This is a genomic window from Luteimonas sp. S4-F44 (genome assembly GCF_022637415.1).
In the GTDB taxonomy this organism is placed as follows: domain Bacteria; phylum Pseudomonadota; class Gammaproteobacteria; order Xanthomonadales; family Xanthomonadaceae; genus Luteimonas.
On sequence record NZ_CP093340.1, the window covers coordinates 2,607,653 to 2,720,756 of the forward strand.

99 protein-coding genes, 1 tRNA gene, 2 pseudogenes and 1 riboswitch (2 of these 103 cut by a window edge) are annotated in these 113,104 nt (G+C 68.9%); of the genes and pseudogenes, 56 read left to right on the forward strand and 46 right to left on the reverse strand.

What is annotated here, in order from left to right; genetic code table 11:
• Both MNO14_RS11955 and MNO14_RS11960 read right to left on the reverse strand, forming a co-directional pair.
• Positions 1–326, reverse strand: partial view of an HlyD family efflux transporter periplasmic adaptor subunit gene (locus MNO14_RS11955; protein ID WP_241943950.1) — the beginning only. Its footprint begins 622 nt before the window's first position; 326 of the gene's 948 nt are visible here — the first part of the coding sequence; it begins with the start codon at positions 324–326; its stop codon lies off the left edge, out of view.
• The gene (locus MNO14_RS11960; protein WP_241943951.1) at positions 323–982 is read right to left on the reverse strand and encodes a TetR/AcrR family transcriptional regulator; all 660 of its coding nucleotides are present in this window, start codon (positions 980–982) and stop codon (positions 323–325) included. The genes MNO14_RS11955 and MNO14_RS11960 overlap by 4 nt, the downstream gene beginning before the upstream one ends.
• A 100-nt stretch (positions 983–1,082) precedes the next feature.
• Between MNO14_RS11960 and MNO14_RS11965 the strand changes: the two genes are divergently transcribed.
• The 3 genes from MNO14_RS11965 to ybeY are packed head-to-tail and all read left to right on the forward strand — an operon-like array spanning position 1,083 to position 3,180.
• On the forward strand, positions 1,083–2,063 hold the full coding sequence (locus MNO14_RS11965) for a PhoH family protein (protein WP_241943952.1): 981 nt from the start codon (positions 1,083–1,085) through the stop codon (positions 2,061–2,063).
• A gap of 3 nt (positions 2,064–2,066) precedes the next feature.
• A complete protein-coding gene (locus tag MNO14_RS11970; RefSeq protein ID WP_241943953.1) occupies positions 2,067–2,651 on the forward strand; it encodes a hypothetical protein in 585 nt (194 codons plus the stop codon).
• A 43-nt stretch (positions 2,652–2,694) separates the two neighbouring features.
• Positions 2,695–3,180, forward strand: a complete 486-nt coding sequence (gene ybeY / locus MNO14_RS11975) for an rRNA maturation RNase YbeY (protein ID WP_241943954.1) — start codon at positions 2,695–2,697, stop codon at positions 3,178–3,180.
• A 22-nt stretch (positions 3,181–3,202) separates the two neighbouring features.
• On the opposite strand, the gene MNO14_RS11980 is transcribed toward ybeY, so the two are convergent.
• Entirely contained in the window at positions 3,203–3,703 is a 501-nt protein-coding gene (locus MNO14_RS11980) for a hypothetical protein (protein WP_241943955.1), read from the reverse strand.
• A gap of 216 nt (positions 3,704–3,919) precedes the next feature.
• Between MNO14_RS11980 and MNO14_RS11985 the strand changes: the two genes are divergently transcribed.
• From MNO14_RS11985 to MNO14_RS12000, 4 genes are all read left to right on the forward strand, one after another.
• The gene (locus tag MNO14_RS11985; protein WP_241943956.1) at positions 3,920–4,786 is read left to right on the forward strand and encodes a transporter associated domain-containing protein; all 867 of its coding nucleotides are present in this window, start codon (positions 3,920–3,922) and stop codon (positions 4,784–4,786) included.
• Complete coding sequence (locus MNO14_RS11990; RefSeq protein ID WP_241943957.1) at positions 4,773–5,999, forward strand: DUF4105 domain-containing protein; 1,227 nt, start codon at positions 4,773–4,775, stop codon at positions 5,997–5,999. Before MNO14_RS11985 ends, MNO14_RS11990 begins: the two co-directional genes overlap by 14 nt.
• 165 nt (positions 6,000–6,164) lie before the next feature.
• Positions 6,165–8,198, forward strand: coding sequence for a glycoside hydrolase family 97 protein (locus MNO14_RS11995; RefSeq protein ID WP_241943958.1), 2,034 nt, complete (start codon positions 6,165–6,167; stop codon positions 8,196–8,198).
• 93 nt (positions 8,199–8,291) lie between these two features.
• A complete protein-coding gene (locus tag MNO14_RS12000; RefSeq protein WP_241943959.1) occupies positions 8,292–9,305 on the forward strand; it encodes a magnesium and cobalt transport protein CorA in 1,014 nt (337 codons plus the stop codon).
• A gap of 45 nt (positions 9,306–9,350) precedes the next feature.
• On the opposite strand, the gene MNO14_RS12005 is transcribed toward MNO14_RS12000, so the two are convergent.
• Complete coding sequence (locus MNO14_RS12005; RefSeq protein ID WP_241943960.1) at positions 9,351–9,995, reverse strand: exopolysaccharide biosynthesis protein; 645 nt, start codon at positions 9,993–9,995, stop codon at positions 9,351–9,353.
• Between the two features lie 251 nt (positions 9,996–10,246).
• Between MNO14_RS12005 and MNO14_RS12010 the strand changes: the two genes are divergently transcribed.
• Both MNO14_RS12010 and MNO14_RS12015 read left to right on the forward strand, forming a co-directional pair.
• Positions 10,247–12,340, forward strand: coding sequence for a carbon starvation CstA family protein (locus tag MNO14_RS12010; RefSeq protein WP_241943961.1), 2,094 nt, complete (start codon positions 10,247–10,249; stop codon positions 12,338–12,340).
• Between the two features lie 28 nt (positions 12,341–12,368).
• The gene (locus MNO14_RS12015) at positions 12,369–12,593 is read left to right on the forward strand and encodes a CstA-like transporter-associated (seleno)protein (RefSeq protein ID WP_183426764.1); all 225 of its coding nucleotides are present in this window, start codon (positions 12,369–12,371) and stop codon (positions 12,591–12,593) included.
• Between the two features lie 68 nt (positions 12,594–12,661).
• Here MNO14_RS12015 and MNO14_RS12020 read toward each other — a convergent pair whose 3' ends face one another.
• The 3 genes from MNO14_RS12020 to MNO14_RS12030 form a co-directional block, all read right to left on the reverse strand.
• Entirely contained in the window at positions 12,662–13,918 is a 1,257-nt protein-coding gene (locus MNO14_RS12020) for a DUF819 family protein (RefSeq protein WP_241943962.1), read from the reverse strand.
• A 112-nt stretch (positions 13,919–14,030) separates the two neighbouring features.
• Complete coding sequence (locus tag MNO14_RS12025) at positions 14,031–16,124, reverse strand: S9 family peptidase (RefSeq protein ID WP_241943963.1); 2,094 nt, start codon at positions 16,122–16,124, stop codon at positions 14,031–14,033.
• A gap of 126 nt (positions 16,125–16,250) precedes the next feature.
• Positions 16,251–18,215: a S9 family peptidase gene (locus MNO14_RS12030; RefSeq protein WP_241943964.1), complete on the reverse strand. Its 1,965-nt coding sequence runs from the start codon at positions 18,213–18,215 to the stop codon at positions 16,251–16,253.
• A 146-nt stretch (positions 18,216–18,361) separates the two neighbouring features.
• Here MNO14_RS12030 and MNO14_RS12035 point away from each other — a divergent pair, with 146 nt between their 5' ends.
• Complete coding sequence (locus MNO14_RS12035; protein ID WP_241943965.1) at positions 18,362–20,089, forward strand: oligopeptide:H+ symporter; 1,728 nt, start codon at positions 18,362–18,364, stop codon at positions 20,087–20,089.
• Between the two features lie 42 nt (positions 20,090–20,131).
• On the opposite strand, the gene MNO14_RS12040 is transcribed toward MNO14_RS12035, so the two are convergent.
• The 4 genes from MNO14_RS12040 to MNO14_RS12055 form a co-directional block, all read right to left on the reverse strand.
• Positions 20,132–21,511, reverse strand: a complete 1,380-nt coding sequence (locus tag MNO14_RS12040; protein WP_241943966.1) for a cytochrome c — start codon at positions 21,509–21,511, stop codon at positions 20,132–20,134.
• A gap of 11 nt (positions 21,512–21,522) precedes the next feature.
• On the reverse strand, positions 21,523–23,298 hold the full coding sequence (locus tag MNO14_RS12045; RefSeq protein WP_241943967.1) for a GMC family oxidoreductase: 1,776 nt from the start codon (positions 23,296–23,298) through the stop codon (positions 21,523–21,525).
• Positions 23,299–23,300: 2 nt separating this feature from the next.
• The gene (locus tag MNO14_RS12050) at positions 23,301–24,005 is read right to left on the reverse strand and encodes a gluconate 2-dehydrogenase subunit 3 family protein (protein ID WP_241943968.1); all 705 of its coding nucleotides are present in this window, start codon (positions 24,003–24,005) and stop codon (positions 23,301–23,303) included.
• Between the two features lie 262 nt (positions 24,006–24,267).
• Positions 24,268–25,203 carry a LysR family transcriptional regulator gene (locus tag MNO14_RS12055; protein ID WP_241943969.1) on the reverse strand — a complete coding sequence of 312 codons (936 nt, stop codon included), beginning with the start codon at positions 25,201–25,203 and terminating at the stop codon, positions 24,268–24,270.
• Positions 25,204–25,441: 238 nt separating this feature from the next.
• Here MNO14_RS12055 and MNO14_RS16645 point away from each other — a divergent pair, with 238 nt between their 5' ends.
• Entirely contained in the window at positions 25,442–25,570 is a 129-nt protein-coding gene (locus MNO14_RS16645) for a hypothetical protein (RefSeq protein ID WP_256451827.1), read from the forward strand.
• 130 nt (positions 25,571–25,700) lie between these two features.
• Here MNO14_RS16645 and MNO14_RS12060 read toward each other — a convergent pair whose 3' ends face one another.
• The gene (locus tag MNO14_RS12060) at positions 25,701–27,368 is read right to left on the reverse strand and encodes a phosphoethanolamine--lipid A transferase (RefSeq protein ID WP_241943970.1); all 1,668 of its coding nucleotides are present in this window, start codon (positions 27,366–27,368) and stop codon (positions 25,701–25,703) included.
• A gap of 77 nt (positions 27,369–27,445) precedes the next feature.
• On the opposite strand from MNO14_RS12060, the gene MNO14_RS12065 reads away from it, so the two are divergent.
• The 3 genes from MNO14_RS12065 to MNO14_RS12075 all read left to right on the forward strand — a co-directional run bounded on the left by MNO14_RS12065 (position 27,446) and on the right by MNO14_RS12075 (position 29,914).
• Positions 27,446–28,141 carry a response regulator transcription factor gene (locus tag MNO14_RS12065; protein WP_241943971.1) on the forward strand — a complete coding sequence of 232 codons (696 nt, stop codon included), beginning with the start codon at positions 27,446–27,448 and terminating at the stop codon, positions 28,139–28,141.
• A gap of 25 nt (positions 28,142–28,166) precedes the next feature.
• The gene (locus tag MNO14_RS12070; RefSeq protein WP_241946336.1) at positions 28,167–29,399 is read left to right on the forward strand and encodes a HAMP domain-containing sensor histidine kinase; all 1,233 of its coding nucleotides are present in this window, start codon (positions 28,167–28,169) and stop codon (positions 29,397–29,399) included.
• A gap of 122 nt (positions 29,400–29,521) precedes the next feature.
• Positions 29,522–29,914 (forward strand): diacylglycerol kinase, encoded by a 393-nt coding sequence (locus MNO14_RS12075; RefSeq protein ID WP_241943972.1) that lies wholly within the window; start codon positions 29,522–29,524, stop codon positions 29,912–29,914.
• A 178-nt stretch (positions 29,915–30,092) separates the two neighbouring features.
• On the opposite strand, the gene MNO14_RS12080 is transcribed toward MNO14_RS12075, so the two are convergent.
• Positions 30,093–30,611, reverse strand: coding sequence for a single-stranded DNA-binding protein (locus tag MNO14_RS12080; protein WP_183426755.1), 519 nt, complete (start codon positions 30,609–30,611; stop codon positions 30,093–30,095).
• A gap of 179 nt (positions 30,612–30,790) precedes the next feature.
• On the opposite strand from MNO14_RS12080, the gene MNO14_RS12085 reads away from it, so the two are divergent.
• Complete coding sequence (locus MNO14_RS12085) at positions 30,791–31,789, forward strand: polyprenyl synthetase family protein (protein ID WP_241943973.1); 999 nt, start codon at positions 30,791–30,793, stop codon at positions 31,787–31,789.
• A gap of 46 nt (positions 31,790–31,835) precedes the next feature.
• Here MNO14_RS12085 and MNO14_RS12090 read toward each other — a convergent pair whose 3' ends face one another.
• The 4 genes from MNO14_RS12090 to MNO14_RS12105 all read right to left on the reverse strand — a co-directional run bounded on the left by MNO14_RS12090 (position 31,836) and on the right by MNO14_RS12105 (position 38,096).
• The gene (locus MNO14_RS12090; protein WP_241943974.1) at positions 31,836–32,621 is read right to left on the reverse strand and encodes a dienelactone hydrolase family protein; all 786 of its coding nucleotides are present in this window, start codon (positions 32,619–32,621) and stop codon (positions 31,836–31,838) included.
• 66 nt (positions 32,622–32,687) lie between these two features.
• Positions 32,688–34,154: a UDP-N-acetylmuramoyl-L-alanine--D-glutamate ligase gene (gene murD / locus MNO14_RS12095; RefSeq protein WP_241943975.1), complete on the reverse strand. Its 1,467-nt coding sequence runs from the start codon at positions 34,152–34,154 to the stop codon at positions 32,688–32,690.
• A complete protein-coding gene (murL, locus tag MNO14_RS12100; RefSeq protein ID WP_241943976.1) occupies positions 34,135–35,511 on the reverse strand; it encodes a UDP-N-acetyl-alpha-D-muramoyl-L-alanyl-L-glutamate epimerase in 1,377 nt (458 codons plus the stop codon). The genes murD and murL overlap by 20 nt, the downstream gene beginning before the upstream one ends.
• Entirely contained in the window at positions 35,508–38,096 is a 2,589-nt protein-coding gene (locus MNO14_RS12105; RefSeq protein WP_241943977.1) for a bifunctional aspartate kinase/diaminopimelate decarboxylase, read from the reverse strand. The genes murL and MNO14_RS12105 overlap by 4 nt, the downstream gene beginning before the upstream one ends.
• Before the next feature lie 188 nt (positions 38,097–38,284).
• Between MNO14_RS12105 and MNO14_RS12110 the strand changes: the two genes are divergently transcribed.
• Entirely contained in the window at positions 38,285–39,166 is an 882-nt protein-coding gene (locus MNO14_RS12110) for a PhzF family phenazine biosynthesis protein (protein ID WP_241943978.1), read from the forward strand.
• A gap of 79 nt (positions 39,167–39,245) precedes the next feature.
• Here the strand turns inward: MNO14_RS12110 and MNO14_RS12115 are convergent, their stop codons facing one another.
• Entirely contained in the window at positions 39,246–39,680 is a 435-nt protein-coding gene (locus MNO14_RS12115) for an OsmC family protein (protein ID WP_241943979.1), read from the reverse strand.
• Between the two features lie 301 nt (positions 39,681–39,981).
• Between MNO14_RS12115 and MNO14_RS12120 the strand changes: the two genes are divergently transcribed.
• The 6 genes from MNO14_RS12120 to MNO14_RS12145 all read left to right on the forward strand — a co-directional run bounded on the left by MNO14_RS12120 (position 39,982) and on the right by MNO14_RS12145 (position 43,728).
• Positions 39,982–40,383, forward strand: a complete 402-nt coding sequence (locus MNO14_RS12120) for an HU family DNA-binding protein (protein ID WP_241943980.1) — start codon at positions 39,982–39,984, stop codon at positions 40,381–40,383.
• Positions 40,384–40,591: 208 nt separating this feature from the next.
• On the forward strand, positions 40,592–41,230 hold the full coding sequence (locus MNO14_RS12125) for a tellurite resistance TerB family protein (protein ID WP_241943981.1): 639 nt from the start codon (positions 40,592–40,594) through the stop codon (positions 41,228–41,230).
• Positions 41,231–41,285: 55 nt separating this feature from the next.
• Positions 41,286–41,888: a M23 family metallopeptidase gene (locus tag MNO14_RS12130; RefSeq protein WP_241943982.1), complete on the forward strand. Its 603-nt coding sequence runs from the start codon at positions 41,286–41,288 to the stop codon at positions 41,886–41,888.
• Positions 41,889–41,997: 109 nt separating this feature from the next.
• Entirely contained in the window at positions 41,998–42,447 is a 450-nt protein-coding gene (locus MNO14_RS12135; protein WP_241943983.1) for a hypothetical protein, read from the forward strand.
• Between the two features lie 56 nt (positions 42,448–42,503).
• Positions 42,504–43,061 carry a DUF1439 domain-containing protein gene (locus MNO14_RS12140; RefSeq protein ID WP_241943984.1) on the forward strand — a complete coding sequence of 186 codons (558 nt, stop codon included), beginning with the start codon at positions 42,504–42,506 and terminating at the stop codon, positions 43,059–43,061.
• Positions 43,051–43,728, forward strand: a complete 678-nt coding sequence (locus MNO14_RS12145; protein WP_241943985.1) for a hypothetical protein — start codon at positions 43,051–43,053, stop codon at positions 43,726–43,728. The genes MNO14_RS12140 and MNO14_RS12145 overlap by 11 nt, the downstream gene beginning before the upstream one ends.
• A 28-nt stretch (positions 43,729–43,756) precedes the next feature.
• On the opposite strand, the gene MNO14_RS12150 is transcribed toward MNO14_RS12145, so the two are convergent.
• Entirely contained in the window at positions 43,757–44,236 is a 480-nt protein-coding gene (locus MNO14_RS12150) for an SET domain-containing protein-lysine N-methyltransferase (RefSeq protein ID WP_241943986.1), read from the reverse strand.
• Positions 44,237–44,396: 160 nt separating this feature from the next.
• Here MNO14_RS12150 and MNO14_RS12155 point away from each other — a divergent pair, with 160 nt between their 5' ends.
• The 9 genes from MNO14_RS12155 (at position 44,397) to MNO14_RS12195 (ending at position 53,884) form a co-directional block, all read left to right on the forward strand.
• Entirely contained in the window at positions 44,397–44,867 is a 471-nt protein-coding gene (locus MNO14_RS12155) for an SUF system Fe-S cluster assembly regulator (protein ID WP_241943987.1), read from the forward strand.
• 19 nt (positions 44,868–44,886) lie between these two features.
• Positions 44,887–46,350, forward strand: a complete 1,464-nt coding sequence (gene sufB, locus MNO14_RS12160) for a Fe-S cluster assembly protein SufB (protein WP_241943988.1) — start codon at positions 44,887–44,889, stop codon at positions 46,348–46,350.
• A gap of 106 nt (positions 46,351–46,456) precedes the next feature.
• Positions 46,457–47,221 carry a Fe-S cluster assembly ATPase SufC gene (sufC, locus tag MNO14_RS12165; protein ID WP_241943989.1) on the forward strand — a complete coding sequence of 255 codons (765 nt, stop codon included), beginning with the start codon at positions 46,457–46,459 and terminating at the stop codon, positions 47,219–47,221.
• Positions 47,221–48,456, forward strand: a complete 1,236-nt coding sequence (gene sufD / locus MNO14_RS12170; protein ID WP_241943990.1) for a Fe-S cluster assembly protein SufD — start codon at positions 47,221–47,223, stop codon at positions 48,454–48,456. The genes sufC and sufD overlap by 1 nt, the downstream gene beginning before the upstream one ends.
• Positions 48,453–49,748: a cysteine desulfurase gene (locus MNO14_RS12175; protein ID WP_241943991.1), complete on the forward strand. Its 1,296-nt coding sequence runs from the start codon at positions 48,453–48,455 to the stop codon at positions 49,746–49,748. The genes sufD and MNO14_RS12175 overlap by 4 nt, the downstream gene beginning before the upstream one ends.
• 82 nt (positions 49,749–49,830) lie before the next feature.
• Positions 49,831–50,388, forward strand: coding sequence for a GNAT family N-acetyltransferase (locus MNO14_RS12180; protein WP_241943992.1), 558 nt, complete (start codon positions 49,831–49,833; stop codon positions 50,386–50,388).
• Entirely contained in the window at positions 50,385–50,720 is a 336-nt protein-coding gene (locus MNO14_RS12185) for a non-heme iron oxygenase ferredoxin subunit (protein WP_241943993.1), read from the forward strand. Before MNO14_RS12180 ends, MNO14_RS12185 begins: the two co-directional genes overlap by 4 nt.
• Before the next feature lie 178 nt (positions 50,721–50,898).
• A complete protein-coding gene (locus MNO14_RS12190; RefSeq protein WP_241943994.1) occupies positions 50,899–51,303 on the forward strand; it encodes a hypothetical protein in 405 nt (134 codons plus the stop codon).
• A 136-nt stretch (positions 51,304–51,439) separates the two neighbouring features.
• The gene (locus MNO14_RS12195; protein ID WP_241943995.1) at positions 51,440–53,884 is read left to right on the forward strand and encodes a TonB-dependent receptor; all 2,445 of its coding nucleotides are present in this window, start codon (positions 51,440–51,442) and stop codon (positions 53,882–53,884) included.
• On the opposite strand, the gene MNO14_RS12200 is transcribed toward MNO14_RS12195, so the two are convergent.
• Together MNO14_RS12200 and MNO14_RS12205 are read right to left on the reverse strand one after the other, a co-directional pair.
• On the reverse strand, positions 53,874–54,560 hold the full coding sequence (locus MNO14_RS12200; protein ID WP_241943996.1) for a HutD family protein: 687 nt from the start codon (positions 54,558–54,560) through the stop codon (positions 53,874–53,876). The two genes, MNO14_RS12195 and MNO14_RS12200, sit on opposite strands and share 11 nt — an antisense overlap.
• Before the next feature lie 289 nt (positions 54,561–54,849).
• A complete protein-coding gene (locus tag MNO14_RS12205) occupies positions 54,850–55,203 on the reverse strand; it encodes a ComEA family DNA-binding protein (protein WP_241943997.1) in 354 nt (117 codons plus the stop codon).
• Between the two features lie 208 nt (positions 55,204–55,411).
• Between MNO14_RS12205 and MNO14_RS12210 the strand changes: the two genes are divergently transcribed.
• The 4 genes and pseudogenes from MNO14_RS12210 to MNO14_RS12225 all read left to right on the forward strand — a co-directional run.
• Complete coding sequence (locus MNO14_RS12210) at positions 55,412–56,932, forward strand: M20 family metallopeptidase (protein WP_241943998.1); 1,521 nt, start codon at positions 55,412–55,414, stop codon at positions 56,930–56,932.
• A gap of 117 nt (positions 56,933–57,049) precedes the next feature.
• Positions 57,050–58,111, forward strand: coding sequence for a sulfate ABC transporter substrate-binding protein (locus tag MNO14_RS12215; RefSeq protein ID WP_241943999.1), 1,062 nt, complete (start codon positions 57,050–57,052; stop codon positions 58,109–58,111).
• A gap of 96 nt (positions 58,112–58,207) precedes the next feature.
• A complete protein-coding gene (murU, locus tag MNO14_RS12220) occupies positions 58,208–58,912 on the forward strand; it encodes an N-acetylmuramate alpha-1-phosphate uridylyltransferase MurU (protein WP_241944000.1) in 705 nt (234 codons plus the stop codon).
• A gap of 507 nt (positions 58,913–59,419) precedes the next feature.
• Positions 59,420–59,875, forward strand: a pseudogene (locus MNO14_RS12225) (hypothetical protein); the annotation flags it as partial.
• 983 nt (positions 59,876–60,858) lie between these two features.
• On the opposite strand, the gene gcvH reads toward MNO14_RS12225, so the two are convergent.
• The 9 genes from gcvH to MNO14_RS12270 form a co-directional block, all read right to left on the reverse strand.
• On the reverse strand, positions 60,859–61,254 hold the full coding sequence (gene gcvH, locus MNO14_RS12230; RefSeq protein WP_241944001.1) for a glycine cleavage system protein GcvH: 396 nt from the start codon (positions 61,252–61,254) through the stop codon (positions 60,859–60,861).
• A 67-nt stretch (positions 61,255–61,321) separates the two neighbouring features.
• A complete protein-coding gene (gene gcvT, locus MNO14_RS12235) occupies positions 61,322–62,419 on the reverse strand; it encodes a glycine cleavage system aminomethyltransferase GcvT (RefSeq protein ID WP_241944002.1) in 1,098 nt (365 codons plus the stop codon).
• Positions 62,420–62,500: 81 nt separating this feature from the next.
• Positions 62,501–62,932, reverse strand: a complete 432-nt coding sequence (locus MNO14_RS12240; RefSeq protein ID WP_183426812.1) for an NfeD family protein — start codon at positions 62,930–62,932, stop codon at positions 62,501–62,503.
• A 10-nt stretch (positions 62,933–62,942) separates the two neighbouring features.
• Complete coding sequence (locus tag MNO14_RS12245; RefSeq protein WP_241944003.1) at positions 62,943–63,905, reverse strand: SPFH domain-containing protein; 963 nt, start codon at positions 63,903–63,905, stop codon at positions 62,943–62,945.
• A gap of 149 nt (positions 63,906–64,054) precedes the next feature.
• Positions 64,055–65,002: a DUF6607 family protein gene (locus tag MNO14_RS12250; RefSeq protein ID WP_241944004.1), complete on the reverse strand. Its 948-nt coding sequence runs from the start codon at positions 65,000–65,002 to the stop codon at positions 64,055–64,057.
• Positions 64,999–65,667: a Hemin transport protein gene (locus MNO14_RS12255; protein ID WP_241944005.1), complete on the reverse strand. Its 669-nt coding sequence runs from the start codon at positions 65,665–65,667 to the stop codon at positions 64,999–65,001. The genes MNO14_RS12250 and MNO14_RS12255 overlap by 4 nt, the downstream gene beginning before the upstream one ends.
• 2 nt (positions 65,668–65,669) lie before the next feature.
• Positions 65,670–67,934 (reverse strand): TonB-dependent hemoglobin/transferrin/lactoferrin family receptor, encoded by a 2,265-nt coding sequence (locus MNO14_RS12260; protein WP_241944006.1) that lies wholly within the window; start codon positions 67,932–67,934, stop codon positions 65,670–65,672.
• Positions 67,935–68,066: 132 nt separating this feature from the next.
• On the reverse strand, positions 68,067–68,288 hold the full coding sequence (locus MNO14_RS12265; RefSeq protein ID WP_241944007.1) for a hemin uptake protein HemP: 222 nt from the start codon (positions 68,286–68,288) through the stop codon (positions 68,067–68,069).
• A gap of 93 nt (positions 68,289–68,381) precedes the next feature.
• Positions 68,382–69,347, reverse strand: coding sequence for an aldo/keto reductase (locus MNO14_RS12270; protein WP_241944008.1), 966 nt, complete (start codon positions 69,345–69,347; stop codon positions 68,382–68,384).
• Between the two features lie 187 nt (positions 69,348–69,534).
• On the opposite strand from MNO14_RS12270, the gene MNO14_RS12275 reads away from it, so the two are divergent.
• The 4 genes from MNO14_RS12275 to dusB all read left to right on the forward strand — a co-directional run bounded on the left by MNO14_RS12275 (position 69,535) and on the right by dusB (position 73,661).
• The gene (locus tag MNO14_RS12275; protein WP_183426811.1) at positions 69,535–70,833 is read left to right on the forward strand and encodes a nucleoside transporter C-terminal domain-containing protein; all 1,299 of its coding nucleotides are present in this window, start codon (positions 69,535–69,537) and stop codon (positions 70,831–70,833) included.
• A gap of 40 nt (positions 70,834–70,873) precedes the next feature.
• Positions 70,874–71,827, forward strand: coding sequence for a ribokinase (locus tag MNO14_RS12280; protein WP_241944009.1), 954 nt, complete (start codon positions 70,874–70,876; stop codon positions 71,825–71,827).
• A 62-nt stretch (positions 71,828–71,889) separates the two neighbouring features.
• On the forward strand, positions 71,890–72,612 hold the full coding sequence (locus MNO14_RS12285; RefSeq protein WP_241944010.1) for a DUF4893 domain-containing protein: 723 nt from the start codon (positions 71,890–71,892) through the stop codon (positions 72,610–72,612).
• Between the two features lie 53 nt (positions 72,613–72,665).
• Positions 72,666–73,661 (forward strand): tRNA dihydrouridine synthase DusB, encoded by a 996-nt coding sequence (gene dusB / locus MNO14_RS12290; protein WP_241944011.1) that lies wholly within the window; start codon positions 72,666–72,668, stop codon positions 73,659–73,661.
• A gap of 24 nt (positions 73,662–73,685) precedes the next feature.
• Here dusB and MNO14_RS12295 read toward each other — a convergent pair whose 3' ends face one another.
• Positions 73,686–74,729, reverse strand: a complete 1,044-nt coding sequence (locus MNO14_RS12295) for a metal-dependent hydrolase (protein WP_241944012.1) — start codon at positions 74,727–74,729, stop codon at positions 73,686–73,688.
• A gap of 195 nt (positions 74,730–74,924) precedes the next feature.
• Here MNO14_RS12295 and metK point away from each other — a divergent pair, with 195 nt between their 5' ends.
• The 4 genes from metK to MNO14_RS12315 all read left to right on the forward strand — a co-directional run bounded on the left by metK (position 74,925) and on the right by MNO14_RS12315 (position 79,570).
• The gene (gene metK / locus MNO14_RS12300) at positions 74,925–76,136 is read left to right on the forward strand and encodes a methionine adenosyltransferase (protein ID WP_241944013.1); all 1,212 of its coding nucleotides are present in this window, start codon (positions 74,925–74,927) and stop codon (positions 76,134–76,136) included.
• Between the two features lie 188 nt (positions 76,137–76,324).
• Positions 76,325–77,737, forward strand: a complete 1,413-nt coding sequence (locus MNO14_RS12305) for a circularly permuted type 2 ATP-grasp protein (protein ID WP_241944014.1) — start codon at positions 76,325–76,327, stop codon at positions 77,735–77,737.
• Positions 77,738–77,747: 10 nt separating this feature from the next.
• Positions 77,748–78,755, forward strand: coding sequence for an alpha-E domain-containing protein (locus tag MNO14_RS12310; protein ID WP_241944015.1), 1,008 nt, complete (start codon positions 77,748–77,750; stop codon positions 78,753–78,755).
• A 65-nt stretch (positions 78,756–78,820) separates the two neighbouring features.
• Positions 78,821–79,570 carry a peptidase gene (locus MNO14_RS12315; protein ID WP_241944016.1) on the forward strand — a complete coding sequence of 250 codons (750 nt, stop codon included), beginning with the start codon at positions 78,821–78,823 and terminating at the stop codon, positions 79,568–79,570.
• 48 nt (positions 79,571–79,618) lie between these two features.
• Here the strand turns inward: MNO14_RS12315 and MNO14_RS12320 are convergent, their stop codons facing one another.
• On the reverse strand, positions 79,619–82,120 hold the full coding sequence (locus MNO14_RS12320; protein WP_241944017.1) for a prolyl oligopeptidase family serine peptidase: 2,502 nt from the start codon (positions 82,118–82,120) through the stop codon (positions 79,619–79,621).
• Positions 82,121–82,378: 258 nt separating this feature from the next.
• A riboswitch (S-adenosyl-L-homocysteine riboswitch) is annotated at positions 82,379–82,493 on the forward strand.
• Positions 82,494–82,528: 35 nt separating this feature from the next.
• Here MNO14_RS12320 and ahcY point away from each other — a divergent pair.
• The gene (ahcY, locus tag MNO14_RS12325; RefSeq protein WP_241944018.1) at positions 82,529–83,989 is read left to right on the forward strand and encodes an adenosylhomocysteinase; all 1,461 of its coding nucleotides are present in this window, start codon (positions 82,529–82,531) and stop codon (positions 83,987–83,989) included.
• Between the two features lie 98 nt (positions 83,990–84,087).
• Here ahcY and MNO14_RS12330 read toward each other — a convergent pair whose 3' ends face one another.
• Together MNO14_RS12330 and MNO14_RS12335 are read right to left on the reverse strand one after the other, a co-directional pair.
• Complete coding sequence (locus MNO14_RS12330) at positions 84,088–85,515, reverse strand: DUF4832 domain-containing protein (RefSeq protein WP_241944019.1); 1,428 nt, start codon at positions 85,513–85,515, stop codon at positions 84,088–84,090.
• A gap of 77 nt (positions 85,516–85,592) precedes the next feature.
• Positions 85,593–88,451 carry a TonB-dependent receptor gene (locus MNO14_RS12335; protein WP_241944020.1) on the reverse strand — a complete coding sequence of 953 codons (2,859 nt, stop codon included), beginning with the start codon at positions 88,449–88,451 and terminating at the stop codon, positions 85,593–85,595.
• A gap of 422 nt (positions 88,452–88,873) precedes the next feature.
• Between MNO14_RS12335 and MNO14_RS12340 the strand changes: the two genes are divergently transcribed.
• Both MNO14_RS12340 and MNO14_RS12345 read left to right on the forward strand, forming a co-directional pair.
• Entirely contained in the window at positions 88,874–90,163 is a 1,290-nt protein-coding gene (locus MNO14_RS12340; protein WP_241944021.1) for a D-tagatose-bisphosphate aldolase, class II, non-catalytic subunit, read from the forward strand.
• Positions 90,150–91,307, forward strand: coding sequence for an SIS domain-containing protein (locus MNO14_RS12345; protein WP_241944022.1), 1,158 nt, complete (start codon positions 90,150–90,152; stop codon positions 91,305–91,307). The genes MNO14_RS12340 and MNO14_RS12345 overlap by 14 nt, the downstream gene beginning before the upstream one ends.
• 57 nt (positions 91,308–91,364) lie before the next feature.
• Here the strand turns inward: MNO14_RS12345 and MNO14_RS12350 are convergent, their stop codons facing one another.
• Together MNO14_RS12350 and mqo are read right to left on the reverse strand one after the other, a co-directional pair.
• The gene (locus tag MNO14_RS12350) at positions 91,365–91,922 is read right to left on the reverse strand and encodes a DUF3228 family protein (RefSeq protein WP_241944023.1); all 558 of its coding nucleotides are present in this window, start codon (positions 91,920–91,922) and stop codon (positions 91,365–91,367) included.
• Positions 91,923–92,010: 88 nt separating this feature from the next.
• On the reverse strand, positions 92,011–93,714 hold the full coding sequence (mqo, locus tag MNO14_RS12355; protein ID WP_343226394.1) for a malate dehydrogenase (quinone): 1,704 nt from the start codon (positions 93,712–93,714) through the stop codon (positions 92,011–92,013).
• Between the two features lie 185 nt (positions 93,715–93,899).
• Here mqo and metF point away from each other — a divergent pair, with 185 nt between their 5' ends.
• Both metF and MNO14_RS12365 read left to right on the forward strand, forming a co-directional pair.
• Positions 93,900–94,724: a methylenetetrahydrofolate reductase [NAD(P)H] gene (gene metF / locus MNO14_RS12360; RefSeq protein WP_241944024.1), complete on the forward strand. Its 825-nt coding sequence runs from the start codon at positions 93,900–93,902 to the stop codon at positions 94,722–94,724.
• Positions 94,725–94,765: 41 nt separating this feature from the next.
• Positions 94,766–95,344 (forward strand): hypothetical protein, encoded by a 579-nt coding sequence (locus tag MNO14_RS12365; protein ID WP_241944025.1) that lies wholly within the window; start codon positions 94,766–94,768, stop codon positions 95,342–95,344.
• A gap of 85 nt (positions 95,345–95,429) precedes the next feature.
• Here MNO14_RS12365 and MNO14_RS12370 read toward each other — a convergent pair whose 3' ends face one another.
• The 5 genes from MNO14_RS12370 to MNO14_RS12390 all read right to left on the reverse strand — a co-directional run bounded on the left by MNO14_RS12370 (position 95,430) and on the right by MNO14_RS12390 (position 100,733).
• The gene (locus tag MNO14_RS12370) at positions 95,430–96,770 is read right to left on the reverse strand and encodes a HAMP domain-containing sensor histidine kinase (protein WP_241944026.1); all 1,341 of its coding nucleotides are present in this window, start codon (positions 96,768–96,770) and stop codon (positions 95,430–95,432) included.
• Complete coding sequence (locus MNO14_RS12375) at positions 96,757–97,440, reverse strand: response regulator transcription factor (RefSeq protein ID WP_183426700.1); 684 nt, start codon at positions 97,438–97,440, stop codon at positions 96,757–96,759. The genes MNO14_RS12370 and MNO14_RS12375 overlap by 14 nt, the downstream gene beginning before the upstream one ends.
• A gap of 260 nt (positions 97,441–97,700) precedes the next feature.
• Positions 97,701–98,621 carry a 30S ribosomal protein S6--L-glutamate ligase gene (gene rimK, locus MNO14_RS12380; protein ID WP_241944027.1) on the reverse strand — a complete coding sequence of 307 codons (921 nt, stop codon included), beginning with the start codon at positions 98,619–98,621 and terminating at the stop codon, positions 97,701–97,703.
• A 106-nt stretch (positions 98,622–98,727) separates the two neighbouring features.
• Positions 98,728–98,801 (reverse strand) — tRNA-Gly (locus tag MNO14_RS12385).
• Positions 98,802–98,879: 78 nt separating this feature from the next.
• On the reverse strand, positions 98,880–100,733 hold the full coding sequence (locus MNO14_RS12390) for an autotransporter domain-containing protein (RefSeq protein WP_241944028.1): 1,854 nt from the start codon (positions 100,731–100,733) through the stop codon (positions 98,880–98,882).
• 172 nt (positions 100,734–100,905) lie between these two features.
• Between MNO14_RS12390 and thiS the strand changes: the two genes are divergently transcribed.
• From thiS to MNO14_RS12410, 4 genes are all read left to right on the forward strand, one after another.
• Positions 100,906–101,106 carry a sulfur carrier protein ThiS gene (gene thiS / locus MNO14_RS12395; RefSeq protein WP_241944029.1) on the forward strand — a complete coding sequence of 67 codons (201 nt, stop codon included), beginning with the start codon at positions 100,906–100,908 and terminating at the stop codon, positions 101,104–101,106.
• A gap of 378 nt (positions 101,107–101,484) precedes the next feature.
• Positions 101,485–102,285, forward strand: coding sequence for a thiazole synthase (locus tag MNO14_RS12400; protein WP_241944030.1), 801 nt, complete (start codon positions 101,485–101,487; stop codon positions 102,283–102,285).
• Positions 102,286–102,295: 10 nt separating this feature from the next.
• Positions 102,296–103,033 (forward strand): tRNA (guanosine(46)-N7)-methyltransferase TrmB, encoded by a 738-nt coding sequence (trmB, locus tag MNO14_RS12405; RefSeq protein ID WP_241944031.1) that lies wholly within the window; start codon positions 102,296–102,298, stop codon positions 103,031–103,033.
• A 98-nt stretch (positions 103,034–103,131) separates the two neighbouring features.
• Positions 103,132–104,982 carry an SLC13 family permease gene (locus MNO14_RS12410; protein WP_241944032.1) on the forward strand — a complete coding sequence of 617 codons (1,851 nt, stop codon included), beginning with the start codon at positions 103,132–103,134 and terminating at the stop codon, positions 104,980–104,982.
• 28 nt (positions 104,983–105,010) lie between these two features.
• Here the strand turns inward: MNO14_RS12410 and MNO14_RS12415 are convergent, their stop codons facing one another.
• Positions 105,011–105,361: a Rieske (2Fe-2S) protein gene (locus tag MNO14_RS12415; protein WP_241944033.1), complete on the reverse strand. Its 351-nt coding sequence runs from the start codon at positions 105,359–105,361 to the stop codon at positions 105,011–105,013.
• A 78-nt stretch (positions 105,362–105,439) separates the two neighbouring features.
• On the opposite strand from MNO14_RS12415, the gene MNO14_RS12420 reads away from it, so the two are divergent.
• The 4 genes from MNO14_RS12420 to MNO14_RS12435 all read left to right on the forward strand — a co-directional run bounded on the left by MNO14_RS12420 (position 105,440) and on the right by MNO14_RS12435 (position 108,505).
• A complete protein-coding gene (locus MNO14_RS12420; RefSeq protein WP_241944034.1) occupies positions 105,440–105,739 on the forward strand; it encodes a hypothetical protein in 300 nt (99 codons plus the stop codon).
• A 34-nt stretch (positions 105,740–105,773) separates the two neighbouring features.
• The gene (locus MNO14_RS12425; protein WP_241944035.1) at positions 105,774–106,499 is read left to right on the forward strand and encodes a fumarylacetoacetate hydrolase family protein; all 726 of its coding nucleotides are present in this window, start codon (positions 105,774–105,776) and stop codon (positions 106,497–106,499) included.
• Between the two features lie 36 nt (positions 106,500–106,535).
• The gene (mscL, locus tag MNO14_RS12430) at positions 106,536–106,973 is read left to right on the forward strand and encodes a large-conductance mechanosensitive channel protein MscL (protein ID WP_241944036.1); all 438 of its coding nucleotides are present in this window, start codon (positions 106,536–106,538) and stop codon (positions 106,971–106,973) included.
• A gap of 95 nt (positions 106,974–107,068) precedes the next feature.
• A complete protein-coding gene (locus MNO14_RS12435) occupies positions 107,069–108,505 on the forward strand; it encodes a M28 family peptidase (RefSeq protein WP_241944037.1) in 1,437 nt (478 codons plus the stop codon).
• Between the two features lie 37 nt (positions 108,506–108,542).
• On the opposite strand, the pseudogene MNO14_RS12440 reads toward MNO14_RS12435, so the two are convergent.
• The 4 genes and pseudogenes from MNO14_RS12440 to MNO14_RS12455 all read right to left on the reverse strand — a co-directional run.
• Positions 108,543–109,364 (reverse strand): annotated as a pseudogene (locus MNO14_RS12440) (TrmH family RNA methyltransferase); the annotation flags it as partial.
• Between the two features lie 73 nt (positions 109,365–109,437).
• Complete coding sequence (locus tag MNO14_RS12445) at positions 109,438–110,928, reverse strand: alanine/glycine:cation symporter family protein (protein WP_241944038.1); 1,491 nt, start codon at positions 110,926–110,928, stop codon at positions 109,438–109,440.
• Positions 110,929–111,054: 126 nt separating this feature from the next.
• Complete coding sequence (locus tag MNO14_RS12450) at positions 111,055–111,603, reverse strand: GNAT family protein (protein WP_241944039.1); 549 nt, start codon at positions 111,601–111,603, stop codon at positions 111,055–111,057.
• Positions 111,604–111,690: 87 nt separating this feature from the next.
• Positions 111,691–113,104 carry the final stretch of an efflux RND transporter permease subunit gene (locus MNO14_RS12455; protein ID WP_241944040.1) on the reverse strand. It continues 1,721 nt past the right edge of the window, so the window shows 1,414 of its 3,135 coding nt (coding positions 1,722–3,135); its start codon lies off the right edge, out of view; it ends in the stop codon at positions 111,691–111,693.

A 113,104-nucleotide genomic window follows, 5' to 3' on the forward strand; every position in this document is an offset into this window, starting at 1 on the left:
GCGAGATTGGCCCGCGCCTGGTCGATGTCCTCGCGGCGTGCGCCGTTACGCAACTCCTCCAGCGCCTCGCGCTGGCGCGCGACCTCGGCCTCGGCGGCTGCGAGCTGGGCATCGCCGCGGGTCCGCTCCAGAGTCAGGATGCGCTCGCCGGCCTTCACGCGCTGGCCCTCGCGCACCGCGATCTCGGCGATGCGCTCGGCGGCCGGTGCCGGCACCGTGATGCGGTCGTACTCCAGGGTGCCGAGCGCATGCGGCGGCTCGCGGCTGCAGCCGGCGAGGAGCGCGGCCACGAGCGCGAGAACCGAGATCGGGATGAGACGGGTCATATGGGCAGCTCCAGGCCGCGATCCAGCAAGGCGAGCGCGTGCAGGCGGATGTCGTCGATGCCCAGGTCGTCGCTGGCGAACAGCTGCCGCCAGATCGGGGTGCCGGCCGCGGGGAACAGGGTCAGCCCGACCAGCGAGACCATCAGCAGCCGCGGATCGAGCGCGGGATTGAGCCGGCCGGCCTGCTGCTCCTGAGCGAAGCGTGCGGCCATGAACGCGCTGATCTCCGGCGCCAGCCGGGTGACCAGCAGATCGCGCAGGTCGCCGCCCTCGCTGACCACCTCGCGGATCCACAACGCGGGCATCCACGGGTGCCGGGCGACCAGTGCGCACAACAGGTCGACGAACGCGACCAGCACCGTGCGCAGCGACGCATCGGCCATGCCCAGCAAGGTCTCGCGGACCTCGTCGAACACCGGCATCAGCCGTTCGGCAATCACCGCATCGCGCAGACCGGCGGCATCGCGGAAGTAGTAATGCAGCAGTGCCGGCGTGACCCCGGCCTCGGTGGCGATGTCGCGCAGCGAGGTCGCCGCGATGCCGCGGCGCACATAGCAGGCGAGCGCGGCATCGAGCGCGCTGCCTCGCCGGTCGGTGTCGCCGGCGGGCGGACGCCCCGGCGTGCGGGCGGGATCGGGGGTGCGGGGTCTGGCCATGCGGTCAATATTAATTGACCGATCAATTAATGGCCGAATGCGCGCTGAATCGCGGGCTGCGACGCCGTCCTGCCTGGCGATGCGCTACCCTGCGCGCCCTATGCAGACCAGCCCCCAGACCGACTTCGTCCTCGAACCGGACGACACCGAGCGCCTCGCCAACCTCGCCGGCCCCTTCGACAGCCACCTGCGCCAGATCGAACTGCGCCTGGGCGTGGAGATCGCCAATCGCGGCCATGTGTTCCGTATCACCGGCCGCGACCGCGATGTGGTCGCACGCGCCGAAGCCTTCTTGCGTGCGCTCTACGCCGAGACCGAAACCGAGACGCTCGACAGCCAGGCGGTGGCGATGCGGCTCTCGGAGGCCAATGTGGCGCGCGACGACGACGTCGTACCGCAGGAAGTGGCGGTCCGGGTCAAGCGCGGCACAGTCCGCGGGCGCGGCGCAAACCAGGTCCGCTACCTGCACCGCATCGCCACCCACGACATCAATTTCGGCATCGGCCCGGCGGGCACCGGCAAGACCTTCCTCGCGGTGGCGATGGCGGTCGAGGCGCTCAACGAATCCAAGGTCCAACGGCTGGTGCTGGTGCGTCCGGCGGTCGAGGCCGGCGAGAAACTCGGCTTTCTGCCCGGCGATCTGAGCCAGAAAGTCGACCCGTACCTGCGCCCGCTCTACGACGCGCTGTACGAGATGCTCGGCGTGGAGAAGGTCGCCAAGCTGCTGGAACGCAATGTCATCGAGATCGCGCCGCTGGCGTACATGCGCGGACGCACGCTCAACGATGCCTTCGTGATCCTCGACGAGGCGCAGAACACCACGATCGAGCAGATGAAGATGTTCCTGACCCGCCTGGGCTTCGGCTCGACGGCTGTGGTCACGGGCGACCTGACCCAGATCGACCTGCCCAAGCACATGAAGTCCGGCCTGCGCGACGCGCTGGACGTGCTGCGCGAGGTCGACGGCGTGAGCTTCACGTTCTTCGAAGCACGCGATGTCGTGCGTCACCCGCTGGTCGCGCGCATCGTCAGCGCCTACGAGCGCCGCGATGCCAGCGACGCGGCGACCGGACCGGCCTGAGCCATGCCCCTGCGGCGCGCCTGCGCATTCGTCCTGGCCTGCGGACTGCCCCTGGCCGGCGCCGCGCAACCGCACGACACCGACCCGCACCCCGAGAAGCGAGTCGCCACGGCCGGCAGCCTGGCCGCGCCCTGCCTGTCGATCGAGATCGGGCCGACCAGGGTGAGCCTGCCGCTGACAGCGCTCGACCGCGCGGTGGCGGCGCGACCACAGCCCCTGCAGGAAGCAGGCGACCGTGCGGCCGACCTCGACGCGCCGCGGTGGCGCGACGAGTCCGAACGCCTGGCGCTGATCCGCGGTGATCGCGCGGCCCAACTGCTGGCCTCGCCCCGACTGCCCGGCCACGATCGTCACGGCTGCACGCGGGTGGCGCTGGACGACGTACCGGGCGACGCGCGCTATCTGATCGGTGCGCTGCTCGAGCACGGCGACGCTGCGGTGTGGCGTGCTGGCGAAGCTACCCTGCGTGATGCAGTGCTGGTCACGCGGACCAACCCCCGCAAGGGGCAAGGCCCGAGCGGCGTTGCGTTGTATCGGCTGCACGAGGGCGAGCGCCCGTTCCTGACGCTGGTCGAATGGGTCGCCTGACGGCCCGTCCGGCGGCGGCTTTCCTGTCTGTACGAGACTTGCCATGACCCAAGGCCCGACCCATCTCGACATCGCCGTCGGCTACGCACTGCCGCGCAAGGGCATTCCCTCGGCCGCCAGCTTTCGGCGCTGGGCGAGTGCCGCGCTCGACGGCCGGATCCGCGAAGCGGACCTGGCGATCCGTCTGGTCGACGAGGACGAGGGCCGTGCGCTTAACCGTCACTATCGCGGCAAGGACTACGCGACCAACGTACTGAGCTTCCCGGCCGACCTGCCCGAGGGGCTGCCCGAAGGCGTGCGCCTGCCGTTGCTGGGCGATCTGGTGATCTGCGCGCCGGTGGTCGCGCGCGAGGCCAACGAACAGCACAAGCGGCCCAACGACCACTACGCCCACCTGACCGTGCACGGCGTGCTGCACCTGCTGGGCTGGGACCACGAGAACGACAAGGATGCCGAGGCGATGGAACAACTCGAGCGCGACGTGCTCGCCTCGCTCGGCATCGACGACCCCTACCGATTACCCGGCTGAGCCGCCGGCCCCGGCCCGACGCTCAGAGGCAGTCGACTAGCCCGTCGAAGATCGAGCGCCCACCCGGCAGCACGGCGTGGAGTGCATCCCCGCCGGCCACCGCATCGAGCATCGCCGTCAGCGTGGTACCGGCCGCCAGCGGTGTGTGGCAATGCCAGACCTTCGGCTGCACCACGATCCGGCCGGTGCGCGCCACCAGGAACTCGTCGCTGGCCGCGAAGCTCCACACGCACATGCCGATTCGCCCGTCGTCCCGGTGCACCGAGCACGCAAAGCGCAAGGGTTGGAGGTTGGTGAACTCGCCCTCGCAGAAGGTGTCGCCGCAGACCTGGTCGAACTGCCGGGGCAACTGGTAGGTCATCGCGTACCAAGCCTCGACGAGCGCGTCGTCGCCGCGGGCGTAGGTTGCGGCGTCGACATAGGGCCCGGCCAGGCGCGCGTCGGCGCTGGCCAGGCCAGGCAGCGCAAGCACGGCGGCCAGTCCGAGGGCGGCCAGGCGGGCGTGACGGATGACGACAGGCATGTCGGTGCTCCTGAATGAAGGTGTGGCCAGCATCGCCGCCAAGCGCGTCCCGCTGCGATCGGGCATCGCCGCGGCGCCGGCTCGGAGTTTGCCGCGCCGCGACGCCGGGGTTCCGCCCGTGATGGCCGCCTGGACATCGGCGGCGGCGGACGCGCTAGACTTTCGCCGCAGGCCCCATCATCGCCCCTCCCCCCTGGGGCGGCCCATACCAACGCAATGTCAGAAGACGACAGTAGTCAAACCGCCACCGAGCCCCACGAAAAGCGCCGCAGCTGGCTGGACCGGATCAGTTCGGCGATCTCCGGCGAACCCACCAACCGCGAGGACCTGGTCGAGCTGCTGCGTGACACCCACGCCGACGGCCTGATCGACGCCGACACCCTGCGCATGTTCGAAGGCGCGCTGGGCATCTCCAGCAAGACAGTCGGCGATGTGATGGTGCCGCGTGCGCAGATGGTCGCGCTGCCGGCCGACGCCAATTTCCTGGACCTGATGAAGCAGGTGGTCGAGTCCGGCCATTCGCGCTTCCCGGTGCACGGCGACGACAAGGACGAGGTGCTCGGCATCCTGCTCGCCAAGGACCTGCTGCGCGGCGTGGTCGCCGACAACGGCCCCGGCTCGATCCACGAACTGCTGCGCCCGGCGGTGCTGATCCCCGAATCCAAGAAGCTCAATGTGCTGTTGCGCGAATTCCGGCTCTCGCGCAATCACATGGCGATCGTCATCGACGAGTACGGCGGCGTCGCCGGCCTGGTGACGATCGAGGACGTGCTCGAGGAGATCGTCGGCGAGATCGACGACGAGCACGACGACGCCGAGGACCCGAACGCACTGATCGCCGCCCAGGCCGATGGCCAGTTCGCGGTCAGCGCGCTGACTCCGATCGCCGACTTCAACGAGCGCTTCGGCGCCGATTTCGACGACGACGAATACGACACCATCGGCGGGGTGATCATCGGCGCGATCGGCCATCTACCCGAGGTCGGCGAGGAGCTGGCACTGGGCCGGTTCGCCTTCCGCGTCACCGATGCCGACTCGCGCCGGCTGCATGCGCTGCACGTCAGCGTGCATGCCCAGGACTGAGGCGCCGCGCACGTCCGTCGCAGGCGCCTGGCGACAGGCGTTCGCGCTGCTGCTGGCCCTGCTCGCCTGGCCAGCATGGGCCCAGGTCGCAAGCGACGCCCCGCGGGTCGGGGTGGCGACGATGCAGCCGGGCGAAGTGTTCTTCGAACGCTTCGGCCACAACGCGATCGTGATCGACGACCCAACGGCGCCCGGGCCGGTGTCCTACAACTTCGGCTTCTTCGACCCGTCGGAGCCCGATTTCGTCGCCCGTTTCGTGCGTGGCGACATGCGCTATCAGCTCGCTGCGCTGCCGCTGGCCGACGACCTGGCCTATTACCGCGAGGTCGGGCGCGGCGTGTCGATCCAATGGCTCGACCTCGACCCGGCGCAGGCCCGGCATCTGGCCACGGCCCTGGCCTGGAATGCGCGCCCCGAGAACGCGCATTACCGCTACGACTACTTCACCGACAACTGCTCCACGCGCGTGCGCGATGCGCTCGACGCCGCCTTGGGCGGCTTGCTGCACAGGCAGTTGCAGGGCCGTTCGCGCGGCAACACCTTCCGCGGCGATGCGGTGCGCCTGGCCTCCCCGGCGCTGTGGATGTGGCTGGGCTTCGACATCGGCCTGGGCCCGGCCGCCGACCGGCCGAACGCGCTGTGGCAGGACATGTTTGTGCCGATGCGCTTGGCCGAAGCGCTGCGCGGGATCCGCCATGCCGATGGCCGGCCGCTGGTCGCCGAGGAAGTCCAGGTGCTGCCGCACCGCCAACCGGCCGAGCCGCCGGAGCGTGCGCGCCAGTGGTGGCCGTGGCTGCTGGCCGGCCTCGTGCTGGGCGCGGCCGCCCTTGCGCTGGGCCGCCGAGCGCCGCGCGCCCTGGCCAGCGCCGCGCTCGGGTTCTGGACACTGTGCGCGCTGCTCGGCGCAGTGATGCTGTTCCTGTGGCTGGGTACCGAGCATGTGTTCGGCTGGCGCAACCACAACCTGCTGCTGTTCAACCCGCTGTGCCTGTTGCTGCTGCCTGGCGGCTGGCGACTCGCGCGCGGCCGCGCGCCTGGCCGGTTGTTCGCGATCGTGCTGCCGACGGTCGCCACGCTCGGCATCGTCGCGCTGTTCCTGCATTGGCTGCCGGTGCTGCCGCAGCGCAATGCGGCCTGGCTGTCGCTGGTGCTGCCGCTGCATGTCGCCCTGCTTGCGGCGCTGCGTCCCAAGTCGCCGACTGCCCTCCCCTAGGCACGCCGCACCGGTGACGGACGGCCGCGGGTTGCGGCCGCGTTCGCTGCTCGCATTGCAGACACTGCGCCGGTCCGCCTGCATACGTATGCGGCCGCGGCGCCTTGGACCTGCGTGACAGAATCGGGACGACCGCACGCGAATGCGCTTGGGAGGGCGCCGCACATGTCGAACCGGTTCTTATTCTGTCTCGCCCTGCTGCTGCCGCTGTCGGCGTGGGCGAATCCGTCGGCCGGATCGGCCGCCCGCATCACCTCGCCCGACGCGACGATCGCCGTCGAGGTCACGACCGACAACGAGGGCCGCGCCAGTTACCGCGTCAGTCGGGCCGGTCGGCCGGTCATCGCCGACTCGCGCCTGGGCATGTTGTTCGCCGATGCGCCGAAGTTCGAACGCAACCTCGCCATCGTCGACCAGCGCACGCGCAGTCATGACGAGGCGTGGGAGCTGCCGTGGGGCGAGCGCCGGCAGATGCGCGACCACCACAACGAACTGCGCGTCACCTTCGCCGAGACCAGCGGCGCCCAGCGACGCTTCGACGTGGTGTTCCGCGTGTTCGACGATGGCGTGGGGTTCCGCTATGACTTTCCCGACCAGCCGGGACTGCGGCGCCTGGCGATCAGTGAAGAGCTGACCGAATTCGTCGTCGCCGACGCGGCGACCGCCTGGTGGATCCCGGCCTTCGAGTGGAACCGCGAGGAGTACCTTTACCACCGCACCCCGATCGAGCAGGTCGGCGACGCGCAGACGCCGATCACGCTGCGCACCGACGATGGCCTGCATCTGTCGATCCACGAAGCGGCGCTGGTCGACTATTCGGGCATGAACCTGACCCGCGTCGACGGCCGCAAGCTCAAAGCGGCCCTGACGCCGGGCATCGGCGAGGCCAAGGTCGAGGTTGCCGCGCCGTTCGCGACCCCGTGGCGCACGATCCAGATCGCCGATCGCGCCGGCGGCCTGGTCGAATCGGGATTGATCCTTAACCTCAACGCGCCCAACGCACTCGGCGATGTCTCCTGGATCCGGCCGATGAAGTACGTCGGCATCTGGTGGGAGATGCACCTCGATCGCAAGACCTGGGCCTCCGGGCCCAAGCACGGCGCGACCACCGCGCACGCCAAGCGCCACATCGATTTCGCCGCGGCCAACGGCCTGGGCGGCGTGCTGGTCGAAGGCTGGAACGTCGGCTGGGACGGCGAGTGGTTCGGCAACGGCGAGACCTTCAGCTTCACCCGCGCCTACCCCGACTTCGATCTCGAAGAGGTCACCCGCTATGCGCGCGATAAGGGTGTGATGCTGATCGGCCACCACGAGACCTCGGGCAATGCCGCGCATTACGAGCAGCAGCTCGACGACGCGTTCGACCTGTACGCGCGTCTGGGCGTGCACGCGGTCAAGACCGGCTATGTCGCCGACGCCGGACAGGCCAAGGTGCGCGATGCCCAGGGCCGGCTGCGCTACGCCTGGCACGAAGGCCAGGCGATGGTGCGCCACCACCAGCGCGTGGTCGATGCAGCCGCGAAGCGGCGCATTGCGGTCAACCCGCACGAGCCGGTCAAGGACACCGGGCTGCGCCGGACGTATCCCAACCTGATCACGCGCGAAGGCGCGCGCGGCATGGAGTTCAACGCCTGGGGCAATCCGGGCAATCCGCCCGAGCACGAGGCCACGCTGGTGTACACCCGGCTGCTGGCCGGGCCGATGGACTTCACGCCTGGCGTGTTCGGCATGGACACCAAGTCGGGCGAACCGATGGCCAGCACGCTGGCCAAGCAGTTGGCGCTGTACGTGGTGATCTACAGCCCGTTGCAGATGGCTGCCGACCTGCTCGAGCACTACGAGGCGCGTCCCGAGGCATTCCAGTTCATCCGTGACGTGCCGGTCGACTGGGAGGACACCCGCGCGGTGGCCGGCGAGGTCGGCGAGTACGCGGTGATCGCGCGCCGCGCGCGCGGCGGCGACGACTGGTACCTGGGCGCGGTCACCGATGACAGCGCGCGTACGATCGAGGTGCCGCTGGACTTCCTCGAGCAGGGCCGCCGCTACACCGCGCAGATCTACCGCGACGGCGACAACGCCGGCTGGCGCAACGACCCCCACGATATCGTCATCGAGTCGCGCGAGATCGGCGCCGGCGACACGCTGTCGGTCCGCCTGGCCCCGGCCGGCGGGCAAGCGGTGCGGTTCGTCGCCCTCTAACAGACCTGGGGTCCAAAACCGGGGTCAGCGTGCAATTTCCCGCCACGCGACGGGAAATTGCACTCTGACCCCGGTTTCGCGGAGGATGCGCCGATGAGCGATTCTCCCGTGACGTCCGGCGGTGCGCCGTCCAATCCGCCGAGTGTGGTGAACTGCGCGGTCTACGGGCCGGGTGGCAAGCGCGACGTCGCGTTGGCCGATGTCGGCGAGGCGCTGGCCGAGGATCCAGCCTGCTTTGCCTGGATCGGCCTCTACGAACCCGACCAGGGCGTGCTGGCGCAGTTGCAGGCCGAGTTCGCCCTGCACGACCTGGCGATCGAGGATGCCGGCAAGGCACACCAGCGCCCCAAGATCGAGGCATACGGCGATTCGCTGTTCATCGTCGCCAACACCGCGCAGGCGGTGGACGAGCGCATCGCCTACGGCGAGACCCATCTGTTTCTCGGCGCCCGCTACCTGGTGAGCGTGCGCCACGGCGCCTCGCTGTCGTACGCGCCGGCACGCCGCCGCCTGGAACGCGAGCCGGCATTGCTGGCAATGGGGCCGTCGTCGGCGCTGTACGCGGTGCTCGATGCGATCGTCGACAACTACCTGCCGGTGGTCGATGAGTTCCGCACCACGCTTGACGCGCTCGAGCGCCACATCATCAGCGCGCAGTTCCACCGCCGCATCCTGATCCGGCTTTACGAACTCAAGCGCGAACTGACCTGGATGCGGGTCGCCGTCACGCCGCTGCAGGATGTGCTCTCGCAGCTGATGCGCAACACAGGACCGCTGATCCCCGCGGACATGAAACTCTATATCCGCGACGTGCTCGACCACTCCGCCCGCATCAACGAAACCGTCGATGCCTTGCGCGACATGCTCGGCACCGCGCTCGCGGTCAACCAGGCGCTGGTGACGCTGACCCAGGGCGAGATCGTCAAGAAGCTCGGCGCCTGGGCCGCGCTTCTCGCCGCGCCGACGCTGATCACCAGCTGGTACGGCATGAACTTTCGCAACATGCCCGAGCTCGACGATCGCTACGCCTATCCGCTGCTGATCGGCGGCACCGCCGTGGTCATGGGCCTGCTGTACCGCATGTTCAAGCGCGCCGGTTGGCTGTGACGCCGGCATATCCACAGCGCCATCAACGCCATGGGTCGGCCGGCGCTACGCTGGCCAGAAACGCGTGACAGCCTCGCGGATCGCCAGTCCGCCGCCGCCGATCAGCACCGCGAAGTAGACGATCGTCAGCACATTGGCCAGGTGGCCCAGCAACACCATCGTGCCGTCACGCTGCAGCAGGCCGATTGCCAGGCACATCAGCGCCACGCCCGGCACGGTGTTGCTGAAGGGAATGAAGCCGAACGGCGCCATCAGCAGCACCGCGCCCAGGATCAGTGCCGCGTCGTTGAACACCCCGACACCGCGACCGTGGGTCAGGCCGGACAGCCGCCCGGGCCGGGTGATCCGCTCCAGCCGGCGCACCCACTTCAGACCGGTGTCGAGCGCACCGCGCATGCGGCCGGCCGGGACCGAACGGCGGCGCACCGCGGACGGCATCCACAAGGGCCGCCCCATCATCCGGGCCACGCCGATCAGCACAATGACCGCGCCGAACACCGTGCTGACCCCCGGGATCGAGACCGGGATCAGGAACACCAGCGTCAGCAGGATCACCAGCAGCAACATGCCCTGCGCGCCGAGTTCGTCGACCAGCGGGCCGACCTGCACGTCGCCATCGGGCAGGCCCGCGATCAGCGCCTGCAGTTGCTCGCGCAGCGAGGCCTCCGAGGCCTCCATCGGAGCGTTCATCGCAAGCCGCGCGGTCGGTGCGCGGCGGGCATGCGCAGGGCGGGCGGCGGCATCGTCGACACAGGCAGGTCCGAAAGCGAAAGGGCGCGCCATCCTAGCAGGCCGCCCAGCCGGGCCCCGCCCCATTCACGTTGCCGCGCGCGGCGTCTAATACGAAAGTCGTAAGGCTGTGGGCCGCGATCGGCCTCGATGCGCATTGACCGCGCCGCCCCCCGGCGCGACCCTGTGCGCGGTCTTTCCGGGGAATCGCTATGAAGGGTGTCGTCAACCACGTCGTCTGGGGCGCGGTCGCGCTGCTGGGCGCCGCCTGCATGGGCGTCGTCGCCCTGCGTCAAGGCGAACAGATCAGCGCGCTGTGGATTGTGGTCGCAGCGGTGTCGATCTATCTGGTCGCCTATCGCTACTACAGTCTGTACATCGCCAAGAACGTAATGGGGCTCGATGTGCGGCGCGCCACGCCCGCGCACGTCAACAACGACGGCCTGGACTACGTGCCGACCAACAAGCACGTGCTGTTCGGGCACCATTTCGCCGCGATCGCCGGTGCTGGTCCGTTGGTCGGCCCGGTGCTGGCGGCGCAGATGGGCTACCTGCCCGGCATGCTGTGGCTGATCGTCGGCGTGGTGCTGGCCGGCGCGGTGCAGGACTTCATGGTCCTGTTCGTGTCCACCCGCCGCAACGGCCGCTCGCTCGGCGATCTGGTACGCGAGGAGATGGGTCAGGTCGCGGGCACGATCGCGCTGTTTGGCGCCTTCATGATCATGATCATCATCCTGGCGGTGCTGGCGATGATCGTCGTCAAGGCACTGGCCGAGAGCCCCTGGGGCATGTTCACGGTGATCGCGACGATGCCCATCGCGATCTTCATGGGCCTGTACATGCGCTACATCCGGCCCGGCAAGATCGGCGAGATCTCGGTGGTCGGCATCGTGCTGCTGCTGGGCGCGATCTGGCTGGGCGGCAAGGTCGGCGCCCACCCGACCTGGGGCCCGGCGTTCACCTTCACCGGCACCCAGATCACCTGGATGCTGATCGGCTACGGTTTCGTCGCCGCGACGCTGCCGGTGTGGCTGCTGCTCGCGCCGCGCGACTATCTGTCGACGTTCCTCAAGATCGGCGTGATCGTCGCGCTGGCGATCGGCATCGTCATCGCCAGCCCCGAGGTCACCTCGCTGAAGATGCCGGCGCTGACCGAGTTCGCGTCCACTGGCGACGGCCCGGTCTGGAAGGGCGGCCTGTTCCCGTTCCTGTTCATCACCATCGCCTGCGGCGCGGTGTCGGGCTTCCACGCACTGATCGCCTCGGGCACCACCCCCAAGCTGCTCGCCAACGAAACCCACGCCCGCTACATCGGCTACGGCGGCATGTTGATGGAATCGTTCGTGGCGATCATGGCGCTGGTCGCAGCCTCGATCCTCGATCCGGGCATCTACTTCGCCATGAACAGCCCGGCCGCGATCGTCGGCACCGATGTGCACAGCGCCGCGGCGGCGGTGAGCCAGATGGGCTTTGTGATCACGCCCGAGGCGCTGGAGCTCAAAGCCCAGCAGATCGGCGAACACACGATCATCTCGCGCGCAGGCGGCGCGCCGACGCTGGCCGTCGGCATCGCGGTGATCCTGCACGACGCCCTGCCCTTCACCGGCGAGGCGGCGATGGCCTTCTGGTACCACTTCGCAATCCTGTTTGAGGCGCTGTTCATCCTGACCGCGGTGGACGCTGGCACGCGCGCAGGCCGTTTCATGCTGCAGGATCTGCTTGGCAATTTCGTGCCGGTGCTGCGCAAGACCGACAACTGGGGTGCCAACGCCCTGGGCACGGCTGGCTGCGTGGCGCTGTGGGGCTACTTCCTCTACCAGGGCGTCGTCGATCCCCTGGGCGGCATCAACACCCTGTGGCCGCTGTTCGGCATCGCCAACCAGATGCTGGCCGGTATCGCGCTGATGCTGTGCACGGTGGTGCTGTTCAAGATGAAGAAGGACCGCTATGCGTGGGTGACCATCGTGCCGGCGGCGTGGTTGCTGATCTGCACCACGGCGGCCGGCCTGATCAAGCTGTTCGACCCCAAGCCGGCGGTCGGCTTCCTCGCCCAGGCCAGTCACTACAAGACGGCGCTGGCCAACGGCGAACTGCTGGGCGCGGCCAAGACCGCCGCTCAGATGCAGCAGGTGGTCGTCAACGCCTACGTCAACGCGGGCCTGACGGCGCTGTTCCTGTTCGTGGTGTTCAGCACGCTGTTCTTCGCGATCCGCGCGATCGTGCGTGCCCGCCGCGTCGCCACGCCGACCGCGCGCGAGACGCCGTACGTCGAACTCTCGGCCGACCAGCAGAAGGCCTGGCTGTGATGCGGGCCGCCGCGGGAGCTGTGCGCTGATGGCCGGCACCCTGGTCCCGGTCGACTACTTCGCCACACACAAACGTGTGTGGCGAAGAGTGGTGCAGACCGCGCGACTGTGCTGCGGGGTACCGGACTATGACAACTACGTCCGGCACATGCTCGACAAGCACCCCGACCGCGAACCGATGGACTACAAGACGTTCTTTCGCGAACGCCAGGAAGCCCGCTTTGGCGGGCGCAGCGGCTTCCGCTGCTGCTGACTCACCCGCAAACCGGGGTCAGCGTGCAATTCTCGAGAAATGCACTCTGACCCCAGTTCTGATCCCGGTTACTGGCCGGCCATGAGGCGCAGGATCTGGCCGACGAAGTAGGCGATCAGGGTGCCGGTGGCGTAGCCGACGGTGCCCAGCAGTACGCCGACCGGGGCCAGCGAGGGATGGAATGCGGCGGCGATGACCGGCGCCGAGGCGGCCGCGCCGATATTGCCCATCGAGCCGACGCCGACATAGAACATCGGCGCCTTGACCAGCCGCGCCGCGCCCCAGATCACCAGGACGTGGACCGTCATCCAGATCGCGCCGATCGCGATCAGCTCCAGCCGGTCGAACAACTTCATGAAATCCATCTGCATGCCGATGCAGGCGATCAGGAAGTACAGGCAGACGGTGCCGATCCGCGATGCGCCGGCGTTCTCCAGCTTGCGCGCGGGCGTGAAGCTCAGCAGCAGGCCGGCGGCGGTCGAGATCAGCACGACCCAGACGAACGAGGAATCGAGACTGAAACGCGCCGCCCATTCGAACTGGGCGAACCAGGCCGCCAGCGGGCCTGCAATCGCGTGCGCCAGGCCGACGAAGCCGAACGCGACCGCGATGATGACCATCAGGTCGGTGAGCGTGGGGATGCGCGCGTTAGCGGCCTCGTAGGCGGCGATCCGCGCCTTCATCTCGTCGATCGCCGCAGTGTCGGCACCTGAGCGCAGGTCGATCTGCGTGGCGCGGTTGGCCAGAAACAGCAGCGTGGCCATCAGCAGGCTGGCCATCGCGACATCGACCACCGCGAACTGCCCGAACAGCGTCGCGTCCACGCCGTAGACCTCGCGGATCGCGACCATGTTCGCGCCGCCACCGATCCAGCTGCCCGCCAGCGCCGCCATGCCTTTCCAGGTGTCGCCGGCGACGGCCGGCGGATGCACCCATTCCATGATCTGGAACGAGACGATCGCGCCCAGCACGACGCCCACCGTGCCGGCGACGAACACGAACAGCAGTTTCGGTCCGAGCTTGAGAATGCCCTTGAGATCGATCGACAACGTCAGCAGCACCAGCGCGGCCGGTAGCAGCACGCGGCTGGCGATCGGGTTGTAGAGACTGTTGTACTCGCCGTCGATCAGCCCGACGGTGTTGTAGAACGCCGGCACGAAGTAGCACAGCAGCAGCGCCGGCACCCAGGTGAAAAACTTCTTCCAGAACGGCGTCGGGCCGCTGGAGAGCCAGAAGATCAGGCCAAGGGTCGCGGCGAGCAGGCCGAACAGGACGATGTCGCTGGTGATCAGCGCGGTATGGGGTGCGGCAGAGTCGATCGCCATGCGGTCGGGCCTTCAGGAAAACGGAATCGGATCAGGACGCCTCGCGTCCAGCCTTGTGCCGGACGCGAGGCGACGCAGGCCCCGTCGGTGGCGACGAGGCGGCGCGCGACGCTTACTGGCCGATGTGCTGCTTGAGCCAGGCGTTGACGGTGTCGTGCCACAGCACGCTGTTGTGCGGCTTGAGCACCCAATGGTTCTCGTCGGGGAAGTACAGCAGCTTCGATTCGATGCCCTTGCGCTGCAGCGCGGTGAACGTGGACAGGCCCTGGTCCACCGGCACGCGGTAGTCCTTCTCGCCCTGCACCACCAGCATCGGCACCTTCCAGTTGGCGACGTGGTTGACCGGATTGAAGCGCTCGTAGTTCTTCGGCTGGTCGAACGGCGTGCCCTGGTTCTCCCATTCGGTGAACCACAGTTCCTCGGTCACATAGCCCATCGAACGCGTGTCGAACACGCCGTCATGGTTGACCAGGCACTTCCACGGCGACTGGCCGCTGCGGTCGAACCAGTTGCCGGCGATCCAGTTGATCATGTAGCCGCCGTAGCTGGCGCCCAGCGCGCAGGCGCGGTCGCCGTCGAGGAAGGCGTACTTCTGCTGCGCCGCCGCCCAGCCCTTCTGCAGATCCTCGAGCGGCTTGCCGCCCCAGTCGCCGCTGATCGCGTCGGTGAACGCCTGGCCGTAGCCGGTGGAGCCGTGGAAGTCGATCATCACCACCGCATAGCCCTGCCCCGCATAGGTCTGCGGGTTCCAGCGGTAGCTCCAGCCATTGCCGAAGCTGCCCTGCGGACCGCCGTGGATCAGGAACGCCACCGGATAGGTCTGCCCTTCCTGGTAGTTCCACGGCTTGACGACATACCCGTAGACAGTGGCGTTGCCTGCGCCCTTGAACGAGAACTGCTCGTAGTCGCCGAAGGCGACATCGGGCAGGCGCTCGGCCGCGGTCGGAGTGATCTGGCGCAACTGCGTATCGGTGCCCAGCGCCTGCAGCGAGCCGGTGTAGAGGGTGTCGCCACTGCGGATCGAATTGCGGCTCAGTGCGATGGTGTCGCCGGCGATCGCGAACGCGGAGATCGAACCGTCGGCGATGAGCTTGGTGACCTCACCGGTGGCGACATCGACGCGGAACAGCGGGTATTCGCCGGTGTCCTGCGCGGCGACATACAACGCGCGGCCATCGGCCGACGGCTGCAGGCTGCTCGGCGAGCGGTCCCACTGCGGCGCGATCTCACGCGCTTGACCGCTGGCGACATCCAGCGCCATCAGCGCGTAGCGATCGGCCTCGAAGCCCGGCCGCTTCATCGCGCGGTAGAACAAGGTGCGGCCATCGGCGCTGAACACCGGGCCGGCATCCCAGGCCGGGTTCGACGCGGTCAGGTTGACCGGCGCGGCATCGCCGGTGGCGTCGATGCGGTAGAGATCGAAGTTCGTCGACCACGGCGCCTCGCGGCCCGCGACCTTGACGCTGGCGACGACCGAACGGCCATCCGGAGCCCAGGTGTAATCCTCCGCGCCACCGAAGGGCTTGGACGGGATGTCGCCCTGCAGTGCATGGCCCAGCGCGCGCACGGTGGCGACCGGGCGCGCACCTGCGGCCGGCAGATCGGCGACGAACAGGCGGCTCATCGTGCCGTCCTTCCAGGTGTCCCAGTGGCGCACGAACAGTTGGTCGTAGACCACGCCGCTGGCCTTGGCGTCCTTCCGCTCGCCGAGCTTACGCTGGGTGCACGCCAGATCGGCAGCGCAGTCACCGAAGGTGTCGGCGCTGAAGGCCACGCGGCGGCCATCGGGCGACACCTGGAAGCTGCCGATGTCGACTGCGACGTCGGTCAACTGGCGTGGGGCGCCGCCGCCCAGCGGCATCGCGTAGACCTGTGAGCTGCCGTGCTTGCTGCTGAGGAAATAGACCGTCTGACCATCGGCCGACAACGCAGGCGAGTTGACGTTCCAGTCATCGGGCGTGATCCGCTTCGGCGGCGCCAGGTCACGGGTCACCAGGTTGCGTGCGTAAAGCGCCGTGGTCGCCTTGCCCGAGTCGAAGTCCAGCGTGCGCTGGGCAAAGACCAGTTGGCGGCCATCGGCGGTCAGCAGCGGCGAGGACACTCGGTCGAGCTTCACCAGGTCGCGCACGTCGAGCCCGCGCTCCTGGGCGGCAGCCGGCAATATGGCGAGCAGGCACAACGACAGCAGGGCGGGACGCAATGGCATGGGACGGGCTCCGGGCAAAGAGTCCGCATGGTAGGCCGGTGCCGCCGGGCTGGCAAAGCGCCCGATGACGGCCCCGCCTGCGTGGGGCGTCGCATGACCGGGCGCCCTGCCGGCACCGGCCCGCATTCATTCCTTCGCGGTGGCGCCGCCCAGATGGGTGGACAGGAACGCGAGCAACCGGGTGTAGAACGCGCGCTTGTTCTCCGGCTTGTAGAAGCCGTGGCCCTCGTTGGCGACGTACAAGGTCTCGACCGGTACATTGGCCGCCCGCAGCGCACGCTCCATCCGGCGCGTGTGTTCGACCGGCGCGACCTCGTCCTGGCCGCCGGCCACCAGCAGCACCGGAACGCGGATCTGCGTCGCCAGACGCGTGGGCGAACGCGCCGACAGTTGCGCGGTATCGTCGCCGACCCACTCGTCGGTCCAGGTGCCCGCCCAGGCCGCGGATCGCCGGTTGTCGGCCCGCATCAACGGCAGGTCGTACACGCCGACATAGCCGACCGCACAGCGATACAGATCCGGCTCGCGCGCCACACCCATCAACGACGCGTAACCGCCATAGCTGCCGCCGTAGAGGCAGACCCGCTCGGCATCGGCAATGCCCTGCGCGATCGCCCAGCGGGTCGCATCGGTCAGATCGTCCTGCATCGTCGTGCCCCAGCCGCGCGCACCGGCCTGGCGGAAGCTGCGACCGTAATTGCCCGAGCCGCGGTAATTGATCTGCAGCACGGCATACCCGGCCTGCGCCAGCATCTGCACGTCAGGATCGAACGCCCAGTCGTCGAAGATGCCGAACGGCCCGCCATGCGGCAGCACCACCAGCGGCAACGGGCCGTTGTCATGCCCCGACGGACGCGTGAGATAGCCGTGCAGCACCAGGCCGTCGCGGGCCGGCAACGAGACCGCGCGCATCGGTGCCATCTGCGTCGGATCGACGCCTGCGCGCCGCGCGAGTGCGAATGCCGCCTCTTTGGTGGCCGCGTCGTAGGTGTAAAAGCTACCCGGATCGACATCGCTGGTCGCCATCAGCACCTTGGTCGAGGCATCGCGCGTGGCCGAGATGATCCGTACAGCCTGGCCAGGGAACGCCTGTTCGAACATGCGCCCGAGCCTGGCGTCGGCGGAGTTGTCGTCGAAGAACACCTGTCGCGGCGTCGCGCCCAGGAACCGCGCGCCGACCGGCGTCGACGTGTCGGGCCGATAGATGACCTCCGGGTCGACGACGGCGTCGCGCAGCACCTCGCGTCGCGTGTCCGCGGCAATGTCCCAGGCGACGATCGCATCCGGACCTTCGGATTGGGTCACCCGCAGGTACGCAATGCGGTCGTCCTCGGAGAAACCGAGTGGATACTCATGGCGCCCGCTTTCACGTTCGTCATTGATCAACCGCCAGTCCTCGCCACGCCCCGTGCGGTAATACAGCTTCGAGCGATTGTCGGCCTGGGCCCCGACCGCAAAGCGCACCTCGCCGGCGTGATCGGTCCTGAATCGCGCACGTGCGACCGGCACCGTGGCTTCGGTCGTGCGGCGCCCTGAATAGACGTCAAGCCGATCGACGCGGGTCATCGGATCCTTGGTGAACGGCGAGACCGCAACCAGGATGTTGCGCGGATCGCCCGGCAGCAGGTCGATCGGAAACGCGCTGACCATCTCGGCCTTGCCGCCGGTCGGGATCCGGGTCCCGGTCGGCGTGCCGCGCACCCGCCAACCCACGAGCAACTGCGCGCGCGACCCATCGGCGTTCATTGCATAGAGCTCGCCGGTGAGCGATGGATAATCGCGCGCGCCGAAGCGCTCGGCCAACGCGAAGACCAGGCGATCGTCGTTGGCCCACCAGAAGTCGGCGATGTGGGTGTTGCGCGGCAACCGGTAGCTGCCGACGATGCTGCGATCGGTCCAGCGGATCACACCGATCGCGGTGGTGTCTCCGTGCGGCATCGTTGCCGCGAAGTACTCGCCGGTCGGCGAGATCTTGATGTCGCGGAAACCGTCGTCCTCGACGAACGGCGCCAGATCGACCTGCGCGTACGCACCCGTACACACGACCGCCACGACGAGCGCAAGCATCCACTGCAGTCCCTTGCGGACCATCTTATTGACTCCTTTGGTAAGCGGCCGCCGCAAGACGGCCGGCCGATGACGCGCTCCCCGCGCGTATTGCCTAGTCTAGCGCGCGGCAGGCGCGCGCGGATGCCGCCTATACTCGCGGCTTCCGCCATTTCCACGACGACGCGCGCATGGCCGCAGCCCCAAGCCCCGCCCTGAGCGGTACCGACGACTTCCTCGGCCACCCCAAGGGCGTCTTCGTCTGTTTCTTCACCGAGATGTGGGAGCGCTTCTCCTTCTACGGCATGAAGGCGCTGTTGCTGCTGTACATCCTCAAGTACCACCTGTTCGGCGACGACGCCGGCTTCGATCTGCTCGGCGCCTACGGCGGCCTGGTCTATGCGATGCCGGTGCTCGGCGGCCTGCTCGCCGACCGTTATCTGGGCATGCGCAAAGCGGTGGTGCTGGGCGGCGTGCTGCTGGTGCTCGGCCACCTGGGCATGGCCTTCGAAGGCGAACAGGCGCGCATCGTCGACGGCACGATCGTGCGCGACGAGACCGCGCTGCAGGTGTTCTACCTGTCGCTGGCGCTGATCATCATGGGGGTGGGGTTTCTGAAGCCGAACATTTCGACGATCGTCGGCAAGCTCTACGCCCCCGAGGACCCGCGCCGCGATTCGGGCTTCACGCTGTTCTATGCCGGCATCAACGTCGGTGCGCTGTTCGCCAGCCTGGTCTGTGCGTTTCTCGGCGAGACCTATGGCTGGAAGTACGGCTTCGGCGCCGCAGGCATCGGCATGGTCGCCGGCCTGATCGTGTTCCTGTGGGGGCAGAAGTATCTGGGCGGCCACGCCGAGCCCAACGACCCGGCGAAGTTGACCGAGAAGCTCGGGCCGCTGAGTCGCGAGTGGTGGATCTACGCCGGCAGTGTCGGCGGGGCGCTGGTCGTGTGGCAGCTGATCCAGCGCACGTGGACGGTGCATGGCGCGATGCACCTGATCGCCGCCGCGCTGGTGGTCTGGTTCGTCTGGTTCCTGATCCGACACTGCAGCCGGGTCGAGCGCGAGCAGATGCTGGCGCTGGTGTTGTTGATCTTCGGGGTGCTGATCTTCTTCACGCTCTACGAGCAGACCTATGGCTCATGGGTCACCTTCACCGACCGGATGCTGACCAAGGATCTGTTCGGTCTGACACCCGGCGGCTATACGCCGGGCGTGCCATGGGCGATCTTTGCATTGGGCGCGAGCCCGCTGCTGATGGTGCTTGCCCTGCGCGCCAGCGACCGCGGCCATGCCGGCCTCGCGCGCGCGGCGGCGATCGCGATGGTCGTGGCCTTGGCTGTGGCGCTGGTGCACGACGTGGTGCTGGTGCCGCAGACCGCTGGCTCGCTGACCTTCCTCGGCGCCTTCTTCATCGTCGTGCTCGCCCCGGTGTTCTCCTGGCTGTGGCCGTGGCTCGACCGCCGCGGCCTGAACCCCGCCAAGCCGACCAAGATGGCGATCGGACTGGTGTTCGCGGGCCTGGCGTTCGTGCCGCTGCTGCTGGCCGCGCAGGCCGCGGGCAATGGCGTACTGGCGAGCGTGTGGTGGCTGGTGCTGGCCTACTTCCTGCTGGAGATCGGCGAGATGTGCCTGTCGCCGATCGGGCTGTCGGCGGTCACCCAGCTGTCGGTCGCACGCGTGGTCGGCCTGATGATGGGCGCGTTCTGGCTGGCGACTGCGTACTCGGAAGTGCTGGCCGCGCAGTTCGGCAAGCTCACCTCGCTCGAAGTCGCCGAGGGCGAAGCAATCGACATGGCCGTGGCCGCGGCCAAGTACGCCGAACTGTTCCAGATCATGTTGTGGATCGGCGTCGGCTCGGGCCTGGCCTATTTCGTGCTTTCACCGCTGGTGCGGCGCTGGATGCACGGCGTGCGCTGACCCCGTCGCACGCTGCCGTCGCCGGCGGCGTGCGGACAGGCGTCACCTGCGCTCGGCCACCTCGGTCGGATCGTGCGGCGCATCGCCATGCGCCGCCTCGGCCTCGACGCTGCGGCGGATTCGCCGCACCTGCGCGGGCATCACCGCCGAGGCGCGGTTGCCCCAACCGTTGCGCACGAAGGTCGCCAGTTCGGCCACCTCCTCGTCCGACATCCGGCCGGCGAAGCCGGGCATGCCCAGATTCGACGGCGCGGTGCGCGTGCTCGGCATCTCGCTGCCCACCAGGATCAACCGCACAAGCGTCGTCGGATCGGCGGCCAGCACGGTCGGGTTGCCCGGCATGCGCGGGAACACGCGTTCGTAGCCCATCGCGTCCGTCCGGTGGCAGGCGGCGCAGCTGTCGACCCACAGTTCCGCGCCGCGGCTGTCGTTGATGCCGGCCTGCAGGGCCTGCGCAGTGCCCGGGTCGGGTGCGAACGACGAGGGCTCGTCGGCCGAGGGCGGCAGCGTCTTGAGGTAGGCGGCGATTGCGCCGAGATCGTCGTCGGTCAGGTGCTGGGTGCTGTGCAGCACCACGTCGGCCATCGCCTGGCCGACGACCGCCTGGTGCCGGTTGCGGCCGGTGCGCAGCAGCTCGATGATGTCCGCCTCGCTCCAGGCGCCCAGCCCGTCGGCGACGTTGCCACGCAGGTTGATCGCCATCCAGCCGTCGATGACCTGGCCGCCGGCCAAATACTGCGGTCCCGACTCGTCGAGCGCTTTTTCCTGCAGCGTGAACGCGCGCGGCGTGTGGCAACTGCCGCAGTGCCCCGGGCCCTGCACCAAGTAGGCGCCACGGGCGATGCGCGCGTCGGCGTAGCGCGAGGCGTCGAAGCCGGCGTCCTGCGGGTCGGGCGCGAACGTCTTGCGCCACACGCCGAGCGGCCAGCGCATCGACAACGGCCAGCGGATGTCTGTGGGCCGGTTCTCCTGCGCGACCGCCGGCACCGCGTGCATGAAGTACGCGTACATCGCGCGGATGTCCTCGTCGTCCATGCGCGCATAGGCCGGGTACGGCATCGCCGGGTACAGCGTGTCGCCATTGGGCAGCAGCCCGTGACGCACCGCGCGATCGAACGCGTCGAGCGACCAGCCACCGATGCCGGTCTGTGGGTCGGGCGTGATGTTGGTGCTGTAGATCGTGCCGATCGGTGAGGCGATCGGTACGCCACCGGCGAACGGGGCGCCGCCGGCCGAGGTGTGGCAGGCCGTGCAGTCGCCCGCAGTCGCCAAGTAGCGCCCCTGCTCGATCAGCGCCGCGTCGTCGGCCGACGGCGTCGGCCCGGCGATGGCCGGCGTCGTGGTCGGCACCAGGGCGTAGGCCAGCAGCGCGGCACCGCCGACCACGGCCAGCGCCGCCAACGAAAGGAGGGTCTTCTTCATCGCACGCCGCCTCATGCCTGCACCAGCGGACCGGGGGCCTTCAGGTACTGGTCGACGATCGCCTTGGCCGCCCAGTACGCCAGCGCGCCGACCATGCCGGTCGGGTTGTAGCCGTTGTTCTGCGGAAACGCGTTGGAACCGATCGCGAACACGTTGGGCACGTCCCAGGACTGCAGGTAGCGGTTGAGCGCCGAGTCCTTCGGGTTGGCGCCCATGATCGCGCCACCGCAGGTGTGCGTGCTCTGGTACTTGGTGATGTCGTAGTGCGTGCCGTCCTTCTTTGCATCGCCCGACAGCGCGATCGGGTTGAGGATGCGGCTCATCTGCTGCGCCTTGTCGACCAGGTACTGCGAGGCTCGGATTTCGTTGTCGTGCCAGTCGAAGGTCATGCGCAGCAATGGGCGGCCGAACGCGTCCTTGTAGGTCGGATCCAGGCTCAGGTAGCTCTGCTTGTAGGACATGCAGGCGCCCTGGACCTCGTAGTAGAACGAGTGCCGGAACGAATCGGCCGCGGCCCGCTTCCACGCGCTACCCCAGGCGGGCGTGCCGGGCGGGACATTGATGCCGCGCACCGGGCCGGCGCCGGGCTGGCGCGCCCAGATGATGCCGCCACCGACGAAGCCGGCCTCGGCGTTATCGAGCTGGTTGCCGTTGAGATCATCGATCGTGGTGCCGGCGCCGCCGATGCCGATGAAGCCGTTGGCCTGCACGTCCTTGTCGAAGAACAGCACCACGCGGTTGAGGTTCTGGTACGAGTAGTTCTTGCCGATCGTACCTTCGCCGGTCTGCGGGTCGTAGGGCGTACCGATGCCCGAGACCAGCATCAAGTGCACGTTGATGTACGAGAACGCGCACAGCAGCACCAGGTCGGCGGGCTGCTGGACCTCGCGGCCCTGCGCATCGAGATAGGTCACGCCGGTGGCCTTGCGGCCGGTGCTGTCGAGGTCGACCTTGAGCACCTGGGCATGAGTGCGCAGCTCGAACAGTTCGCGCTGGCGCAGCACCGGCAGGATGCAGGCGTTGGGGCTGGCCTTGGAGTAGTTCAGGCAGCCGTAGTCGCTGCAGAAACCGCAGGCGTTGCACGGGCCCATCTGGCAGCCGTAGGGATTGGTGTAGGCGCGCGAGGTGTTGGACGCCGGAATGGGGTACGGATGCCAGCCCATCTCGCGCGCGGCGCCGTAGAACAGCTCCGCGCCGAGGTAGTTCGGGTTCGGTGGCAGCGCGTATTCGCGCGAGCGCGAGCCCTCGAACGGGTTGCCGCCCGCCTGCATAACACCGTTGATGACGCCGGCCTTGCCCGAGGTGCCGCACACATACTCGAAGTGGTCGAAATGCGGTTCGAGCTCCTCGTAGCTGACCGGGAAGTCCTGGATGGTCATGTCCTGCGGGATGAAGCCGCGGCCGTAGCGCTGCTCGATGTTGCTGCGGAAGTTGAAGTCCTCCGGCAGCGCACGGAAATGGCAGCCCGACCAGTGGCTGCCGGCGCCGCCGACGCCGGTACCCGGCTTGAACGAGCCCATTTGCCGGTATGGCACCGCCGTCTGGCCGGTGTTGTGGCGGATGGTGATGGTGTCCTGCGCCAGGCTCTGCAGGTACTTGCGATGCACCGAGCCCTCGAGTTCGTCAACCACCTTGGGATAGGCGAAGTCGGGCTGCGTGTCGCGGTCGGCGCCGCGTTCGAGCGCGACCACGTGCAAGCCCGCGTCGGTGAGTTCCTTGGCCAGGATCGAGCCGGTCCAGCCCATACCGACGATGACCACGTCGACCTTCGGTTTCGTCGTCGCCATGCTCAGCCCCTCCTGCCCGACAGGTCGACCGGAGGCAGCGGATACGGACGATCTCGCACGCTCACCCAGTCGATGTAGTCGGCCCGCATGCCCGGGTAGCCGATCATCTTCCACGCCCCCATGCCCTTGTTGCCGCCGTGGACCGGATCGGAGAAGTAGCCGTTCTTGACCTCGGCCAGCAGGTTGGAGAAGAAGACCTTCGACGAGATGTCGTCGAGTTCGAGCTTGCCGTCCTGCGCCGCCGTCAGCAGTGTCTCCTGCTGCGCGTGCTCGAGCTGCGCGAAGGTGCGGCCTTCAAACGTCTGCCTGCAATGCGCATCGACCGCGGCCATGCCCACGCGCAGGATGTCGCGCAGCGGCAGACGGCCCTGGTAGCCGAACTCCGGCGGCGCCTCGAGATACGGGCCCTGCATGTACCAGATCGCGCCGCTGGCGTAGGGCGTCTGCATGTGCCGGTCGATGAACTCGGGCACGCCCGACTCCACCGCACCGGGGCCAATCTCGTCGTGCGGGATCAGGCGGTCGCACGCGGCGATGAGGAACGTCCACTCGACCGCGTTGAAGAATGTCGGCACGTAGTCGCGCACGGGCGTGTCCTGGGAGCCGCCGCAACCCGGCAGCGCGGCGGCAACCGGCAGCAAGGTCAGCCCCTTGAAGAAACGGCGGCGCGACGGCGAGGCCGCGGGATCGGACGGGGTCTGGGACATGGCTGGCTACCTGTGCGGGTGGCTGGAACTGCGGAACGCGGGTGATCGCGCGACGGCGTGTGGCCCCGGCATCCTCGACGTCAGCATCGGTCGCGATGGCGCGCGACGCGCCCGTGCCGAGCGCATACTCACGCTGAGACGTGCGCCTCGGCAGCGGGGACGACGATGCGGCGCGTCCGATTGTCGCAGGCCGTCACCGGCGGTCGGGCTGCAAATTTGCGATGGGGGCCATCGCGAAAACGGGCGCCCGCCTTTCGCCGCGTCAGGCAGCCGGTGCCGGCCCCACTTCTCCATCCAGCGGCGCGGCGCGCAGCATCTCGATCAACGCCAGCACCGCCGGCGGTTGCGGCGAGCGACGCAACGCGTAGATGTCGAGCGATCGATCGCGCGCCCAGTCGTCGTCCAATGCACGCGACGCGAAGCGCGCACTGCCGGCATAGGCGCGCAGCGCGCTCGCCGGCATCAGCGCGACACCCAGGCCGGACTCGATCATGCGACAGATCGCGTCGAAGCTACCGACGGTCAACCGCGGATGGAAGCCCGGATCGCGGCGACGCCCGTGGGTCCTGACCAGACCGTCGAGCGCGCCGCCGGCGCGGTAGCCAATCACCGGATAGTCGAGCACCTGCGCGAACGTCAGCGGCCCGTCGGCGACCGCCAGCGGGTGACCGCGCAGGGTCACCACGTGCACCGCGTCGGGGACGAACGACCAGCGCGCCATGCCCGGCGGGACCGGACCCGACACGCCCACGCCCAGGTCGGCATCGCCTTCCAGGCATGCGCGCAGCACACGGTGGGTGTCGTCCTCGACGATCGACAGGCTGACCTGCGGATGCCGTTCGCCGAACCGGCGCAGGCGCTCGGGCAGTGCGCCGATCAGGCCCGCCGGATTGGTATGCAGGCGGACATGGCCGCGCAACTCGCCCTCGCCCAGTTGCGCGACCTCACGCACCAGCGACTCGATCTCGGCATTGATCCGCTCGGCATGGCCGAGCACGAAGCGTCCCGCCTCCGTGAGGTCGAGCCCCCGCGGCGAGCGGATGAACACCGGCGCGCGCAGCGTGTCCTCGAGCTCGGCGATACGGCGAGACAGCGCCGACGGCGAGATGTGTGCATCGCGTGCCGCCCGGGCGATCGATCCGGCCTGCGCGACCGCGACGAACAATCGCAGCGTGTAGGCATCGAGCTTGAGCTTCATCGCACATCCCATCGCTTCACGGCGGCATCGTGGGTCAGGCTCCGGAGGTCCGCACCTTCGGCAAGCGCGCCGCACGGGCGAGCCGACGCACGCGGGGGCGCATGATCGCAGCTGGTCGGGACCACGACAACCGAAGCGCCGTCCGGCCGCGACGGAAGGCGACCCGCCCGCACCTGACCCAGAACAAGGCGCGGCACTCGCGGGCGGGCGAGGATGCCTGTGAACGAGGAGGCTTCCCATGCACGGCTATCAGGATCTCGCAGGCGACGACATGCCTGCGCCCCAGCTCGACGGCGACACCTCGCGCGGCGCGCTGTGCGAGCGCGGCATCGGCGAGGATGCCGGTCGCTACCGCGCGACGGTCTAGTACGCCGGGCCCCGCGCGCGGCGGCTGGACGAGGCGGGACGCATTCTCGAGGCGGCCGGCGACGCGCGCACGGGCCCCGGCCACGCGGCCTCTTGACAGACACGTCACCTAGCCCGCCCGCTACGACCCGTCAGCCGCCGAGTCGCGCCGGCGGCGTACGACAAGCGGCGAACAGATCCAGGTCGCGCTCGTACACGTCACTGCGCACATCGAACAGGCCGAGCATGGCGTGATAGAAGTTGTCGTGGCTGTAGGCCCGGCTGGCGGCATGGCCGCCAAGGCAGCCGAGATCGAGCCCCGCATGCTGCGAGAATGCCGGCGAGACCCACATCAGCATCGGCACCTTCTTCTGTTCGTCGGGCGCAATCATGTAGGGCGTGCCGTGCAGGTACATGCCGCGCTCGCCCAGCGATTCGCCATGATCGGACAGGTAGATCATCGCGACATCGCGCTGGGCGGCGTAGCGCTGCAACAGATCGATGGTGTTGGCGAGCATCCGGTCGGTGTAGACCAGCGTGTTGTCGTAGGTGTTGGTCAGCGCCTCTCTGCTGCACTTATGGATCTGGTTACTGTCGCAGGTGGGCGTGAACGCACGGGCCTGCGCCGGATAGCGCTCGAAATAGGTCGGACCGTGGCTGCCCAGTTGGTGCAGCACGATCAAGGCGTCGCCATGCATCGCATCGATCCGCGCATCGAGCTGGTGCAGCAGGACTTCGTCGTAGCAGGTGCCGTCCTTGTTGACGCAGTGCTCGGCGATCTGCATTTTGGGCATGTCTTCATTGGTCACACGTACGCAGACGCCCTTGCATCCACCGTTGTTGTTGTTACGCCAGAGAATCTCGACCCCGGTGCGAAGCAGCACGTCGAGCAGGTTCTCTTCCGTCGCTGCCCGCACCTCGTCGTACTGCGGGCGCGTCATGCGCGAGAACATGCACGGCAACGAGATCGCGGTGGCAGTGCCGCAGGACCACACGTCCGAAAAACTGATGATGTCCGCGCGTTTGGATAACACCGGATTGGTGGGGCGCGGATACCCGTTGAGCTGGAAATTCTGCGCACGCGCGGTTTCGCCCACGACCACGATCACCAGTTTCGGCCGTGCACCGGCGACGGGCGCCGCGCGCGTGGCGTCCTCGGCGACGGTCCGCAGCGGCTGCGCAGTCGCGCTGTACCTGCGCTTGAGATAGCCATTGGTATTGCGCACGAAATTGAACGGCAGCAGTTGGTCGCGGATATGCCCGTTGTTGCGCAGTAACGATGCATAGTCCTTGTAGAACGTCATCGTCACCGCGAACAGCACGATCGATGTCACCAGCACATTGCCCAGCCACCAGACCAGCGTGCGCATCGGCGTGCCGACCGATTTGGTCTGCAGGAACATCGTCGCTGCGGCCGGCACGATGCCCAGCCCGAGGATGGTGAGCAGCAGCGGGAGAGAAAAATACGAGGCCATTTCGGCCTGATTGGTCTCGAAAAAGTTCTGCACCATGCTGCGGTCGATCAGCACGTTATAATGCAGCATGAAGTAACTGCAGCCGGCACTGATCACCACCAGGGTGGCCAGCAAGGGTTTACGGATATACGGCAGGGCCACGACCGGCGTGAGCAGCAGATTGATGATGCAGAACATAAAGACCGGCAGACTGAGGAAGAACGACAGGCTGCGCAGGCCATCGATCTCCACCTCCAGCCACAACGTCCGCCATAGCACCACGTTGCCGATGGTGGCGAAGAACAATGCCGCCACCCAGGTCAGCTGGACAGGGTTGAGCCGCAAAGACGTCGAAGGCGGTGACATGCGCGAAATCCAGCCGGACTAAAAGTGCGCGCAGTCTTGAGAACCCATCGTCAGGAAGTTGTTAGAGCACACGCCCCATGACTCGACTGCTCATCATCGAGGACAACCCCGAGCTGGTGGCCAACCTGTACGGCTTCTTCGAGCCCTTGGGCTACGTCATCGACGACGCCCGCGATGGCGCCACCGGCCTGCGGATGGCCACACAGAACGATTACGACGCCATCCTGCTGGATCTGATGCTGCCGCGACTCGACGGCATGACGCTGTGCCGGAAGTTGCGCGAGGAGTTCCAGAACCCGGTTCCGGTGCTGATGCTGACCGCACGCGACCCGGTCGACGATCGCGTGCAGGGCTTCGCACTGGGCGCGGACGACTACCTGGTCAAGCCGTTCTCGCTCAAGGAGCTGGACGCACGCATCAAGGCGCTGGTGCGCCGCGCGCAGGGCCGGCAGGTGCTGGGCATGCTGCGCTGGGAAGACCTGCAGGTGGACACCCGCGCCCCGCAGGCCTGGCGGCAGGGCCAGCCGATCGCGCTGACCCCCAGCACCCACAAGCTGCTGCTGTGCCTGATGCGCGCCGCGCCCTCCGTGGTCCGCAAGCAGGAGATGGAGTATCTGTTGTGGGGCGACGACCCGCCCGACAGCGGCGCCTTGCGCACCCATATCCACGAACTGCGGCAGCAGATCGACAAGAGCTTTGAGCCGGCGCTGATCGAGACGATGCACGGCGTGGGCTGGCGCTTGCTTGGGCCTGCGGCCACGATGTCGGACTGATCGAGGACGACCCAACATGAAGGTCATGCGCACCGCGCTCCGCCAGATGACGCTCAAGACCCGGATCACGGTGTCGTTCGTGCTTGCGATGGTGGCGGCGATGACGCTCGTGGTGCTGGCCGAGCAGCTCGATTACGACGAACTCCGGGAGAACGTGATCTCCCACAGCCTGACCCGCACGGCGCACCGGCTGGAGGCCGACCTCGCGCGAGGAGTCGCACCTGCCCTTCCCGAAGACACCCGGCTCTACGACGCGCGGAGCGTGCCCGAGACACTCAGCTGGTATCCGCCGGGCTACCACAGCGCCGAGCGGCCAGGCGGTTGGCACCTGCTGGTCTTCGAGCGCGAGGGCGCGCGCCACTACCTGCAGCAGGCCGATACGCACTTCGCGTATCTCGAGCTTGCGATCGACATCTACGCGCTGTTGATCATCCTGCTGTGCATCCTGTGCGCCTTCTGGATCGGACGCGCGACCGCGACCCGGGTCATCGCGCCGATCACCCGCCTGGCCGAGGCGGTGGAGCGCAAGCAGAAGCCCTTTCCGTTCCAGGAGGCGCGCGACGAGATCGGCATCCTGGCCCGCGCGTTCGCCCAGCACAGCGACGAGGCGGAGCAATTCCTGCAGCGCGAACGCTGCTTCGTCGGCGACACCAGCCACGAACTGCGGACGCCGCTGGCCATCATTGCGGGCGCTGCGGAAACCATCGCGCACCAGTTACCTGCCGGCAGCCACCTTGTCGGAAGTGCCGAACGCATCGTGCGCACCACCCAGGAAATGCAGCGTCAGCTCGCCTGCCTGCTGCTGCTCTCGCGCGACCCGCAGAGCCTGACCCGCACCGATGTCGCACTGCGACCGCTGATCGAGGAATGCATGCTGCGCTGCCGTCCGTGGCTGGCGGGCAAGCCAGTGGCCCTGGTCCTGAACGCGCCGCAGGAGGTCCATCTGCACACGAACCCGGAGCTCGCCTGCAGCGTGATCTGGAACCTGCTGCGCAACGCCTGCCAGTACACCGACGAGGGCGAGGTGCGCATCGCCCTGCACGACGCGACCCTGGTGATCGCCGACACCGGCCCCGGCCTGCCGCCCAGCATCGACCCGCGGCAGTTCCAGCGCTTCCAGGCGAGCGCCCGGCAGAGCGGCGAAGGCCTGGGCCTGTCGATCGTGCAGCGCATCGTCGAGCACCTGGACTGGCGGATGACGGTCGACAGTTCGCAGGAGGGGTGCCGGTTCACGCTCGACATGCGGGCCGATGCCTGACCGGACGACCTGCCCCCTGCGGATGTGGCCTGGACCGATGCCTCAGACGGCGACGCGGCTGACGAACATCTGACGGCGCCTGCGCCACGCTTGTCCTGATCCAACGTCGCAGGACATTGCAGATGCCATCGCCAGGCCCCGCCGAGACCGGCAAGTACCCACACGGCAAGACCGGCCTGAGTCGGATCGCGCACACCTTGCTGTACTCGCGCGACGGCTTTCTCGCTGCCTTCCGCAGCGAGGCGGCGTTCCGCCAGTTGCTGGGCCTGCATGGCACGCTCATCGTCGTGGCCTGCCTGCTGGACGTGGGACCGCTCGCACGCGCGCTGATGCTGGCGGTGTGCTTTGTCAGCCTGCTGACCGAATTGCTCAACTCGGCGATCGAAGCCGTGGTCGATCGCATCTCGCTCGAGCGCCATCCGCTGTCCAAGCGCGCCAAGGACATGGGCAGCGCCGCCCAGTCCATTGCGCTGCTGATGGTCGGCACGGTCTGGGCCTCGATCCTGCTGGGCTAGGCGACGACCCAAGCACCGGGCCCTGCAAGCTGGGCCACGACAGCGCTGATGACTGCCAGCGTCCTCGGCTCCCGGGGGTGCGATCGCGACGCTGCGAGGCACGGGCACCCGCCGCAAACAAAAACCCCAGCGTGCACGGGCGCGCTGGGGTTCGTCGTCGACGCGATGTCGCCCGCGATCAGAACGGGATGTCGTCGTCGGAGAAGTCGTCCATCGGGGCCGGACGCTGCTGCGGGGGGGCCTGGCGCTGCGCGGGGGCGCTGCGCTGCGGCGGGCCGTCGTTGCCCGGGCCGCGCTGCGGGCGGCTGCCGCGGTCGTAACCGCCACCGCCGCCGCCACCACCACCGCCGCCACCACCCTCGCCGCGACCGCCGAGCATCTGCATCTCATTGGCGACGATATCGGTCGAGTACTTCTCCACGCCGTCCTGGCCGGTGTACTTGTCGTAGCGGATCTCGCCTTCGACATAGACCTGGCTGCCCTTGCGCAGGTACTCGCCGGCGATCTCGCCGAGCTTGCCGAAGAACACCACGCGGTGCCATTCGGTGCGCTCCTGCTTGTTGCCATCGCGGTCGTTGCGCACGCTGGTCGTGGCCAGGCTGATGCGGGTCACGGCCATGCCGCCCTGGGTGTACTTGGTGTCGGGATCGTTGCCGAGGTTGCCGACCAGGATCACTTTGTTGATGCCACGGGCCATGAGGAGTCCTTGGAATTGCGCCGGCGCGGGTGTCCGGGAATGAAGAGGGGGCGCGGGACAGTGAATTATACCGGTCGCCGGGGCGCGATCCGGCAACCCCCTGGCGCAGGGCCGGGAAAGCGCCCCCGCCGCCGTCGGGGCTCTCCTATAATTCCGGGTCTGCCCGTCCCGGATCCCGCATGAACAACGCCGCCGCCCCGGCCGCCAGGCTCGACCTGCCGGCGATCCAGTCGCTCGCCGCCGCGGACATGGCCAAGGTCGATGCGCTGATCCGGCGCCGGCTAGCGTCGGATGTGCTGCTGATCAACCAGGTGGCCGAGCATATCGTCTCGGCGGGCGGCAAGCGGCTGCGGCCGATGCTGGTGATGCTGGCCGGCCAGGCCACCGGGCAGGTGCGAGGCGACCACCACCAGCTTGCGGCGATCGTCGAGTTCATCCACACCTCGACCCTGCTGCACGACGATGTCGTCGACGAATCCGACCTGCGCCGCGGCCGCAGCACGGCCAACGCGATCTGGGGCAACGCCGCCAGCGTGCTGGTCGGCGATTTCCTGTACTCGCGCAGCTTCCAGCTGATGGTCGAGCTCGACAGCATGGCGGTCATGCGCCTGCTCGCCGACACCACCAACCGCATCGCCGAAGGCGAGGTGCTGCAGTTGCTGCACGTGCGCAACCCCGACACCGACGAGGCCGCGTACCTGCGCGTGATCGAGCGCAAGACCGCGGTCCTGTTCGCCGCCGGCACCCGCCTGGGCGCGATGGCGTCCAGTGCCGACGAGGCCACCCAGCAGGCGCTCTACGACTACGGTATGCAGTTGGGCTACGCATTCCAGATCGCCGACGACGTGCTCGACTACTCGGGCGACGCCACGGCGCTGGGCAAGAACCTCGGCGACGACCTCGCCGAGGGCAAGGCGACGCTGCCGCTGATCCACGCGATGGCCCAGGCCACGCCCGAGCGCCGCGCGCGGCTGCGCACGATCGTCGAGCAGGGCGACACCACAGCGCTGCCCGAAGTGCTCGCCGCGATCGCCGACGCCGGCAGCCTCGCCTACAGCCGCGCACGCGCGGTCGAGTACGCCGACGCCGCCGAACGCGCGCTCGGCGGCCTGCCGGACAACGACGCCATCGCCGCGCTGCGCGGCCTGGCCCGTTACGCGGTCGAACGCGGGTACTGAGGCCCCGTTTTCGGGCGCGTGCGCGACGCCCCGCCGCTGGCCCGCCTCAGCGGGTCGGCGAGGCCAGCACCTCCGCGAAGAAATCCTCCATCTGCCGCCAGGCGCGCGCCGCCGCGCGCGGGTGGTAGACGCAGCCAGGCGGGCTCGCGGCGTCGGACTCGGCGAAGCAATGCACCGCGCCGCTGTAGTTGACGAACTGCCAGTCGGCGCCGGCCGCGTCCATCTCGCGCTCGAATCCGGCGATGTCGTCCGCGCTCACACTGCGGTCGGCAGCGCCGTTGAGCACCAGCACCGGCGCCTTCACTGCATCGGCCGCCGCCGGCAGCGGCGTCGACAGGCCGCCGTGCAGGCTGACGACGCCGGCGAGCGCCTCGCCTGCGCGGACCAGTTCGAGCACGGTCGTGCCGCCGAAGCAGAAGCCGAACGCGGCGATCCGATCGGCATCGACCTGGGGCTGCGCCTTGAGCACCTCCACCGCCTTGCGCGCGCGAGCGCGCAAGGTCGGCCGATCGTCGCGCAGGGCCTTGGCGACCGGGCCGGCCTCGACATCGGTCGTGGGCCGCACGTGCTTGCCGTAGACGTCGGCGACCAACACGACGTAGCGATCGCCGGCCGCCTGCCGCGCCTTCTCGACCGCCGAGTCGTTAACACCCTTCCAGTTGGGCACCATCACCAAGCCCGGCCTGGGACTCGTGACAGCGTCGTCGTAGACCAACACGCCGGCGAAGGTCTCACCGTCGAGTGTCCACTCGACCGGGTCGGCTTTCGGAGCGGCGAGCGCGGACGTGGCACAGACCAGCGACAACAACACGAGCAGGGACAGGCGTTTCATCGGACGGCTCCGGGCGATGGGACCGGCCCAGCCTACTCCGCCCCGCGCGCAGCCGCGTGTGCGCGGTCAGCCGATGCCCAGGCCCGGAATCGCGGTGATGGCATCGGGGTCGAAGCCCCCGAGTTCGGCGAAATGGCGGCCGCGCGCGGTGTAGTCGCGATAAGCGCCAAAGCTCGGTGCGCCGGGCGAGAGCAGCAGCACGCCGTCGCCGCCGAGCGTAGCGCGCGCCTGCGCCACCGCCGCGGCCAGATCGCCCGCCTCGGCCAATGCGAAGTCGCACGCGCGCGCAACCGGCGCGAGCAGTGCGTGGATCCGCGGGCCGTTGCCGCCCATGGTCACGATCGCGTGCGGTGCGCGCGTTTGCATCGCATCGGCGAAAGCCTGCCAATCCAGGCCGCGGTCGTGGCCGCCGATCAGCAGCGCGACCCGGTGGCCGGCAAACACCTCGAGCGCCGCCAGCGTGGCGTGCGGGGTGGTGCTGATCGAATCGTTGACCCAGGTCACGCCGTCGCGGGTGCCCAGCGCCTGCAGCCGGTGCGGCAGCGGCACGAAGCCGGTGGCCGCGGCGGCCAGCGGCGCGGCGTCGATGCCGAGCGCCTCGATCGCGGTCAGCACCGCACACAGATTGCCGCGGTTGTGGCGCCCGGGCAGCGGCAGGCCGGCGGTGTCGAGCACAGTGACATCACCGCGATACAGCACGTCGCCGCGCAGGTGCCAGCCATCGGCGCGTCCGAACCAGCGCACCTCGCTGCCCGGCAGCGTCAGCGCGGCCAGACGCGGATCGGCGGCGTTGAGCACCGCGATCCGCGGCCGGGCCCGGGTCACCAGCGCGAGCTTGTCCTCGACATAGCGCTGCTCGCTGCCGTGCCAGTCCAGGTGCTCGGGGAAAATGTTGGTCACCACCGCTACGTCCGGCCGCACGCCGCTCGCGGCGACATCGCCCGTCTGGTAGCTCGACAGCTCGATCGCCCAGGCGTCGGCCTGGGCATCGTGCAGTTCCAGCAGCGGCAGGCCGATGTTGCCGGCGAGTGCGGTGGGCAGGCCGGCGCTGCGCAACAGATGGGCGAGCAGCGCCGTCGTGGTGCTCTTGCCCTTGGTCCCGGTGACGCAGACCGTGCCCACGGCGATCCCACCGGGTGCGGCGCGCTGCGCGAACCACAGCGCAGTGCCGCCGATGAACCGCGTGCCCTGCGCCGCCGCGGCCACGGCCTCGGGCCGGTACGGGCTGATGCCCGGCGACTTGATCACCACGGCAAAGCGCGCCAACCGTTCGGCACTCGCCTCGGTCTCGACCGACAACGCCGAATCACCCAGTCCGCGCACTTCGTCGGCTTCGGCGGGCGCGCAGAACACCGTCAGCGGCAGCGCCGCCGTCGACGCCGGACGCTCGCCGGACGACGGCGCGGACATCGCGGCTCCCGCCCCCCGCGCGGCGCGCAGCGCGGCATACGCGGCCCGTCCTTCGCGTCCCCAGCCCCACAGCGCGATGCGGCCGCCTCGGGCGGCGAGCGCGTCAAGCTGCGAGATGCGCACGCAGGCGTTCCCACAAGGCGGGGGGCACGCGGTGCTCCTCGTCGACCACCAGCAGCGGCGCGATGTCCAGTTCGCCGGCGTCGAGCCGGGGCGCGATCTCGCGCGCGAAACGGGCGACCACCGCGTCCTCGCGCCATTCCGGACGCTGCGCAAGTGCCGCCATCGCCGCACGCGACTCGCGGCCCTCGCCGACACATTCGAACGGCTTGTGGTCGCGATACTCGAGCAGCGCGTCGAAACCGGGCACCTGGGCCGGATCGTCGAGCAGATTGCGCCCGAAGATCGACACCAGCCTCGGCTTGGGCATGAACGGTGCCAGCGCGAGGAACACGAAATGGCACTTGGGGCAGATGCCGCACCAGCGGTTGACCGGCCGCTCGCCGAGCAGATGGAAGTTGCGGTTGCAGCTGGAGAAATGCGCGTCGTAGCGGTCGGTCCTGGCGAACTGCCGCGCGACCGCCAGCTCCGACAACGGCCGCAGCAGCGAGTAGTAATAAAGGTCGGCTGCGACGTGGCGCTGCACGTGCTCGCCGAACGCGCGCTCGAACGCCCAGCCCTTCGACCACTGGTGGTTGACCTCGTTGGTCGTGCTGCCGTCGGCGGCCTGGATCAGGCTGCCGTAGCTGGCCGAGCGTTCGTTGGAGAACACCACCTGGTCGACACCGTGCAGCACCGCGGCCAGTACCAGGATCGCCGAATTGATCGCGGTGACCGGGATGTGGCCGTTGAGCGCGCCCTGGCGGTTGTACTCGAACAACTGCGGCGCCAACTGGCGGCCGATGTTGAGCGTCGGCAGACCGGTGCGCTCGGCGCAGACCCGGATCAGCTGCGAGCCGCCGATCCACGCCACGGTCTGCGCGACGCCCAGCGCGCGCAGTGCCTCGATCGACACCAGCGAATCCTTGCCGCCGCCGATCGCGACCAGCGCATGGGCGCGCAGGTCCAGCGTCGGTGCTGAGGCCTCGTCCGTGGCGGCGTCGGCCGGGAAGCGGATCTTGCCGTGCAGGTCGAGTCCGTTGCGGTAGGCGAATTCGCCCAGCCCATGCACGTAGGCGTCCTCGAGCAGCGCCGCGGTGGCGGCATCGATCGCATAGCCGTCGATGCGGATCTGCGGCGGCACGGCGGCCTTGTAGTAGCTCACGCCGGCGAGCAGGTGCAGCAGGCGCAGCGCGCGGGTCGCGGCCTGCGCGCGCGCGCCCTCGAGTGCGAACGGCGCGCCGGGCACGGTCACGGTTTCGACCAGCTCCGGGCCGTCGTCGAAGGCGTAGCGCAACCGCGCCACGCCGGTCGCGGCGTCGAGGTCGCAATCGACGAAGCGGAAGCAGCGGATGGCGCTGCGGTCGAATCCGGAAGTCATTCGATCACATCCTGCTGCGGCAGCGACCGCAGGTTGTAAGTGTTGGCCATCGCGAAGCCGTAGGCGCCGGCGTCGGCGATCAGCACCGTGTCGCCCTCGACGGTCGCCGCGGGCAGCAGGCGTCGGGTGCCGAAGACGTCGCTCGATTCACAGATCGGGCCGACGACATCGCAGGCGACCTGCGCCTCGTCGTCGAGACGGGACAGGTTGTAGATACCGTGCCAGGCGTCGTACATCGCCGGCCGCATCAGGCTGTGCATGCCGGCATCGAGCCCAACGCGGCGCGTGCCGAGCTTGTCGACGACCTGGGTCACCGCCGCCAGCAACACGCCTGACTCGGCAACCAGGAAGCGGCCGGGCTCGATCGCCAGGCGATAGCGCGGGTACTCGGCCTTGATGCCGGCCAGGCCGGCCCCCCAGGCCGCGAGGTCGAACGGAACGTCGTCGGGGCGGTAGGGAATCGGCAGCCCGCCGCCGATGTCGATGGTGTCGACCGTGCCCACCGCATCGGCGAACGCAGCCAGCTCGGCGTAGACATCGCGCCAGTGGGCGACCGTCTCGATGCCGCTGCCCAGATGGGCATGGAGCCCGGTGATGCGCACGTCGAGATCGGTGGCGGCCTGCATGAAGGCATCGAAGGCCGGCAGCGCCAGCCCGAACTTCGAGGCCGCGCCGCCGGTGACGACCTTGGCGTGGTGACCATCGCCGCGGCCCAGGTCGAGCCGCAGCCACAGATCGCGGCCACGGAACACCTCCGGCCAGCGCTGCAACGCCTCGACGTTGTCCAGGGTCACCGTGACGCCGTGCGCGAAGGCGGCGGCGTACTCGTCGCGCGGCGCGAAGCTCGGCGTGAACAGCACGCGCGCCGGGTCGAGCTCGGGCAAGGTCGCGAACACGTGCTCGAGCTCGCCGCGTGACACGCACTCCAGGCCGAACCCGGCCTCGACCAGCGTGCGCAGCACCGCCGGATGCGAGTTGGCCTTGATCGCGTAGAAGCGACGGTCGACCGCGGCGACGTCCGCCAGCGCCTGCACCCGCTCGCGCACCGTCGGCAGGTGGTAGACGTAGCGCGGCACACCGGGCGTCGCCAAGGCGAGCAGATGCGCGCGTGCGTGCTGCCACCACGGCGTCGGGCGTTCGCGGCGGCCGTGCGCGATCTCGCGCCAGCTCGGGCCGAACACCGTGCTGTCATGCACCGGCATCGCGCCGCTGCCGATCAGTTCGGCATGCAGCACCGGCAGCAGGCCGTCGGCATCGGCCTCGTCGATGACGAAGGTCAGGTTGAGGTCGTTGGACGACTGCGAGATCAGGTGCACGCGCTCACGCCCCATCGTCGCCCAGACGTCAGAGAGCTTGTGCAGCAGCGAGCGCATGCCGCGCCCGACCAGGGTGATCGCCGCGCACGGCGCAATGACCTTGACCCGGCACACCTCGGCCAGATCGTCGCTCAGCCGCGCCAGCACATCAGTGCTGACCAGGTTCTCGCTCGGGTCGAGCGACACGGTGACGTTGGTTTCCGACGAGCCGATCAGGTCGACCGACAGGCCGTGGCGCTTGAAGCGCTCGAACACATCGGCCAGGAAGCCCACCTGCTGCCACATGCCGATGCCTTCCATCGACACCAGCACGATGCCGTTGCGCCGGCTGATCGCCTTGACCCCCGGCACCGGCTCGGCGCTGCCGTCGATCGCGGTGCCCGGCAGATCCGGACGCTCGGTGTCGAGGATCGCCATCGGCACGCCGCCGTCGCGGCAGGGCTTGATCGAACGCGGGTGCAGCACCTTGGCGCCAGTGGTCGCGATCTCCTGCGCCTCGGCGTAATCGAGCCGCGCGAGCAGGCGCGCATCGGGCACATCGCGCGGATTGGCGCTGAACATCCCCGGCACGTCGGTCCAGATTTCCACGCGGCGCGCGCCCAGCAATGCACCGAAGTACGCCGCCGAGGTGTCCGAGCCACCGCGACCAAGGATCGCGGTGCCGCCGTCGCCGTGCCGGGCGATGAACCCCTGGGTCAGCAGCATCCGTGTCGGCTGCGCGGCAAAACGCAGGCGCCAGTCGCCATCGGGCTCGCGCCGGCAGTTCACCGACAGCCGCGAGGCCCAGCCGCTCTGGTTGGGCAGCGCCACCGCATCGAGCCAGTCGCGCGCATCGCACCAACCAAAGTCCAGCCCCTGCGCGGCCAGATACGCCGCGCCGATCGTCGAGGACAGCAGTTCGCCCTGCCCCAGCACCTCGGCCTGCCAGTCCAGCGGCCGCCCGGGTGCACGCGCATCGCGCACCAGGGCCAGCAGCGCGGCGAGGCGGACGCCGAGCACGGCGTCGGCATCGAGCCCGAGCTCGGCGACGAACGCGCGGTGGCGCTCGACCAGCGCATCGACGGTCCCGTCGGCCGCGTTGCCATCGGCGATTGCGGTCAGTTCGTTGGTGACCCCCGACAGCGCCGACACCACGACCAGCACGCGCGCGCCGTGCTCCTGCGCCCGGCGTTTCGCCAACCGGCCGATGGTGTCCCAGCGGTGGCGGCGCGACACCGAAGTGCCGCCGAACTTGAGCACGATCCAGCGATCGTCGGAGGGTGAGGACATCGGAGGTGGGATCTCGAACGGAAGAAGACGACAGCACCGTGCGGGCGCTGCAGCGGACGCGTCGCCGACGCGAGGCCACGCGCGGCGAAACGCCGATTCTAGGCGTCGGCGGAGGCGGAGGGAATCGAGCCGCCCGATTCGGGCGACGGTTTGGGTAAGCTGTCGCGCCGCACGATGCCCGCCCGCGCATGACTTCCCGACGTTTCGTCCAGGTGGACGTGTTCGCCGACCGGCCCGGTGCCGGCAATCCGCTGGCGGTGGTGCTCGATGCCGACGAGCTGACCGACGAGGCGATGCAGGCCATCGCTCGCTGGACCCGGCTGCCCGAGACCACGTTCGTGTTCCCGCCCTCGAGCGACGCGGCCAGCTACCGTATCCGCATGTTCTCGCCCCGCCGCGAAGTGCCGTTCGCCGGGCACCCGAGCGTCGGCACCGCGCACGTCGTGCTCGACGCCGGCCTGGCGCAGCCGCGCGACGGCGTGCTGGTGCAGGAGGGGATCGCCGGTTGCCTGCCGCTGGCGGTGGTCGGCGCGGGCGCGTCGCGGACGATCGCCGTGCGCACGCCGCGCGCACGCATCGTTGAAGTCGCGAGCAGCGAGGACCCACGGCTGCGCCCCACCCTGGGGTCACTGCCGCCCGGTGCGCTACCGCCGGTGCTGATGGACGGCGGGCGACGCTGGTGGCTGGCCGAGGTCGCCGACGAGGCGACCCTGCGCGCCGCCGCCCCGCAATGGGATGCGATTGCCGCCCTGGCCGAGGCCACCGGCAGCATGGGCGTGTGCGCCTTCGCGCGCAGCGCGGGCGGCAGCGATTACGACCTGGCGGTGCGCGCATTCGTTGGCGCCACCGCGTGTTTCGAGGACGCCGCCTCGGGTGCGGCCAATGCGACGCTGGCCGCCTGGCTTGCGGCGCGCGACGCGCTGCCCGGGCACGCGGGTCACTACCGCGTCAGCCAGGGCCGCGAGGTCGGCCACGATGCGCGCCTCGACCTGCACGTCGACGCCGAGGGCGAAGTCTGGTCGGGCGGACGCGTCCAGAGCGTGGTCCGCGGCGCGATCGACTGGCGCTGAGCGCGGCAGCAGCCCGCCGACCTCCCACGCCACCAGCCCCTGCCGCGCCGCCACTTCGGCACGGCAGGACGCGGCGCCATCAGCCCTCGAGTTCGGCCTCCAGCGACACTGGCACCGCCGACAGCGCCTTGGACACCGGGCAGTTCTGCTTGGCGTCGTCGGCGATCTCGCGGAACTGCGCCGCGTCGATGCCCGACACCTTGGCGCGCGTCTTCAAGCGGATCGCGCTCAACTGCGGGCCGCCATCCATCGACAGGTCGACATCGGCACGCGTGTCGATCGACTCGGGCGCAAAGCCGGCCTCGGTGAGCTTGGCCGACAGCGCCATCGTGAAGCAGCCGGCATGCGCGGCAGCGATGAGCTCTTCGGGATTGGTGCCCTTTTCATCGCCGAATCGGCTGTTGAATCCGTAACGCACGGCGTCCAGCAGGCCGCTTTGCGGCGTCGACAAGGCGCCCTTGCCGGATTTCAGGTCGCCGTTCCAGCGGGCGGTGGCGTGGCGGGAAATGCCCATGACGCGTTCTCCATCGAGACAGGAGCCGGCGAGCATATCGGCGCAGACGTGATGCGGGCGTTCTTGGGGCGGCGACATGCCGCCCGCAAGGCGTCCGTGAGGGCGCCCACGGGCCGCGATCGCGCGTGCGGACAGCCGCCAGACACGCGCAAACGTGACCGGCGGCACCGTGGGCCGCCTAAAACCGCTGTTTTTTTGCGCTTTCCTATTGGCGGGTGCGCAGGGATGCCCTACATTTCGCTTGCCGGCTCGCTCGGCCAGGAATCATCCAATCCATATTTGACGAGGGAACCACAGACCCATGGCAACGAAGAAGGCCACCACCAAGAAAGTGCCGGCCAAGAAGGCGGCTGCGCCGAAGAAGACCGCCGCCAAGTCCGCCGCACCCAAGCCGATCAAGGAAGCGTTGAGCAAGTCCGGCCTGGTCGCACACATCGCCGACTCCACCGGCCTGGCCGCGAAGGATGTCCGTGCGGTGTTCTCCGCGCTCGAAGGCGCCGTGCACGGTTCGATCAGCAAGAAGGGCGCCGGTTCGTTCACCCTGCCGGGCCTGCTGAAGATCACCTCGGTCAGCGTGCCGGCCAAGCCCAAGCGCAAGGGCATCAACCCCTTCACCAAGGAAGAGCAGTGGTTCGCCGCCAAGCCCGCCTCGGTCAAGGTCAAGGTGCGCCCGCTCAAGAAGCTCAAGGACGCCGCTGCCTGATCCCAGGCGGACGATGCGTTTCCCCCGATCGGGACGGCCTTTGGCCGTCCCGATCGCGTTTCGGGGCCGCGCGCGCCAACGCCTGGCGACGTGCGACACCCCCTGCCGCGCGGATACGCCCTGTCGCGCAACGTGCACACGATGCGAACGGTCCGCATTGCAAGCTCGCCGCCCCGCACCTGTGCGCCCGTCACGTCGGATCGTTGCCATGAGTTTCCAGGGGTTTCTCAACCACCTCCTCACCTCCCAGAGCGGCGGCAAGCCGGGCAGCAGTCTGCTCAATGCGGACTTCGGCAAGGGCGCGGTCGCCGGCGGCGCACTCGGCCTGTTGCTGGGCAAGCACCGCAAGACCCGCAAGCTCGCCAGCTACGGTGGCTTGGCCGCAATCGGCATGATGGCCTACCGCGCTTACGGCGATTACCAGAAGCAGCAGGCGGACGCGGCGGTGCCGGCGCCGCAGACCGTCGACCGGTTGCCGCCACCGCAGGCCGACCGGCACAGCCAGGCGATCCTCAAAGCGCTGGTCGGCGCCGCCAAGGCGGACGGCCATCTCGACCCACGCGAGCGCGAGGTGATCGAGGCCGAGTTCCGGCGCATCGACAGCGCCGCCGACATCCAGCCCTGGCTGCACGCCGAATTGGAAAAGCCGCTCGATCCGGCCGAGATCGCACGCGCCGCGACCTCGCCGGAGATCGCCTCGGAGATGTACCTGGCCAGTGTGCTGGTGGCCGACGACACGAGCTTCATGGAGCGCAGCTATCTCGACGAGCTCGCGCGTCAACTGGGCCTCGCGCCCGACCTCAAGGCGCGCCTCGAACAGGAAGTCCGGACCGCCGCCGGAGACTGACGCGTCCACGGCGCACCGACCCGGTCTTCGCAGCGACGCGGTTACCGTCGCTGCGATGACACCGCCTTCCCCCGTCCGCCCCCGCGACTATGCGCCACAACTGCGCCGCACCCTGCGCGCAGTGCTGCTGCTGGCCGTCCTGGCCGCCGCCGGCCACTGGGCCTGGCATCAGCCCTTCATGGCCCAGCCGCGTGCTGTCGCCCGGATCGCCGCCGCGCCGGCGCCGGCGGCACTGCCGATGCCGGTCGACGGCGTCGCCCCCGGCCGCGTCGCCGATACCTTCGGTGCACCACGCGGTCGCGATCGACAGCACGAGGGCGTGGACATCTTCGCGCCACGCGGCACGCCGGTGCGCAGCACGACCGAAGGTCTGATCGTGGGCATCCGCGATGCCGGCCTGGGGGGACGCCAGGTCTGGGTGGTCGGCCCCGGACGTCAGCGCCATTACTACGCGCACCTGGACGACGTCGCCGAGCTGCTCTCGGTCGGCGACGTCGTGCGTCCGGGCGACATGTTGGGCACGGTCGGCGACACCGGCAATGCGCGCGGCACACCGCCGCACCTGCACTACGGCATCTACGCGGCCGACGGCGCGTTCAACCCGCTGCCGCTGCTGCGCGCCACCGCGGCGGCCGACGACGCATCCGGGGCACGTTGACGCCTCGCCCACGACAGACGTCGCCACAGCACACCGGCGTGGCCGGCACCGCGCCGTCCTTCCGGGTTACCCTGCGCGCGGTGCCTGACATGCAGCATCGGAGTTGGAGATGGACAAGCGTTTCTGGATCTGCGGCTTGACGCTCTCGGCCAGCGCGCTGCTGCTGGGCTTTCTGGTCCACGGCGTGCTGCTGCGCGCCGACTACCTCGCGCTCGCCCATCTGTTCCGCCCGCGCGAGGATGCCGATGCCAATGTCGGCTGGATCCTGCTGGCGTATCTGTCGCTCGGCCTGGCAATGACCTGGCTCTACCGCTGGCTGCCGCCGCCGGTGCGCAGCAAGCGCTGGCACGGCGCCCGCTTCGGACTGGCGCTGGCGCTGGTGTCGTTCGTGCCCTGGCACCTGCTCGCCCATGCCGGCCAGCCGTTCCCGCTCGGGCTGACGCTGCGCCAGGTCGTGTTCGATGTGATCGCGATGCAATTGCTCGGCCTGCTGCTGGCGTGGCTGCAGCCGCATCGCCGCGTACTCGCACCCGCACCCGACGAGCGTGGCCTTCGCTAACCCGACATTCACCCCCGACACGTAGGGTGCGCAGGACTGCACCAGGAGACCGTCGCATGCGTGCCCTCGCCCGTCCCGTTGCCTTGTCGCTGCTGCTTCTAATGACCGCCTGTACATCGCTGGGCGTGGTCTCGGCCTGGCTTGGCGACCAGGTCGCGTTCACCACACCGCAGTTGCAGCGTCAGCTCGACACGCGCTTTCCCAGGACGTTCGAGCGCGTCGGCGGCCTTGTGTCGGTGACGCTGCAGAACCCGCGATTGACGATCCCGCGCGGTGAGCAGCGACTGCGGCTGGATTTCGATCTGGGCGTAGGCGGCGCCGTCGCCGATGACCGTCCGGGCCACCTGGCGCTGGTCAGTGGCCTGCGCTACGACGCCGCCACGCGCGGCCTGCATCTGGAGGATCCGCAATTGCTGCAATTTGACCTGCCGGGGACCCATGCACTGCTCAAGGGCGGTGCACAGGGCATCGTCAACGGCCTGCTGGCCGAGTACGCGCGCAGCGAACCGATCTACCGGCTCGACGACGATCTGCTGTCGAAGCTGCCGGCCGGCAAGCGTATCGGCGAGGTCGACGTCGGCGACGGCCGCGTGGTGGTGCACCTTGCGCGCTGACCGCACCGCGCTGGCCTTGTGCGTCGCGTTGGCGCTGGCGGCCTGTGGCGACCGCGATGCCCAGCGCGGCAACGCCGCGGACGGCAATGCGGACACCGCCGGCCTGCCACAGCCGGTCGCTACCGGGGATGCAGTGACCGGCATGCCCGGCGCGCCCGGTCCCGGCGATGTGCCGCTGGGCGGCCGGGCCCCGGTCCCCGAGGTGCCCGACCTGGCGGCCGTCCCGCTCGAGGACAATCCCGAGACCGGCCTGTTGCCGGCCGCGACGGACGCCTCGGTGGACACCGCACCGCCGACTCCGGAGGCGGCAGTGGCGGCGATCCGCGGCTATTACGCAGCGATCAACGCGCTCGACTACGCCAGCGCCTATGCCGTGTGGTCGGATGGCGGCCGGGCGAGCGGACAGACGCCGGAGCAGTTCGCCGCCGGCTTCGCGCAGACGTCCACAGTCATGGTCGACATCGGCACGCCCGGCCCCATCGATGCGGCCGCCGGTTCGCGCTACATCGAGGTGCCGGTGTCGCTGCGCGCCCAGCAGGCGGACGGTTCGATCCGACGCTACGAAGGTCATTACGTCCTGCGCGCTGCAGTGGTCGACGGCGCCAGCCAGACGCAACGCGCCTGGCACATCGCGTCGGCGGACCTGCGCGAGGTGGCCGCGCCCTGATCGCGGGCGCGGATGCACATCCGCTGCGTCAGCGCTTGGGCTGGAGCATGGTGCCGGTGCAGTTGGCGGCGCCGCAGCGGCAGCCCCACAGCTTCTTGAGCGCGGGCGTGTGCCGCTCGGCCAGGGTGATGCCGTAGTTGTAGGTCAGCTCTTCGCCCTGGGCGATATCGCGCAGGGCCTCGATGAAGACCTTATCCTTGTGCCGCCGGTCCTTGGCATCTTCCTCGACCACCGCCTCGCAGTTCGGATCGCAGGAGTGGTTGATCCAGCGCGCGACGTTGCCTTCGATATTCGCGTCGATGACGTACTCGTCGTTGAGCGTGAACAGGAAGGTATGGCCGTCCTCCTCCTGGTCGCCGTATTCGGCATCGACCTCGGCGTGGCTGCGCAGAAAGCCCTTGTAGCGGATGATGCGCTCGCCCTTGGCGATCGCTTCGGTGGCGAATACGCCGTTGCCGTGGATCGCCGAGCGGCGGGCCTCGATCTTCCTGGTCTTCTTCTTGGGCATCGTGCGCTCTGGGGCGATGAGGACAAGCGCCGCATTGTCGCGGACCCGCTCGCCCACCGCCACTGGCGCGTTGCACTGAACGCCAGCATGGCCGGACGTTGTGATCGATCGGCTAAAAAAGTACAATTTTGGTCCGCATTCCGCAGTCAGCTTCTTTCCGATGCTCCGGGTCACCAAGCTCACCGATTACGCCACCGTCGTTCTGACCGTGCTTGCCGCACGGCCGGACACGGTGATGAGCGCGACCGAGCTCGCCGAGCGCGCGGGCCTGGAGACGCCGACGGTCAGCAAGCTGCTCAAGCCGCTGGCCCAGGCCGGGCTGGTCGAGGGCTTCCGCGGCGCCAACGGCGGCTACCGCCTGGCACGCGCGCCATCGGCGATCAACCTGGTGCAGATCGTCGAGGCGATGGAAGGCCCGCTGGCGATGACCGAGTGCAGCCTGCACGACAGCCAATGCGGGATTTCCGACCAATGCGGCGTGCAGGGCAACTGGCGCCGCATCAACGAGGTTGTCGCCGAGGCCCTGCGCGGCGTGACGCTGGCGCAGATGCTCGACGACGCCCCGCGCGCCTCTTCCTTTCCCACCGCTGCCGGGGCGAAGCGCATCGACGCCCGCCTCGCGCATCCATAGACAGTAGGCAGCCGCCCCCATGGCCACCGACATCATCGAAGCCCCCGAAACCAACCGGGAGATCCACGCGCAGCTCGGCCGTCGTTACGACGCCGGCTTCGTCACCGATATCGAATCCGACAGCTTCCCGCCGGGTCTGGACGAGGACGTCGTGCGCGCCCTGTCGCTCAAAAAGGGTGAGCCTGAGTGGATGACCGACTGGCGCGTCGCCGCCTATCGCCACTGGCTGACGATGCCGGTACCGCACTGGGCCAAGCTGCAGATCGCCCCGATCGACTTGCAGGCGGTCAGCTACTACTCCGCGCCCAAGGGGCCGAAGTACAAGTCGCTCGACGAGGTGCCCAAGGAACTGATCGACACCTACGACAAGCTCGGCGTGCCGTTGCACGAGCGCGCCAAGCTCGCCGGCGTCGCGGTCGATGCGGTGTTCGATTCGGTCTCGGTCGGCACCACGTTCCGCAAGGAGCTGGCCGAAAAGGGCGTGATCTTCTGCTCGATGTCCGAAGCCATCCAGGAACACCCCGACCTGGTGCGCCAGTACCTGGGCAGCGTAGTGCCGGTCGGCGACAACTACTTCGCCGCGCTCAACTCGGCGGTGTTCTCCGACGGCAGCTTCGTGTTCATTCCCAAGGGCGTGCGCTGCCCGATGGAGCTGAGCACCTACTTCCGCATCAATGCCGGCCACACCGGCCAGTTCGAGCGCACGCTGATCATCTGCGAGGACAAGGCTTACGTCTCGTACCTGGAAGGCTGCACCGCGCCGATGCGCGATGAGAACCAGCTGCATGCCGCGGTGGTGGAGCTGGTCGCGCTCGAGGATGCGGAGATCAAGTACTCGACGGTGCAGAACTGGTACCCAGGCGACGAGAACGGCGTGGGCGGTATCTACAACTTCGTGACCAAGCGCGCCGAGTGCCGCGGGGCGCGTAGCAAGGTGACCTGGACCCAGGTCGAGACCGGCTCGGCGATCACCTGGAAGTACCCTTCCTGCGTGCTGCTCGGCGACGATTCCTCGGGCGAGTTCCACTCCGTGGCGCTGACCCACCATCGCCAGCAGGCCGACACCGGCACCAAGATGATCCACGTCGGCAAGCGCACCAAGAGCAAGATCATTAGCAAGGGCATCAGCGCCGGCCGCGGTCAGAATACCTACCGCGGGCTGGTCAGGGTCGGCAGCGGCGCCGAGGGCGCGCGCAACTACACCCAATGCGACTCGCTGCTGATCGGCAAGGACTGCGGGGCACACACGTTCCCGTACATCGAGGTCCGCCATCCCGGCGCGACCGTCGAGCACGAGGCGACGACGTCCAAGATCAGCGACGACCAGCTGTTCTACTGCCGGGCGCGCGGTATCTCCGAGGAAGACGCGGTTAGCCTGATCGTCGACGGCTTCTGCAAGCAGGTCTTTCGCGAACTGCCGATGGAGTTCGCGGTCGAGGCCAAGAAGCTGCTGGAAGTCTCACTGGAAGGCTCGGTCGGCTGACGCCGCGCGCCCCGTCCCGGCCGACGGGCCGGGGATGCGGGCGTCGCGCCCGCACTTCGCCTGTCGCCCCCGTTTATTTGAATCCCAATCCCCAAGTCCGAATCCCATGCTCAACATCGATAACCTCCACGCCCGCATCGGCGAACGCGACATCCTCAAGGGCCTCTCGCTGGACGTGAAGCCGGGCGAGGTGCACGCGATCATGGGGCCCAACGGCGCCGGCAAGTCCACGCTGGGCAACATCCTGTCCGGCCGCGATGGCTACGACGTCACCGCGGGCACGGTCACGTTCGAGGGTCAGGACCTGCTGGCGCTCGAGCCTGAAGAGCGCGCCGCGGCCGGCGTGTTCCTGGCGTTCCAGTACCCGGTCGAGATCCCGGGCGTGAACAATACCTACTTCCTGCGCAGCGCACTCAACGCGCAGCGCAAGGCGCGCGGCCAGGAGGAGCTCGACTCGATGCAGTTTCTGCGTCTGGTGCGCGAGAAGCTCGCGGTGCTGCACCTCGACGACCGCCTGCTGCATCGCGGTGTCAACGAAGGCTTCTCGGGCGGCGAGAAGAAGCGCAACGAGATCTTCCAGTTGGCCGTGCTCGAGCCGAAGCTGGCGATTCTCGACGAGACCGATTCGGGTCTGGACATCGACGCGCTCAAGAACGTCGCCGACGGCGTCAATGCGCTGCGCTCGCCCGAGCGCGCGTTCATCGTGATCACCCACTACCAGCGCCTGCTCGACTACATCCGGCCCGACGTGGTGCACGTGCTGGCCGACGGCCGCATCGTGCAGAGCGGCGGTCCGGAACTCGCGCTGCAGCTCGAAGAAAAGGGCTACGCCTGGGTCAAGGACCGCGTCGCACCCGAGGCGGCGGCGTGATGAGTGCCCTGCTCGAGTCCCTCGCCGCGGGCTTCGACGGCGACGCCTCGCGCCGCGCGGCGCTCGACGCCGCGCTGGCCGCGGGCCTGCCCGGCCCGCGCAGCGAGTCGTGGAAGTACACCTCGCTGCGCGCGCTCGAGCGCCGCAGCTTCGCCGCGCCCCGCGATGCCGTGATCGATCCGGCGCTGCTCGACGGCATCCCGGCCCCGCGTCTGGTGTTCGTCAACGGCCACCCCGCGCCGGCGCTGTCCGATCCCGGCCCCGGCGTTGCCGGACTATCGATCGGCTTCACCGCCGAGGCCGGTGCGCTGCCGGCGATCGAGGACCTTCCTGATGCGGTGTTCGCACGACTCAACGCCGCGCTCGCGGTCGACGGGGTCGCGATCACCGTCAACGCCGATACCGAGGTCGCTGCCCCGCTACACCTGGTGTTCGTCGGTGCGCCGGCCGATACCGACCAGGCCTGGCACCTGCGTCACCACATTGCGCTCGGTGCCGGCGCGCGGCTGACCGTGGTCGAGTACCATGTCGATGCCGGCTCCCATCGCCACCTCGACAATGGCGTGTGCTCGCTGCGCCTCGCCGATCGCGCGCACCTGCGCCATCTGCGGCTGCAACGCCGCGACGCCGGTGCGACCGCATTCCTGCGCACCGACGCCGAGCTGCAGACCGGCGCCGTTTACGACCGCGTCGACGTGGAGGCCGGCGCGGCGCTGTCGCGCCACGAGCTCGACGTGCGCCTGGTCGGCCCGGACGCGCGCCTGACCGCCAACGGCGTGCTGCTCGCCGGCAGCCGCAGTCACCTGGACACGCGCCTGGGCATTCGCCACATCGCCCGCGACACCGCCTGCCAATTGCTGTGGCGCGGGATCGGCGACGGCCGCGGCCGGGTGGTCTTCCACGGCGGCATCACCATCGACGCCGGCGCCGACGGCACCGATGCGCGGCTGTCGAACAAGAACCTGCTGCTGTCGGCGACCGCCGAGATCGATACCCAGCCGGTGCTCGTGATCCACGCCGACGAGGTCCAGGCCGCGCACGGCGCCACGGTCGGCCAGCTCGATCCCGGCGCGCTGTTCTATCTGCGCTCGCGCGGCCTGCCCGCGGGCGATGCGCAGCGCCTGCTCACCGCCGCCTTCGTGCGCGAACCGCTGGCCGCCATCGCCGACGACGCGTTGCGCACGTTGGCCGAAACCGCCCTGGACGGCGCGCTCGCCGCGCTCGTACGCGCATGAGCGCTCTGCCGCCACTCGATCCGCCGCCACTCGATCCGCCGTTCGACGGCCCCAGCGTGCCCGCCAACGGCCACGGTAAGGTCGACTGGGCATCGGTGCGCGCCGATTTCCCGCTGCTGTTGCGCGAGGTCCACGGCAAGCCGCTGATCTACTTCGACAACGCCAACACTGGGCAGAAGCCCGCCTGCGTGATCGAGGCGGTCGACGGCTACTACCGCCGCCACAACGCCAACGTCAGCCGGGCGGTGCACCAGCTCGGCACCGAGGCGACCGAGGCCTACGAAGGCACGCGGCGCAAGTTGGCGCGGTTCCTCAACGTGCGCGCCGACGAACTGGTGCTGTGCAGCGGCACCACGTTCGCGATCAACCTGGTGGCCTACTCGTGGGCGCTGCCCCGGCTCGGGCCCGGCGACACGATCCTGGTCTCGCGCATGGAGCACCACGCCAACATCGTGCCGTGGCAGATCGTCGCCGAGCGTACCGGTGCGACGGTGCGTGTGGCGGAGATCGTCGAGGACGGCACGCTCGACCTCGAGGCACTGCGCCGCGCGATGACCGCGGACGTGAAGCTGCTCGCGGTCACCCACGTCTCCAACGTGCTGGGCACCGTCAACCCGGTACGCGAGATCTGCCGCGAGGCGCGCCGGCACGGCATCGTGACGGTCGTCGACGGCTCCCAGGCGGTGCCGCATCGCCGGGTCGACATCGCCGCGATCGGCTGCGACTTCTACGCCTTCACGGGCCACAAGATGTGCGGGCCGACCGGCACCGGCGCGCTGTGGGCGCGCCGCGAGCACCTCGAGGCAATGCCGCCGTTCCTGGGCGGCGGCGAGATGATCAAGGAGGTCGCCTTCGGCGGTACGGTCTACAACGACCCGCCGCAGCGCTTCGAGGCCGGCACCCCGAATATCGCCGGCTTCGCCGGCCTGGGCGCGGCGGTCGACTATCTCGAGCGCCTCGGCATGGACCACATCGAACAGCGCGAGGCCGCGCTGCTCGCGCACCTGACCCAAGCGCTGGGCACGATCGACGGCCTGCGCATCCTCGGCGCCGCGCCGGACAAGGCCGCGGTGGTGTCGTTCCTGGTCGAAGGCGCGCATGCCCACGACCTGGCGACGCTGCTGGACCTGGAGGGCGTGGCCGTGCGCTCGGGCCAGCACTGCGCGCATCCGTTGCTGCAGTTCTATGGCGTCGCGGCCACCTGCCGCGCCTCGCCGGCGTTCTACAACACCCACGACGAGATCGACGCCTTCGTCGCCGCGCTGCGCAAGGTCCGTCGGCTGCTGGGCTGATGCGCCGCGTCGCGGCGCCCCGGTCGGCGCCACGCGCGCCGCCGGCCATAATGGCGGCCCTCCCTCTGCCAGCTTCGCCACGATGCCCGCCTCTTCTGCGTTCCGCCCCGCCACCCTCGACGACGTGCCCGCGCTGGTCGCGCTGGTGACGTCCGCCTACCGCGGCGACGCCAGCCGAGTGGGCTGGACCACCGAGGCCGACCTGCTCGAGGGCGCCCGGATCGATCCGGACGTGTTGCGCGCCGACATCGTGCGTCCCGACAGCCGCGTGGTCGTGGTCGACGGCACGGACGGCGCGCCGCAGGCCTGCGCGCATGTCGCGATCGAGGACGGCCACGGCTACTTCGGCATGTTCGCCGTCGCCCCGCAGTTGCAGGGCCGGGGCACCGGGGACGCGGTGCTGGCCGAATGCGAGCGCATCGTCCGCGACGACTGGCGCCTGCCCGGCATGCGCATGACCGTCATCGATGTACGCGAGGCGTTGATTGCGTGGTACGAGCGCCGCGGCTATCGCCGCACCGGACGCCACAAGCCGTTTCCCTATGGCGACGCGCGTTTCGGCATCCCGTTGCGCGACGATCTGCGCTTCGAAGTGCTGGAGAAGACCTTCGCGGCCGCCCCCGTCGGAGCCGCACGATGAGCGAGACCTGGACCTTCGTCTGCGCGACCGCCGAATTGCTGCCCGGCGAAATGCGCACCACCTTCGACGAGGTGACCGGCGTGCCGATCGTGGTGTTCAACCTCGACGGCGACCTGTATGCGCTGGAGGACCAGTGCAGCCACGAGGATTTCGCGCTGTCGGGCGGCGGCGACTTCGACCCGGTCGAAGCGACGATCGAATGCGTGCTGCACGGCGCGAAGTTCGATGTGCGCGATGGCCGCGCTCTGTGCGCGCCGGCCTACGAACCGGTCGCAAAGTTCCCGACCAAGACCGAGCACGGCGGGGTCTGGACCCGCGACGACCGCGACTGATGCCCCCGCGCCCCGCGTCGACGTCGACGTCGGCGCGCCGATGCTGCGCCGGAGCTCGACACAAGACATCAAACGAGTGGCAGTGCCACATATGCGAATGAATTGCGTTAAGACTTGTTTATGAAAATCATTCTCATATAATTGCACGTCAGCCTTCTTGCTCGAGCGTGCCCGGTTCGTGACGACGCGGCCTACATCGCAGGTGACGGTATCGGGCAAGGCCAGGCTGGCCCTGGCAGCTCTGCTGGCGCTGGCCGTCGTCCTCGGCGTCGCGCCCCGTAGTCTGCTGCCGGCATTCGCGACGCACGGTGACGCGGTCGCGCTGCCCGATCTTCCGGCCACACAGGACCCGCCGCCTGAAGCGAAGTTCCGCCGCCTACTGCCGCTGTACGCCCGTGTCGCCCCGCGCGGCGCCGCGCCCGGCCTGCCGCCGCGTCCCGCGATGGCCTCGACACTGCTGCTGCCGCTCGCCGACGCCACGCAGGCGCCCGGGCAGCCGTCTTTCCCCGACGCGGTCGACACGCCGCATGCGCTGCGTCCAGATCTGACGCTACCGCCGGGACAGGCGCCTCCGCGCGCCTGACGCACCGCGCGCCGGCGATCCCGGACCGCGCTGCGCGCCTCGCCGTCTGTTGTGCCTCCGTCTTGCGACGCCACCGTCCGGTGGCGCGCCACGCCGCGTGTGCGGCCGCTTTCCGATCTTTCGACAAGGACCTCCCATGATCTGTTCGACTGCCCCGCGCCGCCGTGTGCTGGCCGCGAGTCTGCTCGCCCTGCTGTCCGCGCCCGCGCTGGCCGACACCGTCCTGCCCCAGGACGACGCCCGCAACTTCGACACCGTCGTCGTCACCGCCGCCGGCTTCGAGCAGAAGATCACCGACGCCCCGGCGAGTATCAGCGTGATCACACAGGAAGACCTGACCCATCGGCCCTACATGACGCTGCTCGACGCGGTGCGCGATATCGAAGGCATCGACATCGGCGAGACGCGCGACAAGACCGGCCAGGGCACGATCTCGATGCGTGGCATGGGTGCGGACTACACGCTGATCCTGATCAACGGCCGGCGCCAGAACAACCACGGCGACATCTACCCCAACAACTTCGGCGGCAACCAGTTCAACCACATTCCGCCGCTGGATGCGATCGAGCGCATCGAAGTGATCCGCGGCCCGATGTCCACGCTCTATGGCGCCGACGCGATGGGCGGGGTGATCAACATCATCACCAAGCGCGAGCTCGACAGCTGGGCCGGCTCGGTCACGCTGGGCCGCACGTTCGAGACCGACGACCAGTTCGGCGACGACACCACCGCCGACCTCTTCGTCACCGGGCCGCTGGTGCCGGGCAAGCTCAACCTGAGCGCGCGCGCCAGCTGGTACGAGCGCGATGCGTCCAATCCCGTGTACGCGCCGGTCATCGACCCCAATGGCGAGGTCCACACCCGCGCACTGGGCTTCGGCGGCGGCGGCAAGACCGTGGACAACACCAACAAGGCGGCCGGCATCACCTTGAGCTGGACGCCGACCGACGCGCAGACCGTGACCCTCGACATCGATGCCTCGCGCCAGGAGTACGACAACAGCACCCGGATCAACGACAACGGGGTCGAGGAGTATCCGGTCGGCACCGTCGACGACTACGGCGCGATGCTGCGCATCGGCAACAACGGCCGCATCGAACCGCGCGCCGGCTATCGGCCCAGCCAGGAATTCACCCGCGACAACTGGTCGATCGCGCACGAGGGCCGCTGGTCGTTCGGCAACAGCCTGGTGTCGCTGGGCTATGTCGAAACCCGCAACGAGGGCCGCACCCTGCCCTACACCGTGGCCGAGCGCCAAAGCCTGCAGTCGCTGTGGAACGCGGCCTGCGGCAACCTGGGCGGCACGGTCAATGCCGCTGGCTACTGCCCCAACTCGGCTGGCGGCACCGGCTACAGCGCGCCCGCCTGGAACAACCTGTCGGAGGCGCAGAAGCTCGCAGTCATGGAGGCCCATCTCGCGCCGGACCAGTACGCGCAGTTGCTGGCCTACCTGCCGCGTCCCGATCGCACGCTCGAGAGCAACCAGTACACGCTCGACGCCAAGCTGGACCTGCCCTTCGAGTGGAACGGCGGACACGTGGCGGTGGTCGGCGCCCAGGTCATCCGCGGCGAGCTGATCGATGGCGTGTTCGGCATGGAGCGCGGCGTTGCCGGCGCCAAGCAGAAGCACGACATGTATTCGCTGTTCGCCGAGGACACCTGGACCATCGCCGAGCCAGTGTCGGTCACCGCCGGCCTGCGCTACGACGACCACAAGGTCTTCGGCAGCCACGTCAGCCCGCGTCTGTACGGCGTGTGGACGCTGAGCGAGCAGTGGACGGTCAAGGGCGGCGTGAGCACCGGCTTCAAGACGCCCAAGACCACCCAGCTCTACGACGGCATCATCGGCTTCGGCAGCCAGGGCGTGTCGCCGATGTTCGGCAATCCCGACCTGCAGCCCGAAACCAGCACCAGCACCGAGCTGGCGGCCTACTGGCAGCATCCCGACGGCCACGGCTTCAACGCGACGATCTTCCACAACAAGTTCGACGACAAGATCGGTTCGGAGAATTGCGGCCCGACACTGACGATCGCCTGCAGCGGCACCGGCGACTATGCCGACCTGGGCTATTCGAACTCGACCAAGACGGTCAACATCGACGAGGTCGTGGTCCAGGGCGCCGAACTCGCCGGCCGCTGGCAAATCAGTGATGCCTTCGGCGTCCGCGCCAACTACACCTTCACCGACAGCGAGCAGAAGAGCGGCAGCAATGCCGGCCGGCCCTTGGGCAACAGCGCCCGGCACATGGCAAACGCCACGCTGGACTGGCGCGCGACCGAGGCCTTCACGGTGTTCCTGACCGCCGAGGCCCGCTCCAAGCGCTACCGCGGCTTCGATACGGTGCTCGAGCAGGAGTTGTACTGGAAGGACTACGAGGTGCTCCACCTCGGTGCCTCGTACCGCGTCAACGAGACGGTCACCGTCAACGGCCGGATCAACAACCTGCTCGATCGCGATTTCACGTCCTACCAGTACAGCTTCGTCGAGGACAACGGCAGTTACACGCTGTCGGCGCAGGACGACTACAACAACAAGGACAAGGCGCGCAGCGTCTGGTTGAGCGTCAACGTCAGCTTCTGATCCCTGGCATCGGGTCCGGCCCGGCAGGCGCGCACGCGTCGTCCGGGCCTGCGTCCAGCCGGTCGTGCAGGCAGACCGCGAGCAAGGCGCCCTCGCCCTCGATCGACACCCGGCCGGATGCAGACGCATCGCTGAGCACGGCGGTATCGCCCGCCGCCAGCGCCACATGCGCCACGCCGCTGCCGCATCGCGCGTGCCCGGCCAGCAGATGGACGACCCAGGTCGTCGCCGGGTCGGCGCGCCAGGCCAGGGCGCCGGCCAGCGGCAGGTGCCAGAGCCGGGCCCGGTGCACGTCGCGCCGCCACATCAGGTTGAACACCTCGACGCCGCCTGTGGGCACACAGGCGGCCACGTCGCGTTCGCCGGCGAAGCGATGCCGGGCGTAGCGCGACGCCAATGCGATGCGGCGGTCCGCGACCTGCAGATCCAGCCGCCCGCCGCGCAGCAGCATCAGCTCGCGATCGACACCAGGGAATGCCGAAAACGGAGCGTCGCGGTCGATCCGCGCGATCGAGATCCGCCAGGGCCAAGGAGCCGCGGCGGCGGCGTCGACCGAAGGCGCGGCCGGCAGTGCAGGCGCGCAGAACAGTTCGCGCGTCCAGCCGTGGCCATTGCGCCAGCGCACCGAACGCGCGGTGGCGGCGGGAATGATCCGGACGGTCGCAGGGTTTGGCATCGCCCGAGTCTAAGGCCTGATCGAGAACCAACCCCGATCAAGAAGACACCGAAGCGAGCACACCCCGGCTGGTAAGCGGGGCCGCGGCGCGCCGGTTGGTGGGACGGTGGTTCCGAGATGGCGCGCCGTGCAATCGGCACGGCGCCTCAAAAGAGGTCGCCCGCCACACATCCAATGCGGGGCGGGCGACGGCTACATCCATGTAACGGCGTCCTTGCCGGATCCTGTGGAGCATCCCGCTCCTCGACCTACACCGATGCTCCTTGCCCCGGTGCGGGCGATAGGTGACTCAGCGCTGCTGCGCCGCGCCCTTGGCCGGCGTCCCCGACGCGCGCTGGGCGGTCTGCTGCTGGCGCGCCATCGGCGACCCCAGCTCGATCCGGTCCCGGTTGGTCTCGACCGTGCGCAGACCGATGCCCTTGACCATGGCCAGCTGCTCGGCGCTGCGGAACGGCCCGTTCTCATCCCGGTAGGCCACGATCGCCTCGGCCTTGGACGGCCCGATGTTGTGCAGCACCCGGGCGAGGGTCGTGGCGTCGGCGGTATTGACGTTGACCTTCTCGACCCCGTCTGCGCCGAAGGCCGACCCGGCCATCAACAGCGAGAGGACGAGCGTGGCAATGAGGGCTTTGAACGGCTTCATGGCGAACTCCTTGGCAATTGGGTGGATTCCTTTCCCGACTGGCGATCTGTCATCCCTGCCGGTGTTGCCAGTCTCCCCAACGCCATGGACACAGCCTATCCGTCTGTTGACCGCCGCGAAGCAGGCCGACTCCCCAATTTCGTGTAGGAAAAGTCCTACAACGCCTGCGCGTAGAATGGCCGCTTACGCCGCATGTGGAGCTCGCGCCATGGATACCCGCCGCACCGACCGTTTCGTCGGCGCCAAATGGGACGACGAAATCGTCCCGCAGCTTGTCGAATACATCCGCATCCCGAACAAATCGCCGATGTTCGACGCCGATTGGGTGGCCAATGGCCATATGGAGCGCGCCGTCGAGCTGATGTCCGGTTGGGCAGGTGCCCAGGCGATCCCCGGCATGCAGCTGGAGGTGGTGCGCCTGGAAGGCCGCACGCCGCTGATCTTCATCGAGATCCCGGCCGCCAACGGCGGCAGCGACGAGGACTGCGTGCTGCTGTACGGCCATCTCGACAAGCAGCCGGAGATGACCGGCTGGGACGACGACCTCGGTCCGTGGCAGCCGGTGCTGCGCGACGGCAAGCTCTACGGCCGCGGCGGCGCCGACGACGGCTATGCGATCTACGGCTCGCTGACCGCGATCCTGGCACTGCACGAGCAAGGCCTGCCGCATGCGCGCTGCGTGGTGCTGATCGAGGCCTGCGAGGAATCGGGCAGCTACGATCTGCCCGCCTACGTCGATCATCTCGCCGACCGCATCGGCAAGCCGTCGCTGGTCGTCTGCCTGGACTCGGGCTGCGGCAACTACGACCAGTTGTGGTGCACCACGTCGCTGCGCGGCCTGGCCGGCGGCAACCTGACGGTCAAGGTGCTCGACGAGGGCGTGCATTCGGGCGACGCGTCGGGCGTGGTGCCTTCGAGCTTCCGCCTGCTGCGCCAGCTGCTGTCGCGTATCGAGGACGAGAAGAGCGGCCGGATCCTGCCCGAGGGGCTGCATGCCGACATCCCGGCCGAGCGGCTCGAGCAGGCGCGCCGCGCCGCCGAAGTGCTCGATACGGCGATCTACGACAAGTTCCCGCTCACTGGCGCGCTGCGCCCGATGTTCCCGGTCGACGCCGACGGCAAGGTGTCCGACGACCTCGCCGAGCTCGTGCTCAACCGCACCTGGCGCCCGGCGCTGTCGGTGACCGGCGTCGACGGGCTGCCGTCGCTGCAATCGGCAGGCAACGTGTTGCGTCCGCACACTGCGGTCAAGCTGTCGCTGCGCCTGCCGCCCACAGTCGACGGCAAGCAGGCAGGCGAACTGCTGCTGCAGGCGCTGACCCAGGACCCGCCCAACGGCGCGACGGTCACGCTGTCGCTGGAGAAGGCCGCGACCGGCTGGAATGCACCGGCGATGTCGCCGTGGCTGTCGGAGGCGATCGAGTCGGCCAGCCAGGCGTTCTTCGGCAAGCCGGCGATGTACATGGGCGAAGGCGGCTCGATCCCATTCATGGGCATGCTGGGTGAGAAGTTCCCCGGCGCCCAGTTCATGATCACCGGCGTGCTCGGTCCGCACTCCAATGCCCACGGGCCGAACGAGTTCCTGCACATCGAGATGGGCAAGCGGGTCACCGCCTGCGTGGCCCGGGTGATCGCCGAGCATCACCACGCCAGCCAGCGCGGCGAAACCTCGGGATCGGCGGTCGCCGCCGACAGCGGCCAGCGCCACGGCGACCACGGCTGCTGCTGATCGCGGCTGCTGCTGATCCCGGCACGGGGCGATGCTGCGGCCTCGCCCCGCACGCACTGTCGCGGCGCCCCGCGCCGCGCTAAGGTCGGCCGCTCAGCCCTTCGATTGCCGCGCATCATGAGCTTTCGTCTGCTGTCGATCGCCCTGCTCGTCCTGGTGCTCACCGCGGGCGCCATCTGCGGCGGTGCCGCCGCGCAGGACACGACCCTGCACAATGCGTCGTTCGATCCGACCCGCGAGTTCTACGTCGACTACAACCGTGCGTTCGCCTCGTACTGGCGCCAGCGCACCGGCGACACCGTGGACGTGCGCATGTACCACGGCGGCTCGGGCGAGCAGGTGCGGGCGATCGTTGACGGGCTGCCAGCGGATGTGGCGACGCTGGCGCTGGCCGCCGACATCGATGCGCTGGCCGGGGCCGGGCTGCTGGATCCGAACTGGCGCACGCGCCTGCCCTACGGCAGCGTGCCCTACACCTCGACCGTCGTCCTGCTCGTCCGCAAGGGCAACCCGCAACGGATCCACGACTGGGGCGACCTGGTGCGGCCGGGTGTGGGCGTGGTCACGCCCGACCCGCGCACCTCCGGCGGCGGGCGCTGGAACTACCTTGCCGCGTGGGCCTGGGCCTCGCGCACCTATCGCGACGGCCCGCAGGTGCTGGACTGGATGCGGCGCCTGTTCGGCAACGTCGTCGTCGCCGACGCCGGCGCGCGCGGGGCGACCCGATCATTCGTCGAGGGCGGCCACGGTGACGTGCTGCTGGCCTGGGAGAGCGAGGCGCTGCGTCTGCTCGCCGATCCGCACACCAGCCAGGCGCTGGAGATCGTCTATCCGAGCCTCAGCATCCGGGCCGAGCCCCAGGTCGCGCTGATCGACCGCAATATCGATGCGCACGGCACCCGTACATGCGCGGACGCCTATCTGCGATACCTGTACTCGCCGACCGGACAACGGCTCGCCGCGCAGCACCACTACCGCCCCTCCGACCCGAGCCAGGTTCCGGCTTCGCAGCGCGCGCGTTTCCGCGCCGTGCCGATGGTGACGGTGGATGCGGCATTCGGTGGTTGGCAACACGCCCAGCGGATCCACTTCGCCGCCGGCGGGCTGTTCGACCACGTGGTCGGTGCCGCACGCTGGGCACCGGGCGATCGGCCCACGCCTGCCCATCCCAACCGGTAAGCTGACGCCCCCATCGCGCGAGCAGGCCGCCGAGTTGCTTCCCACCTTCCCCATCCCCGCTGCACGGCAGTGTGCGCACCGCATGAGTGCCGCTCGATGAAGGCGCTGATCTTCGCGGCCGGCCTGGGCGAACGCATGCGGCCGTTGACCGACCACACCCCCAAGCCGCTGCTGGTCGCGGGCGGCAAGCCGCTGATCGTCTGGCACCTGGAGCGCCTCGCCGCGGCGGGCGTGCGCGAGGTGGTCATCAACGTCTCGTGGCGGGCCGAGCAGTTCGCGCCTGCACTGGGCGACGGAGAACGCTGGGGTCTTCGACTGCACTACTCGCACGAGGGCACGCCGCCGCTGGAAACCGGCGGCGGCATGCTGCAGGCGTTGCCGTGGTTGGGCGAGGCGCCGTTTCTGGCGATCAATGGTGACATTTGGAGCGACCACGACCCTGCGTCGCTGCCGCACGAGCCGGCCGGCGACGCGCACCTGGTGCTGGTCGACAATCCGGCGCACCACCCCCAGGGCGACTTCGTCCTCGAGCACGACCGCGTGCACGCATCGGGCCCGGACCGGCTGACCTTCGCCGGCATCGGGGTCTATCGCCCGACGTTGCTGACCGGATGGCGCGACATCATCGGCGAAGCGCCGGGGGCCGATGCCTCGCCGCCCCGATTCCGCCTGGCGCCGCTGCTGCGTGCGGCGATGGACCGGGGCGCGGTCTCGGGCGAGCACCACCGCGGGGCCTGGACCGACGTCGGCACGCCCGAACGGCTCGCCGCGCTCGACGCCACGCTCGCCAAAGCGCGCTGATTTCCCCCAAGCGCGTCTTCTTCGAAGTCAGGAGCGCGTTGCTTCTGCGCACCCGTTCACGAAGTTCCCCTCCTGAGCGCGCGGTGCCGAGACCGGAGCCGCGCCTTCTTCCAGCAGGGACTGCCGGTGCCGCGAAGGTCACGGTGCAACCGGTCCGCAGTCGCGGACCGATGGCCGGTGGCCGCGTCAAGCGCGTCGCGGGGAGGCCCGCTCCGTCTGCCTCCTCGCAAAAAAACCGGGGTCAGAGTGCAATTTCGCAAGACGAATTGCACTCTGACCCCGGTTTTAGGCCGGGTCTGTGTGGGCGGGTGAGCACCCGAGTCAGGACAAAAAAAACTCCTCCTCCGCCTGGGCATGCGGAGGAAGAGTTTTGCGTTGACGGCCGAACAGGCCGTCGGTCAGATCAGCGGCGTCGGCATGGTCGGAATGACGACCGGCGCGCTCTTCTTGGCGCGCTTGGCAGGTGCACGCTTGGCAGGCGCCTTCTTGGCCGCCGTCTTCGTGGTCTTGCGAGCAGCCGCCTTCTTGGCGGTCTTCTTGGTCGCCTTCTTCGCCGCAGTCTTCTTGGTCGCGGCCTTCTTCGTCGCGGCCTTGCGGGTGGCGGTCTTCTTGGTGGCGCTCTTGCGGGTGGCAGACTTCTTGGCGGTCTTCTTGGTCGCCTTCTTCGCAGCCGACTTCTTGGTGGCCTTCTTGGTGGCCTTCTTTGCTGCCGACTTCTTGGTGGCCTTCTTGGTCGCCTTCTTTGCTGCCGACTTCTTGGTCGCAGCCTTCTTGGCGGTCTTCTTTGCGGTCTTCTTAGTTGCCTTCTTCGCGACCTTCTTGGTCGCCTTCTTCACGGCCTTGGCGACCTTCTTCGTCGCCTTTCTGGCCTTGCTCACGGCCTTCTTGGCAGCGGACTTGCGAACGGTCTTCTTGGCCGCCTTCTTGGCGGTGGTCTTCTTTGCAGCTTTCTTCGTGGCCATGGGATGGCTCTCCTCGTCAGTGGACTTGCATGTACAGCTGCCCAGTACTCAAAACGGCGCGCGGGAGTCGGACCCGCGTGCACCCGTCGACGCGCGCTGCGCATCGGAACGGATTCGGTCGGAAGGTCGTCGCATTGGCGACAGCATCCCGGTGATGCGAAGGCACCCGCGTCGCGCGCGACGGGATGCCGGATTCGATGTCGGGGATTTGCGGCGGAGATGCTGCCCGCATCCACCTTGTGATGTTCCTGGCGGAGGTCCGAGTTGTGCAGCGCGTTGTTGTCGGGGCTCGACTCACTCGTTTTGATAGCGGGCGTGTGTTGCCGCGAAACCTAATCACGGTTTTTTCCACTGTCAACAGGCGGACATGCTTTTGTCGTGCCCGCTCCCCGACGTCCGCCACGGCTGCACTGCGCACGGGGCGCGCCGCGTACCGGCGCCACCCGCAACATGGGTGAGGCCTCGTCGCATGCGATGCAAAAAAAGTGCTTGAAACAAGCACTCTGCACGAGAGTCGACAGTCACGATGCCGTTCGACGAACACGCGCAAGCGACGCGATACGGTGTGGTGAAACATCCATCACCGCGCCAACCGGCCGGTGAACGCGATGTGCACGCGGACCGGTCGATGCGACCTCGCAGCATCGGTTTGCGCGAAAAGTGCGCGACGCATTCGCCCTCGCGGCAGCTCGAACAAGACACCTGGACCGGCGTCTCCGAGACGACCGAGGGACGAGGTCGACCGCCGAAGTCGAACGGCACGCGTCGATACGCAATGCCGCGGACGCAGTCGGCGAAGCGCGCGTCGCCACATGTCCATGTGCACCTCGTCCGCGCCGGCGCACCCGCCGGTCGGATGCCAGGGTGCGAACGTCAAGCTGCCGATGCCCCCAGCCGCGCAAGCGCCCGTCAGCCAGGGAAGACCGCCAAAAAAAAGCGCGCCCCGTGGGGGCGCGCTCGATGAACACGGAGCTCGAGGCGGCCTTAGTCGGCCTCCGCCTCCAGCAGTTCGGCGTAGTCGTCGGGCGAGAGCAGGTCTGCGAGCTGGTCGGGATCGTCGAGCTCGATGACGAACAACCAGCCTTCGCCGAAGGCGTCTTCGTTGATGGTCTCGGGCTTGTCGGCGAGCGAGGCGTTGACCGCCGCGATCTTGCCCGACACCGGGGCGTAGACATCGGAGGCCGCCTTGACCGACTCGACCACGGCGACGCCGTTACCGGCCTCGACGGTATCGCCGACGGCGGGCAGCTCGACGTACACCAGGTCGCCGAGCAGACCCTGAGCATGGTCCGAGATGCCGACGGTGACCTTGCCGTCGCCTTCGACACGGACCCATTCGTGTGACTTCAAAAACTTCAGGTCGCCAGGGATTTCGCTCATTGTCGGCTCCGGTGAAAACGTGACTGCGGGAAAGTGGCGCTAGTGTAAGCCAAGGTCTTGCGGTGGATCAGATGCCGTCGACGACCCGGCCATTGCGCACGAACGGGAACGCGACCACGCGCACCGGCACCTGGCGGCCGCGGATGTCGACTGTCACCTCGCCCGGCTCGCCGGCCGGCACGCGGGCGAACGCGATCGCCTTGCCGATCGTCGGCGAGAACGTCCCCGACAGGATCTCGCCCTGCCCCTGGGCTGTGGTCACCGTCTGGCCGTGGCGCAGCACGCCCTTGTCGTCCATGACCAGGCCGATCATCTGCCGCGGCGCAGCGGTGCTGTGCTGTTCGAGCAGCGCGCGGCCGTTGAACGCGCGGCCCTCGTCGAGCGCGACCGTCCAGCCGAGTGCGGCCTCGTAGGGCGAGACCGTCTCGTCCATGTCCTGGCCATACAGCGCGAGTCCGGCTTCCAGACGCAGGGTGTCGCGCGCGCCGAGACCAGCCGGCGCGACGCCGGCGGCATGCAGCGCCTCCCACAGCGCGACGGCATGGCGCTCGTGGACGACGATCTCGAAGCCGTCCTCGCCGGTGTAGCCGGTGCGCGCGACGAACAGGTCGCCGAACGGCGTGGCCTCGAGCTCGGCGGCGGCGAAGCGGCCAAGCTTGTCGAGCACCAGCGCGTCGACCTGGCCGAGCAGCCCGGCGACCTTGGCCCGGGCCTGCGGCCCCTGCACGGCGATCATCGCCAGTTCCGGACGCTCGCTGACCTCGACCTCGAACCCGGTGGCCTGCGCCTGGATCCAGGCCAGGTCCTTGTCGCGGGTGGCGGCATTGACGACCAGGCGGAACCAGTCGTCGGCCATGAAGTAGACGATCAGGTCATCGATGATCCCGCCTTCGGGCGTGAGCATGCAGGTGTAGAGCGCCTTGCCCGGGCTCTTGAGCTTGTCGACCGAGTTGGCAACAAGCTGGCGCAGGAATGCGCGGGTCTGCGCACCGCGCAGGTCGACCACGGTCATGTGGCTGACGTCGAACATGCCGGCATCGCGGCGGACGTGGTGATGCTCCTCGATCTGGGAGCCGTAGTTGAGCGGCATGTCCCAGCCGCCGAAGTCGACCATGCGCGCGCCCAGGGCGCGGTGCGATGCGTTGAGGATGGTCTTCTGGGTCATGTTGGACTGCCGGCTCGCCTGCGGAAAGCCGGCATTATCGCAGGTCGGCGGCACCACTGGCCGCCTCCCGAAACGACGAGATCAGGCGACTTCGACGTGCAGATTCACCCCGTCGGTGCCGACGATGCGCACCGGCGTGCCGGCCGGCAAGTCGGCGCCCTCGACGACCCAGAAGGCATCGCCGATCTTGACCCGTCCACGTCCGGCCACGATCGCCTGATCGAGGGGCACGACGCGACCGACGTGCTGGGACGCGCGCCGATTGAGCGTGGGGTGGTCACTGGGGCGCTCGCGCTTGCGGAACCACGTGCGGTACACCAGCACCGACACGAAACTGAGCACGACGAACAGCGCGACCTGCGGCAGCAGTGCCAGGCCCGGCACCAGCAGTGCGACGACGAACACCGCCGCGGCCGCGAACCCCATCCACAGCAGGAACGCGCCGGGCACCAGCGTCTCGGCCGCCATCAGCAGCAGCGCGACCGCAGCCCAGCCGACGACGTCCGCGCGCAGCCAGTCCATGTCAGAGCCCGCCACGCTGCGGTGCCGGCGCCTGCGGGCGCGACGACGCCTTCTGGCCCAACGCTTCCTTCGCCAGTTCGCCGATGCCGGCGATCGAACTGATGATGCCGCTGGTTTCCATCGGCATCAGCACGAACTTCTGGTTCGGCGCCGTCGCCAGCTTCTCGAACGCCTCGACGTACTTCTGCGCGACGAAGTAGTTGATCGCCTGCACGTCGCCGTTGGCGATCGCGTTGGACACCATTTCCGTCGCCCTTGCCTCCGCCTCGGCCAGACGCTCACGCGCCTCGGCCTCGCGGAAGGCGGCTTCCTTCTGGCCCTCGGCCTGCAGGATCGCGGCCTGCTTGTCGCCCTCGGCGCGCAGGATCTCCGACTGCCGATGCCCCTCGGCCTCGAGAATGACCGCGCGGCGTTCGCGCTCGGCCTTCATCTGGCGCGCCATCGAGTCGACCAGGTCACGCGGCGGCTGGATGTCGCGGATCTCGATGCGGGTGACCTTGATGCCCCAGGGGTTGGTGGCGTGGTCGACGACGTTGAGCAGCTGGGCGTTGATCGTCTCGCGGTTGCTCAGCGACTCATCGAGGTCCATCGAGCCGATCACGGTGCGGATGTTGGTCTGCACCAGCGCGATCGTCGCGATCTCCAGGTTCGAGACCTCGTAGGCCGCCTTGGCCGCGTCAAGCACCTGGAAGAACACCACCCCATCCACGCGCACGACCGCGTTGTCCTTGGTGATGACGTCCTGGCTGGGCACGTCGAGCACCTGCTCCATCATGTTGATCTTGCGGCCGACCCCATAGACGATCGGGATCAGGAAGTGCAGACCCGGCGCCATCGAATGGGTGTACTTGCCGAAGCGCTCGACAGTCCACTCGTAGCCCTGCGGCACCATGCGCACCGTCTTGAACAGCACGATGACGCCGGCGAACGCGAGCACCACCGCCAGAAACAGTCCCGTTCCCATGCGTTTTCCCCCTAGTCGATCCGCGGACATCCGCGCTGGGCCGAGTATAGGGCGGGCTGCCATGACGCGCGGTCGCGATCCATCGCGGCCGACGGAGGCTTGCGGCGTCCCTGCCGCAAGCCAGGCGCAACCGCGCCACGCAGCGACCGTTACGGCGTGGCCGTCGTCACCCAGGCCTCGAACACGGCGTCGATCTGGGCATCGGTCACCGTGCCGCCGTCCTGCACGGTCTGCGCCTGCTCGAACAGCGGCATGATCAACGCCATGCCGTCGATCTTCGTCTTCAGCTGCACCCCCTCAGGCGCGGCCAGGCGCCGCTCCCAGCGCTCGCGCACGCGGGCCCAGTAGCCCTGGGTGGCGTCCCAATAGGCATAGGCGGGCGAGAAGTCGATCGCTGTGGTCTTCACGTAGTCGTTGAAGCCGAACTCGCGCACCAACTGCGCGGTCGGCCGGCCCTGCGCGTCGCGCACGGTCTTGGTGTTGTCCTGCTCGTGGGTCCAGCCACCGGGCACGATCGTGTGGCGATTGATCGCCGCCAGCGCGTTGTAGTCGCTGCGCTTGGTGTACTCGCGGCGCGGCAGCGGGCGCCAATCCGCGTCCGAGGTCCAGGTCGAAACGCCGCCGGCATGCACCCAGCGCCCGGTGCCGCAGTAGCGCGGCGCATCGCTGACCTCATAGACGCACTGCGTCCAGCCGCCGCGGACGAGTTCGGCGGGTACCTCGCGCCGCTGCCAGGTCTGGTCGGCGGTGAACTCCCAGCGCGTCGGCGCCTCGTAGTGCCAGTCCTGGCGCCAGTGCTTGACCACGTGCCCGCTTTTGACGTCGAGCAGCAGGTGCTGGAGCACGATGCGGCCGGGGGTGTCCTCGACCACGATCACGACCTCGTCGCCGCCGCTGTCCTTGGCGGCCACGCGCTCGTAGCCCGGTGCCAGCACCGCGGTCTCCTCGAACGAGAAGCGCACCGTGTACTCGCCCTGCATCGCGAGAATGGCCGCGCGGTCGGCGGCGGGGTCGTGGGCTGGCGTTGCGGTGGCGGACGCTGCGAAGGCCGGGGCCAGCAGCAGGGCGAACGCCAGAGCGGCGGCTTGCGGATTCATGCGGGTTCTCCAAAAACAGGGGGAAACGGACGGACGCGGGCGGAAGCGTCGCGCGGCGGCATCGTGCCGGCGGACAAGTTGGGATCGGTGGCGGGTACGGGAACTGGATGGGGGGCGCCGTCGGCGAATGCCGCGCTCGGGACGATGCCGTGTGCGCGGATGATCTGCCGCGCACAGTCGGCGCCCAGCGGCGAGATCTCCGCCAGGCTGGCGACCAGCATCGCGGCGCCGTCGATCGTCGTGCAGGCAGGTGTTATCGCGTGGAAGCGCAGGACGCTCGCCTGCCAGCCGCCGGCCCACAGCCGCTGCGCCAAGCCGCGCCACAGGCGCTCGGCCAGGCCGGCCTGGGGACTGCGGTCGAGCGGATAGCGCTCGACCAGCGCGTCCCATGCCAGGAAATCGCTGTCGGGCAGCAGGTGCAGTTGCCAGCAGCAAGCGTCGTCGGCATCGAAGAACAGCAGGCTCTCGCGCATGCCGTCGCCATCGAGCGCACGGTGCACCTCGACCCGGCGCGCCCGCGCCCAGCCACCGAGCTCGCTCGCCGCTCCGGGCCGGTGCAGGCACAACACCGTGCCCAGGGTCGCCAGTTGCGCAGGCGTCGGCGGCGACGTCGCACTGATGTCGACCATCGGTACCGGAGGCAGGATCGCCGCCGCGCGCGCCATGATCAGAAATCGACCGCGAAGCTGACCGCCAGGCTGCGCCCCGGCGCGGTGTAACGGTCGAAAGTGGTCGACGTCGCAGCGACCAGCGGGACGTTGCCTGCCGGCCAGTACTTGCGGTCGGCGAGGTTGAGCACGCCCAGGTTGACCGTCGTGCCGGGCGCAAACGTCCAATGGGCGTAGAGGTCGAGCACCGCGTGGCCAGGCGTTTCCACGTAGCCGACGGCGGTGCCGGACGGCGGCAGGCGATCACGTCGCCCAGCGAAGCGCCCGGCCAGTTCCGCACCCCAGGCGTTGCCTTCAAAGGCCAGGCCCAGCGCGGCGGTCAGCGGGTCGACGCTGGCCAGCGGATCCCCCGTGGTGCGGTCCTCGCCGCGCGACCACGCCGCCGCGCCGCGCAGCGACCAGCCCGCGAGCGCGGGCGCCAGCGCATCGAGATCCAGTCCGCCCTTGAACTCCACGCCCCAGATGCGGGCGTCGTCGACATTCTGCGACTGGTAGACCATCAGACCGCTGTCCGGATCGATGCCGACGAACCGGGTGGACTCGATGAAGTCGTCGTATCGGTTGTAGTAGCCGGTCAGGCTGGCATAGGCCGATCGGCCGGCGAAGCGCAGACCCAGTTCCAGACCGTCGCTGGTCTCCGGGCGCAGATCCGGATTGGGGATGGCGGTGTAGCCGAACGCGAGGTTGGTGAAGCCGATGTTGACGTCGTTGTACGGCGGCGCGCGGAAGCCCGCGGCATAGCCGCCGAACAGCGACCAGGCCTCGGCGAAATGCCAGACCGCGCCGAGCTTGGGCGACACCCGGGTCTTGCGGATGTCGGCGACCTGCGTGGTCGGATTATCCTCGCGGAAGATCGTGTCGACCTCGGGCTTGAGCCGGTAGTGGTCAACCCGGATCGCGGGCACCAGGCGCACCGCGCCGTCGGCGAACGCGATCTCGTCCTGCATGTAGAGCGCGGCCTTGGTGGTGTCGCTGATCGGGAAATCGCGGACCGGGAAGACGTCGGGACTGATGACGTTGGTCACTGTGCCGGTCGTGAGGTTGGTCGCACGCCCATCGCGCTTCTGACGCGTCTCGGACTGCGACAGGTCGAGTCCCCAGCTCAGGTCGTGGACGATGCGCTGCCCAAGCGACTTGCGGAAGTTCGCCTGCAGGCCGTACTCGCGCTGGTCGAAATCGAAGGCGCGCTCGCGCAATACCGGATTGACCGGTGTCCCACCGACCAGCGAAGAGCGGCGTTCCTCGGTCCGCTGAAGCGTCTCGCTGTCCTGGCCATAGACCTGCCAGTCGATCGCATCGGCGAAGGCGTTGTCCAGGCCGACGATCTCGTGCCCGAACGACACCCGCGCGCGGCTCTGGTGATCCTTGCCGACCTGCGACTGCACACGCGCGGACGCCGGCACGCCGGGCATCATCACCACGTCGCCATGCGAACTCAGCACGTCGGTCTCGACGTCGTCCTCGTTGCCCTCGACCGTCAGCCGAAAACGTTGCCGGGCGTCGGGCGCGAAAACGACCTTGGCCAGCACGCTGCGGCCATTGGCCGACTGCGGATTGGCCTGCGTGCGAGCGCTGCCCTCGCCGCCGACCTCGCCCATGGTTTCGGTCTCCTTGCCCTGGCGATGGCCGACCGCCACCAGGCCCGACCAGCGCGCGCCGCCGAATGCCGCAGTGGCGTTCGCGAACAGGCCTGCGTCGGCGGTGGTCGTTCCGAGCTTGAAGCCGAAGTACGCGTCGCGCCCGTCGCCCAGGTAGTCGGACGGGTCCTTGGTGACGAACGAGACCACGCCGCCGAGCGCGTCCGAACCGTAGAGCGAACTCGTCGGCCCGCGCACGACCTCGACCCGCTTGAGCGTGTCGGGATCGACGAAGTTGCGGTTGGCGTTGGAGAAGCTGCCGATGGCGAACGCATCGGAGATCGCGATGCCGTCGGTCTGGATGCGCACGCGGTTGCCGCCCAGGCCGCGGATGCGGATGTCCGACAGCCCGAAGCGGCCGATGTTGCGGCCGACCGTCACGCCGGGTTCGTAGCGGAACAGGTCGGCGATGTCGCGCACCAGCAAGGTGTCCATGCGCGCGCGGTCGATCACGTCGACGGTATTGGGCACGTCGGCGATCGCGCGTTCGGTGCGGGTGGCGGTGACGACGACCCGGTCGAACTCGGCAGCCGGCGCGGTGGCGTCGACAGCACCGTCGGGCGCAGCCAGTGCGGTAAACGGAAACAGGCCCAGGGCCAGAGAAACAGAAAGCGGGTGGAGGCGCATGCGCAGACTCGTGCTCGGAGGGCGACGGCTGGCTGGCAGGCGCGGGGAGAGAAACGCGCGGGCGGGCGACCGGAGAGATCGATGGACGGACGGGCCACCGCTGAAGGACGGCGGCACCGGTCAACGAGGGGCTTACTTGGTCAGGATCAGTTTGTCGTTGCGGGTGTGGCGCAGGCGGTAGATCTCGTTGCCGTGACGGATCTGCAGTTCGCGCTGGCCGCGCAGCAACTGCGCGCTGTCGAGCTCGATCGGCTCGGGGGCGCGGGCATCATGGGCACGGGCCAGGCGGTGCACGTTGTGGCCATCGGCCGCGTCGCGGGCGGGAACGGAATCGCGGAGCTGGGGCGCAAGCATGGTCGGTTCCTCGGGTCGGGGCCTCCAATGCTATTGATTCTCATTTCCGAGTCAAGTGCCGCGTGCGCGGTCCGACGGGCGGTCGCGCACGGCTCAGTCCGCCAGCGCGTCCACCCGCGCCCACAGGCCGTTGTCGGGCAAGGCCGCCAGTTCGAGCGCCTGCAGGTTCTCGATCAGCTGCTCCACCCGGCTGGCGCCCAGCAGCACCGACGACACGTGCGGATTGCGCAGGCACCAGGCGATCGCCAGCGGTGCCGGCGCGACGCCCAGCTCGGCCGCCAACGCGACGAACCGCGCCGCGCGCGCCACCTGGTCCGCATTCCCCAGCAGCTCGCGCTGCAACCAAGCCAGCTCCGGCTGCGCCAGTCGGCTGTCGGCCGGCACGCCGCCGGCGTACTTGCCGGTCAACAGGCCCGAGGCCAGCGGCGACCAGGTGGTCGTCCCCAATCCAAGCTCGGCATACAGCGGGGCATACTCGAGTTCGACCCGCTCGCGCCGCAGCAGGTTGTACTCGGGCTGTTCCATCGTCGGGCCGTGCAAGTGGTGCGTGCGCGCGATCTGCGCCGCCTCGCGGATTGCGGCCGCCGGCCATTCGGACGTGCCCCAGTACAGCACCTTGCCCTGGCGGATCAGCGTGTCCATCGCCCAGACGGTCTCGGCCACCGGGGTGTCGGGATCGGGCCGATGGCAGAAATAGAGGTCGAGGTGATCGACCCGCAGCCGCCGCAGCGCGGCATCGCAGGCATCGCGCACGTGCTTGCGCGACAGCCCCCGCTGGGTGGGGCCGGGCTCGGTCGCCGCGCCGAAGAACACTTTGCTCGACACGCAATAGCCGTCGCGCGGCAGACGCAGATCGGCGATCACATCGCCCATGACCCGCTCGGCCTCACCGTTGGCATACCCTTCCGCATTGTCGAAGAAGTTGATGCCGTGGTCCCAGGCCGCGGCCACCAGGTCGCGCGCCTGGCCCCGGCCGACCTGGCGCCCGAACGTGGTCCAGGCACCGAACGAAAGCGCCGAGAGCTGCAGGCCGGAGGTGCCGAGACGACGGTAGTGCATGGGCGGGTTCCTCGCTGTCGGGCGCACCAGTGTATGCAAGCTGCGCCGATGCGCCGCCGATCCGGCCCGAGACACCGCGCAGACGGCGCCACGGGCCTGAACGACACGGTCTTCACCCGGTCCGTGGTTGCCCGTGCCGGCCCGCTGCACTAGGCTGCGCGACTTGTCGACGGGCCTGGGGGCCACGATGGAAGACCTGACGCGGATCGGCTTCGGCCTGTTCGGCCTCGCCGTGCTGCTCGCGATCACGTGGCTGTTCTCCAACAACAAGCGCGCCGTCGACTGGAAGCTGGTCGCCACCGGCGTCACCCTGCAGATCGCGTTCGCCGCTGTCGTGCTGCGCGTGCCCGGCGGGCGCGAGGTGTTCGACGCGCTGGGCCACGGTTTCGTCAAGGTGCTTTCATTCGTCAACGCCGGCTCGGAGTTCATCTTCGGCAGCCTGATGAACGTGGAGACCTACGGCTTCATCTTCGCCTTCCAGGTGCTGCCGACGATCATCTTCTTCGCCGCGCTGATGGGCGTGCTCTACCACCTGGGCGTGATGCAGGCGATCGTGCGGGTGATGGCGCTGGCGATCACCAAGGTGATGCGGGTCTCGGGCGCCGAGACCACCAGCGTGTGCGCCAGCGTGTTCATCGGCCAGACCGAGGCGCCGCTGACCGTGCGTCCGTACATCTCGCGGATGACCGAGTCGGAGCTGATCACGATGATGATCGGCGGCATGGCGCACATCGCCGGCGGGGTGCTCGCCGCGTATGTGGGCATGCTCGGTGGCGGCAACCCCGAGGAACAGGCGTTCTACGCCAAGCATCTGCTGGCCGCCTCGATCATGGCCGCACCGGCGACGCTGGTCATCGCCAAGATCCTGATCCCCGAGACGCGCGAGCCGCTGACCCGCGGCACGGTCAAGATGGAGGTCGAGAAGACCACCGGCAATATCATCGATGCCGCGGCCGCCGGCGCTGGCGACGGCCTGCGCCTGGCACTGAACATCGGCGCGATGCTGCTGGCCTTCATCGCGCTGATCGCGATGATCAACTGGCCGCTGGAATGGATCGGCGAGGCCACCGGCCTGGCCGAGGCGATCGGCCGCCCGACCAACCTGGCGACGATCTTCGGCTTCGTGCTCGCCCCGATCGCCTGGCTGATCGGTGTGCCGTGGCAGGACGCGTCGGTGGTGGGCTCGCTGATCGGCCAGAAGATCGTCATCAATGAGTTCGTCGCGTACCTGCAGCTGGCCGACATCGTCAACGGCCGCGTCGAGGGCATGGCGCTGACCGAGCAGGGTCGCCTGATCGCGACCTACGCGCTGTGCGGCTTTGCGAACTTCAGCTCGATCGCGATCCAGATCGGTGGCATCGGCGGCCTGGCTCCCGACCGCCGCCAAGACCTGGCGCGTTTCGGCCTGCGCGCGGTGCTGGGCGGCACCATCGCCACGCTGATGACCGCGACGATCGCCGGCGTGCTGACCTACATCGGCGCCTGACGCCGGATCACTGCGAGAGCGGGACAGAGAGGATGTGCGCGTGAGTCGTGTCGTCGTCGTCGGGTCGTTCAATGTCGACCATGTCTGGAACTGCAGCACCCTGCCGCGCCGCGGCGAGACGCTCAGCGGCCGCTACCACACCGGGCCGGGCGGCAAGGGCTTCAATCAGGCCGTCGCCTCGACCCGGGCGGGCGCGCAGACCACCTTCCTATGCGCGCTGGGCGACGACGACGGCGGCCGCCAGGCGCGCGCACTCGCCCAGGCCGACGGCATCGCGATGCGCGTGCGCGAGAGCAGCCACCCGACCGGCACGGCCGGCATCTATGTCGACGAGGCCGGCCACAACACCATCGTCATCGGCGCCGGCGCCAATGGCGACCTGTGCGCCTCCTGGGTCGGCCGGCAGGCCGAAGCCCTGGCCGGCGCCCGGGTGTTGCTGACCCAGCTCGAATCCCCGCTCGACAGCGTGCTCGAAGCGATGCGCCTGGCGCGCGCCGCCGGCACCTCGACGATGCTCAACCCGGCGCCGGCCAACGCGCAGTGCCTGCGCGAACTGCTCGCCGCGGCCGACATCCTCACGCCGAACGAAACCGAGTTCGCCGGCCTGCTCGAGCGTCACACCAGCCATCGCATCGACAGCGAAGCGATCGCCGGCACGGCCGATGCGCAACTGCACCGCTGGTGTCGCACGCTGCTGCCACGCGGCACGGTGGTGGTCACACTCGGCGCCGCTGGCGCATTCGTCTCCCACCGCGAGGACCTGACCCGCGGCGATACGCAGCCGTTCTATCGCGTACCGGCCGACAAGGTCGAGCCGGTCGACACCACCGGCGCGGGCGATGCCTTCAATGGCGCACTGGCCGCCTCACTCGCCGGCGACCCGGCGGCGCCGTTCGACAGCCACGTGCGCTTCGCCGCGCATTATGCGGGGCGGTCGACCGAGCGGGTCGGCGCCGCCGCGGCGATGCCGCACCTGCGCCCCGCGACGGACTGACGACGCCGGGCGCGCTACCCTCGCCCGGCCGCGGCACCCAGGATCGCGGCGGAGTTCTGCCGATGTCCTGCCGTTCCCTTCCCGCGCGCCTGCGTGCCGGCACCGGCCTGGCGATTGCACTCGTCGTGGTCGCCTGCAGCCCGGCCGACCCTGCGCCGACATCCGCGTCGCCGGCCGCCGTGCCGGCCGCGGCCGATGCCGCGACGGTCGCCGCCAATCCAGTGACCGAGGCGGCGCCGCCGACGCAGGCGGACGCGCACGACGGCACACCGGACGACTGGCGGGCGCAGGTCTGGCCGACCGACCGCGACGCCATCCTCGCCGAGCCCACATTCGACCTGGCGCTCGACGACCACGACCCGGTCCTGGCCGACGCGCGACAGGTGCTGGCGCTGGCAGGAAGCGGACGCCCGCTGGGCACGATCACCGGCGCCTGGCAGGTCCGCTCGCTGCAGTTCGACGGACGCGGCGGCGCCTATGCCTATCCCTGGTTCGACGCCACGATCGCGCGCCAAGGCGGCGTGCTGACGTTCGCCAAGACCAGCGGTTCGCAGCGTCGGCAGGGCCGACTGCTGCCGATCGATCGCAGCACGCTCGCGTTCCTGGGCTCGCAATCGGTCAACGACGAGCCCTCGCCCGGCTACAGCCGCCAGTGGCCCTCGCCGCCGGCAGCGCGCGTCGAAGGCGACAGCGTCGGCCGCCTGGTGCGCACCGGCGAGAGCGAACTGCTGATGGTGCTCGACGTCGACGGTCCGCGCTTCGAGCTCTACCAACTGCGCCGCTGAACTCAGAGCGGCGCGCGCGCGACCCGGCCCCCCCGATCGGCGACAATGGGCGCATGCAGATCGGTCCGTACCGCATCGAACCCAACGTGGTGCTGGCCCCGATGGCCGGCGTCACCGATAAGCCGTTCCGGCAGCTGTGCAAGCGCCTGGGCGCGGGCCTGGCGATGTCGGAGATGACGATCAGCGATCCGCGCTTCTGGTGCACCGAGAAATCGCTGCGCCGCATGGACCACGACGGCGAGCCGGCACCGGTCGGCGTGCAGATCGCCGGCACCGAGCCGACCATGCTCGCCGAGGCGGCGCGCCACAACGTCGCGCACGGCGCGCAGATCGTCGACATCAATATGGGCTGCCCGGCCAAGAAGGTCTGCAACGCCTGGGCCGGCTCGGCGCTGATGCAGGACCAGGCGCTGGTCGCACGCATCCTGCAGGCGGTGGTCGCCGCGGTCGACGTGCCGGTGACACTGAAGATCCGCACCGGCTGGTGCGCCGCGCATCGCAACGCACCGACGATCGCGCGTATCGCACAGGACGCGGGCATCGCCGCCCTCGCCGTCCATGGCCGCACCCGCGACCAGCACTACACCGGCAGCGCCGAGTACGACACGATCGCGGCGATCAAGGCGCACCTGTCGATCCCGGTAATCGCCAACGGCGACATCGACTCGCCGGAGAAAGCGCTGGCCGTGTTGCGCCACACCGGATGCGATGCAGTCATGGTCGGTCGCGCGGCGCAGGGCCGGCCCTGGATCTTCCGCGAGATCGCGCACTTTCTCGCCACCGGCCACCACCTCCCGCCGCCGTCGTTGCAGGAGATCCGCGACATCCTGCTCGGCCATCTCCAGGCGCTGCATGCGTTCTACGGCGAGACCTCCGGCGTGCGCATCGCACGCAAGCATCTGGGCTGGTACGCAAAGGACCGGCCGGAGCACCACGCCTTCCGCGCCGTGGTCAACCGCGCCGACACCGCGCAGGACCAGCTTGCGCTCACACGCGCCTACTTCGACGCGCTGATCGCCGGCGACGCACAGCCGACGCTGGCTGCCTGACAGACCGCATCCGCGGGCCCCGCGTCAGGGCCCGCCGACAGCCGGCGCCGGGCCCGGCACCGCAGGTTCGTGCCACATCCGCGCCCAGGTCGCATTCCACGTCGCCCCCAGATCGCGCGCCATCGGTGCCTGGGTCGGCGGCACTGCGGACCAACCCGCGGCGGTGTGCTCGGCGACGATGAAGCGGAAGAAGTAGTCCGGTTCGTTGCCCATGCGCAGGTCGCTGAGCTGCAGCCAACCCTCGACGACCGTCGCCCCCATGAAGCCGTGGTTGAACCAGGCCAGCCGCTGCACCGCCGGCAGCGCGGCGTTCGCCCGCAGCGCGGCGACGTCGGACGGATAGGCCGCGAACTGCATCGGACCACGGTCGGCGACCAGCGACCGGAACCCCTCGACATAACCGTCCTGCGTCATCGCGACCACCCGCCACAGCACAGTATTGCCCGGCATCGGCACCGAGAAGCGCGGCGCGTCCGCAAGGCCCAGCGCCGCAAGCGCCTGCTCGGCGTCCCGGTCGACGAGCGACTTGGCGACCAGCGACCAGCCTAGGTACGCCGTGCTCAACGCGAGCCCGAGCGCCAACGCGCGGCCACCGAGCCGGCGCGCGCCCGCAAACGCCGCAACCAACACGCCGATCAGCAACCAGATCGTATACAGCGGATCGATGATGAAGACGCTCGACCACATCGCCGGCGGCGGCCGGAACGGCCACAGCAGCTGCGTGCCATAGACCGTGAACGCATCGAGCAGCGGATGCGTGACCAGCGCGAGCTGGATCGCCCAGAACCAACGCACCGGCGCAGCCGTGACCCGGCCGTGGCCGTAGCGGCGCAACGCCCACCACAGCGCGGCAGCGGCCAGCGGCAGCACCAATAACGAATGGGTGATGCCGCGATGCAGCGTCATCCGCAGCACCGGGTCGTCGGTCAGCAGCGCGATCACCAGGCCATCGAGGTCGGGCACGGTGCCCAGCGCAGCGCCGGCCAGCAACGCCGCACGACGATGGGCCGCCGGCACGACGGCTGCGGCGACCGACGCACCGAGGACGATCTGGGTCAGGGAATCCATGGTGCGGGCGTTCCTTGGGTTGCATCGCGTGGCGGTCGCCGATTGTCGCGAGCGTGCGGGCTGGCGGCAAACGCGTATGTCGCTGTCGACCCGCTTAACCCTCCGGCAACACGCAGGACGACAAGATGCGTTGCGCTGGCCGGGGGTGTATCATTCGCGGCCATCTTTTCATCCGAATATAGGGATATAGCCCTGATGTCCAGCTATCTCTTCACGTCCGAGTCCGTCTCCGAAGGCCATCCGGACAAGATTGCCGACCAGATCTCCGATGCCGTGCTCGACGCGATCCTGGCCCAGGACAAGCGCGCGCGCGTGGCGTGCGAGACGCTGGTCAAGACCGGCGTGGCGATCGTCGCCGGCGAGGTGACTACCAGCGCGTGGATCGATCTGGAGGCGCTGACCCGCAAGGTGATCCTGGACATCGGCTACGACAGTTCCGACGTCGGCTTCGACGGCGAGACCTGCGGCGTGCTGAACCTGATCGGCAAGCAGTCGCCCGACATCAACCAGGGTGTGGATCGCAAGAATCCCGAGCAGCAGGGTGCTGGCGACCAGGGCCTGATGTTCGGCTACGCGACCAACGAGACCGACAGCCACATGCCGGCCGCGATCCACCTGTCGCACCGTCTGGTCGAGCGCCAGGCGCAGGTGCGCAAGAAGAAGAACTCGCCGCTGCCGTGGCTGCGCCCCGATGCCAAGAGCCAGGTCACGCTGCGCTACGAGGATGGCAAGGCGACCGCGATCGACGCGGTCGTGCTGTCGACCCAGCACGATCCGGGCGTCAAGCAGAAGGACCTGATCGAGGCGGTGCGCGAGGAGATCATCAAGCCCGTGCTGCCGGGCAAGTGGCTGCACAAGGGCACCAAGTTCCACATCAACCCGACCGGCAAGTTCATCATCGGCGGGCCGGTGGGCGACTGTGGCCTGACCGGCCGCAAGATCATCGTCGACACCTACGGCGGCTGGGCCCGTCACGGTGGCGGTGCGTTCTCGGGCAAGGACCCGTCGAAGGTCGACCGCTCGGCCGCCTACGCCGCGCGCTATGTCGCCAAGAACGTGGTCGCGGCCGGCCTGGCCGACCGCTGCGAGGTGCAGGTGTCGTACGCCATCGGCGTCGCCGAGCCGACCTCGATCTCGGTGACCACGTTCGGCACCGGCAAGATCCCCGATGCGCAGATCGAGAAGCTGATCCGCCGCCACTTCGACCTGCGCCCCTACGGCATCATCCAGATGCTCGACCTGATCCACCCGGTCTACCAGCGCACCGCCAGCTACGGCCACTTCGGCCGCAAGCCGCAGCAGGTCAGCTACACCGACGGCGCGGGCGAGCAGCACACCGCCACCGCGTTCTCGTGGGAGAAGACCGACCGCGCCGAGGCCCTGCGCGCCGACGCCAAGCTCAAGTAAGGCCGGCGCCTTCCGCCGCTTCGCCACGACGGGCCGCGCAAGCGGCCCGTCGTCGTTTGGGCCGGTGGGCGGGCCCCGTCCCTGCCCCGCGGGCACCCTGCCGTCTCACCCGGCGTGCACCCGACGGGCGACATGCTATATCTCGTCGCACGGTGCGGCGCCAAGGACAGCCAGGGGAAGCTTCTTCGATGTCAGCCAGCTACGACGAGATGCGCGATGCACAGGGCGCAGTCCGGCCGCACTACCGCGCGTTTGAAGACTGGCTGCAACGCACCCCGCCCGATCAGGTCGCGCACAAGCGGCGCGAGGCGGAGATCTCGTTCCACCGCGTCGGCATCACGTTCTCGGTCTACGGTGAGGAATCGGGCACCGAGCGGCTGATCCCCTTCGACATCGTGCCCAGGATCGTGCCGGCCGCCGAATGGCGGATGCTCGAGGCCGGGCTGCGCCAGCGGGTGCACGCGCTGAACCTGTTCCTGGGCGATGTCTATGGACCGCAGCGCATCCTGCGCGATGGCCGCATTCCGGCCGCGCTGGTCCTCGACAACAGCGAGTACCGCAAGGAAATGCAGGGCCTGCAGGTCGCCTGCAACACCTATTCGCACGTTTCGGGCATCGATCTGGTGCGCGCCGGCGACGGCGAGTATTACGTGCTCGAAGACAACCTGCGGGTCGCCTCGGGCGTGTCGTACATGCTCGAGAACCGGCGGATGATGGCGCGCCTGACGCCCGAGCTGTTCTCCAGCCAGCAGATCGCGCCGGTCGAACGCTACCCCGACGCACTGCTCGATGTGCTGCGCCAGTGCGCGCCGGCCAACATCGACAACCCGGTAGTGGCCGTCCTCACCCCGGGCGCGGCGAACTCGGCGTACTTCGAGCATGCCTTCCTGGCCCAGCAGATGGGTGTGGAACTGGTCGAGGGCGCCGACCTGTTCGTGCAGAACGACATGGTCTATGCGCAGACCACGCGTGGCGCACAGCGCGTGCACGTGATCTACCGCCGCATCAACGACGACTTCCTCGACCCGACGGTGTTCCGGCCCGAATCGATGCTCGGCGTGCCCGGGCTGTTCGGCGCCTACCGCGCCGGCAACGTGACCTTGGCCAATGCGCCGGGCACTGGTGTGGGCGACGACAAGTCGGTGTATCCGTTCGTGCCGGAGATGATCCGCTACTACCTCAGTGAAGAGCCGATCCTGCACAACGTGCCGACCTGGCAGCTGCGCAATCCAGACGACCTGAAGTATGCGTTGGCGCACCTGCCCGAGCTCGTCGTCAAGGAAGTGCACGGCGCCGGCGGCTACGGCATGCTCGTCGGCCCGGCATCGACCAAGGCGGAGATCGAGGCATTCCGTGCCCGCATCCTCGCCGACCCAGGCAACTACATCGCCCAGCCCACGTTGTCGCTTTCGACCTGTCCGACCTTCGTCGAGAGCGGGCTGGCGCCGCGTCACATCGACCTGCGCCCCTACATCCTCAGCGGCAACCGCATCCAAGTCGTGCCGGGTGGACTGACGCGGGTCGCGCTGCGCGAAGGCTCACTGGTGGTCAATTCGTCCCAGGGGGGCGGCACCAAGGACACCTGGATCATGGAAAACTAAGGCCGCACGCATGCTCTGTCGCACCGCGAACGATCTGTACTGGGTGGCGCGCAACATGGAACGCGCCGAGAACACCGCGCGCCTGCTCGATGTCGCGCAACGCATCGCCTTGCTGCCCGAGCGCCTGGACCGTGGCAAGGCCCAGGCGGCCGCATGGCGGCGCTCGCTCGACTCACTGGGCCTGGTGCAGCCGTTCCTCGATCGCCACGGACGCATCGATGCCGAGGGCGTGGTCGGACACTTGCTGCTGGCGCCCGACAATCCCAGTTCGATCCACAGCTGCTTCCGCAACGCACGCGAGAACGCGCGCGCCCAACGCGTGGCGATCACCTCGGAAATGTACGAGGACCTCAACAGCTCCTGGCTGGAGATCCGCAGGCTCGATGCCGCGCAGTTGCGCCGCAACGGGCTGAGCAACACGCTCGAATGGGTCAAGACCCGCTCGGCGTCGTTTCGCGGCATCACGATCGGCACGATCGGCCGCGGCGAGGGTTACCGGTTCCTGCAACTGGGGGCATTCATCGAGCGCGCCGAATGGTCGATCCGGCTGCTGGACATGATCGCCAGCGACGACGAACTGCCCGAAACAGGCGAAGCCCGGGATGCGGTGCAGTACTTCCAGTGGAGCGCGCTGCTGCAGGCGCTCTCGGCGTTCGAGACCTACCGGCAGCTCTACCGGGAATCGGTCAGCCCGGCCGGCGTGGCGGCGCTGATGCTGCTCAACGGCGACAATCCGCGCTCGCTGCAGACCTGCGTCGAGGCGATCTCCTCGATCCTGCAGTCGCTCACCGGCGGAGCGTCGGCGGAGGTCGCGCGCCAGGCCGGCGCGCTGGCCGCGCAATCGCGCTACGCCCGTATGGACGAGATCATCGCCGGCGGGCTGGAACCGTGGCTGCAGGACACGATGACCCGACTGACCCGGCTGGGCGCGGAGATCCACCATCAGTTCATGACCACCCGCGCCGTACCGGCGCCGGCGCAGACGCAGGTTCAGGCGCCCCGGCAGACCACGGCCTGACAGGTGCCATGCCGCCCGCGCAGCGGGCACAATGGCCATCCGCTCCGCCGTAACCGCCCCGCCTCATGACCTATTGCATCGGCCTCAACCTCGACGAGGGGCTCGTGTTGGCCTCCGACTCGCGCACCAACGCGGGCGTCGACCATGTTCGCCGTGCCGGCAAGATGCGGGTCTTCGCCGAAACCGGCGCCTATGTGGTCGTGACGTTGTCGGCCGGTAACCTGTCGCTGACTCAGAACGTGCTCAACTTGATCGAGCATCGCGACCGGCACGAACCGGCAACGCCGGGCATCCGCAACGCGCAGTCGATGTTCCAGGTCGCCCAGGCCATCGGCGATGCGATGCGCGAGATTCGCGCCCGCGACGAAGCCTATCTGCGAGACAGCGGGATCGACCCCAGCGGCACGTTCATCGTCGGCGGCCAGATCCGCGGCGAGCCGCCGCGGCTGTTCCTGGTGTACTCGGAAGGCAACTTCATCGAGAGCACGTCCGAGACCCCGTTCTTCCAGACCGGCGAAATCAAGTTCGGCAAGCCGATTCTCGACCGGGTCGTGACCCGGCAGACTGACCTGGTCACCGCGACCAAGTGCACGCTGGTGTCGTTCGACTCGACGATCCGCTCGAACCTGTCGGTCGGCACGCCGATCGACCTGGCGGTCTATCGCCGCGACAGCCTGCAGTTGGACGTCCAGCAGCGCTTCGAGGACGAGGACGCCTACCTGCGCTCGATCCGCGAGCGCTGGAACGACAGCCTGCGCGAGGCGGTCGCCGCATTGCCGGCGCCGCCGTGGGCGCCAGGCAACGCCCCACGCTGACGACGACCGCAACGCCCGACATGATCGGGCGTTGCGGCGGCAGCGCGGCTACGGCGCCGCAGGCGCGTCGGGGCGATGCTTCACGTAACGGTCAAGCCAGGCATTGGTCTCGTAGAGCATGTGCAGGATCGATTCGCGCGCTCGGTAGCCGTGCGATTCCTTGGGCAGCATCACCAGCCGGGCGTTGCCGCCCAGGCCCTTGATCGCCGCGAACATGCGCTCGCTCTGCATCGGGAACGTGCCCGAATTGTTGTCCTCTTCGCCGTGGATCAGCAGGATCGGATCCTTGATCTGCCCGGCGTAGTTGAACGGCGACATCCGCAGGTAGGTGTCCTGGGCCTGCCAGTAGTTGCGTTCTTCGGCCTGGAAACCGAACGGCGTGAGCGTGCGGTTGTAAGCGCCACTGCGCGCGATGCCGGCGGCGAACAGCCGCGAGTGCGCCAGCAGGTTGCCGGTCATGAACGCGCCGTAAGAATGCCCCCCGATCGCGATCCGACGACGATCCGCCACGCCGCGGCGCACGACCTCGTCCACCGCGGCCTCGGCGCTGGCGACCAGTTGCTCGATGTAGGTGTCGTTGGGTTCGGCATCGCCCTCGCCGATGATCGGCATCGAGACGTCGGCAAACACCGCATAGCCCATCGCCAGGAACGCCTGCGGTCCCCAGTAGCCGACCGCGTTGAACCGGTACGGCGAATCGGTTACCTGGCTCGCGGCGTCTGCGGATTTGAACTCGCCCGGATAGGCCCACATCAGCAGCGGCAGCGGGCCGTCGCGCTGTGCGTCGTAACCCGGCGGCAGGTACAGCGTGCCGCTCAGGTCGACACTGTCCTTGCGCTTGAAGCGGACCAGTTCCTTGTGCACGTCGCGCAGCTGCGGCGTGGGATGCGCGAACGCGGTCAGCGCGGTCGGTGCGGCATCGGCGTCGTCCAGGCGCCGCAGCAGGAAGTTCGCCGGTTCGGCCGGGGTCTCGCGGGTGGTCAGCAGCCGCGTGGCCTGTGCATCGAGCACCGCGACCGGCGCCTCATAGGCCGGCGCCTGCGAGTGGAACAGTCGTTCGGTGCGGCCGTCGGCCAGGTGCTGACGGTCCAGGAACGGCCGGTCGCCCTCTTCCGACGCGCCGTCACCGATGCGGTAGATGCTTTGGCCGTCAGCCGCGATCAGCAGCCGGCTGTTGCCGTTGTCGTCGGGCATCGTCACCGCCATGCCCGGATCGGCATAACGGTCCTCGTACGAGCCATCGCGCACCAGAACCGGCGCGGTGCCACCATCGGGATGCAGGCGCCACTCGCGGATCCGACGCGTCTTCCACCAGTACTCGGTCAAAAGCGCAAGCTCGCCATTGCCCCATTGCGTGCCGGCGTAGCGCATCGACAGCTGTGCAAGCTCGCTCGGCTTTGTGCGGAACGGCGCGGCCTGGGTATAGACGATGTCGCGCACCGCGACCTCGCGCGCCGGATCGCCGCCGTCCTGCGCCTCGGCCCACACCAGCGTTGCCGGCGCGTCGCTGCGCCAGGCGACCGAACGCACGCCGGTGGGCACCGCATCGTTGCCGACCGGCAGGCCCTCGACCAGCGGCAGGCGCGCGACCGTGTGCTGGACCGCACCGTCGAGCCCGATCACCTCGATCCGGCGCGGGAAACGGGTGTATGGCACCTGGTAAGAGAACGGCCGATCGATCTGCTGGCGCAGCAGATGACGCCCGTCGGGCGAGGCGGTGGCGCTGACGGTTAGGCCGGGGGCGCCGATCGGCGACACCGCGCCGTCGAGCGACACGCGCGCGAGCTGGCTGGTCATGTAGTGCGCGAACACCCGCGCGTCCTGCTCGCTGCGCAGCAGGTCCTGGTAGGTCCGCAATTGCTGCACCGTGCCGCCGGCGCCGGTCTCCTGGACATTGGGGCCGGCCGGCACGCCATCGTCCTGCGGCGCTGCGCCCTGCCCCTGCGGGCGCAGCCGCACCAGCAGCGACTGTCCATCGGGCATCCATTCGAAGCCGTTGCCGACGACGGCGTTGAGCGGTTGGGACAGCAGGCGCCGCGCCTGCCGCGTCGCCACGTCGACCAGCCACAGCTGCACTTCGCCCGCGTGTGTGTCGACCTGGCTGAAGGCGATGTGGCGCTGGTCGGGCGACCACAACAGCGAGGCCAGCGACAGCGGCTCGGGCAGGCCCGCGATGCGCTGCTCGGCGCCACCGTCGATCGGCTTGAGCCAGACATCGCTGACGTAGGAGGCACGGCTGGCCGAGTAGGTCTTGGGATTGATCCGGATGCCACCGAGCTTGAGCTCGGGCTGGGAGACCTCGGCGATCGACGGCAGCGCGGGCGTCTGCAGGAAAGCGGCCAGGTCGCGCTTGGGGCTCAGCAGCAAGCGCGGCGGACGCGGCGCATCGACGATCGCGCGCAACGCTTCGGGCGGCAGTTGGTAGCCGCCATCCTCGGAGGCGACCGCCGGCGCGGCCTGCGCGAATGCGGGGGCGACGCCGAGCGAGGCGACGAGCAAGGTGGCGGACACGGCGAGGAACAATCGGCGACGGGCGGTCGTTGCAGGCATCAGAAGGCGATCCGTAAAAAAGCACACGAGGCCGTCGAGCATACCTGCCACATCGCACCGTGTAGCGGTCAGGGGCCCGCGACCGACGGGACTTGTGCGACATCGCCGTGCAGGCCTGGGCCTGCACGACATCGCCGCAAGGGATCGCCGGTAACCGTGACGCGCACGGTCGGCGCCTGAACTTTGGGGGTGCCTTCGGAACGCGATCCGCGCCCTGCCCCGCCTCCAACGGCGTGCTGCGATAGAATGGCGGTCCGCCTCGCCGAGGGGCGCTGCGACCATCGCGTGGCTTCGTCCACGTCGCGTCCCGCGCAAGCGGACGCCCCGATGGCCAGGCTCGGCGCAGGTGCCCTGCGAACGGCGCCCGTCATCGCGAATGCATCGATCGCATTCCGTACGGAGCATGCAATGAACGCACAGTTGAAGTCCGGCGCCGCGCGCGCCTTCTCCCAGGATGGCGACTACAAGGTCGCCGACATCTCGCTGGCCGACTGGGGCCGCAAGGAACTGGATATCGCCGAGCACGAGATGCCGGGCCTGATGTCGATCCGCCGCAAGCACGCCGCCGCGCAGCCGCTGAAGGGCGTGCGCGTGACCGGCTCGCTGCACATGACCATCCAGACCGCGGTGCTGATCGAGACGCTCAAGGACATCGGCGCCGACGTACGCTGGGCCTCGTGCAACATCTTCTCGACCCAGGACCACGCCGCCGCGGCGATCGCCGCGACCGGCACGCCGGTGTTCGCCTGGAAGGGCGAGACGCTGGAGGAGTACTGGGACTGCACGCTCGACGCGCTGACCTTCACCCTGGCCGACGGCACGCTGACCGGGCCGGAGCTGGTGGTCGACGACGGCGGCGATGTGACCCTGCTGATCCACAAGGGCTACGAGCTGGAGAACGGCAGCACCTGGGTCGACGAGCCGGCCGCCTCGCATGAGGAGCAGGTGATCAAGACCCTGCTCAAGCGCGTGGCCAGCGAGCGCCCGGGCTACTGGACGCGCGTGGTCGCCGACTGGAAGGGCGTGTCCGAGGAGACCACCACCGGTGTGCACCGCCTCTACCAGCTGGCCCAGGCCGGCACGCTGCTGGTGCCGGCGATCAACGTCAACGACTCGGTCACCAAGTCCAAGTTCGACAACCTCTACGGCTGCCGCGAGTCGCTGGCCGACGGCCTCAAGCGCGCGATGGACGTGATGCTGGCCGGCAAGGTCGCGGTGGTCTGCGGCTACGGCGACGTCGGCAAGGGCTGCGCCGCCTCGCTGCGCGCCTACGGCGCCCGCGTCGTGGTGACCGAGATCGATCCGATCTGCGCGCTGCAGGCGGCGATGGAAGGCTTCGAAGTCAACACGATCGAGAGCACGCTCGGCCGCGGCGACGTCTACGTCACCACCACCGGCAACAAGGACATCATCACTGCCGAGCACCTGCAGGCGATGAAGGACCAGGCGATCGTCTGCAACATCGGCCACTTCGACAATGAGATCCAGGTCGATGCGCTCAAGGCGCTGGCGGGCGTGCAGCAGATCAACATCAAGCCGCAGGTCGACAAGTACGTCTTCCCCGACGGCCGCGCGATCTTCCTGCTCGCCGATGGCCGTCTGGTGAACCTGGGCTGCGCCACCGGCCACCCGAGCTTCGTGATGTCGAACTCGTTCGCCAACCAGACCCTGGCCCAGATCGACCTGTGGGCGAACAAGGACCGCTACGAGAAGAAGGTCTACCTGCTGCCCAAGCACCTCGACGAGGAAGTCGCACGCCTCCACCTGGAGAAGATCGGCGTCAAGCTGACCAAGCTCACCCAGGCCCAGGCCGACTACATCGGCGTGCCGGTCGAAGGTCCGTTCAAGCCGGATCACTACCGCTACTGAGTGATCCGCACCACGCAGCACGGCAGCGACACGACGAACGGGCGCCTGATGGCGCCCGTTCCCGTTGGTGGGCCAGCCCGCCCGGCCCGGCGGTTCGCCTACGGCAGCGCGGCGTTGAACTGGATCTGCTGCCCCGGCACGAGCCGATCGCTCTCGATGGCGACCGTCAGCGAGGCGATCGCATGCGGGCCGATACAAGCCGACGCGGAACGCTCGGCATTCGGGAGCAACCCTTTGAGCGACGTGCCCAGACGGTGGCCGTCGACCGCGGGCCAGGCGTCGTAATAGATCGGCGCGACCCCTTCGTTGCGCACCGACATCTGCACGCATTCGCCATCGCTCGACAGCGCCGTGATCCGGAACGCGTAGCCGGTGGCCATCGCGGCCTGCCGGATCCGAGCGCGGGTCTGATAGCCCGGCTGGTCGTTGCCGATCATGTAGCTGATGCGGTACTGCGAGACGAAGGATTCGAAACTGCGGCCCCAGGGACCATTGGGGTCGAGCACATGCGCCTGGTCGTAGTCGCTGTAGTAATTGAACTCGCCGCCCGCCGGGCTGTCTTGGTAGCGGTTGTTGCCGAAGAACAACCAGGAGGCGCGGTTATATTCGCTGTTGCTGCTCGAATGCGTCTCGTGCATGAAGGAATCATCGAACAGCCCAAAGCGCAGCTGCCGCAGCGATGGCACCGCGGAGAACGGTGAGTAGGTCGAGCTCGCCGCATCGATCGACAGCGACCAGGAGGTCTGCGCGAAGGTCGCGCCCAGATGCTCCAGGAACTGCTGCTGGAACGCCTTCGACGGAAACGTCCGGCCCAGGGTCAGCGGCCCGTCCCACAGGTGGTACTCGGCATAGGAACCGAATCCGACCTGCAGGAAGGCGAGCCGCGGATCGAGATCGTAGCGCTGCGCGAACTTGCTGTAGAAGTCGAGAATGAAGGCCTGCAACGTGGCCGAGCGCCAGTCGGGCACGAAGGTCTGCTCGCCTTCGACACTCCGGTAGTCGATCACGTGGTCGGCGGCGTTGGCGACGTGGCTCGGGATCGAGATCGTGGTGTGGCCCGGATAGGTGTCATGGAAGCGCACGATCATCTGGTGGCCGCGTGCCGCCGCCGATGCCAGCCGGGCGTCGACCTGTGCCCAGTTATAGGTACCTGTCCCTGTGACGACGTCGCTGTACTTGAAGTAGGCAAACTCCAGTTGCACGTCGTCGCCGAGCGTCGCCAGACCCGACGCATTGTCGTTCCACAGCACGATGCCAGTCATCGGCTGCACCCGATCGATCGTGGACTGCAGTGGCACCGGCACGTAGGCCGCGGCGCCGCGTCGATGCGCGGCCGCACCGGCGCGAGCGGCGGGCGCCGATTTGGCCAGCCGTGCGCCCGAGTCTGGCGCATGCGCAGCCCCGTGGACCTGCGCCGAAGCCGGCGCGCCCGCCGGCGCCTCCGGCAGCCCCGCATTGGCGGTCGCGATGACCGCCAACAGCATGGCCGATGCTGCAACGCGCAGCCGATCTCGATGGTGCTCCATGATCTACCCCTCCCGTCGCCGGCGTGGGATCGCCGCCGGTCCAGGGGCGACGCCCGGACCGGCCGCGTCAAGCACAGTCAGAACCGGTAGCTCAAGCCCAGCGTGAGCGAGCGGCCGTAGCGGTAGTAGCCCTGCGTCAGAAGCGGATTGCCGTTGATGCTGGACGTGTTCTCGTCGTCGAGCAGGTTGCTGCCCTCCAGCGAGATCGTGAAACGGTCGTTGACCGCGTAGGACGCGTGCGCGGTCAACCAGGTGATCGGATCGGCCTGCTCGTTGTAGCCCTCGCCGAGTACATTGATCGCGGTCACGAAGCCGTCGGTGTGGTCGGCCGTGGCGCCGATCGACCACGGCCCCTTTTCGTACATCAGGCCCAGCGAGTACACCGACGGCGCGATCCCTTCGAGCGGGCGCTCGAACTCACCGACCCAGCTGCGCGCCCAGTTGCGGGTGTACTGCGCACGGAAGCCGAAGCCGTTGTCCCAGAAGTGCTGGAGCCCGGCCTCGATGCCGCGCACCTTGGCATAGTCGCCATTGATCGGGCGCATGACGTTGAACAGCGTCGGCCCGGTGCTCACCGGGTCCCCATTAGCATCGACGATCGGCCCGACGCCGATGTCCTGACCCGGTTCCCAACTGGTGGTGATCTGGTTGCTGATGCGCTTGTAGAACACCGCGACGTTGAAGATCGAGCGCTCGGTGAAGTACCACTCCAGCGACAGGTCGCCCTGCTTGGCGCTGTAGGGCTGCAGATCGACGTTGCCGCCGTAGATCTGGGTGAACTCGCCCCAGGACACGCTGGCCGTGGTGTTGGTCGGCGCCAGCGTGTCGACCGGCGGCCGGGCCATGGTCTTGGCGGCGCCCACGCGCAGCTGCAGGTCTTCGGTGAAGCTCCAGATGAAGTTCGCCGACGGTAGGTAGAAGGTGTAGTCCCCCTTTTGCTCGATCACGCTGGGCGTGTCGTAGACCGCGGTGTAGTTGAACGCGCCGTTCTCGATGATCTGCAGGATCTTCGCGTCCCAGGCCTGCGAAGTCGTGTCGGTTCTGACCACGCGCATGCCGACATCGCCGCGCCAGCGTTCACCGGCGAAATCGGCCTGCACGTAGAACGCATTGGTCTTTTCCGAGACGCGGTAGCTCTCCAGCGGATTCCATTGCGGCGCTGCGTTGGCGAAATCGTAGGGCGTGCCATCGGCGCGGGGCCGGCCGTCGTACTGGGCCAGATGGCCGAGGTAGTTGGGGACGTCGAAAGCGATGAACGACCGCGGGAAGACCGCGTTGACCCGGCTCATGAAGCTCGGCGGCGCCAACGACTGCGAGATCACGCCAGTGCCCAGGTCGCCGACGTTGATGGCATTGTCGCCCGAGTAGTAATCGGCGCCGCCGTTGAGGGTGTTGTTGATCAGATCGCGCGACTTCTTGCGGTCGGTGACATTGACGCCGAAGCGCAGGCGATCGAACACCGAGCGGCCGACGAACAGTTCGCCGCCGAGGGCACCGCCGGTGATTTCATCGACGATGTTGTCGCCGCGCAGTTCCATGTAATGGGTGTTGAAATCGGACGCGCCAAAGGTGCCGGTCCCGAAGCCATCGGCCAGCGAGCGGCCATCGTCGAAGTCCACCCGAACATTGGGCATCGCGGCGCCGCTCAGGTCGATGCGGGCGGTGTTGGGCTGGTTCATGCGCAGGACCACATAGGAATCCTGGCCGCCCGAGTAGCGCTTTGAGGTCGACCGATACACGTCGGCAGTGAGGGTGAAATCGTCATTGACCTGCCACTGCGCGTTGGCCCCGTACAGATCGGTGTCGACCACGCGATGCTCGGTCATGTTGAGCAGTTCGGGGTTGAGCCGCAGCTCCGGATCCGGGTTGTCCATCGTGAAGCCGGTGACGATGCCGTTCTGGACGGTGATGTCGGACCAGCGACCGGGCGCGAACAGCGGGTAGTAGGACTGCTGGTAGCCGACCTGCGGCGAATCGAGCCGCGTGGTCAGGCCGTCCACCGTGAGCCGGAAGCGGTCGCTGGGCCGCCATTCCAGCTTGCCGGAGAACGCGCGCCGCTTCTTTTCCTCGATGATCGAGCCGGCACGGAACTGGCCGGGTGCGATCAGGCCGTACTCCTCGGGATCGAGTTCGCCGTTGCCGTTCGGGTCGATGTTGCCGCCCCAGGCGTTGCCGAACCAGGTCTCATCCGTCGGGTCGGGATTGCGGGTCCAGCCGCCGTCGTTGCCGGCGATGTCGGTACGGTCCCGGCGCTTGCCGTACACCACGCCGAGCAGCACGCCGACGGTGTCGTCGGCGAAGGTGTTGCTGTAGGTCGCCGAGAACTTGCGCCCGTTGAGCTCGGACATCTGGTTGCGATCGCCCTCGACGCGGACGATGCCGTGCTGTCCAGTGCGGTCGAAGGGACTGGCCGAGCGCAGGTTGATCAGGCCGCCGATCGCGCCCTCGGTCAACGACGACTGCGCGCCCTTGATCACGTCGGCGCCGCTGATCACATCCGACGGCAGCACGTCGAATGCGAAGTCGCGGCCTGCGCCGTCGGTCGCCAACAGACGGCCATTGAACGTCGTCAGGGTGTACTCGGGCCCCAGGCCGCGCACGCTGACCTTCTGGCCTTCGCCGCCCGCCGTGCGGCTGATCGAGACACCGGTGATATGGCTCAGCGAGTCGGCGACGTTGTCGTCCGGGAACTTGCCCAGTTCCAGTGCGCTGATCGAATCCTGCACGGTGGCCGCATCGCGCTTGAGCTCGACCGCCCGCGCAAGGCTGCCGCGGACACCGGTCACGATCACCGCATCGAGTGACTCGATCCGTTCGTCCACGGGCCCGGCCGGGTCTCCGGCGTCCTGGACCTGGGCCGACACGCCGGCCGGCACCACGAGCGCCAGCGCGATGCTGCAAAAAAGCGGATTGCGATGCGGACGAACGGTCTTCACAGAAGCATCCTCGAAGTGGGTGGCTGTGGGGGCGACCTACAAAACGAAATCCAGCCTAAATGATGTTTCGTTTGGCATCAACATCTTCGTGTAACGAAATTTTGAGAATACGGGCGCTGGACCGTCCGCCCGGCGCGCATGCCGGCCGTCAGCGCCGGTACCTAGGCTGAGATTCGCCGCTCGATCCACTCACCCGCCCGGCAGCGGGCGACCGACTCCCCACCGCCGGGCTCGACGGCCGAGGTCTGCGGCGAGAACTCGCTTCGATTAATATAAAACGAAAGAAAACGTTGCTAAGCGCTATGTTTCGCCGCAGACTCTTCCGCGCGCCGGATGCGCTTGTTGCCCCACCCGTCCGCGGCTCTGCGGACCGATTCGGACGGCAAGCAGCCTCCGCCCCCTTTCTGAAAACGAGGATCGCGATGCACGCCCTGCTCGAGTTGGTCGCCCGCCACACGCGTGGCGACGCCGCCGGCATCCCCTCCATCTGTTGCGCCCATCCGCTGGTGCTGGAGGCCGCGCTGCGCCATGCCCGGCGCCACGCCCTGCCGCTGGTGCTGGTCGAGGCGACCTGCAACCAGGTCAACCAGGACGGCGGCTACACCGGCATGACCCCGGCCGACTTCGTCGCTTTCGTCGGCGGCATCGCCGAGCGGGTCGGCGTCGACCCGGCGCGCATCGCGCTCGGCGGCGATCACCTGGGGCCCAATCCCTGGACCGCGCTCGAGGCCGAGGCGGGGATGGTCAAGGCCGAGACGATGGTCGCCGCCTACGTCGCCGCGGGCTTCCGCAAGCTCCACCTCGACTGCTCGATGGCCTGCGCCGACGATCCGGTGCCGCTGCCCGAGGCGACGATCGTCAAACGCGCGGTGCGGCTGTGCCGCGCGGCCGAGGCCGCGCATGCTCAGGCCGGCGGCGAGCCGCCGGTCTATGTGATCGGCACCGAAGTGCCGGTGCCCGGCGGCGCGACCGAGGCCATCGAGGGCCTGGCGGTGACCGCGCCCGAGGCCGCGCTGGCGACGATCGACGCCCACCGGGACGCGTTCGCGGCCGCCGGTCTGCAGGCGGCGTGGACGCGGGTGATCGCCTCGGTGGTGCAGCCGGGCGTGGAGTTCGACCACCACCAGGTCATCGACTACGTGCCGGCGGCCGCGCGCGCGCTCAGCGCCGCGATCGAACAGGTCAAGGGCCTGGTGTTCGAGGCGCATTCGACCGACTACCAGACCCCGGACGCGCTGGCCGCGCTGGTGCGCGACCATTTCGCGATCCTCAAGGTCGGTCCCGGCCTGACCTTTGCGCTGCGCGAGGCGCTGTGGGCGCTGGATGCGATCGAGCGCGAGTGGATCGCGCCGGACCGGCGTGCGCAGCTGCGCGAGACCGCACTGGCGCGGATGCGCGCCGAGCCCGGCCACTGGCAGCGCTACTACCACGCCCAGGGCGAGGCGCTGACGATCGATCTGCAGTACAGCTTGAGTGACCGCATCCGCTACTACTGGCCGGACCCGGCGATCGAGGCGGCCTGCCAGCAGTTGTTCGCCAACCTGCGCCAGAGCCCGCCGCCGATGCCGCTGGTCAGCCAGTACCTGCCGCAGGCGCTGCGTGCGCTGCGCGCCGACCGCGCCCCGCTCGATCCCGCCGCCCTCGTGATGGCCCACATCGCCATCGCTCTCGACGACTACCACCATGCCTGTGTCCCCGATGCCCAGCCCTGACATTCTCGGCCTGCCCGAATCCGACCTGGCCGCCAGCGGCGCGCTGTGGACTGCGCGCGAGATCGAGCAGCAGCCGCGCATGCTCCTGCGCACCCATGCGCTGGTCGCCGAGATGGCCGAGCCGCTCGCCGCCTTCATCGCGCCGGTGTCGGGCGACCCGACCGCGCGGGTGATCCTGACCGGTGCCGGCACCTCGGCCTACATCGGCGAATGCCTGGCGCCGTGGCTCGACCGCCAGCTCGCCGCGCGCGTCGATGCGGTGCCCACGACCGATCTGGTCAGCGCGCCGCAGCTGTACCTCGATCCGGGGCGTCCGCTGCTGCTGGTCTCGTTCGGGCGTTCGGGCAACAGCCCCGAGAGCGTCGCGGCGGTGGAATTGGCCGAGGCGCTGGTCGGCGAGGTGCGCCATCTGGTGGTGACCTGCAACGCCGATGGCGCGCTGGGCCGGGTCGCGGTGCGGCAGTCGATGACCCTGCTGCTGCCGCCCGAAACCCACGATGTGAGCTTCGCGATGACCTCGAGCTTCAGTTGCATGATGCTCGCGACGCTGGCCGCGCTGTGCGGGCCGCACACACTGGCGACGCGCGTGCCCGCGATCGCCGCCGCCACCGAGGGCGTACTGCAGCAGGCGCGCGGACTGACCCAGGAGCTGGCGCTGTGCGGGTTCGAGCGTGTGGTCTACCTGGGCAGCGCGCTGTTCAAAGGCCTGGCGCGCGAGGCCGCGCTCAAGCTGGGCGAACTGAGCAACGGCGCCATCGCAACCTGCTTCGAATCGCCGATGGGCTTCCGCCACGGCCCCAAGACCTTCGTCAATGCGCGCACGCTGGTGGTAGTGTTCGTGTCCAACGACCCGCTGACCCGGCGCTACGATCTCGACCTGCTCGACGAACTGCGCGGCGACGGCGTGGCCGCACGCGTGATCGAAGTCACCGCCGCCACGCCGCATGGGCCAGCGCGCGATGCGGTGTGCGTGGCCGGACTCGAACGTGCGCACGATCTCGACCTGCTATGGCCCTATGTCGCCGTGGCGCAGCTGTTCGCCTTCCACGCCTCGCGAGCGCTGGGCGTGCGGCCCGACAGCCCGAACGCACAGGGCACGGTGAACCGGGTCGTCCAGGGCGTGCGCCTGCATTCGCTGCCGTAAATACTCGGTCCCGCGGACGCGATGCCGCAACGTGACGCCGACATCGGCGCCGCGCGATCAGGGGCGCCAGTTGGCGTTGCGTTCCCAGAACGCGACGCTGCGCCGGTAGGCCTCCGGGTCCAGCGGCACGCCCGAACCGCCCGCCTCGACCCCGAGCGCATTGCGCATCATCGTGATCGGCGCCATCGGAATCTCCGCAGGCTCGGCCGTATACAGACAGCCGACCACGCCCCAATCCGCATCGATCGGCGCGCCCTCTTTCGCCAGTTGCTCGGCGCTGTAGAGGATCACCACCAGATACGCCGCACGCGGCGGGGTCACGCCTTCGAACCAGCGCACCAGCACCGGCAACTCGGCGGTATTGCGCGCCTCGTAGGCCGAGCGCAGCAGATGCCGGTTCGCCTCGGTGATCGGCACGGTCAGGCAACGCGTCGACGTCCAGTTGCGGTGCACATGCAGCTTGCAGAACGGCGCATAGCCGTCGAGCACCGCGACCGGCGCCTGCGCGTTGAGATGCGCCTCAAACGCCTCGGGCGTCGTGTCCTGGATCGTATTGCCGCGCGGGACGCGGGGAAACAGACGGGGGCGGGCGAAGGGCGTGAGAACGATGGACATCATCGGGCCGTCGGCATGGCGCGCCAGGGTAACCGCGCTTGCCGCGACGCACGAGGCGGACCCCAAACGGAATCCGCCCCGATGGCGCTCACAGCGCCTGCATGCGCCGGTCCAGCGCGGCCTCGTCCGGGCCTTCATCGGGCCCGTGCAGTTCCTCGTTCGCGGCGGGCGGCTGTCCGTCGCCGACCGCAGCCTGCGGCACCTCGAGATACGGCAGGCGCAACGCGCGGCTGGTCATCCCGCGGATACGGTTGGTCAGCGCCACGTCGGTGTTCAGCGACTGCCCATACGAGGGCACGATGGCGTGGATCCGATCGCGCCACGCGCCGTCCATGCGCTCGGGATAGGCACGTCGCAGCACGTCGAGCATGATCTTGGGCGAGGTAGATGCGCCAGGCGAGGCCCCCAGCAACGCCGCGATACTACCGTCGGCGTCGGTCACGATCTCGGTCCCGAACTGCAGGATCGCGCCCTTCTGCGGATCGCGCTTGATCACCTGCACGCGCTGCCCCGCTGTGACCAGGCGCCAATCGGCCGGCTTGGCGTCTGGGTAGTACTTCTGCAGTTCGGCGAACCGGTCGGCATCCGAGAGCATGGCCTGCTGGACCAGATAGCCCACCAGATCGCGGTTCTCGGCGCCGACGCGCAGCATGCCGGTGACGTTGTGATTGTTGACCGACGAGAACAGGTCGAACCACGAACCGTGCTTGAGGAACCGCGTGCTCTGCAATGCGAACGGGCCGAACAACAGCACCGGCTTGCCGTCGAGCCTGCGCGCATCCAGGTGCGGCACCGACATCGGCGGCGAACCGGCCTCGGCCTTGCCGTAGGCCTTCACGTCGTGGCGCCCGGTGACCGCTGGATTGTCGGTCGCCAGGAACTGGCCACCGACCGGGAAGCCGCCATAGTTGGCGGCTTCGGGAATGCCCGAGTGCTGCAGCAGCGTCAGCGCCGCGCCGCCGGCGCCGACGAAGACGAAGCGGGCGCGGACCGAGCGCGTGCGGTCGGCCGACAGGTCGTGCACGGCGACCGTCCAGTTGCCATCGTCCTCGCGCTGCAGCTTGCGCACCTCGTGGCGCAGATGCAGCCCGAACCTTGGACTGCGCGACAGCGCCTGCGTCAGCTGCCGGGTGATCACCCCGAAGTTGACGTCCGTGCCCAACGGCATCCAGGTCGCGGCCACCCGCTGCGCTGGATCCCGGCCTTCCATCATCAGCGGCGCCCAGCGCGCGATCTGCGCCGGATCTTGCGAAAATTCCATGCCGTGGAACAGCGGCTCCTTGGAGAGCGCCGCGTGGCGGCGGCGCAGATAGTCGATGTTGTCGTCGCCCCAGACGAAGCTCATGTGCGGGGTCGGATTGATGAAATCGGTGGGCGTTCCCAGCCGTCCGGCCTCGACCTGGTGGGACCAGAACTGGCGCGAGATCTCGAACTGTTCGGCGATGTCGACCGCGCGCGCGGTCTCGATCGAGCCGTCCTCGCGCTCGGGCGTGTAGTTGAGCTCGGCGAACCCCGAATGCCCGGTGCCGGCATTGTTCCAGCCGTCCGAGCTCTCCAGCGCGACCCCGTCCAGACGTTCGTAGATCTCGATCCGCCAGTCGGGTTCGAGCTCCTGCAGGTAAGTGGCCAGGGTGACGCTCATGATCCCGGCACCGATCAGCACCACATCCACCGGCTCGGCATTCTCCGGTTCCGGCGGTGCGCGTTCGAACAGCGGCCAGTACAGGAACACGCCGACGGCGATCGCGAGCACGATGACAATGCCGACGACCCTCTTGAAGAACTTTTTCATTTCAGACTCCTCGAACGATCAGGCGTCGGACGCACCCGGACCCGGGCCGCCGCATGACGTCCTGGCCAGAGCGTAGTGAACTCCGCGTCAAGCCGATGGGAACGCCCACGTCGGCCCCGCCCGATATCTTATATCCATCGCGATAAAGAGATATGCTTTTGCCTCACTTCCGCTCCAGGTCGAGCATGATCCCGATCAGCTTCGAGTTCTACCCGCCCAAGACCGACGAGCAACGCCAGCAGTTGCATCGGACGGCCGGGAAGCTCGCCGCATATGCGCCCGAGTACGTGTCCTGCACCTTCGGCGCCGGTGGCTCGACCCTGAGCCATACGCCCGAGACGGTGCGTCGGCTCAAGCAAGACCACGGGCTCGAGGCGGCCCCGCATCTGTCGTGCGTCGGCGGCAGCCGCGAGGAGATCCGCGAGCTGCTCAAGCTTTACCGCGCGATCGGCTGCACCCGCATCGTCGCACTGCGCGGCGACCTGCCCTCAGGCATGGGCCAGCCCGGCGATCTGCGTCATGCCTCGGACCTGGTCGCGTTCATCCGCAGCGAGTTCGGCGACCGCTTCCGCATCGAGGTCGGCTGCTACCCGGAAGTGCATCCGCAGGCCGAGGACGCCCGCCGCGACCTGGCGCACTTCAAGGCCAAGATCGAGGCGGGCGCCGATGCGGCGATCACCCAGTACTTCTACAACGCCGACGCCTACTTCCACTTCGTCGACAGCGCCCGCCGCGCCGGCGTCGAGGTCCCGATCGTGCCGGGCATCATGCCGATCTCCAACTTCAGCCAGCTACGTCGGTTCTCGGAGGCCTGCGGCGCGGAGATTCCGCGCTGGATGCAGCGCAGCATGGCGGCCCACGGCGACGACGTGGCGGCGGTCCGGGCACTGGGCGCCGACATTGTCACCCGCCTGTGCGAGCGGCTGATCGCCGGCGGCGCGCCGGCGCTGCATTTCTATACGCTCAACCTCGCCAAGCCGACCCAGACCATCCTCTCCCGGCTGGCCTGAGGCCACTGTCGCGGTCACCGGCCTGGCGCTAGGCTGCGCCGATGCCTCGCCGCGCCATCACGCTGCTGTTTCCGCTGCTCGCCCTCGTCGCCGCGACGCCGGGCAAGATCGCGCATGCCCAGATCCGGCGCTGCGTTGCGCCCGATGGCGGCACCGTCTACACCGACCGGAGCTGCAGCGCGGTCGGTGCGACGACCGGGGCCAAGCGAGGGGCCAGCACGGCTGCTGTCAACGCCTACCGCAGCGGATGCCAGCGCCACCTGCGAGGCTTGATCCAGGAACTGAGCTACGCGATCGACAGCCGTGACACCAACCGCCTGGCATCGCTCTACTACTGGCGCGGAATGAACAGCATTGGCGGCGACCGGATTCTCGACCGCCTGGACGCGATCGCGCAGCGGCCACTGGTGGATATCGTCGCCCAGCGCCCGGCTGCCGGGGCGACAAGCACGCCTGGCGGGTTCGCCGGGTGGACGAGCGCACGCGACCTGCCGGCGGTCGCCCGTGTACAACCGCCGTCGTCGCTGCGCGTCACCCAGACCGGCCCTGGCGGGACGGGCACCTCGCAGATCGTGTTCTCGCTCCACCGTGACTTTGACTGTTGGTGGATCCGGCTCTAGCGCCGTACGCCCCTGCGCGCATGGGCGTCGGAGGCCGCCGGCTACGGCGAAGCAGGCACCCCGCACACTGCGCGGCTTGCGCAGGTCAGTCGGGCCGGAACGACAGGGTCGCCACGACTCCGCGTACCGCGCCGGGGACCACCCGCACCTGCCAGCCGTAGAGATCGCACAGCCGGCGCACGATCGACAGACCGATCCCACCGCCCTGCGAATGCTCGGCGTGCGTGCCGCGATAGCCCCGCTCGAACAACCGGGCCGCATCCTCCGCGCTCAGGCCCGGGCCGCTATCGGCGACTTCCACGGTGTGCGCATGCACGCGCACCACCACCTCGCCTTTCTGGGTGTACTTGATCGCATTGCCGACCAGGTTACCCAGCGCCACGGTGACCGCAGCCTCGGGCGCATCGACGACGAGCGGCTGCTCGGCCTCCAGCCGCAGGACCAGCGGCTTGCCGACCAGTTGCGGGCGGTGCGCGTCGAACAACTGCTCGACAACGCGGCCGATGTCGGTCGCGCCATGCCCGCGCTCCTCGCGCGAAAGCAGCAGCAGCGCGCTGATCAGGTCGGTGCACTGTTGCTCGGCGCGCTGGATGCGCAGCAACCGGGTCCGGGTCTTCTCGTCCAGGTCCGGCCGTGACAGCAGCAATTCCACCGCGCCCTTGATGACCGCCAGCGGCGTGCGCAGTTCGTGGCTGACGTCGGCATTGAACTCACGGTCGCGCTGCACCACTTCGGTCAGCCGGAAGGCGTAGTCGTCCAGCGCACTGGCCAGCTGCCCGACCTCGTCGTCGGGAAAATGCGGCGCCAGCGCTTGCGGCCGCGAACTGTCGCCCGACCGGCTGAGCCGCTTGGCCAGCTCCGACACCGGGCTCATGACCCGCGCCGCCGACCACCAGCCGATCAGCGCCGACAGCAATGACACGATGACCACCGAACCGAAAATGGCGCGCTGGAACTGGGTCGCGCCGCGCACGGTCTCGGTCATGTCGTAGGCCAGGAAGAACCATTCCTCCGGCGTCTTGCGCACCGCCAGCTTGTACATGAACGGCGTGCCGTCCTCGTCGACGCCGCTGAGGTTGTGGATGCCGTCGCCCAACTCGTACCAGTCGGGCTGCTCGTAGCGCAGTTCCTCGAAGCGGTCGCGCTTGACTACGCGCGCGCGGATCTGCTCGACCGGCGCTGCGGGATTGCGCGAGGGGTCGACGTAGTAGCGCCGGGCGTACTCATCGATGTTGCGATTCATCAGGTCCTCGACCAGCGTGTTCTCCACGCGGTCGCGGGCTTCCTGGGTCAGAAACGCGAACAGGGTCGTGAGCCCGAGGCCCAGCAGCACGAACGACAGGATGATGCGGCTGCGCAGGCGCCGCCGGTAGCGACGCTCGCGGACCCGGGCCGGACGGCCCGTCGCGGCCTCAGTTGGCGGCATCGGGCACGGCGATCCGGTAGCCGATCCCGTGCCGTGTCTGGATGTAGGGCGGATCGAACGGCTTGTCGACGACCGCGCGCAGGCCATGGATATGCACGCGCAGCGAGTCGGAGTCCGGCAGTTCCTCACCCCAGACGCGGGTCTCGAGTTCCTGGCGCGTGACCACCGCCGGCGAGGCCTCCATCAGCGACTGCAGGATCTTGAGCGCAGTGGGGTTGAGCTGCAGCAGCTTGCCCTGACGTCGCACCTCGAGGGTGTCGAGGTTGTACTCGAGCTCGCCGACTTCCAGCACACGCGTGTGCGCGCCCTTGCCGCGACGCGACAGCGCGTTGAGACGGACCTCGACTTCCTGCAGCGCGAACGGCTTGACCAGATAGTCGTCGGCCCCCGAGTCGAAGCCGGCCAGCTTGTTGTCGAGGCTATCGCGCGCGGTGAGCATCAGCACCGGCGTCTGCTTGCGTGCGTCGTTGCGCAGCTTGCGGCAGACCTCCAGGCCATCCATGCCAGGCAGGTTGAGATCGAGCACGATCGCATCGAAATCGTGGACCACCGCCAGGTGCAGGCCGGTGACGCCGTCGGCGGCAAAGTCGACGGTGTGGCCGCGGTCCTCGAGGTAATCCCCGAGATTGGCGGCGATGTCCTGGTTGTCTTCGATGACGAGGATGTGCATGTCGATTCGGATTCTCGGTTCGTAAGTAACGCGTCGCCCCAGCGCCGCGCCAGGATGATGGCACAGCCCCACATGCTCTCATGCTGGTTGTCAGGACCACGCATACAAAAAGACCCGGACGTTGGCCGCCCGGGTCAAAGGAGTGTTGCCCCGATTGCCGTTATCCGCTGCGCCCCGGCCGAAGCCGGGGGAGAGAGCGCGAGCGCATTCCGGATGCTCAGATTAGGGGGGCGCTCCGTCGAAATACGGAAAAAAAACGTTCAGGTTCCGTTGGATATGTGACGCCGCGCACGTCGCGGGCGTCCCGTGCCGACCCGTGCGGCCAGATGCTCGACGATGCCCCCGGCGATATCCTGTCCGGTCACCGCCTCGATGCCCTCCAGGCCGGGCGAGGCATTGACCTCGAGCACCAGCGGGCCCCGGGCCGAGCGGATCAGATCGACTCCGGCGATCCCCAGGCCCACCACCTGCGCGGCGCGCACCGCGACGGCCTGCTCCTCCTCGGTTGCCACCGCCGCAGTCGCGCTGCCACCGCGATGGAGGTTGGAGCGGAAGTCCCCCGCCGGCGCCTGGCGCTGCATCGCGCCGATGACCTGGTCGCCGACCACGAAGCAGCGCAGGTCCGCGCCTTGGGCCTCGGCGATGAACTCCTGCACCAGGAAGTTGGCGTACAGGCCGCGCAGGGCCTCGACCGCGCCACGCGAGGCCGATGGTTTCTCGGTCAGCATGACGCCCGCGCCCTGCATGCCCTCGTTGAGCTTGATCACGTGCGGTGGCGGGCCGAGCATCGCCAGCAGGTCGTCGGTGTCGTCGGGATTATCGCCGAACACTGTGACCGGCAGGCCGATGCCCTCGGCGGCCAGCAGTTGCTGGCAGCGCAGCTTGTCGCGCGCCCGTGCGAATGCCGCCGAAGGATTGGGCGCGAAGCTGCCCATCAACTCCAGTTGGTGCAGCACCGCGTTGCCATAGCGCGCCACCGAGGTGCCGAAGCGCGGGATCACCGCATCAAAGGCCTCGATCGGACGCCCCTTGTAGCGCAGCGAAAAGCCCTCGCTGCTGATACGCATGTAACAGCGCAACGGATCGAGCACGCGCACGGTATGCCCGCGCGTCCGCGCGGCCTCGACCAGCCGGCGGGTGGAATAGAGCTTGGTGTTGCGGGACAGGATCGCGAGCTTCATCGCAGGACCGGGCAAGCACGCGGCGCCGACGGGCCGCATCGAGGATCGACGGGAACAGCTGCAACGAAAACGGCGACACCATCGTCGATGGTGCCGCCGCTGGAACTGGAGCGGGTGATGGGAATCGAACCCACGCTAGCAGCTTGGGAAGCTGCAGTTCTACCATTGAACTACACCCGCGCAGGGCTCCAGTCTATGCCGCCGCGGCGCGGCTTGGCAACGCCGCCGCGCGGGCGGCGGCGCGGCGGGCCTGAGCGGTCAGAACCCCGCGCCCAGGGTCGCGAACACCGTGGTGTGGCTGCCGGCCTTCTGGCCGACCGTCAGGGTGGCGCCGACATTGGCGTCCAGGCCGAACAGGCGCGCCTGGGTGCCGAGCGTCGCGGTGCCGTAGCTGCGGTCGTAGCCGCGAGCCGGCACCGCATAGTCCAGCGTCGAGGGCAGCGACTGCGCGCGTGCCCAGGCCTCGGTCGGCGCGTCCTCGAACTCGCGATCGACCGTCAGCCGCGCATACGGCCGCACGCCGCCGTCGCCGGCATAGGCGAACTGCCAACCGGCGCTGCCGATCAGCGAGTCGATGTCCTGCGAGGGATAGGCCAGCGAGGTCGACATCGTCGGATCGCTTTCGGCGAAGCCGTCGACCTCGATGCGCTGGCCCACCACCGACAGCACCGGGCCATGCTCCAATGGGCCATTGCCGAAGGTCCAGCCGGCATACAGCGCGGCGGTCGTGTTGCTGCCATCGGCCTGGCCGCTGTGCACGCGCGTCGCCGGCCCGATCTGCACGGCGCGGTCGGTGTCGAAGTCCAGCCAGCTGTAGCTCAGCTGCAGGTTCACCCAGCCGCCGGCCGCACTGCGCCAGTGCGCGAAGCCGCCGATGGTTGCTTCGCTCTGGTCCCAGCTGCCGCGGCGCAGGCCCCAGTCGTTGCCCTGCCGGCCGTAGCCGACGAAGCCGCCGAAGGTGGTGGCGCCCGACGTCCAGTCCAGGCCGGCGGTCAGCGCCGGGCCGACGCCGTCGTAGGCATCGCCGTGGTCGTAACGCTGCATGTCGGCGCGCACGTCGGCCCACCAGCGGCGGCCCTCGACCGGCGCAGTCGCCAGGCTCATCCGGTTGGCGACCCGATCGGCGCGCGCGCGGCCGGTCATCGCCGCCGACTGCGGCAGCACGGCGATCTGCTGCGGGCCGTCGATCATCGACACGGCCAGGTCGGCGATCATCGCTTGCGCGCGACTGGCCGGGTGCACCCCGTCGGCAAACAGATAGGTGTCGGCCGCGTCGGGCGCGACCAGCGAGCCCGGGTTGCAGAACAGCGATGAGGCACCGGCAGGCGCCGGCTGGGTCGCGCAGGCGACCGAGGTGACGTTGGTGAACCCGTAGCGCGAGGGATCGGCGACCACTTCCTGCAGGAAGTGGAAGGTGTCGACCGGGATCACCCGCAAGCCCTGCGAGGCGAGGCCGCCGTACAGCGCATCGTTGTAGGCCGTCGACAGCGCGGTGCCCTGCGCCATCGCCGCAGCACCGCCGGCACGGAACTGCGGAGTCAGGCCGACGTCCGGGATCGACGGCACGAGCACGTAACGCGCGCCCGCACCCTGCAGCGCGCCGACCAGGCCGACCTGCGCGGTCACCGCCGCGCCGATGATCTGCTGCGCCTGGCCCGGATTGGCCGCCACCGCGAACAGATCGTTGGCGCCGCCCCAGACCGAATACAGCGCGTCGGCATCGGCGCGGCCGCCGTTGGCCGACAGGTAGGTGCGCACCTGGGTCGCCAGCGAAGGCGTCGCACCGAGGGCGCCGCCAGTGTCGATCGCGACGCGGGCGCCGCCGACCGCGTAGTTGTCGCCGGTCTGGCCGTTGCCGTTGGCACTGGCATCGGTGCCGTAGCGATCGGCCACATGCTCGGCCCAGGTCAGGCCGGGATTGGTGGTGAATCGGCCCAGGATCGCGGTCTCTGGCCCGACCTCGCGCACCAGCACCGGCCGGAAGTAGCCGGCATCGGTCAGGCTGTCGCCGAAAAACACGGTGCGGGAAAACGTGTCGGCGGCGAGCGCCGGAACGGCCGCTGCGGCAAGCGCGACGGCAAGGGCGGCACGGATCGGCCTGGACGATGACATGGGGACTCTCCTGGAAAAAGGCGGCGATTATCTGCCGGTGGGCGACCGGGCCCCGTACGGGACCGCATTGCCGCGATGATCCCGCCACACGCTGCGCGCAGCACGCCGCACTGCGTCATGCCCATGGCCCGGCCAACGTGCACCGCGCGCCGCGAACGGGGACAATCGCGGCATGAACATCCGACTCAATGGCGAAGACGCCGAGATCGATCCGGGCAGCACGATCGCCGCCCTGCTGCAGGCCCAGGGACTGGGCGGGCGCCGCGTGGCGGTGGAGGTCAACGGCGAGATCGTCCCGCGCGGTCGACACGACGCGCACGTCCTGGCCGACGGCGACCACGTCGAAATCGTCCATGCATTGGGAGGGGGGTGAGCCCCCGTGCTGATCCGATGCCCTCCGGCATCGGATGCGGGGGCGAACGCCCGCACAGGGATGTGCGGGCAGGACACCCCGACGCCTGTACCGCCACGCCATGGATGGCAGCGGGGCTGTCACCAGCACCATGAGCGCTTGTCCGAGCCCTCCGGCTCGGACGCATTCGCGAACGCCCGCACACGGATGTGCGGGCCGGACAGCCCGGCGCCAGCACCGCCACGCCAGGGACGGCCGCCACAGCCCCTCTTGCGTCTGGATGCTGATCCGATGCCCTCCGGCATCGGATGCGGGGGCGAACGCCTTCCCTGAGAACCGCACGCAAACGCGCCTCCGGCGCGTCCGCCACACCCGCGCCGCTTGGGCGATAATCCCGGGATGAGCATTCCTTCCCCCTCGCGCGACACCGGCCTCGTGGTCGCCGGCAAGACCTACCGTTCCCGCCTGCTGACCGGCACCGGCAAGTTCGAGGATCTTGAGCAGACCCGCCTCGCCACCGAAGCCGCTGGCGCGCAGATCGTCACCGTCGCGATCCGTCGTACCAACATTGGCCAGACGCCTGGCGAGCCCAACCTGCTCGATGTGCTGCCGCCCGACCGCTATACGATCCTGCCCAACACCGCCGGCTGCTACACCGCCGATGAGGCCGTGCGCACCTGCCGGCTGGCCCGCGAACTGCTTGACGGCCACAACCTGACCAAGCTCGAGGTGCTGGGCGACCAGCGCACGCTGTTCCCCGACGTGGTGCAGACGCTCAAGGCCGCCGAACAGCTGGTCGCCGATGGCTTCGAGGTCATGGTCTACACCTCCGACGATCCGATCCTGGCCAAGCGCCTGGAGGAGATCGGCTGCGTGGCGGTGATGCCGCTGGCCGCGCCGATCGGCTCGGGTCTGGGCATCCAGAACCGCTACAACCTGCTGGAGATCGTCGAGAACGCGAAGGTGCCGATCATCGTCGACGCCGGCGTCGGCACCGCCTCCGATGCCGCGATCGCGATGGAACTGGGCTGCGACGGCGTGCTGATGAACACCGCGATCGCCGGCGCCCGCGATCCGGTGCTGATGGCCTCGGCGATGCGCAAGGCAGTCGAGGCCGGCCGCGAAGCGTTCCTGGCCGGCCGCATCCCGCGCAAGCGCTTCGCCAGCGCATCGTCGCCGGTCGACGGCCTGGTCGGCTGACGCCCGCGCGATGACCGACCCGTTCTCCAGCGAAGGCGCCAAGGCGCCGCCCAAGCCGTTCACGGTGACCGAGGGCCGGCGCGAAGTGCGCAGCTTCGTATTGCGCCAGGGCCGGTTCACGCCGGCGCAGCAGCGCGCATTCGACGACGCCTGGCCACGTTTCGGCCTGGACTACGCCGGCACGCCGCGCGACCTCGACGCCGTGTTCGGACGGCAGGCCTTGCGGATTCTGGAGATCGGCTTCGGCAACGGCGAAGCGCTGCGCCATTCGGCACGAATGGATGCGGCACGCGACCACATCGGCATCGAAGTGCATGCGCCGGGTGTGGGGCGCGTGCTCAATGGCCTGGCCGAGGACGGCAGCGACCATGTCCGCGTGTACCACCACGACGCGGTCGAGGTGCTGCGCAACGAGATCGCCGATGGCGCGCTCGACGAGATCCGGATCTACTTCCCCGATCCCTGGCACAAGAAGCGCCACAACAAGCGCCGGCTGGTGCAGCCCGCGTTCGCCGCGCTGCTGGTGTCCAAGCTGCGCGCGGGCGGGCGCCTGCATCTGGCGACCGACTGGCAGGACTACGCCGAACAGATGTGGGACGTGCTCGACGCCACCCCCGGCCTGCGCAACCGCGCCGGCCCGCGCGGCCATGTGCCGCGACCGCCGTGGCGCCCGCAGACGCATTTCGAGAGCCGCGGTCTGAAGCTGGGCCACGGGGTCTGGGATCTGCTCTACGACCGGGACCCGTAATCCATGATGCGTGATCGGGACTCGCAGGGCGCCTCCCCGGCACGGAAGCACATCGGCTTCCGCCACTGGCCGTCGCATTGGAAAGCGTCATCACACTGATGGATACCGGACTCGCGCTCACCACCGACATGAAGATCGTCCTGGGCCTGGTGGGCCTGACGATGGTGCTGTTCCTGTTCCAGCGCGTGCGCGCGGACCTGGTGGCCCTGGTGGTGCTGGTGATGCTGGGCCTGACCGGCCTGGTGGCGCCCGAAGACGTCTTCAACGGGTTTTCCTCCAACGCGGTGATCAGCGTCATCGCCACGATGATCCTGGGCATGGGCCTGGACCGCACCGGTGCGCTCAACCGCCTCGCCGGTTGGCTGCTGCGACGGGCCCGGGGCATGGAGAACCGCCTGTTGCTGCTGACCGCGGCCACCGCCGGTCTCAATTCCTCGGTCATGCAGAACCCGTCGGTGATGGCGCTGTACATGCCGGTCGCCGCGCGATTGGCTTCGCGCTCGGGGCTGCGCCTGGCGCAGATCCTGCTGCCGGTCTGCGTGGCCATCGTCATGGGCGGCGCGCTGACGATGGTCGGCACCTCGCCGCTGATCCTGCTCAACGACCTGCTGACCGCGGCCAACGCCAACATGCCCTCCGGCGCGGCGACGCTGGAATCGCTGAACATGTTCGCGCCGCTGCCGATCGGTCTGGCGCTGCTGATCGCCGGGCTGGCCTACTTCCATTTCTTCGGCAACCGGCAACTCGGCGAACTCAACGACGGCGGCGACGGCCCGGTGACCCCGGCGCGGACCCAGAGCTACTTCGCCAGCGCCTACGGCATCGAAGGCGACGTCTTCGAGCTCGTGGTGACCGCCGAAAGCCCGCTGGTGGGCATGACGTTCGCCGAGGCCGAGGCGATCCACCACGCGCCGCTGCTGCTGGCGCTCAAGTCGGAGAACGAATCGCGCCTTGCCCCGCCGGCCGATGCGCGCATCTGGGTGGGCAGCGTGCTCGGCGCAATGGGGTCGCGACAGCAGGTCGCCGACTTCGCGCAGAACCAGTTCCTGCGCATGAGCTCGCGACTGCGGCACTTCGGCGACCTGTTCAATCCCAGCCGCGCCGGCATCGCCGAGGCAGTGATCCCACCGACCTCCAAGTTCATCGGCAAATCGGCCGCCGAACTGAGCCTGGGCAAGAAGTACGGGGTCCGCTTGCTGGCGATCAACCGCGACAAGACCGTGCTGCGCGAGAATGTGCGCAGGATGACCCTGCGCGCTGGCGACATGCTGGTGCTGCACAGCATCTGGCAGGACCTGGCGCGCACCGCCAAGTCGCTCGATTTCCTGATCGTGACCGACTACCCCAAGGGCGAGCAGCGGCCGCACAAGTTCAAGATCGCGATGGCGATCTTCGCGGTGACGATGCTGATCGCGCTGTCCTCGCGCATCCCCACCTCCGTGGCGCTGATGACGGGCGTGGCGGGCATGCTGGTGTTCGGCGTGCTGAAGATGGACGAGGCTTACAGCGCGATCAACTGGAAGACCGTCTTTCTCATGGCCTGCCTGATCCCGTTGGGCTGGGCGATGGACTCCAGCGGCGCGGCGGCCTGGGTTGCCGGCCACAGCATCGAGCGGCTGCCGACCGGCCTGCCGGTCTGGCTGCTGGAGATCGCGGTCGCGCTGCTGACCGCGGCATTCTCGATGGTCATCAGCCACGTCGGCGCGACGATCGTCGTAGTCCCACTGGCGATCAACCTGGCGCTGGCCGCCGGCGGCAACCCGACCGCCTTCGCACTGATCGTCGCGCTGTCGGCCTCCAACAACTTCGTCACCCAGTCCAATCCGGTGATGTCGATGATCATCGGCCCGGCCGGTTACACGGCCAAGCAACTGTGGCGGATCGGGCTGCCGATCTCGTTGATGTACACCGCGATCGTGGTGCTGATGGTCAACCTGCTGTTCGACTGACGGCCGGCGCGATTGGCGCCCACGGCGCTCATCCCAGCAGCACGTGCCCGTCCCGCACCTGCACCGGCACGGCGCGCAGCGCCTCGCCCTTGCACGGCCCCGCGACGCAGACGCCATCGGCGGTGCGGAAACTCGCGCCGTGCGCGGCACAGACGAGGTGCCCGTCCTTGGAAGCGAGGAACTGACCGGGCGCCCAGTCGAGTCGGCGGCCAGCGTGCGGACAGATGTTGAGCCAGGCGCGCACCCGGCCGCCATCGCGGTGCAGCACCAGCGACTCGGGCTCACCATCGACGACGCCTTCGGCCTCGGCGAAGCCGCCATCGGCGATCGCATCGAGCGCGAGCAGCGTGGCGCCATCACGTGGATTTAACGAACGCATTACAACTCCGAGAGGCGACCGACCGATACTGGACCCCTCGGCCAACCCGGTCATTGTGTCACGAGCATTGCAGCCGCCATGTCGAACGCCTTTTTCCGCGATCTCCACGCCCGTTTCGATGCCTCCGGTGTCCGTGCGGTGTTCGCGCCGCGCAAGCCGCGGCACCCGGCGTTGCGGGTGTTGCTGGGCCTGGTCGGCGTCGCCCTGCTCGCGGTGCTACTGGTGGCCGGCCTGTTCGTCGGCGCCGCAATGCTGCTGTTCGGGCTGGCCCGCCGCTTGCTGGTGCGCGGCGGCGACGCCTCGCCGGCCCACGACGACCGCATCGTCGAGGCCGAGTATCGCGTCGTGCGCAATCGCGACCAGCCGCTGCTGCGCTGAGCGCAGCAGCGGCCGCATCCAGATCTCTGAGCCGATGACCGATCCGTCGTACGACGTGGTGCCTGCTACGGCGCCGACCCGCTTGGCTGTCCGAGGTGGCGGCCGCTTCCCGGTCCGGCGCGTGTACTGCGTGGGCCGCAACTTCGCCGACCACGCCCGCGAGATGGGCGCTCAGGCGCCCGCCTCGAAGGCCGAGCGCGGCACGCCGGTGTTCTTCGCCAAACCCGCCGATGCAGTCGTGACCTCTGGCGAGGTGCCCTACCCCAGCGCCACGCGCGAACTGCATCATGAGGTCGAACTGGTCGTGGCGATCGGCCGCGACGCGCCGCCCGGCGAACTGCCGGTCGACAGCGCCGCCGAACTCGTCTACGGCTACGCGGTCGGCCTGGACCTGACCCGTCGCGACCTGCAGGCCGCCGCCAAGGCCAAGGGCCTGCCCTGGGACGTGGCCAAGGGGTTCGACGCTTCGGCGCCGGTCGGCGAGCTGGTGCCTGCGGCGGTCATCGGCGCGCTGGCGCCGCGGACGTTGTCGCTCGACGTCAACGGGACGCTGCGGCAATCGTCGACGCTCGCGCAGCTGATCTGGGATGTGCCCGAGATCCTGCACGAACTGTCCAAGCTGTTCGCGCTGCGCGCCGGCGACCTGGTGTTCATGGGCACGCCGTCCGGCGTTGCCGCGCTGCATCCTGGCGATGTCTGCGTTGCCCGGCTCGACGACGTGCTCGAGCTCCACTGCAAGGTCACTTCGCCGCCGCTATAGTCCTGCGCGCATTCCACTTACAGCGCAGGAGACATCATGGGCATACTCGCCGAGTTCAGGGAATTCGCCGTCCGCGGCAACGTCATCGATCTCGCGGTCGGCGTCGTCATCGGTGCAGCGTTCGGCAAGATCGTCACCGCACTCGTCGAGAACCTCATCATGCCGTTCATCGGCCTGCTGACCGGCGGCATCGATTTCTCCCGATGGGCGATCACGTTGCGTGCGGCCCAGGTGGACGCCGCCGGCGAGGAGATCCCGGCACTGGTGCTGGGCATCGGCAACGTCGTCAACACCATCGTGCAGTTCGTCCTCGTGGCATTCGCGATCTTCATCGCGGTGCGCTTCATCAACCGCCTCAAGCGCCAGCAGGCCGAAGCGCCGGCTGAGGAGACGCCCGCCGAGCCCAGCGAGGAAGTGAAGTTGCTGCGCGAGATCCGCGACGGCCTGCGCAAGCCCGAAGCGCCGATCGTCTGATCGGCGTTCCACGCCGGGACCTCCGGCACATCGCTTCGAGCGGGTCGTGCGCGACAATGCGCACGACCCGTTCCTGTTCCAGCCGGAGACCGCGCATGCGCCCTGCCCCGCTTCTGAACGTCCTTGCCCTCGCCCTGTTGTCGGGCGCACTGCTGGTCCCCGGCACGAGCCACGCGCGCGAAGCGGCGCCGGTGACGCAGGCGTCGCTGGATGCCGCAGCGCAACTGCGCGAGCGCGCATTGCAGGACGGCACCGCGTATCGGTTGATCGAGTCGCTGACCACGCAGATTGGCCCGCGCCTGCCGGGCAGCGAGGCCGATGCGCGCGCGGTCGCGTGGGCCAAGGCGCGATTCGCCGAGCTCGGCTACGACCGGGTGTGGACCGAACCGGTCACCTTTCCGAAGTGGGAACGGCGCAGCGAGCACGCGGCGGTCGTCGGCCCCTACGCCCAGCCGCTGGTGCTCACCGCACTGGGCGGCAGTCCGGGCGGCGAGGTCTCGGCGCAGATCGTGCGCTTCGACAGCCTCGCCGCGCTCGAGGCCGCTGACCCGGCGACGCTGCGCGGGCGCATCGTGTTCGTCGACATCCCAATGGCGCGCTCGCGCGACGGCAGCGGCTACGGCGCGGCCGGCGCAATCCGCAGCCGCGGACCGTCGATCGCCGCGCGCAAGGGCGCGGCCGCCTACCTGATGCGCTCGATCGGCACCAGCCCGCATCGCGTCGCGAACACCGGTATCACCCGCTTCGACGAGGACGTGACGCCGATCCCGGCGGCCGCGCTGTCGCTGCCCGACGCCGACCAACTGACGCGCCTGCTGCGGCTGGGACCGATCGAAGTCGCCCTCGCGCTCGATTGCGGTTGGAACGGCACGTACACCTCGCAGAACGTCATCGCCGAACTCACCGGCCGCGAGCGCCCGGACGAGATCGTGCTGATCGCCGGCCATCTCGATTCCTGGGACCTGGGCACCGGCGCGGTCGACGATGCCTCGGGCGTGGGCATCACGATGGCCGCCGGGCATCTGATCGCGCAGCAGCCGCAGCGTCCGCGGCGCAGCGTGCGCGTGGTCGCGTTCGCGAATGAGGAACAGGGCCTGCTGGGCGCGCGCGCCTATGCCGACGCGCACGGCGGCGCCGATGTGATCGCCCGGCACGTGATCGGTGCGGAGAGTGACTTCGGCGCCGGTCGCATCTACGGCTTCAACACCAGCGCGCCAGCGGGACAGCGCGCGACCAGCGACGCGATCGCCGAGGTGCTGCGTCCGCTCGGCATCGATTATCTGCAGGACAAGGGCAGCCCGGGCCCGGACATCTCGCCGCTGGCGGCCAAGGGTGGCGCCTGGGGCTGGCTGGGTCAGGACGGCACCGACTACTTCGATCTGCACCACAACGCCGACGACACGTTCGACAAGGTCGACCCCGACGCGGTCGCGCAGAACACCGCGGCCTATGCAGTGTTCGCGTGGCTGGCCGCAGACTCCGACGAAAGCTTCGGCAGCGCGCCCAAGACCGACCCCACGCCGGCGCACTGAGGCAGCGCGCGCTCAGGCGCGCATGCGCGCGTGGCGGTCAGCGGTGCTGCTGCCGCCACTGCGCCAGCAGCACGGCGGTGGCCGAAGCGACATTGAGGCTCTCGACCGCGCCGCTGCCGGGGATGCCGAGCTTGCTGTCGCAGGCCTCGGCGAGTGCGGCGTCCATGCCCTCGCCCTCGGCGCCGAGCACGTAGACCAGCCGCGACGGCAGCGCGGCCTCGAACAGATCCTCGCCGCCGCGCACGACCGTGGCGGCCAGCTTGAAGCCCGCGCTGCGCAGTTGCGCCAGCGCGTTGTCGTCGCGGCCCAGACGGACGAAGCGCACGGCCTCCGCGCCACCTTCGGCGACACGCGCGGCCGCGCCCGACAGCGCGAGCGATGCGTCCCGGGGCAGCAACACGGCACCGACGCCGAAGTGCGCGGCCGAGCGCAGGATGGCGCCGAGGTTGTGCGGGTTGCCGACCCCATCGAGCCATAGCGCGCAGGCCGGGCCTTCGGGCAACGCCTGTAGCCAGTCGCCGAGCGGCAGCGGCGCCTCGCGCAGCACGTCGGCGACGATGCCCTCGTGATGCGTGCTTGCGGCGAGTTTGCGCAGGTCGTCTTCGCCGACGACGCGGTAGCCCACCCGGTTGGCCGCGCACCACTTGAGCATCGGCTGCAGCTGCGGGATGCGCGCCTCGGCCAGATACAGCTTGCGGATCGCCTCGGGTCGCCGTGCGAATACCGCCTCGATCGCATTGCGCCCATACAGGCGCATTTCGCGACGGTCCTCCCCGGCGTCCTCCGCAGACGCCGCAGCAGGGGCCGGCCGTGACGACGCGGCGGCCGGCGGCGTCGTGCGTGCACGCCCCCATGGACTGTCACGACCCGGCGCGGGCGCCGGCGTGCGGGGCGTGTCGCGGTCGCGACCGGACCAGGGGGACTTCGTCATGTCAGGGCACCTTGCGCCAGAAATCGGCGTTGCGGATGCCCAGCTTGTCGGGATCGAAGACCGGATCGAGCCCCAGCTTCTTCTGCTGCTCGTAGTCGCGCAGCGCCTGCAGCGCCGGCTTCTGCAGGATCAGGATCGCGACGATGTTGAGCCAGGCCATCAGACCCACGCCGATGTCGCCGAGCATCCAGGCCATTTCGGCGCTGCGGATTGCGCCGAAGATCACCATGCCCAGGATCGCCAGACGCAGCAGCAGCGTCCGGCCCGGACGCGCGACGTGATTGTTGAGGTAGGTCAGATTGGTCTCGGCCATGTAGTAATAGGCCATGATCGTGGTGAACGCGAAGAAGAACAGCGCCACCGCGACAAAGATCGCGCCCCAGCCGGGCAGGATCGACTCGATGCCCGCCTGCGCGAAGCCCGACCCGGCCTCCACACCCGGCAGCGCTTCGTGCAGCATCGCGCCCTCGGGGCCGACGACGTTGTACATGCCGGTGGCCAGGATCAGGAACGCGGTCGAGGTACAGACCAGCATCGTGTCGAAGTAGATCGCCCAGGCCTGCACATAGCCCTGTTTGGCCGGATGCGAAACCTCGGCCGCCGCAGCGGCATGCGGCCCGGTGCCCTGACCGGCCTCGTTGGCATAGATACCGCGCTTGACGCCCCATTCGACGGCCAAGCCGAGCATTGCGCCGAACCCGGCGTGCACCCCGAACGCGCTCTCGAAGATGATGCGGAACATCGTCGGCACGAAATCGTAGTTGATGACCATCACCGTGACCGCGGTGAGGATGTAGGCGATCGCCATGAACGGGACCACCAGTTCGGCGAACGCGGCGATGCGCTTGACGCCGCCGAAGATGATGACCGCCAGCATCAGCGCCACGACGATGCCGATGCCCGCTTTGAGTGCGGTGCGTGCCTCCATGCCCATCCACTGGCCGGACAGGTCGCCGCAGACCGTGCTGCCGGCGCAGACGTTGGCGATGCTGTCGGCGATCGCATTGGCCTGCACACCCGGCATCAGCAGGCCTGCCGCCAAAAGCGTCGCGAACGCGAACGCCAGCGCATACCACTTCAGGCCCATCGCCTTTTCGATGTAGTAGGCCGGACCACCGCGGTAGCGACCTTCGGCGTCTTTTTCCTTGTAGATCTGCGCCAGGGTGCACTCGACGTACGACGTCGAGGCGCCGAGGAAGCCCATCACCCACATCCAGAACACCGCGCCCGGGCCGCCGAACGCGATCGCGGTGGCGACGCCGGCGATATTGCCGATTCCGATGCGTCCGGCCATCGACATCGCCAGCGCCTGGAACGAGGACACCCCGGCATCGGACTTCTGGCCGGTGAACGTGAGCCGGGTCATCTCGATGAAGCCGCGCACCTGCATGAAGCGGGTACGAAGCGTGAACCACAGGCCGGCGCCCAGGCACAGCGCGATCAGCGCCTTGCTCCAGATCAGACCATTGAGGGCGGTAAGCAACTGATCCATCGATCTGGCTCCGGGCTGGACGGGGACGGGGGACGCGGACACACGAAGGATCGATTTTCCACGATCAGGGGTCCGAATGCGACGCACTGTCGCAGCGGCGGACATTGCGCCTTCCGGCGCCAGGGGTCAGCCCGGCGCAGGCGGACCGCCGCGCAGCAGTCCGAACAGCCGAAGATCGTGCAGCCCATCGGCCTTGCGGATCGCGCCGCGCAATCGGCCCTCCTCCACGAAACCGCTGCAGACGAGCACCCGCGCCGAGGCCGGGTTGAGATCGAGCACGTTGGCGTGCAACCGCGTCAGCGCCAGCGCGTCCATCACCCAGGGCACGTAGACCCCGACCACCCGGCGCATGATGCCGCGGTTCCAATGCACGCGCGCCAGCCAGTAGCCGAGCTCAGCCGAATGCGCGCGCTCGCCTGTCCCCTGCCGGGCATCGATGCTGCCGCAGGCCTCGCCGTCGATCTCGATCGCCAGCACCGGCCCCGACAGGTCGACAACCTTGCCGGCCAGGAACGCCTCGCCGTCGGCGCGCGTATAGGGATGCGGAAAGCGATCGCTGAGCCCGCCCACAACCAGCGGATCATCGGCATGCCGCAGCAACGCTTCGAGATCGCCATCACGCCAGCGCCGCAGCACGACGCCGTCCCCCTCGATCCGCACGCCGTCCCAACGCATCCCCCGCCTCCAATCAAGAACCGGGATCAGAGTGCAATTTCGCGCGGCCGATTGCACCCGGAATTGCACGCTGACCCCGGTTTTGGATCAGGCGTGGCCGCCGACGGCGGGGGTTTCGGCTTCCAGGCGCTCAAGTTCCTGGGCCAGGGCTTCAGGCGAGCGAGTGAACGGCGCGAGCAGGGCGTAGAACGCCGGGACCACGAACAGCGACAGCAGGGTCGAGAACGCGACACCGAAGATGATCACGATACCGATCGTCGCCCGGCTCGCCGAACCGGGCCCACCGGCCACGACCAGCGGGATCGCGCCGACGATGGTCGCGGTCGAGGTCATCAGAATCGGACGCAGGCGCACCGCCGAGGCCTCGGCGATCGCCTCGCGGACGTTGCGCCCCTCGTCGCGCAACTGGTTGGCGAACTCAACGATCAAGATGCCATTCTTGGCCGCCAGGCCGATCAGCATGACGATGCCGATCTGACTGAACAGGTTGAGCGTGCCCCCCGTCGCCCACAGGCCCAGCAGCGCGCCGAGCACCGCCAGCGGCACGGTCAGCATGATCACCAGCGGATGGATGAAGCTCTCGAACTGCGCGGCCAGCACCAGGTAAACGATCATCAACGCCATCGCGAAGGTCAGCAGCACCGCACCGCCCGCTTCCTGGAACTCGCGGCTCTCGCCCTTCCAGTCGATCTGCGCGTAGTCGGGCAATTCTTCCGCGGCCACCTGGCGCGTCCACTCAAGCGCCTCGCCCATCGAGTAACCCGGTGCGAGCCCGGCGCTGATGGTGATCGCGCGCAACCGGTTGAAGCGGTTGAAGCTGCCGGGCTCGGCGATCTCGCTGAGCGTGACCAGGTTGGCCAGCGGCACCAGCGCATCGTCGCGTCCCCGCACATAGGTGTCGGCGAGGTCGGTCGGGTTCATGCGCCGCTCGCGACCAGCCTGCAGCAGCACGTCGTACTCCTCGCCATTGTCGACGAAAGTGGTGACCTGGCGCGAGCCCATCATCGTTTCGAGCGTGCGCCCGATCTCCTGCACCGAGACGCCCAGATCGGCCGCGCGCTGGCGGTCGATGTCCACACGCATCTGCGGCCGCGTTTCCTTGTAGTCGGAGTCCGGATCCTGGATGCCGGGGTTCTCGCGCATGCGCGCGAGCATGCGATCGCGCCATTGCGCGATCTCCGCGTAATCCGGCCCGCCCAGCACCAGCTGATAGCGCTGGCCGCGGCTGCCGACCAGACCGCCCGGCACGTTCGCGCGCACCTGCACACCGGGCAGCTTGGCGAACTCGGCGCGCAGCGCCTCGACCACCTCGACGGTGCTCTGCTTGCGGTGTTTCCAGTCCTGCAGGAACACGATCACCTGGCCGGTGTGCATGTCCTCGCTGCCGCCCCAGCCGCGCGGCACGCGGGAGTTGGCGCGGGCGATCGGCTGGTCGTCGCCGACCAGCGGCGCGAAGATCGCCTCGACGTGATGCATCTGACCGACCGTGTAGTCGAAGCCC

What these genes read in the sequence shown, in the direction of transcription:
- MNO14_RS12210 (WP_241943998.1), top strand. Translation starts at nt 55,412, where the DNA reads ATGGATACCCGCCGCACCGACCGTTTCGTCGGCGCCAAATGGGACGAC.
- MNO14_RS12425 (WP_241944035.1), top strand. Translation starts at nt 105,774, where the DNA reads ATGACCGATCCGTCGTACGACGTGGTGCCTGCTACGGCGCCGACCCGC.
- MNO14_RS12020 (WP_241943962.1), bottom strand. Translation starts at nt 13,918, where the DNA reads ATGGCGATCGACTCTGCCGCACCCCATACCGCGCTGATCACCAGCGAC.
- MNO14_RS12135 (WP_241943983.1), top strand. Translation starts at nt 41,998, where the DNA reads ATGGACAAGCGTTTCTGGATCTGCGGCTTGACGCTCTCGGCCAGCGCG.
- MNO14_RS12415 (WP_241944033.1), bottom strand. Translation starts at nt 105,361, where the DNA reads ATGCGTTCGTTAAATCCACGTGATGGCGCCACGCTGCTCGCGCTCGAT.
- MNO14_RS12400 (WP_241944030.1), top strand. Translation starts at nt 101,485, where the DNA reads ATGAGCATTCCTTCCCCCTCGCGCGACACCGGCCTCGTGGTCGCCGGC.
- MNO14_RS12310 (WP_241944015.1), top strand. Translation starts at nt 77,748, where the DNA reads ATGCTCTGTCGCACCGCGAACGATCTGTACTGGGTGGCGCGCAACATG.
- MNO14_RS12000 (WP_241943959.1), top strand. Translation starts at nt 8,292, where the DNA reads ATGAGCGATTCTCCCGTGACGTCCGGCGGTGCGCCGTCCAATCCGCCG.
- MNO14_RS12060 (WP_241943970.1), bottom strand. Translation starts at nt 27,368, where the DNA reads ATGTCACCGCCTTCGACGTCTTTGCGGCTCAACCCTGTCCAGCTGACC.
- dusB (WP_241944011.1), top strand. Translation starts at nt 72,666, where the DNA reads ATGCAGATCGGTCCGTACCGCATCGAACCCAACGTGGTGCTGGCCCCG.
- MNO14_RS12315 (WP_241944016.1), top strand. Translation starts at nt 78,821, where the DNA reads ATGACCTATTGCATCGGCCTCAACCTCGACGAGGGGCTCGTGTTGGCC.
- MNO14_RS12265 (WP_241944007.1), bottom strand. Translation starts at nt 68,288, where the DNA reads ATGCTTGCGCCCCAGCTCCGCGATTCCGTTCCCGCCCGCGACGCGGCC.
- MNO14_RS12015 (WP_183426764.1), top strand. Translation starts at nt 12,369, where the DNA reads ATGGCCGGCACCCTGGTCCCGGTCGACTACTTCGCCACACACAAACGT.
- MNO14_RS12260 (WP_241944006.1), bottom strand. Translation starts at nt 67,934, where the DNA reads ATGCGCCTCCACCCGCTTTCTGTTTCTCTGGCCCTGGGCCTGTTTCCG.
- MNO14_RS11960 (WP_241943951.1), bottom strand. Translation starts at nt 982, where the DNA reads ATGGCCAGACCCCGCACCCCCGATCCCGCCCGCACGCCGGGGCGTCCG.
- MNO14_RS12050 (WP_241943968.1), bottom strand. Translation starts at nt 24,005, where the DNA reads ATGTCCCAGACCCCGTCCGATCCCGCGGCCTCGCCGTCGCGCCGCCGT.
- MNO14_RS12105 (WP_241943977.1), bottom strand. Translation starts at nt 38,096, where the DNA reads ATGTCCTCACCCTCCGACGATCGCTGGATCGTGCTCAAGTTCGGCGGC.
- MNO14_RS12420 (WP_241944034.1), top strand. Translation starts at nt 105,440, where the DNA reads ATGTCGAACGCCTTTTTCCGCGATCTCCACGCCCGTTTCGATGCCTCC.
- MNO14_RS12330 (WP_241944019.1), bottom strand. Translation starts at nt 85,515, where the DNA reads ATGGAGCACCATCGAGATCGGCTGCGCGTTGCAGCATCGGCCATGCTG.
- MNO14_RS11970 (WP_241943953.1), top strand. Translation starts at nt 2,067, where the DNA reads ATGCCCCTGCGGCGCGCCTGCGCATTCGTCCTGGCCTGCGGACTGCCC.
- MNO14_RS12275 (WP_183426811.1), top strand. Translation starts at nt 69,535, where the DNA reads ATGGAAGACCTGACGCGGATCGGCTTCGGCCTGTTCGGCCTCGCCGTG.
- MNO14_RS12340 (WP_241944021.1), top strand. Translation starts at nt 88,874, where the DNA reads ATGCACGCCCTGCTCGAGTTGGTCGCCCGCCACACGCGTGGCGACGCC.
- MNO14_RS12005 (WP_241943960.1), bottom strand. Translation starts at nt 9,995, where the DNA reads ATGAACGCTCCGATGGAGGCCTCGGAGGCCTCGCTGCGCGAGCAACTG.
- MNO14_RS12245 (WP_241944003.1), bottom strand. Translation starts at nt 63,905, where the DNA reads ATGGGAACGGGACTGTTTCTGGCGGTGGTGCTCGCGTTCGCCGGCGTC.
- MNO14_RS12205 (WP_241943997.1), bottom strand. Translation starts at nt 55,203, where the DNA reads ATGAAGCCGTTCAAAGCCCTCATTGCCACGCTCGTCCTCTCGCTGTTG.
- MNO14_RS12025 (WP_241943963.1), bottom strand. Translation starts at nt 16,124, where the DNA reads ATGCCATTGCGTCCCGCCCTGCTGTCGTTGTGCCTGCTCGCCATATTG.
- gcvT (WP_241944002.1), bottom strand. Translation starts at nt 62,419, where the DNA reads ATGACCCAGAAGACCATCCTCAACGCATCGCACCGCGCCCTGGGCGCG.
- MNO14_RS12045 (WP_241943967.1), bottom strand. Translation starts at nt 23,298, where the DNA reads ATGGCGACGACGAAACCGAAGGTCGACGTGGTCATCGTCGGTATGGGC.
- MNO14_RS12185 (WP_241943993.1), top strand. Translation starts at nt 50,385, where the DNA reads ATGAGCGAGACCTGGACCTTCGTCTGCGCGACCGCCGAATTGCTGCCC.
- sufC (WP_241943989.1), top strand. Translation starts at nt 46,457, where the DNA reads ATGCTCAACATCGATAACCTCCACGCCCGCATCGGCGAACGCGACATC.
- sufD (WP_241943990.1), top strand. Translation starts at nt 47,221, where the DNA reads ATGAGTGCCCTGCTCGAGTCCCTCGCCGCGGGCTTCGACGGCGACGCC.
- MNO14_RS12035 (WP_241943965.1), top strand. Translation starts at nt 18,362, where the DNA reads ATGGCCGCAGCCCCAAGCCCCGCCCTGAGCGGTACCGACGACTTCCTC.
- murU (WP_241944000.1), top strand. Translation starts at nt 58,208, where the DNA reads ATGAAGGCGCTGATCTTCGCGGCCGGCCTGGGCGAACGCATGCGGCCG.
- MNO14_RS12075 (WP_241943972.1), top strand. Translation starts at nt 29,522, where the DNA reads ATGCCATCGCCAGGCCCCGCCGAGACCGGCAAGTACCCACACGGCAAG.
- mqo (WP_343226394.1), bottom strand. Translation starts at nt 93,714, where the DNA reads ATGAAAAAGTTCTTCAAGAGGGTCGTCGGCATTGTCATCGTGCTCGCG.
- MNO14_RS12155 (WP_241943987.1), top strand. Translation starts at nt 44,397, where the DNA reads ATGCTCCGGGTCACCAAGCTCACCGATTACGCCACCGTCGTTCTGACC.
- MNO14_RS12030 (WP_241943964.1), bottom strand. Translation starts at nt 18,215, where the DNA reads ATGGTCCGCAAGGGACTGCAGTGGATGCTTGCGCTCGTCGTGGCGGTC.
- MNO14_RS12195 (WP_241943995.1), top strand. Translation starts at nt 51,440, where the DNA reads ATGATCTGTTCGACTGCCCCGCGCCGCCGTGTGCTGGCCGCGAGTCTG.
- MNO14_RS12150 (WP_241943986.1), bottom strand. Translation starts at nt 44,236, where the DNA reads ATGCCCAAGAAGAAGACCAGGAAGATCGAGGCCCGCCGCTCGGCGATC.
- MNO14_RS12090 (WP_241943974.1), bottom strand. Translation starts at nt 32,621, where the DNA reads ATGAAACGCCTGTCCCTGCTCGTGTTGTTGTCGCTGGTCTGTGCCACG.
- MNO14_RS12130 (WP_241943982.1), top strand. Translation starts at nt 41,286, where the DNA reads ATGACACCGCCTTCCCCCGTCCGCCCCCGCGACTATGCGCCACAACTG.
- MNO14_RS12295 (WP_241944012.1), bottom strand. Translation starts at nt 74,729, where the DNA reads ATGGATTCCCTGACCCAGATCGTCCTCGGTGCGTCGGTCGCCGCAGCC.
- MNO14_RS12285 (WP_241944010.1), top strand. Translation starts at nt 71,890, where the DNA reads ATGTCCTGCCGTTCCCTTCCCGCGCGCCTGCGTGCCGGCACCGGCCTG.
- MNO14_RS12370 (WP_241944026.1), bottom strand. Translation starts at nt 96,770, where the DNA reads ATGCCGCCAACTGAGGCCGCGACGGGCCGTCCGGCCCGGGTCCGCGAG.
- sufB (WP_241943988.1), top strand. Translation starts at nt 44,887, where the DNA reads ATGGCCACCGACATCATCGAAGCCCCCGAAACCAACCGGGAGATCCAC.
- MNO14_RS11965 (WP_241943952.1), top strand. Translation starts at nt 1,083, where the DNA reads ATGCAGACCAGCCCCCAGACCGACTTCGTCCTCGAACCGGACGACACC.
- MNO14_RS12270 (WP_241944008.1), bottom strand. Translation starts at nt 69,347, where the DNA reads ATGCACTACCGTCGTCTCGGCACCTCCGGCCTGCAGCTCTCGGCGCTT.
- thiS (WP_241944029.1), top strand. Translation starts at nt 100,906, where the DNA reads ATGAACATCCGACTCAATGGCGAAGACGCCGAGATCGATCCGGGCAGC.
- MNO14_RS12070 (WP_241946336.1), top strand. Translation starts at nt 28,167, where the DNA reads ATGCGCACCGCGCTCCGCCAGATGACGCTCAAGACCCGGATCACGGTG.
- MNO14_RS12085 (WP_241943973.1), top strand. Translation starts at nt 30,791, where the DNA reads ATGAACAACGCCGCCGCCCCGGCCGCCAGGCTCGACCTGCCGGCGATC.
- rimK (WP_241944027.1), bottom strand. Translation starts at nt 98,621, where the DNA reads ATGAAGCTCGCGATCCTGTCCCGCAACACCAAGCTCTATTCCACCCGC.
- MNO14_RS11985 (WP_241943956.1), top strand. Translation starts at nt 3,920, where the DNA reads ATGTCAGAAGACGACAGTAGTCAAACCGCCACCGAGCCCCACGAAAAG.
- ahcY (WP_241944018.1), top strand. Translation starts at nt 82,529, where the DNA reads ATGAACGCACAGTTGAAGTCCGGCGCCGCGCGCGCCTTCTCCCAGGAT.
- MNO14_RS12305 (WP_241944014.1), top strand. Translation starts at nt 76,325, where the DNA reads ATGTCAGCCAGCTACGACGAGATGCGCGATGCACAGGGCGCAGTCCGG.
- MNO14_RS12040 (WP_241943966.1), bottom strand. Translation starts at nt 21,511, where the DNA reads ATGAAGAAGACCCTCCTTTCGTTGGCGGCGCTGGCCGTGGTCGGCGGT.
- MNO14_RS11995 (WP_241943958.1), top strand. Translation starts at nt 6,165, where the DNA reads ATGTCGAACCGGTTCTTATTCTGTCTCGCCCTGCTGCTGCCGCTGTCG.
- MNO14_RS12375 (WP_183426700.1), bottom strand. Translation starts at nt 97,440, where the DNA reads ATGCACATCCTCGTCATCGAAGACAACCAGGACATCGCCGCCAATCTC.
- MNO14_RS12435 (WP_241944037.1), top strand. Translation starts at nt 107,069, where the DNA reads ATGCGCCCTGCCCCGCTTCTGAACGTCCTTGCCCTCGCCCTGTTGTCG.
- metK (WP_241944013.1), top strand. Translation starts at nt 74,925, where the DNA reads ATGTCCAGCTATCTCTTCACGTCCGAGTCCGTCTCCGAAGGCCATCCG.
- MNO14_RS12410 (WP_241944032.1), top strand. Translation starts at nt 103,132, where the DNA reads ATGGATACCGGACTCGCGCTCACCACCGACATGAAGATCGTCCTGGGC.
- ybeY (WP_241943954.1), top strand. Translation starts at nt 2,695, where the DNA reads ATGACCCAAGGCCCGACCCATCTCGACATCGCCGTCGGCTACGCACTG.
- MNO14_RS12080 (WP_183426755.1), bottom strand. Translation starts at nt 30,611, where the DNA reads ATGGCCCGTGGCATCAACAAAGTGATCCTGGTCGGCAACCTCGGCAAC.
- MNO14_RS11990 (WP_241943957.1), top strand. Translation starts at nt 4,773, where the DNA reads ATGCCCAGGACTGAGGCGCCGCGCACGTCCGTCGCAGGCGCCTGGCGA.
- MNO14_RS12120 (WP_241943980.1), top strand. Translation starts at nt 39,982, where the DNA reads ATGGCAACGAAGAAGGCCACCACCAAGAAAGTGCCGGCCAAGAAGGCG.
- MNO14_RS12180 (WP_241943992.1), top strand. Translation starts at nt 49,831, where the DNA reads ATGCCCGCCTCTTCTGCGTTCCGCCCCGCCACCCTCGACGACGTGCCC.
- MNO14_RS12010 (WP_241943961.1), top strand. Translation starts at nt 10,247, where the DNA reads ATGAAGGGTGTCGTCAACCACGTCGTCTGGGGCGCGGTCGCGCTGCTG.
- MNO14_RS12250 (WP_241944004.1), bottom strand. Translation starts at nt 65,002, where the DNA reads ATGAATCCGCAAGCCGCCGCTCTGGCGTTCGCCCTGCTGCTGGCCCCG.
- MNO14_RS12390 (WP_241944028.1), bottom strand. Translation starts at nt 100,733, where the DNA reads ATGTCATCGTCCAGGCCGATCCGTGCCGCCCTTGCCGTCGCGCTTGCC.
- metF (WP_241944024.1), top strand. Translation starts at nt 93,900, where the DNA reads ATGATCCCGATCAGCTTCGAGTTCTACCCGCCCAAGACCGACGAGCAA.
- trmB (WP_241944031.1), top strand. Translation starts at nt 102,296, where the DNA reads ATGACCGACCCGTTCTCCAGCGAAGGCGCCAAGGCGCCGCCCAAGCCG.
- mscL (WP_241944036.1), top strand. Translation starts at nt 106,536, where the DNA reads ATGGGCATACTCGCCGAGTTCAGGGAATTCGCCGTCCGCGGCAACGTC.
- MNO14_RS11980 (WP_241943955.1), bottom strand. Translation starts at nt 3,703, where the DNA reads ATGCCTGTCGTCATCCGTCACGCCCGCCTGGCCGCCCTCGGACTGGCC.
- MNO14_RS12125 (WP_241943981.1), top strand. Translation starts at nt 40,592, where the DNA reads ATGAGTTTCCAGGGGTTTCTCAACCACCTCCTCACCTCCCAGAGCGGC.
- MNO14_RS12065 (WP_241943971.1), top strand. Translation starts at nt 27,446, where the DNA reads ATGACTCGACTGCTCATCATCGAGGACAACCCCGAGCTGGTGGCCAAC.
- MNO14_RS12445 (WP_241944038.1), bottom strand. Translation starts at nt 110,928, where the DNA reads ATGGATCAGTTGCTTACCGCCCTCAATGGTCTGATCTGGAGCAAGGCG.
- MNO14_RS12320 (WP_241944017.1), bottom strand. Translation starts at nt 82,120, where the DNA reads ATGCCTGCAACGACCGCCCGTCGCCGATTGTTCCTCGCCGTGTCCGCC.
- MNO14_RS16645 (WP_256451827.1), top strand. Translation starts at nt 25,442, where the DNA reads ATGCACGGCTATCAGGATCTCGCAGGCGACGACATGCCTGCGCCCCAG.
- MNO14_RS12345 (WP_241944022.1), top strand. Translation starts at nt 90,150, where the DNA reads ATGCCCAGCCCTGACATTCTCGGCCTGCCCGAATCCGACCTGGCCGCC.
- MNO14_RS12175 (WP_241943991.1), top strand. Translation starts at nt 48,453, where the DNA reads ATGAGCGCTCTGCCGCCACTCGATCCGCCGCCACTCGATCCGCCGTTC.
- MNO14_RS12365 (WP_241944025.1), top strand. Translation starts at nt 94,766, where the DNA reads ATGCCTCGCCGCGCCATCACGCTGCTGTTTCCGCTGCTCGCCCTCGTC.
- MNO14_RS12215 (WP_241943999.1), top strand. Translation starts at nt 57,050, where the DNA reads ATGAGCTTTCGTCTGCTGTCGATCGCCCTGCTCGTCCTGGTGCTCACC.
- murL (WP_241943976.1), bottom strand. Translation starts at nt 35,511, where the DNA reads ATGACTTCCGGATTCGACCGCAGCGCCATCCGCTGCTTCCGCTTCGTC.
- MNO14_RS12350 (WP_241944023.1), bottom strand. Translation starts at nt 91,922, where the DNA reads ATGTCCATCGTTCTCACGCCCTTCGCCCGCCCCCGTCTGTTTCCCCGC.
- MNO14_RS12115 (WP_241943979.1), bottom strand. Translation starts at nt 39,680, where the DNA reads ATGGGCATTTCCCGCCACGCCACCGCCCGCTGGAACGGCGACCTGAAA.
- MNO14_RS12140 (WP_241943984.1), top strand. Translation starts at nt 42,504, where the DNA reads ATGCGTGCCCTCGCCCGTCCCGTTGCCTTGTCGCTGCTGCTTCTAATG.
- MNO14_RS12255 (WP_241944005.1), bottom strand. Translation starts at nt 65,667, where the DNA reads ATGGCGCGCGCGGCGGCGATCCTGCCTCCGGTACCGATGGTCGACATC.
- MNO14_RS12055 (WP_241943969.1), bottom strand. Translation starts at nt 25,203, where the DNA reads ATGAAGCTCAAGCTCGATGCCTACACGCTGCGATTGTTCGTCGCGGTC.
- MNO14_RS12110 (WP_241943978.1), top strand. Translation starts at nt 38,285, where the DNA reads ATGACTTCCCGACGTTTCGTCCAGGTGGACGTGTTCGCCGACCGGCCC.
- gcvH (WP_241944001.1), bottom strand. Translation starts at nt 61,254, where the DNA reads ATGAGCGAAATCCCTGGCGACCTGAAGTTTTTGAAGTCACACGAATGG.
- MNO14_RS12200 (WP_241943996.1), bottom strand. Translation starts at nt 54,560, where the DNA reads ATGCCAAACCCTGCGACCGTCCGGATCATTCCCGCCGCCACCGCGCGT.
- MNO14_RS12450 (WP_241944039.1), bottom strand. Translation starts at nt 111,603, where the DNA reads ATGCGTTGGGACGGCGTGCGGATCGAGGGGGACGGCGTCGTGCTGCGG.